This window comes from Absicoccus porci, assembly GCF_003725415.1.
Lineage (GTDB): Bacteria > Bacillota_I > Bacilli_A > Erysipelotrichales > Erysipelotrichaceae > Absicoccus > Absicoccus porci.
Map to the genome: position 1 here is coordinate 1 of NZ_RJQC01000001.1, position 115343 is coordinate 115343.

Sequence of the window (115343 nt, forward strand, 5' to 3'; positions counted from 1 at the left end):
ACAACAATATGTTATTTTCCACCCTAAATCTTAAATAGAAAAATGAGTATAAAAAAAGAGAGTGGAAAAAACCACCCTAAAAATTAAATACCCATTTTTTTTATTCATTTTAAGCAATTTATTTTCGATCATGTGTTCATTCTGTCCTGGATTGGACAGATTGACTGGAATGAAGGGTTTAGAAGCCTTCTTTTTTGTTGTATAATCAAAAATATTATAAAAAGGAGGGAAATATTGAAAGCAGAAAAACGAAACTTGGTTCTGTTTATCATCAGCTATGTGATCAATAATTTAGCCAGTGGCGTTTTATACGATACGTATGTCAATTATCTTCAAGATGTGCAACTTTCGATTGCGACTTCATTTTGGGCCTTTTATGGCTATGCAACCTTTGTTGCAGCCGGCTTGTTGTTGCTGGCACCGAAACTTGGATATAAGAAGTTATTATATTTTTGTTCGTTGGGTACCGCCTTTGCGTTCTTTGGCGTTGTCTATGTAGGCAATCCAGCCATATTGTATGTGGCCACGCTTTTGGCATTGACAGGTGTGCAACTGCACTTCATCATGTTGAGTCCATTTGTGGCAGCCAATACCGAAGATCTAAAAGACGATAGTATCCGGTGGTATACACGTACGTATTATATGGGCTATATAGGTTATTTGATTGCAACCTATGCTGGGGGTGCCTTGGTGGTGCAATTGTTTGCGATGTTGGAGCATATTTCATTTGGTGCTGCGCAAGAAGCAACACGCTATATCGTCCAAATGAGTCCATCGATGCATATGCTCTATCTACAAGCCAATCGTTTGGTATTGATCGTTGTCGGCATCATTGCCTTGGTGTCCGTTATTCCGGTAGCGATGATCAAAGAGACTAAGCCCGTTCTACCAAAGAAGAAAGTCATTTCGATAAAAGAAAGAATGTCGCAGGTACGAACGGTCTTTTTCAATCGATATGCACGAGCCTATTTGATCTATTGGGCATTGATTTCCTTTGCGATGGGATTGTTCACATCGTATTATACGGTTTATTTAAATCGAAATCTGCATATTGATAAAGCGACCAGTTCTTTGATGGTTTCCATCTCGTATGTGGCCATTGTCTTATTTATGTTCTTTACGCCAAAATGTGTAGAGAAATTTGGCAAAGTGGGTACCATCTTTTTCACCGTGGTCTTGTCGGTTCCATTTATGTTGATCATTGGTCATGGCAATCTGTTTGGAAGCTGGGTTGTTCCTGTAGTGGGAACGGCGCTATTCATTCGGGCGGGCCTTGCCAATTTGTCCAGTCCAGCCGATAGTGCCTTATCAATGGATGTGGTGCCAAAGACCATGCGGCCTGTCTTTACTTCATTGGTGAATTTTATTGCTGGTATTGTCAGCATATTATCCGGTCGATTTACGGGTAGTTATTTATTTTTGCATCAATCGGGCTATCAAAGAGCCTATGACATTGCGGCGGTCTTATATTTGATTGCTGGATTTGTCTTGTATTTGGGTATACGCAAGTATAACCATAAGGAAGAAGAAATTGTGAGGGAAAATCTATGAATACATTTTTAAAGAAATTAGGTATGGGGCAGAAATTAGCGAAGAACTTTTGGGCCATCCTTATTGTTGCGTTTAGTGGGGCCATCATTTATGGCTTGCCATATTTTCGTTTTGATTACTATGATGCTTATTTAAAGACATATCATTTGACCAATACCCAAATGGGTGTGTTTGGTAGTATTTTGGGTATCTTTGGGATGATCTCCTATTTGTTTGGTGGTGTAGTTGCAGACCGTTTTTCTACGCGGATGATCTTGACCGTATCCTTGATTGGTACGGGCTTGGGAGGTTTCGTACATCTATTGCCATTGAACTATTATCAGTTGGTTTGTCTCTATGCCTTTTGGGGTGTTTCGAGCTTATTTGCGTTCTGGCCCGCTTGTGTCAAAGCCGTTCGTATCTTATCCGGATCGGATGATCAAGGAAAAGCCTATGGCTTCTTTGAGGGAGGTCGTGGTGTCGGTGCGGCTTTGATGGCCATGGGAGCTGTTGCCGCTTTCCGTTATGGCATTGGTCGCATCAATAATGAAGTAGCTGGTATGAAAGCCGTGATCTTATATTATTCCATCTTGACCATTGCGATGGGAATCTTCTGTTTCTTTACGGTCAAAGATGAAAAAATGGACCCAAGCGATCGTATTTCTTTTAAAGGCATTGGCGAAGTCTTAAAGATGCCGGCAGTATGGATCATTGGATTTGTGACTTTCTGTAACTACGTATTTACGTTGTCTTTGTATTATTTTACGCCATATGCAACGAGTATTTTAGGCGCAACCGTTACGTTTGGTGCGATGTTAGCTGCCATGAAACGTTGGTTTAGTTTGTTTGGAAATATTGGTGGTGGTTATTTCTCCGATAAGTTTGGTACGAGCAAAGCTTTATTGATCAGTTTTATCGTTATGATCGTTGGTACAGCTGCCATTTTGATCTTGCCTTTGAACAAATCCAGCATTGTGCCATTTACCATTTTGTTTATCGTGATCTATGTTTTCTATAATGTCAATTATGCCCAAACATGGGCGATGATGGATGAAGGTGCCATTCCGGAAAAGTATTCTGGAACCGCAGCTGGTATCATTTCAACCATTGGTTATTTGCCTGAAATCTTTGTTTCTTTATTGGCCGGTATCATGATCGATCAACATCCAGGTGTTGCGGGTTATCGACAATTCTTTGGTTTCCTGATCGTTATGTTGATCCTTGGTGCGATCTTTGTCGTGATCTGGAAAGCTTATTTGAAAAAACATGTCACAGCCAAAGCCAACTAAATTTGAAAAAGTCTATGTGGAAACGCCTGTAGATACCGATGGGGATGGGAAGCGGGATTTGATTGCGGTCTATATCAAACGACCGCTTGTATCCCATCCTGTACCCGCTGTGTATGTGGCCAATCCCTATATGCTTCATTGTAACGAAGATTGGTATACGCTTTATGATGTCAACACCAATATCAAAGCCTATCCCACCCAGGATATCGATGAAAAGGATATTCAATATATCTATGTTCCGAAAACCTTGGAGCATCGTCCGATTCATGGTCAAGCGGATGAAAACACCATGCCGGAACCGTCACCGAATCAATACGAATGCATTTCCAATCTATATGATCATTTGATTGATCGAGGCTATGCTGCCATATTTTGTGGCGGATTGGGAACCAAAGGCAGTGATGGCATCACTCTGACAGGATCACACGAAGAAATTCTTGCTTTTAAATCGGTCATTGATTGGTTGAATGGAAATGCTCTTGCCTTTACCAATCGTGAAGATGGAATCCAGATCAAGGCACATTGGTGCAATGGAAATGTGGCTATGTCGGCGCGGTCGTATTTAGGGACCATGGCCATTGGGGTAGCCACAACGGGTGTACCTGGATTAAAGACCATCATTCCGGAAGCGGGTATTTCCAATTGGTATGAATATTATCGATACAATGGCCTGACCTTGCCAGCCATGGATTGGCAAGGCGATGATCTGGATATCTTAGCGCGCTATTGTTTTTCCCGGGCCTTGGATCCGCAAGATTATCCAACGATCCAGTCTCGTTTTGAAAAGAGTCAAAAACAATTGCAGGAACAAGAAGATCGTGAAAGTGCCAACTACAATCGATTCTGGGATGAGCGCAATTATTTAAAACACGTTGACAACATCCAGGCATCGATCTTTGTGATCCAGGGATTGAATGATTGGAATGTGAAACCCGATCAAGGCATTCGTTTGTTTGAAGCGATGCAAGCCCAAGGCAAAGAATGTATGATGCTTTTGCATCGTGGTCAACATATTTATACCTATCATTTAGAGGGTGCTCCCACTTTGCGTTTGATTGATGCTTGGTTGGATCATTATTTAAAAGGTATAGAGAATGGCATTGAAAAAGGTCCACGAATCTATGTGGAAAATAACTTGGATCAAAAACAATGGGATACCTATACGGTTTGGCCACCGGTCAAAGATCGATTCTTTGAATTCCATCATCCCGAAGCTACATTTATGGATGATCTCTCTTTAAGTGTATATGACCGGAAAGAAAAGAACACCAAAGCGTGGTTGGATCAATTGGTGACGGAAAAGAATGCCTTTTCCTATCGATTGCCGGTTCAATCCATCCAAACGACTTCGTTGTTTTCGGGCCGGGCTAAGATTCGCTTCCGTGCTAAGATCAATCAGCCAACGGCTATCTTGAGTGCGATGTTGGTGGATCATGGCAAACAATGTCGATTAACACCTGAATTGGATGGGGATGAAAATCAACATTTTATGTTCAAACAAGAAAAGAATCCATCCGATTATTTTGTGATCACAAGAGCTTGGATGAATGCCCAAAATCGAAGTTGTAATTACAAAAAGGAAGCCATTGATCCCGATACATTCTATACGTATGAGATGGAATTTGTTTCGAATGATTATCGAATCGAAGCCAATCATACATTGGAATTAATTTTATATGGTATGGACGTGGATCAAACCCAACTTCCATACACCAAAACACAGATCACGATTGAAAAGGATTCGATTCAATTGTGGTTGCCATTAAAGACTGCGGATTAGTTGTCCGCGGCCTTTTTTATGACAAGTTTGGAACGATATTCAGACATCATTAAATAATATGTAATCTTATGAATTCTAAGTTTTCATCAATGGAAATAAATGTGTCTTATATTGTTTTGATAATATTTTCGTATCGCCTGATTTAGTCAAATCTTTTCATTTGAATCAGAAATCTTGAGATAATCCTGGTCCTTTTGTTTTCAAGAATCCTATTGATGAATGCCTAAAAATGAATCATTTTATCTGCGATAGCTCTTGTAAGATATTGAATCTAAAAGATTTATTAGATGTTTACAAGTATGTTTCAATTAACAGCTGACGGATTCTTTTTGCATTAACACCATGAAGTTTTAGATTTTTAATTTCCTGATCTGTTATATTCATTTTTTCGATAAAAGTTGCCATATAGAATCAACATGTTTTCCATTTTGATTTCGTTTGTCCAAGTCTAGCCATGCTTTTGAAAGGAATAAGCTAGCTTGGTTTTAATATAGAAAGTCCGTCGATAATATCTCGTCCTTGTAGTAGTGCCTCATAATAAGAATTGTTTAGAAGGATGGCAGATAAACTTGAAACACTATCATCCAGGTGAATTGGTGTTAATGCATCGTCGTTTTTTAAGATATATTCGGTTCGAGCAAATAATTCAATCATTAAAGGAAAACCATCTTTTGAAGGTTTGTTAAAGCGGTAGAATTGTGGCTTTCCAGATGACTTTGCCCGATTTTGGTAGCCCCCATCTCGAATAAATTTCCAAAATCTTTGACCAATTCATAAGTTAAAGCCTCTACAATTAGAACGACATCTAAATCTCTTGTAGCTCTAAAATCTACATTTTGGGTTTCAAATGAAATATCACATGCAGCTCCGCCGATTAATACATACTGGTCAGTAAAATCACTAAAGTAATCTCGAAATTTTTCTATTCCTTTTACCATACATGCTCCTCTAACATTTCATCTATCGCCATACTGATTCTAGGATCTTTTTTTCATCTGCACGAATACTTAACGCGACTGTTAATGGATCAATCGCAAATTTGTTTTCGTAAGGAATACAATATCCCAATTCCTGAATGACACAGCCTGGAATATCACCTCCAAAAGACATCTTATTGGCAGATAGATCTATAATTTTTAGATTTTTTTGGTGATTGCCAAAATTGAATAAGAAACATCATCTACCATCGAATAATGTGCCAATGCTGATTGTCCGGATAGCGGCAGCTCTATTTCTGGTTTCGCTTTTAGAGCATAACTTTTCAGAACGGGATTTCGTAAAATGTCTTGTATACTTTCCCACATGGCTTTTTTATCTGTATCTGCAGTAAAATATCTCGATCGTTTTTGTATAGATAGATAAGGAATATTTAGTGCTTCTAGTTCATCAAAACAACGAGTAATTGACATCTTAGAGACATTTAGTAATTTTGCAGCTTGTGTCACTGTTACTTTTTGCCATCCTTGATATAGTGCACTCAATAGCAATTTTTGTGTCAAATACGAAATCTGTGTACAAGTTGGTAATGTTTTTCTTTGATGGGTATCTAGCAGTACGCCTAAAAAAGGAAGATATAGTTGATGTCCTTCCCATACAAAAGGAATCCCTTCATCCAACAAAGCATCTCGTGTGTAATAATTCATGTCTGTCATATATAGAACACAGGGAAGGCCTGTATACATCGCCATCGGATGCTGCTGTTTTCGTAATGTTACCAATGGTATTCTTTCTATTGGTGTTGCGATAAGCGCAATCTGTCCTTCAATATCAATCAAGTGTAGATCATAGCTTCCTTGAATGCTTAATGGTAGTTTTCTTTGATCCTTATAGGATACGATTTGCACGTTTCGATGGAGAATTTTTTCAATATATTCTTTCAACATATGCATAATTCTCTTTAAATAACTTTTTTGATTTGTAACCTATTTTAAGTTACAAATCAAAAAAGTAATTAAAGAAAACGTAAATTTAACCTGTAAGGAAACATGGATCCATATACTTTTTATACGGATGAAATGGAATTTGTTTCAAATCATTTATATCTGTCCTATCATACAAACAATTCATGAATACTTTACTTATCTGAAAAATTAACTATGTTCATCCATTAATCTAGCGAATTATATGCAAAAATATAAGTATTAAAAAATTCAATATGAGACTATTTTATTTATGAGAGGTGAGCATCTTATGAATAAAATAGCGAAGTATCTAGAAGTACCAATTGTAGATGGTGCTATGTTTACGTTGGGAGGTGTAGCTGTCAAAGCCGCGGAACCAACAACCCAGCCAGAAACAACGACTGAAACGAGCCAAACAACAGAAACAACCAATTCACAGGATAAGGAGATACAATCTGTAACTATAGATAATCGTCAGGAATTGGATGACAAAATTAAAGAAGCCCAGGATTGAGGTCTTGATGTGAATACAATCAATAATCAACAAACAGTGGATCAACAAGATCTGCATGATTATTATCAATCACAGATTGATGCATTGAATCAGACCATTGTGCAACAGAACCAATACAATGAAGAATACGCCAAGGAACAAGAAAAACAGTTTGCGACCGTCATTCAGAATCCAAGTGATAATTATAAAGATGAATGGTCGATGGATGAATTCAAAGATTTGATTGGTGGTGACTTTAATAAAGTGACAGTCATCTCGAAAAGTCCAGAGCAGACAATACAGCTATCGAAACATCTACAAGGTGGTTATAGCGGATATATCCAAAAAGGAGACTATTGGATCTATCAAAATGTATTCCTTGATAGTAAAGCGGGAAACCCAATTAGTTTGCGATTTGATGTTGTTAAAATCCAACAGAAAAGTACGGCAGGCGTGAAGGAAACGGGAGAGTATTTAGATGCGTTGCCTGAAATCGATAGAATAAAATATTCTACTATCTTTAATGAAGAGGTTGCTTTATTGTATCAAGATTGCCTATTAACCATGAAGGTAACTTTCTTAGATGCCAACAACAATCCGGTCGTGTTAGAGAAACCACTCGTCATTTTTACAGATGTGGACGATCATCAAGGTGTTAAGATATGGGATATGGATGTAAAGAATTTAAAGGGTAAAATGCTGGTTGAAAGGAATGGTATTATTGGTAACTTTGGAACGTACCACAATACAGTACCAGAAGATAGAGATTATTGGGCCAAGTATGCGTTGCCGACTACCGATCATTTTATTTATACATTCTATTCATTTGCCAGTATGACTACTGGAGTTTATCAAGGTGTTGGATCCGAAACCATTTCGTATAGAAGACCCGATAAACAATATGTCCATTGGAATGGTTCAACCATTCAATTAACAGATTTGTTTGTGCGTGTATCTAAGGAAGACAAACTAGAACCTGTAAAAGTAGAAACAACATTCAATCAACCAACCGCCATGGTTACGGATACGGATGTTGAAACACCACAGAAACAAACGACATCATCGAGTGTACAGACAGGTGTCAATGAAATATTGTTTGGTTCATGGAGTGCCATGATCTTATCTGGACTTGGATTCTTGAAATTAGAGAAAAGAATAAAAAGAAAGGGAGTTGTTACTGTTCGGAAACAACCCCTTTTTTACGTGGTGATATTTGGGAAAAGACAATCGCGAGGAACATCAATGCACAACCAGTGGCTTCTTGTGCACTGAGAGATTGTCCCAATATAAGCCATCCACCCAATGCCGAAAAGACACTTTCCAAGCACATGACCAAGGAAGAAACGGTAGGATTCAAACCTTTTTGACCAACCATCTGCAAGGTGTAGGCAATACCGGTTGAAAAAATACCGGTATACAACATTGGAATCATGGCTTGTTTTAAAGCGGGTAAGGTAACTGTTTCGGTTGTCATCAATATCGTAGAAACGATGGCACAAAATAAGAATTGGCCACCGGATAATAAAATAGGATGGCATTTGGCCACAAAGCGATTGACGGCTAGGATCTGAAAGGTAAAGCCCAAAGCGGCAAAGAGCATCAAGATATCGCCTTGATTGAACGAGCCAATGGAGCCATGGAAACAAAGAAGATATAAACCAACAACACTCATCAAAACCGAGATCCAGATTTGTCTATGGATGGGTTTGTGTAAAAACCAGGAACAAATAGGAACGAAGATCATATATAAAGCGGTAATAAAACCGGCTTTGGCCGTGGTTGTATAGGCAATGCCAAACTGTTGGAGAACAGAACCTAAGAAAAGGCCAATTCCACAAAAAATGGAACCCATGATCAAGTCTTTATGGATGCCAACTTTTCGTAGGGTATGAATCAATAAAGGGGATAAAGTCAAGACACCCAACCAACTGCGGATGGCCATAAAGGTAAAGGGGCCAACCAAATGGGAGCCAACGCTTTGAGCGACAAAGGCCATGCCCCAAATGATAGATGTTAATAATAAAATACCAATGTGTGTGATTTCTGTTTTATTCATGCTTGTAATTATATCATATCTTCTTACATATTTATTTGTTTCTTTACATTATAAGGTTATAACGATAGAATGAAGAAAAAAGGAGAAATGTATGTACGATTTACATCCAAGTAAACCATTAAATGGAAATGTCTATGATGGCTATCCAGCTATCATTGAAAAATTACAAGAAGCTTTAGCTGGTTATGATCATGCTGTATTGACACTTGATTTTTATCATGGGGTATCCAATGAAAATGTCTTGACCGAATTGATCGATGCATTAAGTCCCAATACGATTCTATTTGCGGATGCCGCTAAGAAAAGTGAAGAGGAGATCCAAGCTATCTTGGGCCGACAAATTACCGATGATCGTGTGTTTGGAATCTTGACCACAGAAGTCTTAGATTCTTTATTTGATCCAAGTAAAGTAGAGGAATTACGCTCTCATATTGGCGATGGCTTAACAATTATCTATGGTGTGGGTGCTTCTTTGATCCATCCAGGAGATGTTCATGTGTATTTTGATATCACGCGATGGGAGATTCAATTGCGTTATCGTGCTGGTATGGATAACTGGGGTGCACAGAATTATGATGACGATATTTTAAGAAAGTATAAGCGTGGGTATTTTGTGGAATGGCGTATCTTTGATCGGTATAAATTCAAAGTGTTACCAGATTGCGATTTTTATGTGGATGCCTCTACTTTGGGTCATCCAAAAATGATCGATATGGATACCTATAAAAAAGGTATGAATTTATTTTCAACATCTCCATTTCGATTGGTTCCTTATTTTGATGAAGGTGTCTGGGGAGGTACCTGGATGCAGGAACATTTTGGTTTAGAGCCAAAAGAACATAATTATGCCTGGTGTTTTGATGGCGTACCAGAAGAAAACAGCATATGTCTAAAAATCAAGGATACGTTGGTGGATATTCCCGCTATCAATTTGGTTCATGCCAAACCGAATCATTTGTTGGGAAGAAGAGTTCATGCTCGATTTGGGAAAGAATTTCCAATTCGATTTGATTTTTTGGATACCATCCATGGTGGGAACTTATCTTTACAAGTCCATCCATTGACCGAATATATCCAAGAGCATTTTGGCATGCATTATACCCAAGATGAAAGTTATTATATCTTGGATGCCCAACCCGATGCGCATGTCTATCTAGGCTTAAAGGAAGGCGTTGATTTTGATGCATTCATTGACGATTTACATACTTCCCAAGAAACAGGATGTCGGTTTCCAGATGAAAAATATATCAACAATATTCCTGTCAAAAAACATGATCATGTCTTGATTCCTGCTGGTACCATTCATTGTTCCGGAGCCGGAACGGTAGTGTTGGAAATTAGTGCCACGCCGTATATCTTTACGTTTAAATTGTATGATTGGGGTCGAGTCGGTTTGGATGGTAAGCCACGTCCTGTCAATATTGAGCGTGGAAAAGAAAACATCCAACAAGATCGAACGACATCTTGGATCATGCATAATTTGATTCATCGAGAAAAAGTGTTAGAAGAAAAAGACAACTATACCCTAGAACGTACGGGTTTGCACGAATTGGAATTTATCGATACTTTACGTTATTCATTTGATGAACGAGTAACGATCGAGATGGATGATAGTGTGAATATGTTGAATCTGGTAGAAGGAGAAGCCGTACAAGTGGTCTCACCAACCCAAGCGTTTGAACCGTATACCATTCATTATGCCGAGACTTTTATTGTACCGGCTAGTGTCCAAACGTATCAATTGGTAGCCATGAATGGACCGGTCAAAGTCATTCGTGCAAAGATTCGGAAATAAGAGGAGCAAGATGAAAACATATACGTTAGATCAACATGCGGGAGCAAAACCTTTATATGGGCAAGTAAGGGATATTTTGTATCAAAAAATTGTCGATAAAGAATATGCACCGGGAGATTTCATTCCTACCGAAAAAGAATTAGAGGAAATGTTTGGGGTCAGTCGAATGACGATTCGTTTGGCTGTGGATGCATTAGTACGAGATGGCTTGGTTGTGAAAGAACGGCCCAAAGGCACACGAGTCTTGGGACCTCGCATTGTCGAAAAACTGAATAAGGTCACCAGTTTTCATGAAGAAATGGAACGAAATAATGTGGATTATCGCGTACGAATCGCTCAAATGGATGTGATCCAAGCGGATGAAAGATTATCGAAGCATCTCCACATTTCATTAAATGAAACAATATATCGGTTACATCGTGTATGTGAAATTTCACGAACGCCCTTTCTTTCCATGACGAGTTATCTACCGCGTTCCATTGATCTTCCGCTAGAAAACGAAATCTACAAAGGATCGTTATATGCGATTTTGGAACAAAAAGGCATCCATATCCAAAAGGTAGATGAGCAGATTTCAATTGCGTATGCCGATGAGCGTTTGGCCAATGAATTAGGAATTGATCAAGAGGCTCCGGTATTGAAGCGTATTCGTCTATCCTATGATCAAAAAGGTGAAATCGTGGAATATGTCGTGGTGTATTATCGACCGGATAAGTATGTGTATTCGGTATCGTATGGAGAATAAAATATGGCAAATCAAAAAATAGATCCTGGATTTTCCATCCAAGCGGATCTTTCAAATTTGGAATTTCAATATGGAGATGGCACATTTGGACCACAAACGGAAAAAAGACGATTGGATGCGATTCGTCAAAGTTTAAGTGATCCTGATGTAGATGGTCCAGACATTGTCTATGCGGTAGAGATGTGGGCAAAGAAAAAGATCGAGAAGATCTAATAAAACGAAACTTATTGTATGGAGCCATGATTTTTGAAAAAGGAACGGTTGGCAAAGAACCCGTTCGTTCTCAAGGCCATGTGCATGCGAGTTCGCCTTCTTGTAACGATTCAACGTGTGAAGTGTATGAGATTTGGGCTGCTGCTTATATTTATATGCAACAAACAACCGCAGATGATCCCGGTAAGTGTATGGCCGTATATGGAGAACCAGGCGATATCATCATTGTACCGCCACATTGGGCTCATTGTACGATCAATGCCGATCCAAGCGAGCCCATGTTGTTTGGTGCTTGGTGTGTAAGAGACTATGGTTTTGATTATACTGGTGTGCGTGCTCATCATGGTGTGGCATATTATCCAACCATAAAACAAGATACGATTGAATTTGTAGCCAATCCGATGTATCATGCCCAACCCATTGAAATACAAAAGGCTAGAAACTATCCAGAATTTGGATTAGAAAAAGGTGTACCTATCTATACACAATATGAACAGGATCCGAATCGATTTGAATTTGTCACAAATCCAACGAAATATGAAAAACTATGGAAAGAGTATGAAAAATAAAATCATAGAACCAAGATTAACAGAAGCTTGGAAATCCATCCCCATGGGCGAAGACATCACTAAAGCACAAACACATTTTGCCAATATTCAATCGATTTATGCCAATCCCGAAGGGTTCGATTCCGATACGTTGATGTATACGGTCTATGCCACTAAAGATGGGACTTTACTTTGGGGACAAACCATTTTAGAACCTGTATTCGTCAATGGAGAATGCAACATGACACGTGGCCATTTCCATGTTCGAAAAGATCGGGATGAATATTATTGGTGCCAACAAGGTGAGGGTTTATTGGCATTGATGGATGAAAGTGGCACTTGTTGGTTGGAGAAGATGCGATCGGGATCGTTGCATCATATTTCTGGACAATGGGCACATCGTTGCATCAATACTGGGAATACGCCTTTATCAATCATTGCGTGTTGGCCAGCCGATGCTGGTCATGATTATGGACGTACCTTTCCTATTCGTGTTTACAAGGAAAATGGTCAAATCCTTCTAAAGGAGCACAAGATAATGGATGGAAGGATAGGAGATAAACATATATTATGAAAATTATTCCTATGGGTAATTTAAAAAACACCGTGCAAATTGAACGAATCTGTGCAGAAAAAAATGAATCTGTTTTTGTGACGAAAAATGGATATGGACGACTTGTAGTGATGGATATTGATTATTATGAGAAACCGATACAGAAAATGTGTGAGGTCGAAGCAATTTTAGATGGGGATACGGGAAACAAATATGGAATTTAAATGTTTTTGTATATCTTATGAAACTGCGTTTATTAGTGAGCGCAGTTTCATTCTTTTATATCTGAATAATGTTTTACAGATAGATCATGAACCAGACGTTCGGCGTCTAATATTGTCATGCTGGTTTCTTTGTTTGAAAAAAGTTTAATTCTTATAATAATTGAATGAACCTTTCCTATTTCATTCTAGAAATTTAAATTCGCTAACTGAACTAAAATGATTGTGTACGGTTTCATTTGGCGAAATTTAGGATATGATGTAGAATATATAATATACATAAAACGTGCTATAGAGATTTGGGGTGTTTAAGATGGCAGAAGAGTATAAGAATTATAATGAAGAAGTCGATGATATGGATGCCGACATCGAAGAAAAAGAGGCTTTGATTCAAGAAGCAAAAGAAGTAGAAGCCAATGAAGAATTGACCGAAAACGAAAAGATTGATCGTGCTGAAGATTTACGTCGTCGTTTCCGTCGTATTCATTTTTCACAATCCGTTTATGAAGAACAACTTCATGATCAATTTGAAACCGTTCTCGATAAAATTTATGCGAAACGAGATGAACAAATTCAGAAGAGTGTTGCTTTAAAAGAAGATTTGATTAAACGTGCCAAAGAATTGGCTGATTCCGATCAATGGAAACAAACAACGGAAAAAATGAAAACCTTGATGGATGAATGGAAAGCGGCTGGTAATGCGGGTCGTAAAGATGATGAATTGTGGGAGCAATTCCATGATGCACGTCAAAAATTCTATGATCGTAAACACGAACATTGGGAAGAAATGAATCAGTCTTTTGAACAGGTTCGTCAAGTAAAAGAGTCTTTGATTGAAAAAGCTAAAGCTTTACAGAATTCAGAAGAATGGAAGAAAACATCACATGCGTATCGTGATTTGATGGATGAATGGAAAGCCGCTGGTAGTGCCGGTCGTGAATACGAAGATGCATTATGGACTGCTTTCTGTGATGCACGACAAGTATTCTATGATCGTCGCAATGAATATTTTGATGCGTTGCATGAAAAACAAGATGAGAATTACGAAAAGAAGGAACAATTGGTTAAACAGGCACAGTTGATTGCGGAAACGGAATCGTATACGCGTGAGAATACGGAAACGATGAAGAATCTGAGTGTCGAATGGAAAGACATTGGTTCTTGTGGTCGTGAAAAGGAAAATAAGATTTGGTCGGAGTTCCGTAGTTTCATGGATAACTACTTTGAAGGTTTGCGTGCTTTCAATGAAAAGAAGCATCAAGACTGGGTAGAGCGTATGCATGATACGGTGGCGCATAAACAATCTTTGATTGATAATCAAAAGCGTCAGATCAAACAATTAAACGATGATATGAATGGTTTGTTGAGTGATAGTGAACGTGATCAAATTGAAGAAGATATCAAAGATAAAGAAAAATTCATTTCCGAATTGGAAGATGAAATTGCTGATATCGATGAAAAATTAAATGAAGAGAATTAGCAGATACCGTTGTATCTGCTTTTCTAAAGGAGACAAAAGATGATCAAAAAAACAGTGAATGTATCGGAATATGCACAAAATATTGTGGAAGCTTTACCAAAGGGTATTTTATTAACAACCAAAGATCAAAAAGTCAATACGATGGTTATTGGTTGGGGTCAATTGGGTGTGAATTGGGCATTGCCTATTTTTACTTGTTTCATTCGTGAACATCGTTTCACACGTGAACAATTGGATGCCACTGGTGAATTCACATTAAGTATTCCATTAAATGGTGCCAATCCAACCATTACGAAGATTTGTGGAGCACAGAGCGGGCGAGATATCGATAAGATTGAAGCTGCTCATCTTCATTTAGTGGATGGAGAAGAAGTGAATGTACCGGCCATAGTGGAATATCCATTGACATTGGAATGTAAAGTCGTACAGAAACAAGCCATTGATTTGGGTGCTTTGGATGAATCCCTACAAAAATGGTATCCACAAGATGTAGATAGTTATGCGACGGGTTCCAATAAAGATACGCATATTGCGTATAGTGCCGAAATTGTCCATGCATACATCATTGAATCGTAAAAGCTTTGTAAAGATTATGTAAAGTCCAAGTGATTGGACTTTTTTTATTGTAAAGTGAAGGTAAAGATGAGATAGAGGAGAAGCTCTTTATGGAAATTGTGATAAACCTTATGGGTGGATTGGCATTGTTTCTGTATGGTATGCAGATGATGTCTGGTGGTCTGGAAGCTGCGGCTGGAGACCGGATGAAATCTATTTTGGAGAAATTAACGACAAATCGTTTTGTAGGAATTTTATTGGGTTGTGTGGTCACTATGATCATTCAATCGTCATCAGCCACCACAGTCATGGTGGTTGGTTTTGTGAATGCGCAAATGATGGCGTTGCGACAAGCGGTTTGGGTCATCATGGGTGCCAATATTGGTACGACCATTACGGGTCAGTTGATTGCGTTGGATATTGGTGCCATCGCTCCATTGATTGCGTTTTTGGGTGTGGCCATGGTGCTTTTCTTAAAGGGAGAAACCAAACGTCAAATTGGTGAGATCATTGCCGGTTTAGGTATCCTATTCTTAGGAATGAATATGATGTCCAGTGCGATGGTGCCATTGCGTCATAGTGATGCGTTTATTAATATGGTTTCCAGTTTCTCCAATCCATTGATTGGTATCTTGGTTGGTGCGGGCTTTACCGCATTGATTCAATCGTCCTCGGCATCGGTTGGTGTCATGCAGGCCTTGGCTCTTTCGGGCATCGTCGATCTGCATACCGCCGTTTATGTCTTGTTTGGTCAAAACATTGGTACTTGTATTACCGCGGTCTTGGCTTCGATTGGGGCAAGCCGTGAAGCGAAACAAACAACGATCATTCATTTAAGCTTTAATATCATTGGTACGATCATCTTTACGCTCATTTGTATGAGCACGCCATTAACGGATTGGGTCATTTCTTGGACGCCAACCAATGCCCCAAAACAAATTGCGAACATGCATACGTTATTTAATGTTTGTACGACGATCATCTTGATTCCATTTGGTTATAAATTGGCGGATTTTGCCGAAAAGACCTTACCTAGTGAACCAGAAAAGAAAAAAGATGGTTTATTGTATTTACAACCATTACCAAAGTCGAATAAGTTGATTGGTGCCAATGCCATCAATGTGTATCAAGTCAGTGATGAGATCATCCATATGATGGATGTGGCGTATGAAAATGTGCAAGATGCATCCAAACAATTGATTTCTTATTCGAGTGATCGATGTGATGTGATATTGAATCGCGAAAAACAAGTCAACAAATTGAATGAATCCATTTCGGAATACATCACGACGGCTTTATCCACACCAAATATCAATGCGAATGTTTCCCAAGCATTAGGCGCTTTCTATTTGTCTTTGGTGCATTTGGAACGAATCAGTGATTATTCCGTGAATATTTCCAAACAGGCTCAGAAACAAGCCGAAAATAAATTATCAACCAAAGATTTGGATATGATCTTGCATATGTCAGAGATGACCATGCATTCCAAAGATTATATATATGATCTAGATGCCATCAAGCAAAATACGAAAAAGCTCCATTCTTTGATCCATACATGGCGAAAGGAACAAATTGAAGAGATCAAAGACAATGCGATGGATTCCGAAACAGGTATCATGATGTCGCGGGTCTTCAATGATTTTTTACGTATCAATGATCATGCCGAAGACATTGCCGAACAATTTGATTCCATTGAAGTCGATCTGCATGAAAATGAAATTGAACAAGAACCAGTACCAGCTCAATAAGTTGGTACTTTTTATGCTATAATGAATCGGTATGAGAGAAAATAAGTTAGGGACTTGGCCCATTCCCAAGTTATTAGTCAATATGTCGGTGCCAATGATGATTTCTTTTTTTATCCAGGCCCTCTACAACATTGTAGATTCAATGTTTGTAGCCCAAATTTCCGAGAATGCCTTGACGGCGGTTTCTTTAGCGTTTCCGATGCAACAAGTTGCCAATGCGATTGCGGTTGGCATTGGTGTAGGTATGAGTGCGCTGGTGCCCCATTATATTGGTCTAAAAAAAGAAAAGCGGGCCAATCAAGTGGCCCATACAGGAATTTTTTTGAACTTGTGTTTTGCGGGGTTGTTCATTGTTTTAGGCGCTTTATTTGCCCAAAAGATTTATTTGGTCCAAACCAATGTACCGGAAATCGTGCAGGGGGGCACCATTTATTTACGCATTGTCTGGTGTGTAGGAATTGGTGTTTTCTTTTGCCAATATTTTGAAAAGATGTTGGTATGTACGGGAAATCCTTTATTAGCAATGATTTCTCAAGCTTCGGGTGCCCTCTTTAATATTGTATTTGATCCCTTATTGATTTTTGGGATTGGTCCTTTTCCACAATGGGGGATTGCTGGAGCCGCTATAGCGACGGTTGGCGGCCAATTGTTTTCCACTTGTATTGGTTTTTTCATGAATCATCATAAGAATCATTGGATTCATTTTCAATGGTCTTTGATTCGATTTCAACCGGATGTTGCTAAGGAAATCTTTCGTGTAGGTATACCTAGTATGGTCACAATTGGCTTGAATTCCGCAACGTCCTTTTGTGTCAATATGATCATTTTAGGCTATAGCACCACAGCAACGGCTGTTTATGGCATTTGGTTAAAGCTACAGAATTTTTGTTGTATGCCTTTATTTGGCTTAAACAATGGAATGATCCCTATCTTATCGTATAACTTGGCCCAGGATAAAAAAGATCGGGTAAAACAAACGAGTCAATTGGCATTTCGTTTCGCGCTTGTCTTGATGGTATGTGTGATGATCATCTTGGAAGCTTTTCCACAACCATTCTTACAAATGTACAATGCTTCCGATCACATGTTAGATATTGGTATTGTTGCTTTGCGTATTTGTGTGGCTTCTTTACCCTTTGCTTCCATCAGCTTGATTCGTTCGACGGCTATGCAAGCTCTGGAACATGCTCGCTATACCTTGATCGTTAATATACTTCGTCAATTTTTGATCATTGTGCCGGCTTTTTATCTGTTGTCGACCTTGTTTCATCAATTGCAGTATATTTGGTGGGCTGTACCAATCACTGAAGTCATTTGTGCGTATATTTCCATTTATTATTATCGTAAAATGGAAAAGAATCTCCAGCTTTAGATCAAGAACCAGACTAAAAGACAACAAGCCAGGGCCACTTGAAATAAGGAAGCGCCCAGCCAGGATAAGACAATGCCAACGATCAAAGCTACACTTCCTGCCATAGGATTATTGGTGGCATGAAGGATCGTTGGAAAGGTCATGACACTTAAGGTTACATAGGGCACGTAATACAAAAACGATTGGATGAATGTATTTTGTATGGGTTTGCGAATCAGGGTCAATGGTAGGGCGCGAATGATAAAGCTTGTCAATGCGGCCAAGGCAATATAAATAGGAATGCTCATGAGGTCTCCTTTCGAGGAAATAAGCAAGCAGCCAACGTGGAAATCAATAGAGTCAAAATAATGGTTTTGGTGCTATCAGAAGGCAGGAATTGATCCCAAAGCCAACTAGCGATAAAGGAAACAATGACCACATATCTGACGATGTGGTCTTTTTTTGTGGCCGGAATGATCACGGCAAGAAACATGCCATAAAGAGCAACACCTAAAGCCGTTACGATATGGCTAGGTAGGATATTGCCGGCAATAACACCAAACATGGTACCAAAAGCCCAGCCAGGTAGGGCAACGCTATAGGCTCCATACATATAATAAGGTCCATAGGTATGGATCTTGGCAATGCCAATGCCAAAGAGTTCATCGGTAACGTCATACGCAATGAGCAAGCGATGGAATAAGGATGTATTGGCATCCAGTCGTTGGGCTAAAGAAGCACTCATTAAAAAATAACGGGCATTGGTGATCAAAGTGGCGATGACCATTTCCAAATAGGTGGCATGGGCAGCAATAACAGTAAAGGCTACGTATTCGCCGGCGGAGGCATTACAGAAAAAACTAATGAAAAAACCTTGTAGTGAGTTTAATCCTGCGTTCTTAGCAGCAATGCCCAAAGAGAAGCCCACGGCAAAATATCCCAACATGATGGGGATGGCATCAACCAGTCCGGTTTGAAAGGCAGTTCTTTTATTCATATCTTTAAGTATAGAACATAAACGGAAATCCGTAAAATGATAACGTTTTCTTAAGAATTTACATGGATTTATTTAAGTCACAGTTGAAAAATAATTAATAAAACTATAATATATAGAAGCATGCAATATCATGCAGAATTAAATGAATTGAGAGAGATAGAAAGATTGGATCATGGAAGAGAAGTCAAGAGGATATCGTTTTAAACATACAAGATGGATGTTAGTATTCTATGATTGTGTCGTATTAGCATTCGTTATTTTTATATTGTTGATTTTGTATCATGGCAACATGAAACTAGAGTTCAGTGATATACTTGCCCAAGTATGTCTTTTTGTTGTGTCGATTTTTCCCATTCGTTTAGTTGGTAAAGTCTATCGTCAAGTATGGCGTTTTGGTGGGATTGAAAGTTACATTCGTTTGTTGATCACGGATACATTGGCTTTTTTATTGTGCCTGTGTCTTGAATTTATCTTGCCAGTTCAACGGCTTGCCTTTGCACATTTATTATCGATTTTTAGTTGCAACCTATTGATTTGTATTGCGATGCGTATGATGTATCGATATTCCTATAAGTTTAGTAATCAGGATACCGCGTTGGGTAAATTTTTATCGTTGTTGCTGCATGTGTTTTCGAATATTGAAACCACGGATGAAAAAGAAAACAAGAAGATCAAGGTTGCCATCGTGGGTGCAGGCAATGCCGGTGTGAATTTAGCGAATGATTTAATGAATAATGAAGAATCTTCGTATGTGCCTCGTTGTTTTATTGATGTGAATCAAGATAAGGTGGGTCGTGAAATCAATGGTATTCCAGTGTGGAGCGAAGATGAAACGACTTTAAAACAATTGGATATCTATGAAGTGCAAGAAATCTTTTTTGCGATTCCTTCGATGCCACAAAAACGTAAAAAAGAATTGTATAACTATTATAAAAATGCGGGATATAAATTAAAGGTTTATGATTATCCTGTTGCGTATTCGCCTGGAAACAAACGGCAATTGCGTGAATTTGATATTGAAGAGTTGTTGTTTCGAAAACCCATCGTGGTCATGGATGAAAAAACCTATGTTTATTATAAAGATAAAGTCGTATTGATCACGGGTGGCGGTGGATCGATTGGTTCGGAATTGTGTCGTCAATTAGCGAAGATGGAACCAAAACAAATCATCATTTTCGATATCTATGAAAATGGAGCGTATGAGGTCCAACAGGAATTGAAGTTTGTGTATAAAAATCAATTGGATCTTCGTATCGAGATTGGTTCGATCACGCATAAAAAAACACTAAAAAAAGTGTTTGAAAAATATCATCCGCAAATTGTGATCAATGCAGCTGCTCATAAACATGTGCCATTGATGGAAAGCAATTGTGTGGAAGCTATTTATAATAATGTCTTTGGTACAAAGAACTTGATCGAAGTGTGTGAAGAATATCATGTTGAACGTTTCATGATGGTCTCTACCGATAAGGCAGTCAATCCAACCAATGTGATGGGTGCGACCAAACGTATGTGTGAAATGATGATACAAAGTGCGAGTACTTGGGGAACGGTCAAATACAGTGCTACCCGCTTTGGGAATGTACTTGGCAGTGCCGGTTCAGTCATTCCTTTGTTTAAACGACAAATTGCCAATGGTGGTCCGGTAACGGTCACCGATAAACGTATCATTCGTTATTTTATGACCATTCCTGAAGCGAGTCAGCTTGTCTTACAAAGTGGTGCCCTAGCCAAGAATGGGGAATTATTTGTATTGGATATGGGCAAACCGGTGAAGATCTGGGATCTAGCCGAAAGTATGATTCGCTTATCTGGTGTTCAAAATGTGCAAATCATTGAGACTGGATTGCGACCAGGGGAAAAATTGTATGAAGAACTTCTGGTAAAAACCGAAGAATTAGATCGAACAGAAAACAGTTTGATCTTTATCGAAAGGGATAAACCACTTTCAAAAGATCAAATCAATGACAAGTTAGAAATCCTACAACAAGCCATTGAAAATGAAGATGATGACAAGGCAAGAGAAGCACTCAGAAGTGTAGTACCTACCTTTAAAAGACCGGATGAAGTGAATATAGAGATGGCATAATTATCGTAAACAAAATAAAGGAGGAAGTAGCACATGGATAAAAGAAAGAAAAAAAAGATTATTGGTATTACAACAGTAGCTATGGGTGCTACTTTTGTTGGTCTGACGTATTTTGCGAAAAAGCAGAAACCAAACTCTATATTTGAAAATGATCCGAATCAAAAAAATCCTCTCGAAGGAAAACGAGTTATTTTTGTGGAAGATGAAAAGGATAAAGAAAATGCGGATGGAATAAAAGGTCACTTAGTTGAAATTGGTGATTCTTTATACCGCCCTTTTTTTATGAAAAATATATCAAACGTGGAATGGATGTCCTTCTTTCCTTTGGTGGTTTGGTTGTATTGAGCCCGATTATGGGAACGATTGCACTAGCTATCAAATTGGAAGATCCAGGTCCCGTATTATTTACCCAAAAACGATTGGGACAGAATAAGCAATATTTTAAGTTGCATAAATTCCGTTCCATGAAAATGTCTACACCACATGATGTACCAACCCATATGTTGGATAATCCAGATCAATATATCACAAAAATTAGAAAATTCATTCGTGCCCATTCCTTAGATGAATTACCACAAATCTGGGATATATTTATTGGAGATAGCGGTATAATAGGGACAACCAAGAAAAACCTTGATTTTACAAGGGTTTCGCTGGCTTAGTCGAATCTGGTTATGATGATTTTTCTGCATGGTTGTGTCGGGTGAGTAGCGGAAATATGAAAATTGAATGGTTTCTTGGATGCTTATTTTGACCCACACTATAAGCCGAAAAATTATGATAAGGAGGTTTGAACTAGCCTGCGAATGATCTTTAAATAGAACATTCACAGGCTAGTTGTCGTGTTAGAGAAACGTCCTATTTAAATAAGAAGAAAAATATTTTTAACTTATGAGGAGGGTGTTGAGAATGGGAAAGAAATTACTGATTGTTGCCTCTAAAAGATATGGAGATTATGTAAAGGAAATAGCAGAGTCAATGGGCTGCTTTGAGGCAATCTCCTTTGTAGATAACGACAGAGAAGGTGCTATTGGAAAACTGGAAGAAGTAGAAACTCTTTATCCAGAATATAGATATGCAATAGCAGCATGTGATGATGGAGCAGAAAGACTTGAATGGAACAAGAAATTAGAAGCACTTTATTTCCAGTTTTAGCCCATATGGATTCTACAATTTCTCCATCAGCTAACTTAATGCTTGGTTGCATTGTTGAGCCGAGAGTAGTTGTTGGTTGTGGAAGCACTATCGGTCAGGCAACGGTTGTAGGTGCCAATACAGTAGTGGAGTCATATAGCTTTATTGGAGATGGCTGACATTAAGATCTGGAACAATTGTGAAATCAACGAGCGCACTTGAAATTGGCACTGAAACAGAGCAGGGAATTGTTTTGTTTACACCACTTACAAGCAAACAGTGAAAAAATAAAAAGTGAAAGGAAGAAACCGTCCCGGTTTTTGTGGGGGAACACAATGAATAGTCAATGCTACACGATTTGGAAATGTATTGGGCAGTGCAGGATCAGTTATTCCGTTGTTTAAACGTCAGATTGCTAACGGTGGTCCTGTCACAGTTACCGACAAGAGAATCATCAGGTATTTCATGACAATTTCGGAAGCATCACAGCTTGTTCTTCAGAGTGGAGCGATTGCAAGCAACGGAGAATTATTTGTTCTAGATATGGGACCGCCAGTTAAGATTATGGATCTGGCGGAAAATATGATCCGTTTATCTGGTGTCCAGGGAATTGAAATTATTGAAACGGGATTAAGACCAGGAGAAAAACTGTATGAGGAGTTATTGGTTAAAACAGAGGAACTGGATAAAACCGATAATAGCATGATTTTTATTGAAAGAGATACAGCTTTAAATAAAGAAGAGATTTATAAAAAATCAAAGTTCTTAGAGATGCCTGTGATACAGGTGATGATTTGATTGCAAAAGAAGCTCTCCGAAGTGTTGTACCAACATTTAAGACACCAGAAGAGGTAAACAAAGAGATTGCATAAAGAATAACCACAACATGGAGCGATATAAAAGAGGTAATTACATATGTTTAAAGAGAACAATAATTTTGAAAAATTTGAATCAAAAGTTTGGTTGAGCAGTCCGACTATGCATGGTCCGGAAATTGAATATGTGAAAGAAGCGTATGAAACAAACTGGATGTCCACAGTTGGTAAGAATATCAATGAAGTAGAAAGAATGGCATGTGAATATATCGGTTGCAAATACGCAGTTGCATTATCAGCAGGAACAGCGTCCTTACATTTGGCAATGAAACTGGCAGGTATTGAAGCATATGGTATGCCAAAGGTTGGGCATGGTGCATTAGAGGGAAAGAAAGTATTTTGCTCTGATATGACATTTGATGCAACTGTAAATCCGGTAGTTTATGAAGGCGGAGAGCCGGTGTTTATTGATACAGAGTATGACACCTGGAATATGGACCCGGTTGCATTAGAAAAGGCATTTGAAATTTATCCGGATACAAAGGTTGTGGTTGTTGCACATCTTTATGGAACTCCGGGTAAAGTTGATGAGTTAAATACAATTATTAAAAAGCATGGTGCCATTTTAGTAGAAGATGCAGCAGAATCTATGGGAGCTACATATAAAGGCGTGCAGACTGGTACATTTGGAAAATATAACACAATTTCTTTTAATGGAAATAAGATTATTACTGGTAGTGCTGGTGGATGCTTCCTGACAGATGATGAAGAAGCTGCAAATAAGGTTCGTAAGTGGTCAACTCAGGCGAGAGAAAATGCTGCATGGTATCAGCATGAAGAACTGGGATACAACTATCGGATGAGTAATGTGGTTGCTGGTGTTGTTCGTGGACAGTTTCCTTATCTGAAAGAGCATATTGAGCAGAAGAAAGCAATTTATGAGAGATATAAAGAGGGCTTAAAAGGACTGCCAGTATCTATGAACCCAATGGATCTGGAAAATTCTGAACCAAATTACTGGTTGTCTTGTCTGATTATTGATAAGGAAGCAATGTGCAAACAGGTTCGTGGTGAGCAGGATGTGTGCTATGTAAAAGAAACAGGAAAGTCTTGTCCAACAGAAATTCTGGAAGCGATTGCATCTATTAATGCTGAGGGGCGTCCAATTTGGAAACCAATGCATATGCAGCCGATTTATCGTTTGAATCCATTTGTTGTCAGAGATGGAAACGGACGTGCCAGATCAAATGCGTATATTGCAGGCGGAGTAGCTGATGTAGGTATGGATATTTTTACAAGAGGATTATGTCTGCCAAGTGACAATAAAATGACCGTAGAGCAGCAGGAGAGAATAATAAAAGTGATAAGAGCTTGCTTTATGTAAAAAATGAGGGATGAAAACTATGGAAAAGAAACACCAACCATATGGAATATATGAAAAATATGTCAAAAGAATTTTAGATATTATATGTTCATTGATTGTAATTATTCTTTTTGGATGGCTATTTATTATAGTTGCATTTTTAGTGAGATTCAAATTGGGGAGTCCAATTATTTTTAAGCAACCTAGACCAGGAAAAAATGGTGAAATTTTTAATTTGTACAAATTCCGTACTATGACAGATGATAGAGATGAAAAAGGTGAATTGCTGCCGGATGCTCAACGTTTAACTTCCTTTGGAAGATGGCTAAGAAGTACGAGTTTAGATGAATTGCCAGAAGTTTTTTGTATACTGATTGGCACTATGAGCCTAATTGGACCAAGACCTTTGGCGGTAAAGTATCTACCTTATTACAATGAATATGAAATGCATCGTCATGATGTAAGACCGGGATTAACTGGATTGGCTCAAGTTAATGGAAGAAATTTCGTCAATTGGGATGAAAGATTTGCGTATGATGTTAAATATGTAAATAAAATAACCTTTTGGAATGATTTGAAAATTATATTTTTAACTATAAAAGCGGTCGTAAAAAGAACTGGAATTGAAGCCTGCGGTAGCTTTACATTACAGGATTTTGATGAATATAGACAGAATCAGATAAAGCATGGAGAACAATAGAATGGAAATATTATATAGAGAAATAAAAGAAGATGATATTTTAACTCAAAAAAAAGAAATACTTGAATTATTTAAGTTACTTTTTGACGAAGATAAAAAAAGAGAAAAAATATCTGAAATGTATTATGAAAATATGTCTAAATTTTGCAAAGATGGAAGTGCGATATTATTAGGTGCTTTTTGCAAAAATGTATTAGTGGGTTTTCATTGGGCTTATGAAATAAATTGGGGGGGGCAGAAACGTATACACAGTTATTTCATAGCTGTCAATGAATCTTATCAGAATATGTCTGTTGGAACTAAACTCCAAAAAATGCTGGAAAAAATTGCTATATCAAGAGAGATATATATTATAGATACCAATTGTGAAAAAGAAAATAAACAATCATATAGATACCACTTAAAACAAGGTTTTGAGGTGGAAAGTTATCGAATGATAAAGAAATTGGAAGATAGAGGTGCAGAAATGATAATACAGGGTGAAAAAGTAATTCTTAGGGCATTAGAAAAAAATGATGCAGATTTATTACTTGATATTATAAATGATCCCGATACTGAAAATATGTTGGGTGGCAGTTCTTATCCTGTTTCATATGATATGCAATGCGAATGGATAGAAAATCAAAAAAATGATGATACAGTGTTTAGAACAATTATTGCATTAAACGATGAAAAGAAAACAGGAATAGGAACAATAATATTAAGTAATATTGATATGAAAAATGGAACTGCTGAAGTTCATGTTAAATTAGCGGTAGCAAATAGCAGAGGCAAAGGATATGGTACTGATGCAGTGAATACTATTGTTAAGTATGCTTTTAATGAAATGCGCTTGAACTGTATATATGCAGAAATTTTAGAATATAATCAACCATCAATAAGATTGTTTGAAAAATGTGGATTTAAAAAAGAAGGAACATTATATTCGAGAATATATAAAGGGGGAAAGTATATCAATTTGATGTCTTTTTCTAAAGTAAAGGGGATTTGAAATAGTGTTAGAAATTGGTAGTGAATTTTGGGAAGTTGATAATTCGACTAAAAAAAATCACTTGTTTCCAAGTGATACAAAATGGTTCCTTTCGGGGCAAAATGCACTTAATTTTATTATTGATGATATTAAAAGTAAGCATGATGTATCTTCTGTTGCGTTACCATCGTGGTGTTGTGATAGCATGATTATCCCTTTCATTATAAATGATTTTGACATATCTTTTTATGACATAGAATTGAAAAATGGAAATTTGGTTCAAAAAATAGACAAAGAATGTGATGTTATTCTGGCTATGGATTATTTTGGCTATGAATCAAGTTATAATTTATCGAATTATAATGGCATTGTTATAAGAGATTTGACACATTCTATTTTTATAAAAGAATATAAAGATGCAACATATTATTTTGGAAGTCTAAGAAAATGGACGGGTGTATATACGGGTGGATATGCTTGGAGTAATGAAAAATGGACAGATGAAATACCTGTCAGAGATGTTGACCGGAAGTATGTAAGTTTGAGATGTCAAGCCATGAAGCAAAAGCATGATTATATTGAAGGACTGACAAAATCAAAAGGGTATTTAGAAATATATGAAGAAGCTGAAGATGTATTAGATGAATGCAATTTAAAAGGTGTATATAATGCGGAAAGGGCAGATATATTAGCAGCTCAAACATTAGATATTGATAAAATCAAAAAAAAGCGAAGGGAAAATGCGAAAGAACTATTGAAATCAATATCAGATATTGCGCTTTTTCCTGAAATTTCTGATAATGATTGTCCTTTGTTTGTTCCAATCATTATTGAATGTCGGGATGAACTGAAAAAAATGCTCATTGGTAAAGGAGTCTATTGTCCAGTGCATTGGCCAATATCAAAACATCATATATTGACGAATAGGACAAGAGAAATTTATGAAAAAGAATTAAGCATTGTGTGCGATCAGAGATATTCAACTGAAGATATGAAAAAAATAAGCTGTTTAATTAAAGAATATATGGAAAAGTAGTTGAGGTTAAAAATGAAGAAAGATATTTATTACAATGTATATTACGGAAAACTGTATGAAAATATTGAACATGGGAAACTTGAAACATTTGAAGTCAATTCTGAGTATGGAAAAATTGAACATATTTTTATTAAAAGAGAAATTGAAATGAATACTGAAGGAAAATATTATGATATTGTAACTCCATATGGATATGGCGGTCCTATTATCACAGAATGTAACGATAGAGAAAAATTATTGGCACAGTTTGAAAAGAACTTTACGGAATATTGTACTGAAAATAATATTGTGTCTGAATTTATTCGTTTTCATCCAATTTTTGAAAATGCGTTAGATTTTAAAGGAATCTATGATGTTGTATATTCAAGACATACTGTAGGTACTAATTTGAAGGATTATGATGATCCTGTTCAGGCTGAATTTTCAAAATCTTTAAGACGAGAGATTAGAAAAGCAGAAAAAAATGGTGTGACTGTAAGAACAATTTTAGAGCCAAAGGATTTGTCGGTCTTTAAAAAATTATATGAAGAAACGATGGATAGAAATGAAGCCGATGCATATTATTATTTCCCAGATAGTTATTACGAATATATAATTAAGTATTTAGGAAAATCAGTGCTTGAAATTCAATTGATTTATGAAAATGAAATTATTGCAAGTGAAATGTATTTTATAGAAGGTGATCTGATGCATGCACATTTACTGGGAAGCTCTCAGAAGATGTTAGATTTAGACGCAGGAGCCTTGCTTGAGGCAACAGCTGCACGCTGGGGACATGAGCATGGATACAGATACATACATCATGGTGGTGGAAGAACAAGTGCAGAAGATGATTCTTTATATACTTACAAAAAGAAATACGGGAAAAATACTGAATTTGATTTTTATGTTGGAAAGAAAATATGGGATAGAGAAAAGTACGATGAATTAGTTGCAAAGAGAGAAGGAGAGTTGAATCACAAAATAGATAGTGATTATTTTCCAAAATACAGAGCTTAAATAAAAATATCGGAGAAAAATTATGAATATTTTATTTATATCAATGTCCTTGGAATTAGGATGTAAAGATTTATATTGTGATTTAATAGATAGCCTTTTAAAAAGAAATCACAAAATAACGGTAGTACGAAGTTTACCCAATATTACAAATACAACTTTTCAACAACAAGAATCAGGACTTAGTGTATTAGATGTAAAAACAGGAGATCCGTTCAGTCAGAATTTATTTAAAAAAGGTTTAAATCAGATAATGATTGGAACTTATTTAAAGCGGGCGATAAAAGAATATTTATTAAAAGAAAATTTTGACTTAATATTGTATGCAACACCACCTGTTACCTTAGCAGGAGTAGTTAAATTTTGCAAAGAAAAATATCATGCAAAAACCTTTTTGATGTTAAAAGATATTTTCCCGCAAAATGCCGTAGATTTAGGAATGATGAGCAAAACCGGTATAATATATAAATATTTTAGAAATCAAGAAAAGAAATACTATAAATATTCTGATTATATTGGTTGTATGTCTCAGGCGAATTTGGAATATGTATTAAAGCATAATCCGGAGGTCAAAAAAGAAAAAATACATATTTTTCCGAACTCCATTGAAATTGATTTTACAGGGAAAACGATATTTAACGAAGATAAAACAGTTTTTATGTTTGGAGGTAATCTCGGAAAGCCACAAAATATCTCTTTTTTGATTGATCTTTCTCGCAGGTTGAAAGGTTACTCTAAGGCAGAATTTATCATAGTTGGTGGAGGAACAGAACAGGGAAAAATAATAGAATATGTAACAAATGAAAAACCTGCAAATTTAAAGTTTAATAGGCGTCTTCCACAGGAGGAATATGAAAAGTTATTACAGACAGCAGATGTTGGATTAATTAGCTTAGATCCACGATTTACCATTCCAAATGTTCCTTCAAGAATGCAGAGCTATATGAAATTGAAAAAGCCTATTTTGGCAATTACAGATATAGCAACAGATATTAAAGGTATGATACTTGATAATGATTGTGGTTGGTGGTGTGATGCAAGAAATTTGAGTGATGCAGAAAAAATCATAAAGACAATCTGTGAAAATAAAGAAAATCAGAAGAAAAAAGGTTTAAATGGATTTGAATTTTTAAAAAGAGAATTTGATGTGGAATTGAATGCTGATAAAATAGAAGATTTTTATTGTAATAGAAATGAGCGAAAAAACTAACAAGTAAACTAAGAAAAAATTACTAGCAGATGTTATATCTGTTATTGGTCTTTTGATTTTGATATAAGGATTATATGTTTATGGAGAACTTATGGTAGATTTAAAACGAATAATTGCTAAAGGAATTAGAATTATTTTTAATCCAGTAGCTTTAACAAATTGTCAAGTAGATAGCAAAGCAAAGATATGCTCAGGAACACAAATGAATAATTCTAGCATAAAGAAGTATTCCTATTGCGGACATAATTGTTTTATTTTAGATTGTGAAATTGATGCATTTGTTTCTATTGCGGATAATTGCAGATTGGGTGGGGCAACTCATCCAATTGAGAGAGTATCTTCTTCACCAGTATTCCATGAGGGAAAAAATATTTTAAAAAAGAATTTCACAAACTTTGATATGGTTGAGGGAAAAGAGATAAAAATTCATTCAGATGTATGGATTGGTGCAGGAGTAATAATTTTGTCAGGAGTTACAATTGGAGTTGGATCAGTAATTGGTGCAGGAAGTGTCGTGACACATGATGTTCCACCATATGAGATTTGGGCTGGAAATCCAGCAAAAAAAATAAGGGACAGATTCCAACAAAACATAAAGATTAAATTATTAGAGACAAAGTGGTGGGAGTGGGATGATGAGAAAATAACAAAATATTCATACTTGTTTGACAGGCCCTTAGATTTTGTGGAGATGGTTGAGGAGAATCGGAATGAAAATACTAATGATAACATCTGTTTATAAAGATAAATCACTTGGAAATATTGATACATCTACTAATATTGTAAATTCATTTGTGAAAGAATGGATTAAACAAGGACACGAGGTATTAGTTATACATAACTCGCATTGCTATCCCAAAATAATTCACAAAATTCCCCGTAAAATTAAAAAAATTCTGGCTGGAAAAATGGGATTTGAGATTGCTGATTATGTAGCAGTTCAAGAAAAAAAATATTTTGATAATGGGGCAAAGATTTATAGATTGCCAATAAAAAAATATATTCCACATACGCAACCGAGAGAAAGTGCAATAAAAAAACAAGTTAATAAGATTGTTTCTGTATTGAAAAAAGAAAAATTTGTGCCAGATGTGATAACGGGGCATTGGGCAAGTCCGCAGATGGAAATTATTTCAGAACTAAAATTAACATATCATTGTAGAACTGCAGTTGTTCTACATGGTACGGGATATGTTGAATCATCCAAGTTCGATTCAAAGAAGTATTTGGAAAATATTGATGTATTAGGAGCAAGATCGCTATCCCAAGCTAGGCAGATTAAAGAAATGCTCCAATTAGATAAACTGCCGTTTGTGTGTAACTCTGGTGTACCAGATGAGTATTTGAAAAATTATAGGCTCAATACAGAAAAATATAGAAATATTGAAACATGGAAAATTACTTATGCTGGAAGACTTGTATCTTATAAAAATGTTGATGCAACTATAAAAGCATTATCAGAAATTAAGAGTGTAAATTGGGAGTTTAACATTGTAGGAGAAGGTGCTTCTCGTGCAGAACTGGAAGAGTTAGCGCAACAACTTAATTGTACAGATAAAATTCATTTTTGGGGACGTGTTTCTAGAGAGAAAGTTATGCAAATACTTGAAGATACACATATTTTTGTGATGATTAGTACAAATGAAGTATTTGGTTTGGTATACTTGGAAGCTATGGCTGCTAGTTGTTTGACCATTGCATCTAAGGATGGTGGAGTAGATGGTATTATTATAAATAAAGATAACGGATTTCTTTGCCATGAGGCAGATAATAAGGAATTAAGACAAATTTTGGAAGATATTATAAAATATGATAATAATAAATTAACACAAATTGTGAAACAAGGATATAAAACTGTTGAAGAGTATTCTGATTACAAGGTTGCAGAAAAATACTTGAGGGAAATATTTGAAAATTGAACTGGAGGAAGTAAAGAAAATGACAATTGAACAATTTGAGATTGTGAATAAGAAAAAAAATAGAGGATTTATATTCTTAGTTGCACTTGCATGTTTTTTTTCAAATATTTCCCAGCTCCCTTTTTTTGTTTCAATAGGTATGACTCAAAAATTGAATATGCCAATGTGGATTATATTACTATTGTACATTTTTCTTAAAAAAAAGATTAGAGTGTTCTATAGTACATTTAAGATATTTTTTGCCATATGTAGTGTATTCGTATTAATATTATTGTCATCTATTGTGACGAATAATTCATATTTCAATTCATCGGTATTACAAAGCTTAATTTTGTCGTTTTTTATTTATTGCCTAGGAACTTTTGTAGGAGACCAGTTTTCAGATAAAGATCTAAAAATCGTTTCTATGTCATATGTAATATCGGCAGCAACGGTAGCACTTTCGATATATGTAGAATATTTTTCTGTTGGATTTGATATTACGTCACGTCAATATGCGTATGCATCAAAAAATTCAATATCGCAAATTATATTTACTGCTATTGTTATACTTATGTTTATCCATTTTGATAAATTTAGGATTTTCAATTTGCTAAAAATAGTAGTCATAATTTTTGAAGTAATTTTGCTGATGTTTTTAAAATCAAGAGCTACGATTGTTGGATTTACAATATGCTTGATTTACATTATTTTAGGAAAACAATTTAATCGTAAAATAAAATATTTATTAACGGTAGTGGTGCTAATTGGCACATTAGTTTTACTTATGAATGAAAATTTATTTGATATGTTTGTGGGGAATATAATGTTTGCAGGAAGAAACGCTTCAAGTTTGGATTCACTAACATCTGGAAGAGTTTCTATTGTATCAGAATTTCCAGCTTTAATAGAAGGACATTGGTTGACTGGAATAGGTTCCTTGTATTTTGAATGTTTCCCTTTATCATGTATATTACAATTTGGCATTATTACAGGAAGCATTATAATTGGAATAGCATATTTACCGATTATAAAAAGTTTAAAATTTGACAGAACAAACGTTTATTCTTCGATACTTGTCATTGTATGTATAGGTTATGGAATAAATAGCATATTTGAGGGATTAGCTCCTATAGGACCAGGTGTTAAATGCTATTATATGTGGTTAATGTATGGCATATTGTTTGCGCGTGGTATAGAAAAATATGTTTAATAAAAGGAAGCTCAAATGAGTAAACTTAAGAAAAATTTAGGATATCAGACAATATATCAAATATTAAATACATGTATTCCGCTAATTACATCACCGTATTTAGCGCGAGTATTAGGAGCTGAAAAACAAGGCGTTTTTTCGTATACACAATCCATTGTTAATTATTTTACATTGTTTGCAATGCTTGGCGTAGTTAATTATGGAACGAGAACCATTGCAGATTGTGGGAAAGATAGAGGAAAAAGAAGTAGGACGTTTTGGAATATTTATATACTTCAATTATGTTGTACAGTAATTTCAATAAGCGTGTATGCGTTTTATTTGACCCAGATATGTTCTCAAAATACATACATAGCTTTTTTACAAATTTTTTACTTATTAGGATCATTGGTCGATATTAACTGGCTATTTTTTGGAGTAGAGAAATTTAAGATAACTGTGTCAAGAAATATGGTTATTCGAATTTGCTCTGTAATATTAATTTTAATGTTGGTTAGAAAGCCGAGTGATCTTTGGATATACACAGTAATTATGTCTGGTAGTACGTTCCTTAGTAATGCAATACTTTGGTTTTTTGCATCAAAAGAGATAGACTTAAAAGCTATTAAAGAGATTTCATGGTTTGAAATTGTTAGCCACATAAAACCTAATTTAGTTTTGTTTGTTCCATTGATGGCAATGTCAGTTTATCACATTATGGATAAAACGATGTTGGGCTTATTAAGTACTTATAAACAAGTAGGTTATTACTATAACGCTGATAAAATTATTAACATTCCAATAGGCATATTAACGGGTGTTGGGACTGTTATGTTACCGAGGATGACTTCTTTAAATAAAGAAGGAAAATTAGAGGAAGCAAGAAAACTTTTTTTACTTTCTATTGAATTAATCATTGTAGTTGCTGTAGCAATGGCATGTGGAATTTCTGCAATTTCAAAAGAGTTTACACCGTTCTTTTTTGGGAAGGGTTATGATGAATGTATCAGATTAATTATTGATCTATCCCCGGTTCTTGTAATAAAAGGTCTTTCAGAAATTGCTCGAATGCAATATTTAATACCAAATCATAAAGAAAAAATATTTATAGAGTCTGTATTTTGCGGTGCAGGTGTTAATTTTGTGGTGAATTGGTTTTTAATATCAAGGTTAGGAGCATTAGGAGCAGTTATTGGTACATTAGTGGCAGAATTGGTGAGTTGTGTTTGGCAATATATAAAAATGAATAAATATATTTCATGTTTAACTACAATTTTTAAGTCCATGATATATGTGGTGTTCGGAGTTATTATGTTTACAATTGTAAGAGTAGTGGCTCTATGCTTTAATGGAGGAATTGTTGCTCTTTTCTTTGAAGTTTTGACAGGAATAATTACATATGCAGTAATTTGTTTAATTTATTGGAAAGTAACAAAAAATAAAATTGTGGGTTTGGTTATTAAGAAAAAATAAAATATAAAATAAAAGGAGAAAAAAATGAGTTTATTTAAAGGAAAAACATTAATGATAACTGGTGGAACTGGTTCATTTGGAAATGCAGTTTTAAATCGTTTCCTTAAAACAGATATTGGAGAAATCCGTATCTTTTCGCGAGATGAAAAGAAGCAGGATGATATGCGACATGATTTTCAAGCGAGAATGCCGGAAGTAGCCGATAAAATCAAATTTTATATTGGAGATGTCCGTGATTTACAGTCTGTAAGAGCTGCAATGCCAGGTGTAGATTATATCTTTCATGCAGCAGCTTTAAAGCAGGTGCCATCATGTGAGTTCTTCCCGATGGAAGCAGTCCGCACAAATGTAATTGGAACAGAGAATGTATTGACTGCAGCAATTGAAGCAGGGGTTGAATCTGTTATCTGTCTTTCAACAGATAAGGCAGCGTATCCGATTAATGCAATGGGAATTACAAAAGCAATCGAAGAAAAAGTTGCAGTTGCAAAATCCAGAATGTCTGGAAAAACAAAGATTTGTTGTACCCGTTATGGAAATGTTATGTGCAGTCGTGGATCAGTTATTCCACTTTGGATTGATCAGATTAAGCGGGGAAATCCAATTACTGTGACAGAGCCATCTATGACACGTTTTATTATGAGCCTGGAGGAAGCTGTTGACCTTGTATTATTTGCATTTGAGCATGGCGAGAATGGAGATCTTCTGATTCAGAAAGCTCCAGCTTGTACAATTCAGACACAGGCTGAAGCAGTGTGTGAGCTGTTTGGTGGCAAAAAAGAGGATATTAAGGTAATTGGTATTCGTCATGGAGAGAAGATGTATGAAACACTTCTTACAAATGAAGAATGTGCGAAAGCTGTTGACATGGGAAATTTCTATCGTGTTCCGGCCGACAATCGAGGTCTGAATTATGATAAATACTTCAAAGACGGCGATGAGAAGAGAAATACTCTGACAGAGTTTAATTCTAATAATACTAAGAGATTAAATTTGGAAGAAACAAAAGAAAAGATTGCTTCTTTGGCATATATTCAGGCTGAACTTGCAAAGATGGAATAGTAATAAATACATATAACGGAAGGGGGGGAGTGCATGATGAGCGAAAATTCAAATTTTGATGTTAATGTAGAACGCATATATGATAATCTGGAACTGTTGGAGAAGGGACATGTTTATGAACTGCAAAAAACTCCGGGAATACCGAAATGTGCAACATTAGCAAGTCGAATAAGAGATGATGTAGATGTGATTGTTAAAGCACTTGATGAAAAGGAAGATATGGAAGCTACAGACGAGGAACAGTTTAATTTACTTGCAAAATTATTGGGTGGTTTATATGCGGAATTTTCATTACTGGCAAAAAAACAACCAGATGCCTTAACGAATGCATTTAAGACGAGTCGAGTCAATCGTGTGCTTTCTCCTCTGAAACAGATAATGGCATCAGAAGATTCTACACAGTATTTGGATTTATTACAGGAAGCTGATGATGGACAGGCGAATGGAAAAGGAAGAAGCACATATAGTGATGCGGTAATTATAATGAGCCAGTACAAAACTGCCTGTGATGAGTTTAGATTAAAATACTTTAACAAAGGCTGGGACATGCTGTGGCAGAGATGAGGAGCTTTAAAAAATGCTGTTATCAGATTATTTGAAAATAGGAGAAGCATTGGAGAACATAGGTGTATTTGATCCTGTTCTGGATAAGGATAATGCTTTTTTTTAATATCCAGAGATTGAAAGAAACAACTACTCCAGAATTTGAAGGCTCTTATGATAGAATCAATGATTTTTTTCGGAAAATCATAAAATTGTTGGATCGTGCAGAACAGAAAAACGTAAAAGATACATATTTTCGGGCTGCACTTGACATATTCAAGTTCTCAGAAGTAAATGGCATTTGTCTGGGCTTTGGAGAGAAAGCACCCGGATCAGGATTTGGAGCTAAAATATCAAAAATGGTGCTAGAAACAGCATATGATATAGTTAAGGCAGGAATTGAAGATCCGGAGTTTTTTCAACTGTTACCATTGTTCCAGGATAATGTTGGTCCTGATCGTTTAAGCGATATGATTGCAACATTGATTTTACCAGACATACAGGCATATACGGAGAGAGTGAACCAACAACTTGGAATTACAATAAATAATTATCCAGATAAGCTGTTTAATAATGGTTTATTATGCAACCCGGAAAAAGGATATGAAAATACTTTTGCTTCCGACAGAAATATTGCATAAATTGCCGGTAGCAAAATCATGGAAAGAAATAGATTCAGTCATTGTAGAGAATAATACAATTCGTGCTATGGTGAATAATGAGGTGGCAGAACACTGGACACAATGGGCTGCTACTGATCGTAAATATTATTTACGAGAGAAGATATTTAAAGATTCGGAAAAGTGTAAGCAGGTTATCGAGGCGTACCGAGAAGAAAAATTGGACGCATACAATCCGGAAGAACAGATAGATTATTTTCTTGCTAAATTATGGCAGAGAATAGAGAAAAGTGGAATATCATGGTTGTCAAAACATAAAGACAGCGAAATTGATAGCAAAGCTGCTTCACTTGAGATTTTAAATCTTTTCAAAAATTGGGTAGAATATAATAGAGGCTGGGAAGTCATACTAAGTGCTGGAACTCAGAAGCGTGAAAAAATTGTGCAGCGAGTGATTCACTTATCTGGTATAGCCTATATTAAGGCAAATAATTTAAGCCTAAGTTGTGAAGCTGATGAGGGTAGAGGACCGGTGGACTTCAAAATTAGCCGAGGACAGGATATAACGGTTATAGAAGTAAAATTATCTTCTAATGGTCAGTATATGCATGGATATGACACGCAGGTGGAGGAATATGCAAAAGCTGAACAGACGGATAATATGGTTTATGTATTGGTTGACGTTGGAAATCCAGTAAAGGTAAAAAAACTTCTTGATCGTTATAATCGAGATATAGATGAAGGTAAAAAAGTTCCAGAAGTAATCATGATAGATTCGACAAGTAAGGAATCTGCAAGCATTACATAATAGGAATTAAGATATGTATGATAAATATTCAAAGAAAGAGATTGTGAATAATAATGGGAACATATGATACTGTAAAATGGAAAGAAAATGGAAAGTTAAAATTGTTAATTATTGTAGGAACCAGACCAGAAATTATCCGTTTGGCTGCTGTAATTAATAAAACTCGTAAATATTTCGATGTGATTCTTGCCCATACAGGACAGAATTATGATTATAACTTAAATGGTGTATTTTTTAAGGACTTAAAGCTGGAGAATCCGGAAGTATATTTGAACGCTGTTGGAGCAGATCTTGGAGAAACTTGTGGAAATATTATTGCACAGAGCTATAAGCTGATGGCAGAGATTAAACCAGATGCAGTGCTGGTTCTTGGAGATACTAATAGTTGTTTGTCAGTGATTGGTGCGAAGAGATTGCATATTCCGATTTTTCATATGGAGGCAGGTAATCGCTGCAAGGATGAGTGTCTTCCGGAAGAAACAAATAGACGTATTGTAGATATTATTTCTGATGTGAATATGGCATATTCTGAACATGCTCGTAGATATTTGGCAGATTGTGGTTTGCCAAAGGAGCGTACATATGTGACTGGATCACCTATGGCAGAGGTATTACATAACAATTTAGCAGAAATTGAAGCATCGGATATTCATAGTAAACTTGGTTTGGAAAAAGGAAAGTATATACTTCTTTCAGCGCATCGTGAAGAAAATATTGATACAGAAAAGAATTTCTTATCTTTGTTTAATGCAATAAATAAACTGGCTGAGAAGTATAATATGCCAATTTTATATTCATGCCATCCTAGAAGTAAAAAGAGAATTGAATCTACAGGATTTAAACTTGATCCGAGAGTGATTCAGCATGAGCCACTTGGATTCCATGATTATAATTGCCTGCAGATGAATGCATTTGCAGTAGTGTCAGATTCTGGAACATTACCGGAAGAAAGTAGCTTCTTTACATCGGTGGGACATCCTTTCCCTGCTGTATGTATCCGTACATCAACAGAACGTCCGGAAGCATTGGATAAAGCATGTTTTATTCTTTCAGGAATTGATGAAAAAGGATTGTTACAGTCTGTTGATATTGCAGTCGAAATGAACAGAGCAGGAGATTATGGTGTCCCAGTTCCAGATTATATTGAAGAAAATGTTAGTTCAAAAGTTGTAAAAATTATTCAGAGCTATACTGGTGTTGTTAATAAAATGGTTTGGAGAAAAGAAGTGTAAATGAAACGTTGCACTGGTTCTATAACAAATAAAACAAGGATGTGAGTTGTATGAATATTTTGGTAACAGGTGCAAAAGGCATGGTAGGCACAGCGCTAGTAAATAATTTAAAAAATATCCGGGATAACAAAAATAGGACAAGACCGAATATTTCAATAGAAGATATATATGAGTATGATCTTGATTCAACGCCAGAAGAATTAGATCAGTATTGTCAAAAAGCTGATTTTGTATTTAATCTGGCGGGAGTAAATCGTCCTGAAAATCCAGAAGATTTTATGAAAGGCAATTTTGGTTTTGCTTCTATTTTATTAGATACATTAAAAAAATATAATAATAAAGCTACGATTATGTTGTCTTCTTCTGTACAAGCTACATTGGCTGGTCGTTTTGGAAATAGCGAATATGGTCGTTCGAAAAAAGCAGGTGAAGAATTATTCTTTGAATATGGAAAAGAAACAGGTGCTAAAGTAGCTGTATATCGTTTTCCTAATCTAATGGGGCATTCTAGGCCTAAATATAACTCGGCAGTTTCAACTTTTTGTTGGGCTATTGCCAATGATAAACCTTTTACGGTTAATGATAGAAACACAGAATTAGAACTTCTTTATATTGATGATTTAATCGGAGGTATGTTTGACTTATTAGAGGGAAAAGAAACACATTGTGAATATGATGGTGTAGAAACAGTAGTCAAAGAGAATGGTAGATATTGTTGTGTTCCGGTAACGCATAAAGTTACATTGGGAGAAATTGTTGATTTATTACAACAATTTAAGAAACAACCAGCCAATTTAATGATGCCTAAAATGCCAAATGGTAGTTTTTCAAAGAAGTTATTTAGCTTATATCTTACATATTTACCAAAGGATAAATTCAAATATTCATTAAAAATGAACTGTGATGATCGAGGATCATTTACAGAACTTGTTCATACAGAAGATTGTGGTCAAGTAAGCATTAATATTAGTAAACCTGGTATTACTAAAGGCCAACATTGGCATAATAGTAAATGGGAACAATTTATAGTAGTGCATGGACATGGACTCATTCAAGAACGAAATATCAATACAGGTGAAATTATTGAATTTGAAGTGAGTGGAGATAATATCGAATCGGTTTATATGGTTCCAGGATGGACACATAACATTATTAATCTATCAAAAACAGAGGATCTAGTAACCGTTATGACATGTAATGAAATTTTTAATCCAGAGAAACCAGATACTTTTGGAGAAAATGTGTAAAGCGAATATTCCAAGGTGGCGGAGCCACTCAATCCACGAAAAATGAGCCACTTCAACGATGTCCTGAAGTGGCTTTGTGAACTCGCTCTTATTTTAATCCCTTTTAAAGATATCTCGTGTATAGACTTTGTCTTGTACATCATCCAAACATGTATCATATCTATTGGCGATAATGGCTTGGCTTTGCTTCTTGAATTTCTTTAGGTTATTCACAACTCTTGATCCAAAGAATGTTTCACCATTTTTCAAAGTCGGTTCATAAATGATGACTTTGGCACCTTTGGCTTTGATTCGTTTCATGACACCTTGGATAGAGGATTGTCTGAAATTATCAGAATTGGATTTCATTGTTAGTCGATATACACCAATGACACATTCTTTTTCTTGATTAGGCGAATAATCACCTTGAGAATAATAATCATAGTATCCGACCATATGTAATACTTGATCAGCAATAAAGTCTTTTCTGGTTCGATTACTTTCTACAATGGCAGAAATCATGTTTTGTGGGACATCATTGAAGTTAGCTAGTAGTTGTTTAGTGTCTTTGGGTAGGCAATAACCGCCATAGCCAAAACTAGGATTGTTGTAGTGATTTCCAATACGAGAATCTAGACATACACCATCAATGATTTCTTTGGTATTTAATCCTTTAGATTCTGCATAGGTATCCAATTCATTAAAATAGGAAACTCGAAGGGCTAAATAGGTATTCGCAAATAATTTAACAGCTTCGGCTTCGGTAAATCCCATAAATAAGGTATCAATATTTTCTTTGATGGCACCTTGTTGTAGAAGTTTCGCAAAGATATGTGCTTTTTCTTTGGAATCTTCATCACAAGATACAATGATGCGAGATGGATATAAATTATCATATAATGCTTTGGATTCTCTTAAAAATTCGGGACTAAAGATAATATTTTTTGTATTGTATTTTTTTCGAATTGACTTAGTATAGCCAACTGGAATGGTGGATTTAATGACCATCATAGCTTCTGGATTCACTTTTAAGACCAATTCAATGACAGATTCTACAGCTGAACAATCAAAGAAATTTTTTTTACTATCATAGTTGGTTGGTGCAGCAATTACGACAAAATCGGCATTTTTATAAGCTTTTTCACCATCTAATGTAGCCGTTAAATCTAAATCCTTTTCCGCTAAATATCTTTCAATATATTCATCTTGAATAGGCGATTTTCTTTGATTGATCATTTCTACTTTTTCTTCAATGATATCTACAGCCGTAACATGATTGTGTTGCGATAATAATGTTGCAATAGATAAACCAACATAACCTGTACCTGCAATCGCAATGTTGTATCGTTTATCAAGTGTTGGTTTCTTTATTGGTTCTTCTTCAAATAAATCAATCACTTCAAAATGTAAAGTTTGGGCAATATTCTCCAATTGATCAATCGAAGGAATATAATCTAAATTCTCAATTCGAGAAATCATTCCTCGATGAATCCCGGTTAATTGAGCTAATTGATTTTGTGTTAATTGTTGTTCTTTTCGTTTGGCAATAATGGTATCTGCCATTTTTTTATAAGAAATTTTTTTCATGTATTTTCTCCAAATCTATAAATAAACTTAAACAATTCTAAGTCATATGTCAATAATAATGTTTAAAATAATAAAACACAGTCACAATTTAATTATAAATGTCATTAATAATAGAATTATATGATGAATTATAAATCTGTCACACATCTTATTCCTATTAAAATAATATGATAAATATGATAAATTATATGCATAACTCTATGGTATCATATAGTTGTATAAGAAGAGGCTAACAAAAATTGTCTTCCTATATGTATGACTGGTCTCTTTTAATATTTATGTAAAGTCAGGTGACAATCAATGAATAAAAATGATTATGATCCATGGGGAATAAAAAATCTTGATCCACCAGAATATTTGTTCCATTATACAACTGTCGAATCTTTAGCATTGATATTAAAGAGTCACAGTATAAAATTCAGTCCGTTAACAAATTTGGATGATTTAGAAGAAGCAAAATTTAATGATTTGAAAAAAATTGGAAATTATTGTTTTGTGAGTTCCTGGACAAATGAAGAAAAAGAAAGTATACCTATGTGGAAAATGTATACGGGAAAAGATAATGGCGTAAGAATAAAAATGAAGAGCCGACCATTTAAACTATATGAGGACGAGTTAAATGATAATAGTTTTTTTAAAACATTAATACCTTTTCATTTATTGAAAGAACAAAATATTTTCTGCAAACAATATCAAGGTGGAGAAGGACCCTTTAAAGTTATATACACTGATGATGAAAACTGTCTTTATCCTAAGCTTATCGAACAAGGCAAAAACGAGTTATATTTTGGAATTGGTGAAATAGGAAAATATAAACGGACTGCTTGGAAATTTCAAAAAGAATATCGGTATATATTAAATATTTTTCCAATGAACATGAATGTATTCCCCGATGACAAAAATCAAATAAATCAATTTATGAAAAAAATAAATATAGAACTAAATCAAGCTATTAGGGGTGCTATGGAAGATTCTTTAGAAGAAAGCAACCAAAAATCCTTTTACTTAAAAATATCGGATGATGCATATGAGAATATTGAAATAACACTATCTCCTTTTATTAGTGATGGGAATAGAGCTATTGTAGATGTTTTAAAAGAAAAATATGCTCCAAATATGAAAATAAAAGAAAGTGATCTTTTCGAAAAAATACGTTAATATTTTTTGCCTTTACCAATAAGTATTGAATTCTAGGACGGTGCGGTGGAATCATAGATGTTATTTGCAGATGTCTTTATGTTGATTTTTTGAAAACTATGATCACTTCTTTTTTTAGAAGAGAGTGTAATCTAAACTGTGTAAGTTAGTTAGATGCGTACGGCTAACTAATGAACACAGTTTTTATTATGCCTATCTCATGATATGGTTGAAGGANGAAAGCGAGAGTGTAATCTAAACTGTGTAAGTTAGTTAGATGCGTACGGCTAACTAATGAACACAGTTTTTATTATGCCTATCTCATGATATGGTTGAAGGAGAAAAAGGAAAATGAATGAAATGAGTAAAATTAAAAGAAATCCCGCCGCTGTCAAGATTGCCAATGAAATCCTTAAAGAATATGACTGTGATTCATTAGCCGATATGCAGGATGCTCTCAAAGAAATCTTTGGTCCATTGTTTGAAGGCATGCTTCAGGGGGAAATGGACAATCATCTTGGTTATAAATCCAATTCAAAAGAGCCAAAATCTACAAAGAACAGAAGAAATGGTTCCAATCCCAAAACTTTAAAAACCACAATGGGAGAAGTAGAAATCAATGCGCCAAGAGACAGGAATGGATCCTTCGAACCAGTCATTGTTCCCAAACGATCAAAGGATGTTTCCGATATCGAAGGAAAGGTATTATCCATGTATGCACGTGGAATGTCACAACGGGATATCTCATCAACGATCGAGGATATTTATGGTTTTAAAGTATCCCATGATATGATCTCGGATATAACCAATGCTATCCTTCCGGAAGTGGAAGAATGGCAGAACAGACCGCTCAAAAAATGTTACCCATTTGTTTTTGTCGACTGTATGTATGTTTCTGTCAGAAACGATTATGAAGCCAAAGAAGAAGCCGTTTATGTGATTCTTGGGTATGACCTGCAGGGACAAAAGGAAATTCTTGGTTTGTGGATGGATTCCACGGAATCAAAGAACTACTGGATGCAGGTATTTGATGAGATCAAGGCACGAGGAGTCGAAGATATCTTTTTCATTTCTATGGATGGCGTATCCGGTCTTGAATCGGGTGCCAAAGCTATTTTCCCCGGAGTTGTCGTACAAAGATGTATCGTTCATCTGATTCGGAACTCCATCCGATATGTACCAACCAAGGACTACAAAAAATTCACTGCCGATCTTAAAAAAGTATATGGAGCCTCTTCACTAAAAGCAGCTAAGACTGCGTTCGACACATTCTGCGACAACTGGAAACAATATCCTGGAGCGATCGAAGTATGGAAAAGGAATTTCCTTCATGTAGAACAGCTGTTTGATTATGGATCTGCTGTTCGAAAAGTCATGTATACGACAAATGCGATCGAATCGGTAAATTCCTCCTTTCGAAAAGTGACGAAAAAAGGGTCATTTCCAAATCATGAAGCTGTATTCAAGCTGCTCTATTTACGGGTGAAGGAACTACAGAAAAAATGGGACAAAGGACATTTGAATAATTGGTCGATGGTATTGAATCAATTGTTGGTCAACGATCAGTTTAAGGATCGTATCGAAAAGTACATTCAATACTGAATCTTGAAATGATATATATTCCAATTTCCTTGTTTACAATGAGACTCCGCCCCTAAGAACCCGAAAAAACGGCCAGTCAAAAAAATCAATTTTCAGCTGGCCGTTTTAAGCATACCTTAGGGTCGATCATTATAAACAAGTTTTCTCGGCATAAAACATCATTTTAAAAACAAGATCGAGAACTTATCAAAATCGACTATAAAATATTAAATACACACTTTTCTTGACAAACCCTTTTAGAATAAGCATATGTTATGTGATGTGAAATTCCATTAATACTTTTATCCTAAGAATCAGATAATACAACTCTAACTCTTTAAGAATTTTAATATATCAAAACTTGGAGGTCACTGAGTGACCTCCATTCATGTTATTCTTGTACTATTAGGTGTTTGACAAAGTCATCGAAGGTATGGGAGTGAAGGAGTTGTTGGATCTTCTCGGGGGAATCTAAGGAATGTAAGATGGCTTCATATAATTCCATGAATTCGTTTCGATCTTTTTTGTACGGCAATCATTAATACGATATATACTTTTTCGTCATCCCATAGGATTCCTTTTGGGCTTAATAGGACAGAGCACATGGTTCTTTTGACGTTGAGTTCCATGGCGTGGGGAATCGTAAAGGTGCCAAAGAAACCGGCGGAGGATAGTTTTTCTCTTTGGAGCACAGATTCAATAAAGCCATCGGAAGTGTTTCTTGATCAATGAATTGTTAGCCCATAAAGCGAATGACTTCTTCTTTATTGGTTAAGTCATTGCGAATAAAGAAGAGGTTTTTATGAAAATAGGTATGGAACAAATCATTAAAGTGATCGGTCTTTTTTTGGTCAATGCATTCTTGTGTGGCGGTCATGATCTTCATTTGGTCTTGTAGATTATAAAAAGGGGAAATACAAACGACTTTTTTACCAAATATCTGCGTTTGTTTCGTGGTGATGATGTCTGCATTTTGAATATGTATATCGTGAATATTCAATTGATGAACTTGATACAATTGAATGAATTCCGATAAATTGGCCAGCAATGCTTTTTGGATCTTATCGGCAATATGATGGTATTGATCACAAAATAAGATGACATTGACTTTTTGATTGTTTTGCAGACAATTCTTTATCAAATAGCCAATGTGCACACTGATAAAGCCAATTTCGCTTTCGTCAATTTCAATTTGAAATTGTTCCGATATGCGTTGAGTCAGATAAACGGAGACATCATGAATAAAGGGGCTATTGTTCTTTAATTGATTCAACGATATATTTTCTGCAGGCCGATGTATTTTTGCGCGTTTGATCATGGCATCTATGTGCAATGAAAAATTATACAATTGTTCCGAATAATCAATGTCCAACATATATTTTTGAAACGTATCGATCAAAATATCATTGATGGTATCAATGAAAGATTGAGAAATAACTTCTTTTTTATTGTCGTCATCAATCAAATTGGAAGATTTAATTTGACCGGTCAATAACGAAGCCATATAGGCAATATCGTTTTTTGTTGGATGAATATGCCAGTGATTGGAATATTGCCTACAAATTTCATTGGCGATCGTATATTCAATCGAATGGGTCAAATCATTTTTTTGTTTGGATACAATATAGTGATTGTCACGTATTCGATATAAAGCAATGATTATACTAACAATTACATTTTCTTCATAGACCGAATCGACAAAGTAGCCTTGGTGGTCAATGGCATTCAATATGATGTGCTTGATGCGATCGGTACCGGTATCATTGAAATAGGCATGAATATCCGACATAGGATCGAAGGAGGCATTTAATTCCTTAGAAATCAAGGCTTGAATGAAAGAGCGTTTATTCTTTTCTTCACCAAGAATGGAAATATAGCCTTTTTCTCTTTGAATCTTTAAATCAAAGGGTGCTAATTCTTTATTGTATTCGCTATGCTAAAAAGAACTCAAAGAAAAATATCCAAATGTACCAATGATGGTCATGGATATGTGGGATTATGGTTCAATGAATGCGAAAGTCGTATTGGATAAGGCTTTGCAATTTTTAAAATAATATGCAAATTCAAACGGTCATTGACGCCATAAAAAAACAATATCGTGGATGTTATTATGATACGGATACACCCATTGATCCACAAACAACCAGAAATCAAATTTTTTTTGGAGATCTGAATCAAGAATGTATCGGTATTGTTGGGCAAATGTACATGTCATTCAAGCAGCAATTGACCAACAAGCCAACTTGATCATTTGCCATGAATCCCTATTTTGGAATCATGGCGATCATACGACATGGTTAGAAGATGCCAACAATGATGTCTACTTGCAGAAAGTCGAACTGCTCAGAAAACACGACATGGTCGTATGGCGCAATCATGACTATATTCATTCGGGGATCCAGACCAAAACGGGATATACAGATGGAATCTTTATGGCTTAGCCAATCAAATGGGATGGGGCATAGAAAATCAACTCAGCTTTCCAATGGCCTTTTCCATTCCCGAGATCCCATTGACCGATTTGGTGGATTGCTTCTTAACGAAACTACCCATTTATGGAGCCCGTGTTGTTGGCAATATCCATACACAAGTAAAAAAGATCTGTATTGGGTTCCATATTTTTGGCATCCCCCAAGACAACCAGTTGATTGAATACATAGAGGAAGAAGACATCGATCTTGTTCTTGCCGGAGAAACCGTAGACTATACCGTAAATGAATATATCTATGAAGCTGGTCTACTGCATAAAAATATGGCTTTATTAACGGTCGTACACTTCAATATGGAAGAACCTGGCATGAAATATATGGCCGAACATATGCCAGATACATTACAAGCTATTCCCTGTCATTTTGTGAGTTCTAAAGATATGTATCAATATACGATATAAAAAGGAAGGAACGATTGATCTCAAGATTGGAGACATTTCATCATGTGTATATGATGAAATGCCTTCGATTTTTTACTTGCATAGTTATATTGTTTCTATTAAAAATAAGAAGATGAAAAAAGGTCTATGGGGTAAGGATGATAAAAAGAAATCCACGGGTGTAGATAACTTTCTTAGGATAAAAATAGATTTCAATACATTGATGATGTTAAAAAATTAAACGTTAAAATGGCAAATATTCATAATAATCTCAGATTTCATTGATAAACGTATAAGGAAAATGTATAATTAATGAACTATATAAAGGAAGGAGTACAAAAATGTTATTGGAATTTTCTTGTTCAAATCATAAATCTATACGTAAAGATGTACTTTTTTCTGCATTGGCGGGAACCGATACCACCAAAATTGAAGACACAAAAGAATTTGGAAAATATCGCGTGCTGAAATCTGCGGTTATTTATGGGGCTAATGGTTCTGGAAAGAGTAACTTTTTGGATGCAATATCTTTTGTGAAAAACTTAGTATTAAACAGCATTCATCATCAACCGGGGCAAGGAATTCGCCAAGTTCCTTTTAAAACGGAAGGGTATGAAGTACCTAGTGTTTATAAAATTCAGTTTGTCATCGATAATATAAGATATGTCTATCAATTCAGTTTAAAGCAGATGCTTGTAGAAGATGAGTATTTTTATTTCTTTCCTAATGGGAAACAAAAGAAAGTGTTTGAAAGGCATGGAGATACATTCACTGCGGGAAGAAGCTATAGAGGAAAATTTGATAGTTGCAAAGATGTATTGAAACCCAATCGATTGATGCTTTCATGTGCAGCAAATTTCAGTACTGTGCATGAAGTTGAAGAAGCATATCAATTTTTCAGAGATGATATTGTAATTTATGGAGATAATCTTCAAGATAATTGGATGAACTATTCATTGCATGCCATTGATTCAAATGCAGCTTTAAAGAACGCAGTGATAACATTTATGCAGGAATTGGGAATGGGAGTCAAGGATATTGCTATTAAAATTGACCAATCGACACCTGAACCAAATGATATTCCACCTTTTTTAGCTCCAGAATTCAGAGAAAAGTTATTGAATGCGCCAATGGATAGGATTGATGCTAAAGTTGTGTATGATAACTTTGATACAAATCTGATCGGGGAAGAATCTAGTGGAGTAAAAAAACTTTTTGCATTGTTATGTCCGTTGATTGACATTATTGTAAATGGAAAAGTTTTAATTTGTGATGAATTGGAATCAGGACTTCATGAAGCATTGGTATATGGGCTTCTAAAAATGTTTATGACAACAGATTCAGGAAATAAATTTCCACAACTGTTTTTTACTACACATGATACCGGATTGTTGAATTTAGATATGTTTCGTCGTGATCAAATATGGTTTACAGAATTAAAAGAGGATCGGTCAACAGATCTATATTCGCTTTCCGAAATTCAAAATGTGCGGAAAGATGAAAATATTGGAAAAGGGTATATTAATGGGAAATATGGAGCAATTCCAATGTTGAATTTAAATTTTGCGAATATAATGTCAAATATGTGAGGTGAAGAAGATGGCAAAAATCGACTTCAATCTTGCAGATAGAGCTGAAAATATACGACAACCAAAAAAACAGATACCTGTAGTTCATTTTGAACTACAAGATATTTTTAACCATTTCAATGAAAGTTTAAAGGATATAGATAATCAAAGTGAAACAGCGGATATTCTTTTACAAGAAGGTAAAGACGAAGAATGTCAGGATATTTGGCGATCTCAAATTGTTTTTTTAGAAGGTATCCTTGATTTTTATCTTCATGAAATGAGTAAGTATGCTTTATATCAGATGTTTAGCGGGCAATGGAATAAAAGTAAAAAATATTTTGGGATAAAGGTACCAATGGAGTGGGTAGAAAACGCATATGAAGATTTATCTACAAAAGAATGGTTCTTTTCATTCCTTAATCAGGAGATGAGTAAACAGGTTTATCTTTCTGCAGAAAGCATGAAAGATCAGTTAAATTTAATTGGGATTCCTTTTAATGATGTGATGTCCAAGGCATTTCCAAAGTCAAATGGTAATGATTCGCTTAAATATGGAAAAACAATAGTAAGAGAAATGTTTGATCGAAGAAACAAAATCGTGCATCAAAATGACAGGGAACATACTTCTGCGAATCGAACTTCAATTTCAAAAGATTTGGTTACACTGTATCGACAACAGATTGCTACTATTGTAAACGCCATTCAAGAAATAGCCATTGATAAATAATCAGGTAATATTGGGATTGGCGATTATTTATATGCATTACTGAAAAAGTAGTACATCATCGAATCCTAAAAACAATAGAAATTTATGCCACCTTAATTTATCGATAAAATGTTTGTGCGGACATGTGCAAACGCCTATCGATAAGTAGGTGGTTTTAATATGCCACAATATTTTGCAAGAATTGCACAATTTCAGTTGAATAGAGCAATTTCAAATCGTAAGATCGCAGACATATTAGGTATTTGACGTAATATTGTCCATAGCACGATCTATAAAATAGAAGAAAGTGGATTCCGTTTTAAAGAAATAGTCCATATGTCTGATAAAGAGATTGAAGCCAATTTCAAAAGAGCAACGAATCATACGGAACCAAATCCAGGTTATGAGATACCAGATTTTAAGATACCGACAAAACCCAATGTAACAAAAACGATCCTCTGGGAAATATTGTGATGGTTGTCTGCTAAATTCAAAGAGACCATACACCGTTTATCAGTAATCTTCAGAAGGACTTCTATCTGACAATGCTTACGGAACGAAAGGCTCACATTTTAGATTTCTCACTGAGAAAACTTAATATTTAGCCGGTGTTAATGCCAATACTAAATTTACCAATGTCTACACACTATCTTTAGACGAATCATTGCGTTCTTTGGTAAGATTTACCATTGATCTTGACGAAATGACAGGGATGCAGCTAGTGTTTGCCAATACGGAATCACCAAAGTTCCCATAGTGATTCTCATATCGACGTGAGATCGGTTGGATGCTTCATCATCCAGAGGCAGAAAGTCCACTTCGTCTATGATCATACGTTTATATTTCGCAAAGAATTTTAATTGCTGTTCCAGTCTAATCCTACCCGTTTCAACGGCAGTATCATGTCCCGGTTTAGTATAGGCTAGAAACTGATCAGTGAGAGTGTAATCGAATTGATCTTGCTTGGTCGTTATTTTGGATATTTTCACTGTCTACTTGATAGGGGCGTATCAAACTTTCTAATTCCGTTCAGCAAGATTCTACAAGGTTTATTTTCTTTTTCTATGCAAACGGATCTATGACGTTTATATAAAATATTTTATGTTATCAATATATTGCTTTACCCAAACAAAAAGCCCCTCAATGAGGAGCTTTTTTACGCAGATAGGTTCACTTAGAATTCTCTACCGCTATTCTTACGCGTATTGTACTCATTGATTTGTGATTTGTCAATTATCAATCCTTATTTTTAAAACCTAAATTGCATTTTTAACATACTCATAAAATATTTAAAAAGAAGTTGCTAATGGTTTAAGGAAGTGGGTTCGTGCTTGTTTTGATTGCGTCTGAATACAAGCTGCAAGTCCTATTCTAAGGTATTTGTAGATTTTGTGATAAAATCAAATGGAATGCAGTCTTATTTACTGTTTTCATGGACTTGTTATGGTGAAAGTGGTAAGTTGATACTGCCTGCTTCTTAATATTTAAGCAAATGTAATAAAGGGTGAGTTTATGGAACAAAAGCGAATGATTCGAAATCAGTACAATGATTATACAGATGAAGTGGATACGATTGATTTGTTAGAAGTAGCTCGTGCCATTGTCAAGCATCTTCGATTGATCATTGTATTAACAATTGTATGTGGGACTCTGGCATTTGGAATTACATCTTTTCTCATTCCGAAAGAATATACCAGTTCAACGACGATTTTCTTGACACCGATGGTGGACCAAACGACGGGGAGTGCCGACTATAATTCACAAATGGCCAATTCAAAATTGGTGACCAACGTTGTGGAATTGTTGACCCAAAATAACATCATGTCGGAAGTAGCTAAGGATACTGGTTTGGAAAGTGGCCAAGCCGCACGGAATTATCTAACGGTTACGAATCAACAAGATACCGAATTGATCACGGTTTCGGCAACAACAAGTAATCCAAAATTATCTAAAAAGTTAGCTGAAGATACTGTCGATGTATTTATTGAAGAAATGCAAGATAAGATCAATGTAAAAAACATTGAAGTGGTCGATAAAGCACGTTTGTCGTATGAACCAAGCGGTCCAAATGTGAAAAAGAATACCATGGTTGGTGCTTTATTAGGTTTCTTGTTGGGTGTTGCCTATGCGGTGATTCGCATGTTGATGGATACGCGATTGAAAAACAAAGCAGAAGCAGAAAAATATCTGGGTATTCCTGTGTACTGTGAATTGCCGGATCTGGAAAAGTATTATGATTGATTTGCATTCACATATAGCATGGGGCATCGATGATGGCATGCCCAATCAAACCGATGCACGGGAAGCTTTACACATGGCCAAGGTCGATGGCATCGAAGCTATTTGTAGTACGCCACATGTTGTACCCGGACAATTGGATGCACAATGGCTTCATGCGATACGAACTCGTCAAGAAGAATTACGAGCCATCAGTGATATTCATATTTATTTCGGCGCCGAAGTCATGATGAATTCATCGTTCATTGAAGAATTGGATCAGAAATGGTATCCCACCATAAATGGTACATCGTATATGTTGGTGGAATATGATGTGCGTAAAGATATTCATCGTATACCGGATTTTATGGATCCTTTATATGAATTGGATATTCGAGGATACAAACCCGTTATAGCCCATATTGAAAGGTATTTTCATCATGGCTTGGATTGGAATATCATTCATACCTGGCAACAAGCAGGCTATGTGTTACAAATCAACCGTACGAGCATCATGGGTATCCATGGCAAACAAATGGAAAAGAATGCCAAAGAATTGTTGACACAAGGTGTCGGCCATGTCGTTGCGACGGATACGCATCGAGCTAGTGGGCATCGTATTGCATATTTAAGTGATGCTTTTGGTCGGGTGTCCAAATGGATTGGTTCAGAAAATGCTGCCTTATTGTTTGAACAAAATCCTTTGGCCATCCTTCAAGGAAAACCAGTAACCAATTTAACCATACAGAAAAGAAGATTTCGCTTCTTTGGGAGATAAGCATGGCAAGAAAAAAAGCAAATCAATTTGATATAGATGAAATCTACCGAAATTTACGAGCAAATATTGAATTTGCCCAATTGGACGAACATATGCAAGTCATCAATATTGTGAGTACTTTTTCAAATGAAGGAAAAACAACGGTTGCTCTTAACTTAGCTCGAATTATGGCAGCCAAATATCAGAATGTTTTGTTGATGGATTGTGACTTACGAAATCCATCGATTCATAAGCAACTGCATATCAGTAATGCCAAAGGATTAGCCAATATCATCAGTGAGTTTGAACCCAATAAACCCATTCGTTCGTATGATGCGATACGTGCTGTAAAATTTGAAACGGGCGAACGATTATCTGTTTTGACAACGGGACATCGCGTTCCAAATCCGAGTGAAATTCTGGATTCACGGCGATTTGGTGAAATTTTAAATCAAGCTCGTAAAGAATATGGCTACATCATCATTGACTGTCCGCCAATGACGGTAACTAGTGATGCGGTTCCCATCTCCAATGTGGCGGATGGTACCTTATTTGTGATTTCTTCCAAAGATACGGATAAAAGAAAAGCCCGAGCTGCCATCCATGACTTACAACGTGTGGGTGGAAATGTATTTGGAACCATCTTGACCAAGGTACAAGATCTTGGCTCCAAACGATATGGTTATGGATATGGTTATGGATATGGCTATGGCGAAAATAATAGGGAGAAATAACATGAAAGGAAAAGTGTTGTTTTCTTTAGGAATGGCTGCAGCATTATTGGTAGGTTGTGGCAATCAAAGCATCACCGTTTCCAAAAACGATGTCTTGGAAGTCGCCCAAGACGATGCCAATGTAGAGAGTAAAGATTGTTCGGATGTGTCCGTAAAAAAAGGTGTTGATTATTATACCGTGAAATTCACGACCGATAAGGGAAGCTATTCGTATAAAATTGGTCTTAATGGACATATTCAATCGCGTTCATATAATAAAAGTGTTTCGGGAAAGACTTCGAAGAATGAAACGAAAACAACTGAACAAAAAACAACGAATACAAGTTTTGATGAGAAACAACAAGCAGCCATTGATGCGGTTTTAAGCAATATGGACCTATCTCAATCCGATGTAACGGATATTCAATGTACGCTGAGTGAAGATGGCAGTCAATATACGGTGACTATGATAAACAATGGCACATCAATCCAAGCCATCGTTGATGCGAATACGAATGCGGTCACATCAACGATCGTCGGTCAATAAGGAGATGAATGCATTGAAAAAGAAAAAAACACCCATTTGGAAAAATCCCGTCTTCTACCTTTCCATCTTGATGGTTGTAGTGGTCGCTTTCTTATTTTTTCAAATTGTAAAATTAAACCTATTACCAAATACGCTGGTCGGTATCATTGGTGTCGTTTTATTGATTTTCATTGTGTTAACGATTCTATTTGGCTTGGTTCTAGGACGTAGTCGCAAAGGTTTTCGTATTTTTGGCATTATTTTAAGTATTGTCCTCATCGGAACCAGTTGTTTTGGATCGTATTATTTGATGAATGCCAATGGCGCTCTAGACCGCATTGCTTCCGATAGTAACTATGATCGTCATACCATTCAATTGTATGCCGTTAAGCATTCGAGTCTAAATAGTGAAAAAGACTTAAATGGACAAACCATTGGTATCTTAAAAAACAGCCAACGTACATATGTGAATAAAGTCATCAAACAACTCAAAGCAGACAAAGATATCAAATTTACTACCAAGACCTATGATTCCAGTGTCGAATTAGTCAATGACTTTTTAGGTCAAAAAATCGATTGTATGATGATCGATGCCTCCAATCTTTCGGTCATGGAAGAAATGGATGGCCGCCAAGACATTCGTAGTGAAATCAAATCCATTTATAAATATACCTACTATGTTAAAAAAGCGGATACCTCATCGACTGCGGATGTGACCAGTGATGCCTTTACGGTATTGATCAGTGGATCCGATTCTCGTGGTTCCATCAATGAAACATCGCGAAGTGATGTCGACATGTTGGTAACGGTCAATCCGAAAACACATGTTGTCTTGATGACAAGTATTCCTCGTGATTATTATGTCGAAACTACGTGTGAAGCCAGCATGGGTTGTGGCAATGGTGAAAAAGATAAGTTGACGCATACCGGTTTGCATGGCATTGACACCACCGAAATGACGATTGAAAAATTCATGGATATGGATATCAACTACCACGTCAAAGTTGGTTTTTCCACGCTCAGTAATTTAGTCGATGAATTGGGTGGCATTACCGTCAATAACCCACAAAGCTTTTCGACCGGCAATTATTCTTTCCAACAAGGAACAATTGAATTGAATGGTGAACAAGCCTTGGCCTTTGCGCGGGAACGCTATAGCTTTACCGAAGGTGATAAAGAGCGCGGTCGCAATCAAATGCGCGTACTGACCGGCATCTTAAATAAAGTTATGAGCCCATCCATTTTAAAGAACTATCAAGGTATCATGAACACATTAGCCGATAGTTTCCAAACCAATATGGATACGGATGATATCAGTGCCCTTGTCAAAGAACAACTTTCTTCTCAAGCTTCATGGAAGATCTATACGACCAGTCTAGATGGAACAACTGGAACAGCTTATTGTTACGAATTGGGCGATAATGCATCCGTTGTCTTCCCCGATGACAATAGTATTTCGGAAGCCAAAACAAATATTCAAGCGGTTGAGCATGGAGAAGACCCTCCATACGCCAGTCAATCCTAATGAAACGCTCTGTGGTAATGCCATAGAGCGTTTTTAATACAAATGATTATTGCATAAAATATATACTTTAATGAGAAAAGTTCACATATAAGTATGAGGTTCTACCCAAAAGTTGGACATTTTTTACGCAGAGAAATCTGCGCTTTTTCTTTGTTTTCTCATTTTGAGACCCCCGTTCATCTTCCAAGCTTTTTAAATTTGTAATCTTTCCATACGCAAACGCAAAAAAATACATTTGCTTTATATTCTTATCACAAAATTATCCCTTGTTGAAAAAAAGGAGTCCATATCTCAATGTCATTAAGTTAAGAAATGACGGCTTTGAGGGGAACACAAAAAATGTGCTCCTCTTTTTTTATGGAAAATTTGAATTTTTTGTTGACATACAGGTTGAAATGTGTGGCCTATTATCATTTCTGATAATAGGCCAATTGTTTATAGGTATATGTTTTTGGAGGTACTTATGAACAATTATAAATCGTTAAAAAAGCAATTAAAATTTTGCATCAAAACCATGAATGATTCTCCTTCACTATTTGTTGTTGATTCAAATAAGGATTTTACACGGAAAAGAAAACATCTTTTTGGAAGTACTCTTTTCAATGTGCTTTTATTAGAGTCTGGATCTTTAAAAGATGAAATGTTCAAATTGTTTGGATATAAGCTTGATACGCCCACAGCTTCTTCATTTGTACAGGCACGTAGTAAGATTCGTCCAGATGCATTCCGTACATTATTCAATATGTTCAATGAACGAACACAGAAAATCAAGCTTCACAAAGGCTATCGCCTTCTCGCTGTTGATGGTTCTGTTCTGCCTATCAGCAGTGCTATCAAAGATACTAAAACCACTTTTTATAAGGCTAATAATTCGAATAAACCTTTCTCCGCCTATCATCTGAATACAAGCTATGATCTATTGGAATGTACTTATGATGATATTGTTCTTCAAGGAAATGCCGTAATGAATGAAAATGGTGCATTCAATGAAATAGTGGATAGATACGATGGTCCTAAAGCTATTTTCATCGCGGACAGAGGCTATGAATCTATCAATTCTTTTGTGAAAGTAGGTATGAAGAACCATAAGTATTTGATCAGGGTAAAGGATATTCATTCTAGAACAAGCGTACTGCGTAGTTTTGGTCCTTTTCCAGATGCAGAATTTGATATGCATGTTCGCCGTACCCTAACTATTAAACAAACGAATGAAATTAAAGCTCATCCTGAAATATATAAGTTTGTCCCTAAGAATCAGAGATTTGATTTTTTTGACGGAAGCCCTTATTTTGATTTTGAATGTCGTGTTGTACGTTTCAAAATTAGTGATGATACCTACGAAAGTATTATTACAAATTTAGATGAATCCGAATTCAATATACAAGATATTAAAGAACTGTACCACCTTCGTTGGGAGATTGAAACAAGTTATCGTGAATTGAAATATCATCTAGATTTAAATACATTGCATTCAAAGAAAAGAATGTTTATAGAGCAGGAAATCTATGCAAAGCTGGTTCTATATAATTTCTGCAGCAGAGTAAGTAATAATATAAAAATCAAAGAAAAAGACAGAAAATACGAGTATCAATTAAATTATGTACGTGCTTTTCATATAATACGTAACTACCTAAAAGAAAAAGGTGGAAAGAATCCACCTGATATTGAATCACTGATAGCTAAAGAAATACTGCCAATCCGTCCTAATCGCCAGAATGAACGGAAAGTGAAAGCCAAATCACCGGTATCTTTTAACTATCGATATGATTAACAATTAATATTATATAATTTTTAAAATGTAGTAGCAATACTACAATTTTCGTCGTGCCTTCAAATAAAAATACCATCCAGACAATAGTATCTGGATGGTTCGTCATCTCTTAACTTAATGGCATTGGTCCATATCTCCTTTATATTGTGTACGCTTACACCATGGAATTATTGGCAAAGCTTGCGAATCTGGTCTATAATCGAAACATAGAAAGAGGAATCTATATGAGTTTCACATTTGTTAAGCATTTACCAATCCCAAAAGAAATAAAAGAGGCCTATCCTTTATCCGAAAAGGCGAGGGTTATCAAAGAAGAAAAAGATAAAGAATTAGCGAATATCTTTCGTGGTAAAGATGATCGTTTTGTATTGATCATTGGTCCTTGTTCTGCTGATAATGAGGCAGCTTTGTTGGATTATGTATCCCGATTAAAAGATGTTCAAGCCAAAGTCAAAGACAAGATTTTTATCGTCCCTCGTGTGTATACGAATAAACCACGTACGACAGGTAAAGGATATAAGGGCATGTTGCATCAACCGGATCCAGAAAAAGGACCAGATTTGATGGCTGGTTTGATTGCCATTCGTAAGATGCATATGCACGTTATTGAACAGACTGGATTTATCACGGCAGATGAAATGTTGTATCCATCCAATCATTGGTATATGAGTGATATCGTATCGTACAATGCCGTAGGTGCTCGTAGTGTGGAAAACCAAGAACACCGCTTGGTAGCTTCGGGCGTTGAAGGGCCTTGTGGCATGAAAAATCCAACCAGTGGCGATTTTAATGTCATGTTGAATTCCATTGAAGCAGCTCAAGCCGAACAAGAATTTATCTACCGTGGCTGGGAAGTCAAGACCAAAGGAAATCCATTGACCCATGCCATTTTGCGTGGTGGCAACAATAAACATGGTAACAATATTCCTAACTATCACTATGAAGATTTAATGCGTTTATGTGATATGTATGCCAAACGAGATTTAGAAAATCCCGCTTGTATCGTGGATTGTAACCATTCCAATTCCGGTAAACAATATCGTCAACAAGTTCGAATTGCGCGTGAAATCTTAAATAGTCGTAAATATTCAACGGATATTCATAAAATAGTCAAAGGTTTGATGATCGAATCGTATTTGGTTCCTGGCAATCAACATATTGGCGATGGTATTTATGGCAAATCCATCACGGATGCTTGTCTTGGCTGGGATGAAAGTGAACAATTGATCTACGAAATTGCGGAGGCCTTATAATGCAAGTGGGCATTTGTGGAGCAGGTACCATGGGCCATTCCATGGCTGAGATCTTTGCGAAAAGTGGGTATACGGTTACTTTATACAATCATCGTCTGCCAACTTTAGAAAAAGCGAAGACACAAATCGATCCCTCGGTACGCGATGCCATCGTGTATACAACTTCATGGGATGATCTCTATGCCATGGATCTGATCGTTGAAAATGTCAAAGAAGACATGGATGTCAAATTGGCATTCTATCAAGAACTATCCAAACATATCCAGGATACGACCATTGTAGCCACCAATACGTCAGGACTATCCATCAATACTTTAAGTAAAGGTATTAGCCATCCGGAACGTTTTATTGGTTTTCATTGGTTCAATCCGCCTACCATCATTCCTTTGATTGAAATCATCAAAGGAGATCAGACAACAGATACGATTGCGCAAACCATCTATGATGTAGCGTTATCGTTGGATAAAAAACCGGTCATGGTCAATAAAGATGTGTTAGGCTTTGCTGCCAATCGGGTACAATTGGCCGTGGTCCGCGAAGTCTTAGATCTTGTTGATCGTGGTATCGTATCCAAAGAAGGTGCCGACGATTTGATGAAATATGGCCTTGGCTTTCGCTGGGCTTGTCTTGGACCCTTGGAAACGTTGGATTTTGGTGGGCTAGACACCTTTTATCACATCAGTGAATACTTGATCCCGGATCTTTGTGATTCGCATGATGTACCAAAGATCTTAGCGGAAAATTATGAAAAAGGTCGCTATGGTATCAAAACCAAAGCGGGTTTCTATGATTATCCCGATGATTTGGACCAAAAGAAGACACAAGAACGAGACCAAAAATTAGCCGCATTATACAATGCCTTATATAAGAAATAAATCGTATATGGCTCCTTTCCAAGATGGAAAGGAGTTTTTCATTGTCTTTCGAAATATACGTAAATTGATGGTCTTTTGCCAATTTACAAAAACAAAATGAACGATTTTGCGGAAAATAGCCAAAATAAAATGAACGATTTTGTGGATTTAAAAAAAGAGACAGACCAAAACGGTCCATCTCTCTATTCCCATTTATAAGACAATTCTTCAAACAAAGCCTTCTATCCATGGCCAATAAATCCAAACCATACGTAAGGACCTCGTTTTGTTTCGAGGCATGGGCCAATGTACCCACGACCAGGAAGAACATTTGCAAGGCATGTAAAATCACAATCCGTAAGATTATTTATAAGCTGCTTAAGTAAGCTTTGGTATAAAACAGTTTGTCGGATAAATCCATAATCTTTTAAAAAGAGGAGGGTCTTTGCATATCTTAAAACACATGGATTCGTATGAAAACGCCCATGCAAATGGAAAGGATCCATTCGTATGGGCATTCATTATTTGTCATCTACTCGCTATTTGATGAATCAATATGCTTAAATACATGACATTGTTCACATTTGTAACTTCCTTATTTTTGTTTGGGAACCTCATGAATTTCATAGACTTCCGGTTCATCTTCTTTTTGTTGTTTGAATTGTGCAATCAATAAAGCCGTGATACCCGCAATGATCACGATGACTTTCGTAACCGTACTGGTGGACATTTCAAATGCTGTGGATACCGCTTGATTACTCGATGGAATGACATACCAACTAATCAACAGGATACAGGCCGACATCAATAAGTTTCGTACGATATTGCCCGCAATATTTCCTGGACTTAACGCCGATACCCCAACGGCACTGGCCACCATAAATGGCAAATGGAAATAGGTCATCAAGATCTGAATCAAAAATGGCAACGCAATCAATTGGACGATCATCCAAACCAAGGCTTTATGCGGTTGTTGGAAGACTGCACAATAATCCGCAATCTTCATACATAAGATCATCGCCAATAAGGCCAAACCAAACCAATGCACCAACGTCCACGTTTGGGTGACATAAATCGTTGGGTTGGTCGCTAATAAATAAATGGCAGCCACCAACATACCAATCGCAATAAACTGAGAAAGACGGCGACAAACCAATTTTGTTGTTTCCATATAAAATAGACCCCCTTAGATAGGCATAATAGGCGAATTATTATTTTTGTCAATAGTTTAGTTTGATTTAAAGTAACTCCTCTATGATGAAACCATCACCCAAGGAGGTTTCGATTATGACACACAATGAAGCCGGTCGTGCCATGTTAGCCATTGCTTTAAGTTTGACCCTAAGCGTGGCATCTATGCCCGTTTATGCACAAGAAAGCGAACCACAAGTGTCCGACACCCAAGATTATGATTATACGGGTACTGAAAATGCGCAAGTGACCAATAAAAATGTCAAAAATAAAACAGTTTCGAGTGAAAATGCGGATGAAAACGTTGTTTTAGCCAATGATGGTACAGCTACGATCAATAAAGCCACGCTAAAGAAAGCCGGTGATGGCAGCGATGATGATAGTAGTAATTTCTATGGCATCAATGCCATCGTTCTAAGTGTAGGCTCCAATGCCCAAGCCAATGTATGGAACAGTTTATTATCCAGTACAAGTACAGGCTCCAATGCCTTGTTTGCGACCAATGAAGGTACGATCTATGCCTATAACGATACGATTCAGACAACGGCTGACAATGCCCGTGGCCTAGATGCTACTTATGATGGAACGATCATTGCCAAAAAAGTCAAAGTGACGACCCAAGGCGATCATAGTGCCAGTTTGGCAACGGATCGCGGTGGTGGTAACGTCTCCGTTTCCAACAGTACCTTATCCACGACAGGATCGGGTAGTCCCTTGATTTATTCTACGGGATATATTGTCGTAGATGATGTAACCGGTACATCCACCAACAGTCAAATTGCCAGTTTGGAAGGGGACAATACGATCTTGATCCAAGATTCGGAATTGAACTCGACCATGACCGATAAAACGGCCAGTGACCCTGTCGCCAACGGTATTATCTTGTATCAATCTGCCGATGCTTCCACATCTCAAACGGCGCACTTCCAAGCCAAGGATTCAACGTTGACATCCAATATCCAATCTGGTGCCATGTTTTATGTGACCAATACGAAAGCTAATATTTATTTAAATAACACCAAATTGGACTTTGATACATCCAAAGCCAATCTATTGACCGTTGCTGGCAATGATTCGAACAATTGGGGTCAATCCGGATCCAATGGCGGTACCGTTACCTTCACAGCGAAGAAACAAACGCTCAAAGGCAATATCTCGGTCGATGATATGAGTAGCTTAGATTTGTATTTATTAAAGAATACCAGCTATACCGGTTCCATCTCTGGTAGTGCCGATGTATCCGTGGATAAAACATCCAAATGGGTCGTAACGGATGATACCACTGTCAACAATTTAGCGGTTGCCAAAGGGACAAAGATCATCGATAGTAAGGGGAAAACAGTATCGATCGTTGCCAATAGTAAAACCGTTGTTAAAGGGGATAGTTCATTGACACTGACTGTGACAGGCAATTATTCTACAACCGTTACGACAACATCAATCAACAATGCGATCACCAGTACCATCGATACAACCAGCTTTGAAGCCTATTATAAAAATCATAAATCATGAAAATTTTTCATGAATGAAAAAATAATTGAAAAAAATATTGACAAGAATGAAAATTAGGATTATTTTATGACCATAAAAACAAATCGCTGACTAGGAGAGTAAGCTTGACAGTAATTTCTAGCGAGATGGCACAGAGTGGAAGGCCATTAAATGAAGGCAAGCCCAAACGCACCTATGAGAGTCCAAGTGAATGGAGTAGCTTGGAACGTTTCACCCACGTTACGGAGAAGAGGCCTTGTTTGAGGCAACTAAAGTGGTACCGCGTTGATAGCGTCTTTGGATCTTTGGATTCGAAGGCGCTTTTTTTCTTAGCGTAAGCGTAGAAAGAAAGAGGACAAAAACATGAAAAAATTTAACAAGATCGTATTAGCGTATTCTGGAGGATTGGATACATCCATCATGATCCAATGGTTGAAAGAGAATTATGATGATCCCGAAATAATCGCGGTATCTGGTGATGTTGGACAAAAAGATGAATTGGAAGGCTTGGAAGAAAAAGCCCTCGCAACTGGCGCATCGAAATTCTATGCCCTAGATTTAAAAGATGCCTTTGTGGAAGATTATATCTATCCTTGCTTAAAAGCCGATGCTGTTTATGAAGGTGTGTATTTATTAGGAACCTCTATGGCTAGACCTTTAATTGCGAAAGGTTTGGTCGATATTGCGCATAAAGAAGGTGCCGATGCTATCTGTCATGGTTGTACCGGAAAAGGAAATGACCAAGTTCGTTTTGAATTAAGCATCAAAGCCTTTGCACCCGATATGCCAATCATTGCCCCTTGGCGGGAATGGGAATTGAAATCCAGAGATGAAGAAATCGACTATGCCGAAAGTCATCACATCCCTCTAAAGATCAACAGAGAAACCAACTACTCCAAAGATAAAAACATCTGGCACTTAAGCCATGAAGGTTTAGACCTGGAAGATCCAGCCAATGAGCCCCAATACGATAAGATCCTAGAATTAGGTGTTACCCCCGAAAAAGCACCTGACGAACCTACCTATATTACCTTACATTTTGAAAAAGGTATCCCAACCCAATTAAATGGTGAATCCATGAGTGCCCAACAATTATTATTGAAATTGAATCAATTGGGTGGAGCCAACGGTATTGGCATCATCGACATGGTTGAAAACCGGTTAGTCGGTATGAAGAGTCGTGGCGTTTATGAAACACCAGGTGGAACCATTATGTATAAAGCCCATGCTTTATTGGAAACCATCACAATGGATAAAGAAACGCAACACTTCATGCAACATGTATCCGTTAAATATGGTGAATTGGTTTACAACGGACAATGGTTTACTCCATTAAGAGAAGCTTTGGATGCCTTTGTCGATAAAGCCAATGAATATGTCAATGGCGATGTCAAATTAAAATTGTATAAAGGCAACATCATTCCAGCTGGTATGACTTCACCAACCAGTCTGTATTCGGAACAAATCGCAAGTTTCGGTGAAGATGACAGCTACGATCAATCCGATTCCAAAGGATTCATCAATTTGTTTGGTTTACCAATCAAAGTAAGAGCTCAACAAGAAAAGAAATGGAATAAGTAATTTATAGGAGGGATTCATTATGGCACTATGGGGCGCACGTTTTTCTGAACAAGCCGACAAGCGGCTACAAGCATTTAATGCATCGATTTCGATCGATCAAAAAATGGTCAATCAAGACATCAAAGGATCCATTGCTCATGTCACGATGTTAGCCGATCAAGGCATCATCGAAACGAGTGATAAAGAAGCCATCATTTCCAATTTAAAAGACATTCAAAAGGAAATTGCCGATGGTTCCTTACCCATCGATCCTGATGCGGAAGATATTCATATGTTTATCGAAGCAGAATTGACCAAACGAACACCGTCCGGAAAAAAAGTGCACACTGCCCGTAGTCGAAACGATCAAGTCGCCACGGATTTCAAACTCTACAGTTTGGATACTTGTGCCGAAATCAAAAAATATATCGTTGCCATGATCCAGACCCTTTTGCATCAAGCCAAAGCCAATACCCATACGATCATGCCAGGCTATACGCACCTGCAAAGAGCCCAACCCATTACCTTTGCCCATCATTTGATGGCCTATGTGGAAATGTTAAAACGCGATCTTTCCCGGTTGGATGATGCGATGCAACGAGCCAACACCTGTCCATTAGGCGCTGGGGCTTTGGCTACCACGACCTATCCCATCGATCGGTATGAAACCGCTGAACTATTAGGCTTTAGTGGCCCCACCTTAAATAGTATCGATAGTGTGAGTGATCGTGACTTTGCGATTGAAATGACCAATACCTTTGCGATGATCATGATGCATCTTTCTCGATTCTGTGAAGAAATCATTCTGTGGTGCAGCTGGGAATTCCAGTTTATCGAATTATCCGATGCCTTTGCGACAGGATCTTCCATCATGCCACAAAAGAAAAATCCCGATGTGGCTGAATTGGTACGTGGCAAGACCGGTCGGGTCTATGGTGATTTGAATACCTTATTGGCCATGATGAAAAACTTACCATTGGCGTATAATAAAGATCTGCAAGAAGATAAGGAAGCGTTCATGGATGCAGCCCAAACCGTAGAAGACTGTCTGGTAACGATGATCCCGATGGTCGATACATGGACGGTTCATCCACAGAAGATGAAAGAAGCTGCCCAAAAAGGCTTTATCAATGCGACCGATTGTGCTGACTACCTGACAAAGAAAGGCATGGCTTTCCGAGATGCTTATGGATGCATTGGCCAACTTGTTAAGTATTGTATTTCCACTCATCAAGACTTAGAATCATTATCAATGGATGAATACCATAAGATTTCACCATTGTTTGATGACGATGTCTATGAAGCGGTAGCCTTAAAGACTTGCGTAAAAAATCGAAACGTGGTTGGCGGCCCAAGCCCAGAAATGGTTGAGAAACATATTTCTTTGGTAGAAAAGGAGTTGGAAGCATATGAGTAAGTTACAAGTAGGTGTCATTGGTGCTAGTGGATATGGGGGAGCTGAACTGGTTCGATTATTATTGAACCATCCCGATGTCGAAGTTTGTGCCATTAGTTCCCATCAATATACGGGACAGCCTATCAGTGATCTCTATCCCGGATTTCAAAATTGTACGGATTTAGTTTTTATCGAACAAGATCAAGTGATTGAAAAAAGTGATTTGATCTTTGTGGCCTTACCATCCGGATTGAGCGAACCCATCGCGAAAGCTTGTATTGAACAAGGCAAAAAGATCATTGATCTCGGTGCCGATTTCCGATTGGATTCCAGTGAAGAATATGAAAAATGGTACGGTAAACCATTTGGCGATATAGAACTTCATAAAATGAGTGTCTATGGCCAATGTGAATTACATCATGACCAAATCAAAGATGCCCAGATCATTGGCAATCCAGGTTGTTATCCAACTTCGATCGAATTGGGTTGTTATCCAGCCATTCATTCTGGTTGGGTCGATACCGATCATATTATCTTAGATTCCAAATCGGGTACGACAGGTTCGGGTAAGAAATTAACGGAAAATACCCATTTTCCACGAACCAATGAAGCTTTTGCTCCATATAAAGTCGGTTGTCATCGCCATACCCCTGAAATTGAAATGATGCTTTCGGAAATGGCAGGACAACCGGTCAAAGTGACATTTGTACCACATTTGTTGCCAATCAATCGAGGAATTGTTTCTACGATTTATTTGCCATTGAAAGCCGATGTAGATCTGGAAACGATCCATCAAACATACAAAAAAACCTATCAGAACGATCCCTTTGTTCGTGTTTTGGACCTAGGGAAGGTTGCCGATTTGAAATTTGTGACGTATTCTAATTATTGTGATATTTCCTTGCATATGGATACGCATACCCATACGTTGATCGTGGTCTCTTGCATTGACAACATGATCAAAGGAGCCGCGGGCCAAGCGATCCAAAACATGAATATCATGTATGATTTTGAGCTAATGAGCGGTTTAAAAACTGTAGCTCCTTCATTTTAGGGAGGGATGGAAATGAAGAAACAAGGCGTATGTGCAGCCCAAGGATTTGTAGCCAACGGTTTACATTGTGGGATTCGTCCCAATCAAACGAAAAACGATCTAGCCATCGTCTACTCGAAAGTACCAGCCAGTGCTGCTGCCATCTATACGACCAATGCCGTAAAGGGTGCACCTATTTATGTAACCAAAGAACATATTGCCGATGGCAAAGCGCAAGCTATCTTAGTCAATAGTGGCAATGCCAATACGTGCAATGCCGATGGCATCGAAGTAGCGGAAAAAATGTCAGCGGCAGTAGCCAAAGAATTGGGTCTACAACCTGCGGATATCATGATCGCATCAACCGGTGTGATTGGTCAGCCCATGCCATTGGATAATATCTTAGAAGCCATGCCGGCTTTATGTTCCGATTTGAGTGATGAAAAAGAGAATGAAGCGGCCAAAGCCATTCTAACGACCGATACCATCACCAAAGAATATGCCACAACGTTTGAAATCGATGGCGTGACATGTACCTTAGGGGGTATGGCTAAAGGATCGGGTATGATTGCACCCAATATGGCCACGATGTTAAGTTTTGTGACCAGCGATGTAGCCATTTCTTCGGAATGTCTACAAAGTGCCTTAAAAGAAGTGGCCGATGATACCTATAATATGATCAGTATCGATGGCGATACATCGACCAATGATACCTTCGGTATTTTATGTAATGGTTTGGCTGGTAATGTGGAAATTACCCAAAAAGATAAGAATTATGAAACATTCAAAGCCGCCTTATATACCGTATGCGAACATATTTCGAAGATGTTAGCGAAAGATGGCGAAGGCGCATCAAAATTATTGACGGCCAAAGTCAGTCATGCCCAAACCAAAAAGGATGCCAAGATCGTCGCAAAATCCATCGTAGAATCCACCTTATTAAAATGTGCGATGTTTGGCAACGATGCCAACTGGGGTCGTATCTTATGTGCTATTGGGTATGCCGATGCCAATTATGATATCCATAAAGTCGAAGTGGATCTTGCATCCAAGGCAGGTTCCATCAAAGTATGTGTCGATGGCCATGGCATTGCCTTTGATGAAGATAAAGCACTCCAAATCTTAAAAGAAGATGAAATTGAGATTCTTGTGAATCTACATGATGGAGATTATGAGGCAACGGCTTGGGGTTGTGATATGACCTATGAATATGTGAAGATCAATGGAGAATACCGTTCATGAGTAGTGCCATTGAAAAAGCGACCATTCTATCGCAGGCCTTACCTTATATTCAAAAATACGATAATAAGATCGTTGTCATCAAATATGGTGGCAATGCGATGGAAAATGAACAATTGAAACAAAACGTCATGCAAGATGTAGTCTTGTTGACGCAAGTGGGTGTCAAGTTGGTATTGGTTCATGGTGGTGGACCCGATATCAATGCGACCCTGAAACAAATGCATATTGAATCGCATTTTGTGAATGGTTTACGTGTGACAGATCAAGAAACGATGAATGTCGTACAAATGGTCTTAGCGGGTAAAACCAATAAAAATTTAGTGAATATGATTTCCATGTTGCATGCCAAAGCCGTGGGCATCACCGGTATGGATGGTCATATCATCCAAGCCAGTCAAAAAGATCCGGAACTCGGATGTGTAGGTCAAATTGATGAAATTGATCCGGAATTGATCTTTAAATTGATTGATGATGGCTATATCCCTGTGATTGCTTCGGTGGGCTGTGATGCACATGGCAATGTTTATAATGTGAATGCGGACATGGCGGCCAGTGCCATTGCCGGTGCCTTGGGAGCTGAAAATATGATCTTTGTTTCCAATGTACCCGGCGTGTTAAAAGATCAAAACGATCCGCATTCTCTGATTCGTAAAATCCCTGTGAGTGAAATTAGTGAATTGGAAAAAGCAGGAATTATTTCTGGAGGTATGATTCCGAAAGTAAATTGTTGTGCAGACTGTGTTCGACAAGGTGTGAATAAGACCGTGATCATTGATGGTCGTGTACCGCATGCTTGTTTGATTGAAATGCTGAGTGACGAAGGAATTGGTACCATGATAGTAGGTGAAGGTTATGAATTTTAAAGAAATTGATGATACATATGTAGCACATACATACAAAAGATTCCCCTTATTAATCACATCGGGAAAAGGAAGTTATGTGTTTGATGATACGGGAAAAGCCTATTTGGATCTGACAGCCGGTATTGGTGTCAATTCATTGGGATATGGGTATGAGCCATTGATCCATGGCATTGAAAAACAAGCCGAGAAATTGATCCATATTTCTAACTTGTTCTATAATGAACCCTTATTGGAATTAGCACCAAAATTAGTAAAACGAACTCATATGAAGAAGGTCTTCTTCCAAAACTCTGGTGCGGAAGCCAATGAAGGAGCCATTAAAGTGGCTCATAAATATGCCAATGATCACTATCATGGCCAACGGGATACCATCTTGACATTGGTCAATTCTTTCCATGGTCGAACCATGGAAACCTTGATGGCGACTGGACAAGATGTGTTCCATCACCATTTTGATCCATTCCCATTGGGATTTGATTATATCGTTGCCAATTCCATTGATTCCTTACATGAAAAGGTCAATGATCATACGGCAGCCATCATGATGGAAATGATCCAAGGTGAAGGCGGTGTCAATGATTTGGATAAAGCCTTCGTAACGGAAGTACAAAAGGTTTGCGATGAAAAGGATATCTTATTGATCATCGATGAAGTCCAGACTGGTATTGGTCGTACAGGTACCTTCTTTGCCTATGAACAATTTGGTATTCATCCAGACATTGTTTCGTTTGCGAAAGGTATTGCCGGTGGTATTCCAATGGGTGGTGTCTTATTGTCTGATAAGGTTGAAAATACCTTGAATTACGGTGAACATGGATCGACTTTTGCGGGCAACCCATTAGCGTGTGCCGCTGCAAATGTCGTCTTAGATACGATCACGCCAACTTTCCTACAAAATGTCAAATGCAAGGGAAAACACTTAAAAGCACGTTTGGAAGCCATCGATAAAGTGAAGTCGGTTACGGGTCTTGGCTTAATGGTTGGTGTAGAATTGGCCGATGGCATTCAAGTCCAAGACGTAATCAGTAAAGCTAGAGAAAATGGTGTATTGTTCTTGACGGCAAAAAATAAGATTCGTTTATTACCACCACTAACGATTTCTAGAAGTGAAATTGATATTGCGATGGATGTATTAGAGAAGATTTTGGAGGACATGTAGATGAAGCATTTACTATCGTTGTTGGAAACATCGGAACAAGATATTCAAGATATCTTGAATTTGGCCGATATCGTAAAGGCCGAAGTCAAACAAGGTATTTATAAACCGTATTTAAAAAATAAAACGATTGGTTTGATTTTTGAAAAGAATTCTACGCGTACTCGTGTGTCCTTTGAAGTCGGTGCGGTCCAATTGGGCGCGTATCCGTTGTTCTTGGATGCTTCGACCATGCAGATTGGTCGTGGTGAACCCATCCAGGATACGGCTCGTGTCTTATCCCGTTATTTGGATGGCATCATGATCCGTACCTTTGAGCAAGCCGAAGTCGAAGCCTTAGCTGAATATGGTGATATTCCTATCATCAATGGATTGACGGATTTTGCCCATCCATGCCAAGTATTGGCTGATCTGCAAACCATTCGTGAATACAAAGGTAAACTAGAAGGCTTGAAGATGACCTTTATTGGTGATGGTAACAATATGTGCAACTCGTTGATGGTTGGTGCCTTAAAGACGGGTATGTCCTTTGCGTGTGCATGTCCAGAAGGCTATTTACCAGATCCAAAGTGTTTGGATTTTGCGAAAGCCTATGGCGACAAGTTCCAATTGACCAATGATCCAATGGAAGCAGCCAAAGATGCCGATGTCATCTTAACCGATGTTTGGGCATCGATGGGTGAAGAAGGCGAAGCGGCTCAACGAAAAGCAGTCTTTGAAGGGGTTTATCAAGTCAATGCGAAATTGATGGAACAAGCCAAGAGTGATTGCATGGTACTGCATTGTCTACCAGCCCATCGTGGGGAAGAAATCACGGAAGATGTATTTGAAGCCCATGCCAATGAGATCTTTGATGAGGCGGAAAATCGTCTCCATGCCCAAAAAGCGGTCATGGTTTTATTGATGCAAGATTAGGAGTGTGAACCGCACTCCTTTTTTTGTGTAAATGATCTGATTTGAAACAAATGTTTAAATACGCAAAATAATGAAAATTTATCTCGGAATTATTTACGATTTTTTATTATTATTTATTATAAAGTTATTTGATTTAATGAATAGTTAAGTTTTCTTTGAGTCCATAGGGAAAATTGATATAATGTGCATATAAGTTTAAAGGGAGCATATGTATGGAGGAATTTGAAACATTCGTATTCATAATTAGTAAAATTCATTTTTTGATTCAAAAAATAAAGAACGATGAAATGAAAAAATATGGTCTACACGGTTCGGATGCGGTTTTTTTATTTGCATTGTACCATCATCACCCGGATGGCTTAACATCTAAAGAATTAACTCAAATTTGTAACGTCGATAAAGCTGCCGTATCTCGAGGATTGAAAGAATTGTCAAATAAGGGTATGATTATTCGTGAAAAGAATGATCAAAAAGTATATCGTCTGAAATATACCTTAACGGAGGATGGTATGCAAATTGCAAAACGAGTTTATGAAAAAATTCAATCGGCAATGGATCTAGCGGGAGAAAACATGGATAATCCAGATGCATTCAATGCCTATCTTCAAATCATGTATGAGAATCTAGTCGCTTTTATCGGAGATACGAAAAATGAAATGGGCTAGACGATGGATATGCCGCATGTTCCAAACGAGCATGCGGCTTCTTTTCCCTTTTTTGCCATATCGCAATCCCCAAATCTTACATGCAATCAATCAAATCGATACCGTAAAGAAACAACATCCTTTGATCGTGACAGGTTCCCATACATCCAAAAGTGAAGGCATGAAAGAACTCATACATCATTATGACAACGTAACCATCTTTGACGGCGTCAAGGCCAATCCGACAACCGAAATGATCGATACGGCTTTTCAATTGTATGAAAAGGAACATTGTGATCATATCATTGGTTTTGGAGGGGGTTCATCTTTGGATTGCGCCAAAGCTGTGGCCGCTCAAGTGGCTCAACCACGCAAATCAATTGCCCAAATGGCAGGGGTCTTAAAAGTTTGCAAACAAACACCGTTTATGATCCTGATTCCAACAACGGCTGGTACCGGTAGTGAAACGACGATTGCGGCAGTGGTAACGGATAGTCAGACCCATCACAAATATGCGATCAATGATTTTTCTTTGATCCCGGATGTGGCCATATTGGAGCCGGCATTAACCGTATCCTTACCACCCCATTTAACAGCCTCGACCGGTATGGATGCGTTGACACATGCCATGGAAGCCTACATTGGTCGATCAACGACGAAACAAACACGGCAAGAAGCGTTAGAAGCCATTCGTTTGATTTATGAAAATATCTTGGTAGCTTATCAAGAGGGAACCAATATCGAAGCACGAAAAAACATGCTTCATGCATCCTATCTAGCGGGTGATGCGTTTTCTAAATCGTATGTGGGCTATGTACATGCGATTGCGCATTCATTGGGCGGTCAATACAATTTGCCTCATGGGCAAACCAATGCGACCTTATTGCCCATCGTATTGAAAGCATATGGACATCCCATTGATAAAAAGTTACATGATATGGCTTGTGTGGTTGGTTTAGCGGATGAAAGTACATCAGATGCACAAGCGGCACAAAGGATGATCCAATCGATTCAAAAGTTAAATCGTGCTATGGATATTCCATCCACGATACCACAAATTCGAAAAGAAGATATTGCTTTGATGGCTCGCTATGCCGATCAAGAAGCCAATCCTTTATATCCTGTTCCGGTCTTATGGGACCAAAAGGAATTGGGCATTCTTTATGAACAGGCTATGGACAAACCCAAAAATTTAGCTACTATAAAATAGAAAAAGAGTAGAAAGTGAGCAGTATATGGAAATAAAAGATATGTATGATTTGGATCATACGTTAGCGAAATCGTATTTATCCCAATTTACTTATCCTTGGGAAGCCTTGAAAGGAATCAAGGATTTTATCTTAGAATTAGGACCCACCTTATCCAGTGAATATAAAGAAGTGAGTGAACATGTTTGGGTACATGAAAGTGCTACGGTAGCACCAACGGCTTATTTGGGTGCTCCTTGTATCATTGGTCCACGAACGGAAGTGCGTCATTGTGCATTCATTCGTTCCAGTGCTTTAGTGGGAGCTGACTGTGTAGTTGGTAATAGTGTGGAATTAAAAAATGTGATCTTGTTTGATCATGTACAGACACCGCATTATAACTATGTGGGCGATAGTATTTTAGGCTATTATTCGCATATGGGAGCTGGCTCGATCACTTCCAATGTGAAAAGTGATAAGACTTTAGTTGTTGTCCATGGTCCAAAAAATATCGAAACGGGCTTAAAGAAATTTGGAGCCATGTTGGGAGACCATGTTGAAGTGGGCTGCAACAGCGTCTTGAATCCGGGTACGGTCATTGGTCCCGATTCGAATATTTATCCGGTATCTTGTGTACGAGGTGTCATTCCTAGCCATAGTATTGTGAAGACCGGTGGCGTGATCGTCGCGAAACGATAGAAAGAGGGTAGTATGCATACATCATTAGTTATCATGGCTGCTGGATTGGGAAGCCGGTTTGGTACGGGAATCAAACAATTGGAACCCGTTGGTTTGCACGATGAAATCATCATGGATTATTCCATTCATGATGCGATCCAAGCAGGATTTGATCAAATTATCTTCATCATTCGAAAAGACATTGAAGAAGATTTCAAAGAACGGATTGGTAACCGCATTGAAGAGGTTGTCAAAGACAAAGAGATTGCGATCCATTACTGTTTCCAGGCTTTGGAAGATTTGCCCGCTGGCTTTACTTGTCCATCCACACGGACCAAACCATGGGGAACGGGACAAGCCGTATTAGCGGCAAAAGACTTTATCGATGGACCATTCTGTGTCATCAATGCCGATGATTATTATGGAAAAAAAGCGTTTTCCATGATTTATGATTTTCTCCAAACCAATACCGATCCCGATGCGTATTGTATGGCCGGCTTTATTCTCAAGAACACGTTGAGCGATAATGGTACCGTCACACGAGGTCTATGTCAGACCAAGGGTGATGATTTGATTTCCATCGTGGAGACCCATGACATTGAAAAAACCAAAGAAGGCGCACAAAGTCATGGTCAAAGTATTGATGTTAACAGTCATGTTTCCATGAATATGTGGGGCTTTACCCCAGCGTTCTTACCCATCTTAGAAGCGGGATTCAAAACGTTTTTAGCCGATCCAAAAAATCATGAAAAGGGGGAGTATTTATTGCCGATTCTGATTGGAGATCTATTAAAAGAAAAACGAGTACGTGTCAAAGTATTGGAAACACCAGACACTTGGTTTGGGGTCACGTATCAAGAAGATAAACCCGTTGTTGAGAAGAGCTTTCGCGCTTTGATTGAACAAGGAGTCTATCCGGAAAATTTATATTCTGATATCTAGAATTTGTTTTGTTTATGGTATAGTAATAATACGGAGTTAAAGTATTATGTCATTAGAAGTTCGAAAAGCCAATGTGGACGATTTTCCACGCGTACGTTATTTCTATCAGTATTGTGAGAAACACGGTGATCAGGTACATACATTGGAAAAAATCAACGATGATATGTTACGAGAAGCCGTCGAGAATGAAAAGGTGTATTTGTGTTTTCAAGAAGATAACTTGATTGGGGCTATGATTCTTAAAGTTGAGGAACGAAAAGCTTGGATCACGCACATCGCAATTCATCCTGCTTTTTTTGGAAGAGGCATATTGAATATGATGGTGCAATATGCGTTAGATCATCTACAAGCCAATAACATCACAAATGTGCAGCTTTTTATTCCTGAAGATAATATCCAACAAGCCAACATGTTTAAAAATTTGGGTTTCAAACCTGGTACGGGCAGTTGGCTAGAGTACTTATTTGAGGAATAGCTATGTCACAAACGGAAAGATCAGTCTTAAATTACATTCGTCATGCTTTGGGGAATCATTTGTCGATTCCAATCCTATGGTATATTTCACATCATGACAAGGCGACCTATGAACAAATTCGAGGGTATATTATTTATGTAACCAATACAGATTTGAAACAAGCTTTGTCCGAATTGGTAACTTACCATGTTTTGAACGATAAACAAGGTGTGTATACATTCACCAAAGATGGGCAAGCCTTAGTACCTATTATAGATGAAATCTTTCAATGGGCACAAACAACAGCAAAGAAATCCTGAAGAGGATTTCTTTTTAGATGGAGGAATCAATATGAAAAAATTTTTTGGGATTGATGATTTACCCACCGGTCATGCATCCGATGCATTGACCCATGGCTGTATCGTCTTAGAAGGCGGTGCCTTTCGGGTATTGTATTCGGAAGGGGTCTTGGATGCTTTGATGCAGGCGGATATCAACATGGATTGTACCATTGGTGTCAGTAGTGGGGCCATGAATGGCGTCAGCTATACGATGGGACAAATTGGTCGCAGTGCCTTATTGAATCTAAAATATCGTCATGATCCGGAATATGTAGGATTCCATACGCAAAATACCGGAATCATTGGGTTTGATTTTGTGTTTAAAGGACGTTTTGCCCAAGAATATCCATGGGATTATGATACCTTTTATAAAAAAGAACGACGTTTTGTCGTTGTTTGTACCGATGTGGAAACCGGGCAAGCCACCTATTTTGAGAAGAGTCGTTGTGATGATATTTTAAAAGCGGTAGAAGCATCGGCTTCGATGCCCTATGTTTCCAAACCAGTGGAAGTCCAAGGTGGTTTATATTTGGATGGTGGCTGTTCGGTGAAGATTCCAGTCCAATGGGCCATTGATCAAGGCTATGAAAAAATCATCGTGGTGCGTACCCGTCCTCGTTCGTATCGCAAGAATTCGCGTTCAATGGCTTTGGTCAATCGTTTATTTTATAAAGACTATCCACTCTTTCAAAAACAACTGGATACCAGCAATCGTCGATATAATGAAGAATGTGATCGTATCGATCAATTGACCGATCGTGGTCGTATCTTTACGATCTATCCGAGTGAGCCCATTACGATTTCGCGATTGGAAACGGACATGGATAAATTAGGGCAATTGTATTATCTAGGCTATGAAGATGCCAAAGGACAATTGGCAAAATTAAAAACATATTTGGAGGCGACAAAATGAAAGGATTGGTTTTATTATTTCCAGGTATTCGTTATACCGTCGATATGCCTTTGTTGTATTATTCCGGTTTGTATTATCGTCAACAAGGATATAAAGTGGTTCCCGTATCGTATGGTGCCCAATTTGATCAAGTTGAATTTCATAATCAAGATATCACGCAGGAAATTGAGGATGCGAAAACGTATTGTTTGCCACAACTGCAAGCCATCGATTATTCGAAGTATGATTCTGTTATCTTTGTGTCCAAAAGTTTAGGTACGGTGATAGCTGGATGGGCCCAACAAACGTTACAGATTTCATGTAAACAAATCTATTTGACCCCCATTAAACAAACCCTTCCTTATATGGATTCGTCTTGTATGGCCATTGCCGGCGATGCCGATCAAGTATTGGATCCCGCGGTATTGAAAGCCTATTGTAAGAAGCATGACATCGAATATCATGTATTTCCTGGTGGACATCGAATTGAAGTGAAAAAGGATATTTCCCGAAACTTGAAAACCATTGATGCGATTGTAGCGTTACTGTAAAGTAGCGCTTTTTAAATGTTATGAGAAATATAAGTCAAAAAAGTCAAAAGTTATATTGTATTTAATACAAACTCATCGTATAATGAGGCCAGAGATATTTTTTAAGGAGAGTATAAAAACATGTTAGTTACATCAAAAGCTATGTTTGAAGCAGCCCAAGCGGGACATTTTGCAATCCCATCGGCCAACTTTGTCGATGAAGATTCTTTAAAATGGCATTTGGAAGTTGCTGAACAAGAAAATTTACCAATTATCATTGCGTTGGCAGAAAGCCATTTAAATCGTTTGATTGATTTAGAAACAGCTGCATATATTGCTGAATATCGTGCAAAAAAAGCCAGTGTTCCAGTTGTTTTACATTTGGATCATGGCGAAAGTTTTGAAACTTGTAAGAAAGCCATCGATTTAGGATTTACGTCTGTCATGATCGATGGATCCAAGTTGCCAATGGCTGAAAATATTGCCTTGACCAAGAAAGTCGTTGATTATGCCCATGCGCATGGCGTTGTCGTAGAAGGTGAAATTGGTCATGTTGGATCGAATGAAAATGCCGATGACAACGATATCTATACAACCGTGGAAGAAGCAACAACATTTGCGAAAGAAAGCCAAGTGGATTCCTTAGCTGTTTCCATTGGTACCGCACATGGTTTGTATAAAGGAACGCCAAAATTGAATTTTGATCGTTTGCATGAATTAGCCGCTGCCGTTTCTTGTCCATTGGTTTTACATGGTGGATCCAATAGTGGTGATGATAACTTGCATCGTTGTGCTACCGAAGGTATTGCGAAAGTCAATGTCTATTCTGATTTCATGGTCAGTGCAGCTAAACCTGTATTCGCTTTGGAACAAAAAGAACCAGAAGTCGAAGATTACTACACGATGAAAGCAGCCGCTAAAAAAGGTATGCAAGATATGTTGCGTCATGTGTATAAATTATTCGCAACTCAACCCGTAGAAAAGTAGAGGAGAAAAAATGACAGTATATCGTAAAGTGATTCATGTACAATCTCATGGAAAAACCACATCTTATATCAATATTACCGATGAAGTTCGCCAAGCCATCGAAGAAAGTGGTGTAAAGACCGGCATTTGTGCCGTTATTTCACCACATACGACATGTTCAGTATTCTTTGAAGAATATGCCCATGACCGTGATGAAAATGGCGATGAATCTTTGCAACATGATTTAAACATCGGTTTAGCCAAGATCTTCCCTGATCATGTGGATGCCAATACATACACGTACCCTGGTGAAGAACACTACAAATCCGTTGAATCTTGGCCAAATGCCAAAGATTACTTGCCAAACGGACGCCAAGACCTTTGGAACGGAGATGCGCACTTGCGTTCTACGTTGTTAGGTTCAAGTGAAGTCTTTGATGTCACTGAAGGAAAATTAGGTGTTGGATCAACGGGTTATGTTTATTTTGCCGATTTTGATCGTACACGTGGTCGTCAACGTCGTTGTGTTATTACTGTGTTAGGAGAATAAGAGTATGGAAAGAAAACCATTTTTAGTTGTAAATCCCAAATCCTATTTATATGGAAAAGAAAGCTTAGATCTTGCGATTGCTTCAGATAAAGTCGCTGCAGATACTGGCTTGACCATTTTCTTTACTTGTCCGTATGCGGATATTCGTTTGATCAAAGAAAATACGAAACATGTGATCGTTACCGCACAATCCATGGATCCATTGACACCGGGACGTGGTATGGGCCATGTCTTAGGTGAATCGTTAAAAGAAGCCGGTGCCGGTGCTTTATTCTTGAATCATGCCGAAAATCCAAAAACCGTCAGTGATTTATATAAGACTATCAATCGTGCAAAAGAATTAGGCTTGATCACGATCGTATGTGCCGATTCCGTAACCGAAGCCAAAGCCGTTTCTTGCATGAAACCCGATATCGTCTTAGCCGAACCAACCGATTTAATTGGTACCGGACAAGTAGCCGATGATTCATATACAACGGATACATGTAAAGCCATTGCGGAAATTGATCCCGATGTTTTGGTCATGATTGCTTCGGGTGTATCAACGGCTGATGACTGCTACAATGTCGTAAAATTAGGTGCTGATGGTACGGGTGCTACTTCTGGTATCTTAAAAGCACCCGATCCAAAAGTACGTGTGCGTGAAATGGCGGAAGCCATTGTCAAAGCTTGGAATGAAAGATAATTCGATTTCTTTTCGTTGGTGGGGCCATAGTTGTTTTCAAGTGACCTATCAAGATTACTCCATTGTATTTGATCCCTATCAGATGGGCAGCGTACCGGGCTATCCTCCTTTACATCTTATAGCCAATGAAGTGCATTGCTCCCATGATCATGCCGATCATAATGGAGTTTCTCAAGTGCAGATACAACCAGGAACCAATCCTTGGCAGATGCAATATATAGATACCTTTCATGACCATCATCAAGGTGCCCATCGCGGTAAAAATATTGTAACGGTCTTATCGGCCGATGGCTATCGCATTGCACATTTGGGTGATTTGGGCTGTATCAGTACGATCAATGCTTTAAATGATTGTGATGTATGGATGATTCCAGTGGGTGGCTATTATACCATTTCTGCCTTGGAAGCCAAGGCCATGATCGATATGTATCAACCCAAAGTTGTCTTACCGATGCATGCACGATTTGGTCAAAAAGGCTATGCAGAAATAGCACCTATCAACGATTTTTTAACGGAATGCTCCCATGTAAAAGTCGTTGATTCGGTGTATACCTACACCAAAGATTCCCCATCGGAAACCATTCTTTTTGATAAGAGTGTCTAATGTTTAGGCACTCTTTTTATGTTACTATAAGCGTATGAATAAATTTGATCCAATCGATGATATTAAAGTAAAAACCAAACAAGTTGTTAAAAAAGTGCAATATGATCGTCAAGTACGTACGTATACGAACTTGGATGATTTGCCTCGTGGCATTGCTTCCAACCAAATCACCGAAGGATGTATGGTCTTAGAAGGTGGTGCTTTTCGTGGGTGTTATACATCCGGTGTTTTAGATGCGTTGATGGAAGCCGATATCAATTTACGCACGACCATTGGCGTTTCGGCGGGAGCCATGAATGGAGTGGGCTATGTTTGTGGCCAAATTGGTCGGAGTGCGTATATCAATCTGAAATATCGAAATGATGATCGCTATGTCGGTCTGCAAGCGATGCGTACCAATCATGGCATCATTGGGTTTGATTTTGCAATGTTGGAATTAAATAAAGAATATCCGGTCGATATGACGCGGTTCAATGCACCCAATCGAGATTTTATCGCGGTAGTGACCAATTGTAAGACTGGTAAACCGGAATATATGAAAAAAGGGGTATGCAAAGATATTATTGGGGCCGTAGCGGCTTCGGCTTCGATGCCATATGTGTCGCAAATGGTGGAGATTGAAGGACAACCGTATTTGGATGGTGGCTGTTCCTGTGCGATTCCGTATCAATGGGCATTGGATCATCATTTTGAGAATATTGTGGTGGTCCGCACCCGTGACATTGAATTCCGCTATCCAGAAGAACCTAATCACAATGCGATGATTTGTGCCCGATATTTGAACTATCCCAATCTAGTTAAGGTGTTAGAAGAAGGGGATATGCGGTATAATAAACAGTGTAATGAGTTGGAACAATTACGCAATGAGGGACGTATCTTCATGATTAGTCCATCACAGCCCATCGATATTGGTCGCTTAGAAAAAGACACCTCGCGATTGGCCGAAATCTATTATTTAGGCTATGCGGATGGGAAACGATGTGTCCCATCTTTAAAAGCATACTTACATAGGGGGGATCGAAATGATTTGTAAGAATTGCGGTCATGAAAACGATGATCGTCGTCGATATTGTGAAAAATGTGGTGAATATTTATATCCAGAAGAAGACTTTACTGAAACGACCAAGGTGCATAAGGTGCAAACCGTGGTGAAGACCGATAAGAAAAAGGTCTTTCATTATGTTTTGATTGGTATGATCGTCACGTTGTTGGTAGTCGGTGGTTCGAGCATTTATTTTATGAATCAATTGCGGGTGTCCAAAAATGCCGAAATTGCTTCGTTAGAAAAAAAGAATCAAAAGTTGACCAAACAGGTCAAGAAATTGAAGCAGCAACAATCCAAATCGGATACTTCGTATGATAAAGAAATTGCGAAATTGAATAAAGAAAATAAAGAACAGGCTCAAAAAATCGTTGAGCTACAAGAACAATTGAGTGGTCAGGATACAAGTTCATCCTCATCCTCTTCAACGAAGAAGAGTTCTTCATCGGATTAAAAAAATAGATGCATCTTTGATGCATCTATTCTTGTAGTTCGAAAATAGCTTCAATTTCAACGGGTGCATCCATCGGCAATTGATTGATACCCACAGCTGTACGAGCATGGGTGCCATTTTGACCAAATATATCAAACAACAATTCACTAGCACCATTGGTGACAAGGTGTTGTTGATCAAAGCCGGTCTTGCTGGCAACAAAGGCTTGGACTTTGACAACCGATTTCACATTGTCTAGATCACCGACTTGATATTTAACGGCCGACAACATATTGATGATGCATAAACGCGCACATTCTTGACCTTGTTCTAGAGTGAGGGATTCACCAAGTTTACCGGTATAGGCAAGGGAACCATCCAACTTACAAGGTAGTTGTCCAGATACAAACAACAGGTTGCCTGCTTGTTTACATGGAATATACATGGCTTTGGGTTCGCTGCTTTCTGGTAACTCAATGCCCAGTTCTTCCAAACGTTTTTCAATATACATACAAAATACCTTCTTTCTTATGTAATCATAGGATAGAAATTTCATTTTTGTCAATGTAAGAGAAGGAGTTATCATGCGAGATTTTTCTCATATTAAACATTTGATCGTTAAAGTTGGATCGTCTTCCTTATGTGATGAAAAAGGAAACATCGATTCGCAACGCATTCTTGGTTTGGTTCAACAGATTGCGCACATCCGACAACGTGGCATTCAAGTCACTTTGGTTTCGAGTGGTGCCATTTCGGCGGGCATGAAAGCCATGAATTTACGTAAAAAACCGGAAACCATTCCTGAAAAACAGGCATTGGCAGCCATTGGCCAAGCCTCTTTGATGAAAATCTATGAAGATATGTTTCATATTTTTCATATGAAGAGTGCCCAGATCTTAATGAATCATGATGATTTTGATGATCGCAAACGTCTATTGAATTTCTATCATGCGATGCAAAGCTTGATCAAATACAAGGTCGTACCCATCATCAATGAAAATGATACCTTAGCTGTCGATGAGATCAAGGTAGGCGATAACGATACAATGGCCGCTTTGGTTGTTCCCATTGTCAATGCCGATCTTGTGGTTTTGATCAGTGATATCGATGGACTCTATGATAAAAATCCCCATATCTATAAGGATGCCCAATTGATTGAAGAGGTCGATGAAGTCAATCATGAAATTGAAAGTATGGCGAGTGATACCGATACTCAAATGGGTACGGGAGGCATGGTCACAAAACTACGGGCGGCCAAGATTTGTACGGAATATGGTTGTGATATGGCCATCGTCAATGGACAAAGCCCACATGTGTTATTGGATCTATTGGATGGCAAACCCGTTGGTACCTTATTTCATGGGGATGTGGGTCGTAACTTAAATGCACGCCAACTTTGGATCATGTATCAAACTTGGTCAAAAGGCTGCATCATTGTCGATGCCGGTTGTGCCAAAGCCTTGCGTCATCATAAGAGTTTATTGCCATCAGGCATTACGGGCGTATCGGGTGATTTTTCGATGTCAAGCATTGTGGATATCATCGATGAAAAGGGTGTGAAACTTGCGAAAGGTATTTCCAATTATTCCAGTAAAGAAATTGATAAAATCAAAGGCAAGAAGACCAGTGCCATCGAATCGATATTAGGTGAGCATGATTACGATGAAGTGGTCCATGCCAATAATATGGTATTAGTGAAACGGAGTGAAAAACATGATTGAACAATTATTAACCGATGCCAAAAAGGCATGTCGTACGTTCCAAATGGTCGATAGTGATACAAAGATCCAAGCATTAGAATCCATTGCGAAATATTTGATCCAGAAACAAGACGTGATTCTTCAAGCCAATGAAAAAGATATTGCCCAAGCCAAAGAAAATGGGATTTCATCGGCAATGATCGATCGTCTATTATTGACTAGTGATCGTATCCAGGAAATCAGTGATGGCGTTTTGAAGGTTGCCCATTTGGAAGATCCAGTCGGCCAAGTGATTCGTGAAATGCATCGTCCCAATGGATTGCTCATCAAACAAATTCGCATTCCGATTGGTACGGTTGGAGTTGTTTATGAAGCTAGACCTAATGTGACCGTTGATATTGCGGCTATTTGTATCAAGACCAATAATGTTTGTATCTTAAAAGGTGGAAAAGAAGCGTTTTATTCCAATATGGCATTGGCACAAGTCATGCAAGAAGCCATTCAAGATATCTTGCCGGTATCACCTATCTATATGATCGATGAAATGGATCATGCCGTTGTGAGTGAATTGATCAGTGATCGTGCCCATGTGGATGTCGTCATTCCTCGTGGTGGAAAGGGATTGATCCAATATGTGGTTCAAAACGCAAAAGTACCCGTCATTGAAACGGGTGCGGGTTTGTGTCATTTGTATGTGGATAAAGAAGCCGATATCGATATGGCCTTACAGATTGCGCAAAATGCTAAGCTCCAACGGCCAAGTGTATGTAATGCGATTGAAACCATCTTGGTGCATACTGATGTTGCCAAAGAATTTTTAATTCGACTTGCACCTATGTTTGCGAAAGTTCAAGTCTTTGGTGATGCGAGAAGTCTACAATATATCCCGGGTGAAATGGCCACAAAAGAAAACTATGCGACGGAATACGATGATTATAAGATCAATATCAAAGTCGTGGATTCCATGCAGGAAGCCATTGAACATATTTATACCTATTCTACGAAACATTCGGAATGCATTGTAACTAAGAATGACAAACGGGCCCAATATTTTATGGATGCCTTAGATTCAGCTTGTGTGTATCAGAATGCTTCAACGCGCTTTACGGATGGTGGACAATTTGGTTTTGGTGCCGAAGTCGGTATCAGTACCCAAAAGCTACATGCACGTGGTCCGTTGGGCTTACCGGAAATGTGTTCAACTAAATATGAAATCTATGGCCATGGCCAGATTCGTGAGTAAGAGTGATTCGTCACTCTTTTTTTTGGAAAACAAAGTATCGTTGACCAAGATAGTTGAGGCCAACAAATAGGCACATACCCACCAACATGGTCCCATTGTCTTTCATTGATACGCTAAGGGAGCTGAATAGGTTGGCCACCAATGGTTTGGCCAGTCCATACGCAATGTAATAATAGATGGTAATGTTGAGGGCAAAGGGAAGGATATCACCAATGCTTTTATCTTTTTTCTGAAAAGTAAAATACTTATTGAGAAAGTAGCTGAGGATACTGCCAAAAAAGTAATTGGAAGCACTCGATAGCCAATACGATAAGCCCAATACGTTATACGCAAGAAACATGATGGATGTGCCAAATAGGGTATTGATACAACCTACCAAAAGAAACCGCCATGTAGTTTGATCGATCCATTTAGTCATTTTGGATACCTCTGCGACTCTGTTTTTTGATGATATAAATCGGACGATGTTTACTTTCCATATAACACTTCGATGCGTATTCACCAATCATGGAAAGACAAAGAATTTGTACGCCCGCAAAGAACATCATCATAAAGATCATGAAATAGTGCGGAATAAACACCAAGGAAACAAGCATACAGAGAATACCAATGATTACACATAACTGAATGGTGCATCTGAAACGGAATAGATGGCTTGTAAGGCATAGGTGAACAAGCTTACAAAATTCCATTTGGATTGACCACCAGCACGTTTTTCATCATGAAAGCCGATCCATTTGGTGTCAAAACCAACATAGGAGAAAATACCTTTCATATAGCGATTGTTTTCTTTGATTTCCAAGATGGCATCGACCATAGGACGAGACATCATTCGACCAAGTCGTATACGTTTCAAGATGCGGATGGAAAATCCATCTATTTGGCGATATCAGTAGCACCCTATTCGGCAGCTCATCTATGGAGCCTAATCGTTGCTGGACTATCGATTCTAGTCGGATGGATTGCTTTTCGTTGGATGGGGAAGGTTCATTCCTTCCATCCATCAGTTTTTTATGAGCGATATGGCTTAGCGAAAATGTAGTATTTGTGCAGCAGGGTTTTGTTTGTGTGTCTATGGAAGTACGATTGTTTTAAATCCTATCTGGATGCAGTGGTATCACGAAAATATCAACAACACGACCTATCCGACTCAGCTAGAGACTTCTTTGTATTCCTATGCGAAAACGACGACTTTGTCCAACAAGAATAAAAAAGCGATTTCGAAAGCCATCCGTAAACACATGGATTTCTATGAAAGTGTCAGTATTCTCTATGATCAAAAGTTTATCAATGTGGATCATTCATCGAAACAAAGGAACTATCTACAATATATGAATGAGGATACGTTTGGCACGGTGCATACCTTTCAGGTACAATGGAAAAATCGCAAAACGTGGGTCTATGTCAATATGTATCCGGAATTGTATGACATGCAGGCAATAGAATACATAGAAATTGGCATTATTTTTTCTTTTTATGTTTTGATTCTGTATGGTTTTATGAAAAAGCGTGTACAAATCATTGAAAAGTTGACGCAGGATATTTCTTATTTGGAAAATGGCGATTGGACGCATGCGATTGGTGTGGAAGGCCAAGATGAATTGGGGCGCTTGGCCCAACAAATTGATGAAATGCGATTGTATGCGTATGAGAATCAACAAGCCGAACGACGAGCTAGCCAGGCCAATCATGATTTAATTACATCGATGTCTCATGATATTCGAACACCATTAGCGACATTAAAGGGGTATTTAGAAATATTGTCGCTAAAAAAAGGGGAAGAAGAAAGGTAAGCGTTTTATATACAACGGTGTTTGAAGAAAACGGATGAGTTGATTGATTTATCCGAGGCGTTATTTAAACAAAGTCTGCATGTATCCGATTCAAAAGAACTGCACATGGGCAAGATGGCCATTCAGGAAATCATTGCCTTATTGAATCAGATTGATGATCTCAAAAAACGAGGCTATGATATACAATTTGTGGATCAGACCATGCATGGCTGCATTGAAGGCAACTTGCCTTTGGTTCATCGTATTTTTAATAATTTATCCTCGAATATCATTAAATATGCGGATAAACAAAAACCGATCCATATATTGACCAAAGTTGAAAAGGGTGAATTTTATATCCGATTTGAAAACTATATTGCGTCTACAAAAGATGTAGAAAGCAATCATATTGGTTTACAAAGTGTGCAGATGAGCATGAAACAACTACAGGGTTCTTGTTTATGAGCAGACCCATGATCTCTTTTTGATCGTATTGACACTTCCTTTATGTAAATAGTTTTTTTATGTTACAATACCGATACCTATAAAGAACGTGTTAGAGATTGGCTCGTAGCACGTACCAACCTACAGAAATGCAAGGTGGTAAAGCCAAGATGATAGGTCCGTTTTCATATAGGGTCCTATCATCATCGATAGGGCTTTTCTTTTTTTAAAAGGAGGAACAACATGAAAACAAGAAGTTTAGAATCATTATTATCAAAGTATCCAGAAAAACGAATTTGGCTTTATTTAGGCGACCAAAAAACCAAAGATGAATTGATTCGTCAATTTTGTTTATTGAATGGCTTTGTTTCGTATGATGGAGAAGTTTTTGAAAATATCGACCTCAGAGAAGAAGAGCATGATCAAATTCATATGGTTGATGGCAGAACGTTATATATCTATAGTCGTCAAAAGAATACAGGCCTTTTACACAATGTAGTTTATATCGATTTTAAAAAGTATGTAGAAAATCGTATTTTTTATATCGTAAGTGAGGAAGAAACGAATCAACGATTGTGCGAGTTTCCCAATGGAATCAAATACATTTAACGTGTCCAGACCGGATGCGTCAATTCTTGATACAAGGTCTGGATACTTTTTAAGGTTGCATGACTAGCTCTGGCATAGAGTTTTGGATCGTTTAATCGCACCATCAAGGTTCTCGATTTACGAGGTTGATGCAAGGTATAATATTTTTCTAAATGCTCATTGGCACTGGTATGGATCCGCAGATGCGGATCTTTTAAATAGGTTAAAAAATCATCGATGGCAGAACTATCGATATACCAGATTGTATCCATTGAATGATCCGATACGATCGCAACGCCTTTTTTGGTAGTCAATATTTTTTTCTTTCGGGCTAACTGATAACGCAAATAAGCTAGATATTGTTCGTGATTCAGGATGGGCGTGCCTTCAAAATGCTGCATAAATTGGGTATAGATGGCATAGGAATCCACAAACTTTGTCGATACGTTGGTGGGATGACCTTTCTTTTTGGGTTCGATCCATGCCACTTTCCCATAGGCAATCGACTGAAAGCGATGGTTTTCTAATAATTGGGGAAAATCGGTTTCACAATAGGTCAAGACATGATTGTAGTGGCTTTGTTCCAAAACCACTTTGAGCAAGGATTTGAAATGGCCATGTTGCCGATGATTCGGATGGGTACAGGCCCATTGGATGCCAAGGGCAGAAACCATATGATCTTGTATTTGAATCTTGGTGGGTATGGTTTGAATCAAACTGATCAAATGCTCATTTTGCCAGAATCCATAGAGATGATGCGAATCGTATTGATGCATCATCCAAGCTTGCACTTGAAAAGGTTCCCATTGGATCATGGAGACTTCTAAAAGTTGTTGGACCGCTTCGGCTTGCGGAGTACAGGTGGTGATCATTGCGGATCCTCTTCATCGTGTTCGGTATATTCGGCATCGATCGCATCGGGATTGCGTTTTTCTGCTTTGATCTTTTTATCTCTTTGTTTCCAGGCTCCATAGCCTAAAGATACAAGGTAGATGATCACAAGAGCTGGCAATAAGACGGGTAAAAATTGAATCAGAAGGATCATTAACCCAAATAATAGAATATATGTATAAAAAAATCGCATAGTGTCTCCTTTTTAGATGGGGGTTTCCCATTCTATTTGCCCAATTGAGATGGGTTGGATCGATCCGTTGGATAGTTCTTTTAGATCGGATGTGATATCGTGATCGGTCAAATATTGATAGGTCACTTGTTCATTATAGTCTTTCAGGGTAATTTCGATTTGATGGGTACGAAAATAGGCATCCAATTTACCAATCAGATCATAGCCAAACGTAATGGTGTATTCTTCCAATAGTTTGGTTTCGGATTTGGTGGCTTTATCCAAGGCTTCTTTGACACTGGAACTATAGGCGCGAACCAAGCCGCCTGTTCCTAATTTGATGCCACCAAAATATCGAACCACGACCACAAAGATGTCTTCCATATGGTTGTGTAATAAGACATCCAACATCGGATGGCCAGCGGTTTGGCTGGGTTCACCATCATCATTGGATCGTACGATGTTGCCAATAATCATAGCCGTACAATAATGACGGGCTTGGGGATGGCTTTTTTTGATTTGTTTCAAGAATTCTTTGGCTTCTTGTTCATCGTTGGTTCGATGCAGATAGGTAATAAATTTGCTTTTTTTGATTTCGATGGTGTTGGTTACATCTTCCATAATTCTCATAGACTGATTCTACCATGCCAAGGACCGTTTTGTCCTTTTTTTTAGGAAACATAGAAAAATATGATTATATGGATATTGAAAGTTTAGACCATAAGAGGTGGAAAAAATGGAATCCTATGTGCAGACAACGAAGGTGTTAAAATCTTTATCCGACCCAAAACGGTTGGAAATTGTTGATCGATTGATGGAAAAAGAATATTGTGCATATGAATTATTGCCTTTGTTTCATGTGACACAACCTACGTTATCACACGACATGAAGGTATTGAGTGAAGCGGGTGTGATCAAACAACAGAGAAAAGGAAAAAATGTGGTTTATTCAGTGGATCGAAAAGTATTGGAGGATGTGGTGAATCATCTGAATGCGATCATTTCGAAGTGAATGATTTACAATTGTTAATGAAAGTGATACACTGGGTTCAAATGATAGAGGCGCAAAAAAGACACCGTAGAAAGGGAGTCGGCAGATGTTGATTTTCTATGGTAGCGATTTTGCCGAACTGCTTATTCAGGCATGGATAGGTGGTGGGCTTGCAGAGAAGATCTGTAAGACTGTCTACCTTTGGTAGGAGAGCTATCTGATTGCCTTTCACGTAACCAGTAAGATAGCTCTTACTGGTTTTTTTTATATAAAGGAGGAAAGTGATGTTAGAAATTGGTGGCGTACGAGTCGATACGCTTGCACAAACATACAAGACACCGTTGTTTGTGTATGATGAAGATCAATTACGATCCCGTTTACAGGAATATGCAACCTTTTTTCAATCCGATACGATGGAAACAGGTGTCCTATATGCTTCCAAAGCATTTAGCTGTAAGGCGATGTTGCGATTGGTCAAAGAATATGGTTTAAGTCTGGATGTGGTGTCCGGTGGTGAACTTTATACCGCAAAAGCCGTAGATTTTGATATGTCCAAGGTTTATTTTCATGGAAACAATAAATCCAAGGAAGAATTAGAAATGGCCATTAATTATGGTGTGGGAACGATTATTGTGGATAACTTGATGGAAGCGCAAATGCTTCATGAAATGAGTCAAAGCATCGATCATACGATCCACGTCTTGCTTCGAGTCAATCCAGGAATTGATGCCCATACACATAAATATATCGTAACGGGACATGTCGATAGTAAATTCGGTATTTCCTTGCTCCAAGAAAAAGAGTTGGTGGATGTGATTCGCACATTTGATCAAGATGAGCATCTATCTTTTGATGGGTTACATGCCCATATTGGATCGCAGATTTTTGATAAGAATGCATTTATTGCCGAGATTGAAAAGATGTTTGGTTTCATCAAACATTTAGAAGATACCTATGATATTCATTTGAATACGTTGGATTTGGGTGGTGGATTTGCCGCTACCTATACTTCGGAAGATCATCCTATTCCTTTGCAGGAAGTTTGTTCAACCATTGTTTCTCATTGTGAGAAACAAAACCAAGAATTGGGATTATCCATTCAAAAGATCTTGATTGAACCGGGACGGAGCGTGGTTGCGGAAGCGGGTTCCACCATCTATACGGTGGGATTCATGAAACAAACACCGAATAAAAAGTATGTATTTGTCGATGGGGGCATGGCCGATAATATTCGGCCGGCATTGTATCAAGCCAAATACAATGCAGATATTGCCAATAAAATGGATGCACCGAAAGATACGGTTTACACCGTGGCTGGAAAAGCTTGTGAATCCGGCGATATCTTGATTGAAGGCATTGCCTTACCAAAGTGTGAACCGGGAGATTTATTGGTTACGTATACAACGGGTGCCTATGGCTATGCGATGGCCTCGCACTACAATAAAAATCCTTTGCCCGGTGTTGTCTTCTGTCGACAAGGAAAAGCACGTGAAGTGATTCGAAGGGAATCGTACGAACATTTGATTGATTTAGAAACGGATGAATAAGAAAGGATGTGTTTTCAATGATCAAGGGTTCTATTGTTGCATTAATTACACCATTTCATGAAGATGGCAGTGTTGATTTTGATAAGTTAGGTGAATTGTTGGAGTATCATGTAGCCAATCATACCGATGGTATCTTGGTTTTAGGAACAACGGGTGAATCGAGTACCATGACCCATGAAGAAGATGATGCGGTCGTTCGTTATACGATTGATAAGATCGATCATCGGATTCCCGTTGTGGTTGGAGCTGGTTCTAACGATACGAAAACAGCAGTCGATAAGAGTATCAAATATGAAAATATGGGTGCCGATTATTTGTTGATCATCACGCCGTACTACAACAAGGCCAATGAAGGTGGTATGATTGCCCACTTTACAACCGTAGCCAATGCGGTTCATACCCCTATTATCTTATATAACGTACCAGGACGTACGGGATGTAAATTAAGTGAACATGCCGTATCCGTATTATCAAAACATCCAAATATTTGTGGTATCAAAGAGGCTAGTGGGGATATTAGTTATGCTACCCGTATTTCTCGTTATTTGAGTGATGATTTTGTGATGTATTCTGGTAATGATGATATGGTCGTTCCCATTCTTTCCTTAGGTGGTTCCGGTGTCATTTCTGTCTTTGCCAATACCAATCCACAAGAAGCCCATGATATGGTGCAAGCTTGGTTTGATGGGGATTTGAAGAAATCTTTATCCATCCAACAAAAATATCTTGATTATATTCATGCCTTATTCTGTGAGGTCAATCCAATTCCAGTCAAGGCTGCTTTGAATTTGATGGGTAAGAACGTGGGTGGTTATCGTTTGCCATTGTATCCAATGGATCCTAAGAACCACGATCATTTGGAAGAAGAAATGAAGAAAGTAGGGATCATTGAATGAAATTAATCATTGGTGGACAAGGTAAGATGGGCTCACTTTTAAAAGAAACGGCCCAGAACTTAGGTCATACAGTTTTAGCCAATGTCGATACATCCAATTTGGATGTCTTAGATACACTGGAAAGTGCGGATATGATCGTTGATTTTTCCCATCGCGATAATTTAAATTGGATCATTGACTATGTCAACGCCCATGATTGTGCTTTGGTTTATGGGACTACGGGGTTGGATGCGGATCAAAAAGCGCAATTGGTGACTTTATCCAAAACGCATCCTGTCTTCTTTTCCGCAAATTATTCCTATGGTGTGGCGGTCTTTACCGAGATCATGAAAGTAGCCGTACCAATGTTGAAAGATAGTTTTGATATGGAGTTGGTGGAAACCCATCACAACCAAAAGGCCGATGCGCCAAGTGGTACGGCCAAAGCCATCTTGGAAATCATGAATCCCAATGGCGAATTCAAAGAAGTCTATGGTCGTCATGGCTTGATTGGTCCACGTCAAAAAGAAATTGGTGTCCATGCTTTACGTGGTGGTACCGAAGCTGGTGAACATACGGTTCATTTCTTTGGTGATAATGAATCGATTACGATCACGCATCATGCAACCAATCGTCAGATTTTTGTCAATGGGGCTCTAAAAGCCGCAGCTTGGTTGGAAGGTAAACCGGCTGGATTGTATGGCATGCCAGATCTTTTAGGAGTGAATCAGGCATGAAGATTGCGATCATAGGTCGTGGTGCTATTGGAACGTTGTATGGTCAGTTGTTTGAAAAGGGTCATCAAGATGTGGTCTTCTTAGTAGATGCGGATCGTAAGAAACGTTATGAAGCCAATCCTTTGATTTGTAACGGAAAACCAGTGGATTTTCAATATGAAACCCAAACCGATCCGGTGGATCTCTTATTTATTTCCACAAAATATAGTGGTCTGCCAAGTGCCATCGAACAAGCAAAAGATTCAATCGATGCACATACGATCATTGTATCAGCTTTAAATGGAATTGTATCTGAGGAGGAATTGCGTAAAGCCTTTCCAAAGAACAAGGTAATTCGAACCATTGTTCAAGGTATGGATTCGACCTATTTACATAATCAATGTACATATAAAGTGGTTGGTGAACTTTTGTTTGGAGCGGATGAAAAAGATCAAATGGAAGCGTGTCAATGTTTGGAACAATTGTATACGTCTTGTCAAATTCCTCATCGTTGGGTCGAAGATATTGTTAAGGAACAATGGAATAAATTGATGTTGAATTGCGGTATTAACCAAACGTGTGCAGCGTATTATACAACGTATGGTGGTATCAAGGTCGATGGTCCGCTACAAGATATTTATATGAAAGCGATGTTGGAAGTGAAGGCCGTGGCCAATGCCCAAAATATTCCAATTACGGATGCGGATGTGCAACATTGGTTTGATGTGATGGAACCGTTATCCAATGAGGGTATGCCCAGCATGCGTCAAGATATCATTGCGCATCGAAAAACGGAATTGGCCTTGTTTTCGGGTACGGTCGTTCCTATCGCAAAAAAATTAGGTATTCAAACACCGGTATTGGAAGATCTGGCCCGACGTATTCGTGCGATTGAAGCTGCGTTCTAAATAATATTTAGAAGTGTTAGAAAAATAAACAATGCATGGAACTTTCACAAAACATAGTTTTTTCGATATAATGAAACCGGAAAGGGTGAAGGAACATGTGTGAATTGTTTGGCTTTTCAGGAAATACCTATAAAGAGATGAATGACTATTTGGACGTGTTCTATTCCCATAGTGTACGACATCCGCATGGATGGGGCTTGGCTATCTTGGATGGTAAAGTTTCACGGGTTGAAAAAGAGTCCAAACAAGCGATTCGATCCCTTTATTTAGCGGAGCGTTTATCCGAACCGATTTATGCACGGACGTGTTTAGCCCATATTCGTTATGCGACCGTAGGCGAAATGAAATACAACAATTGTAATCCCTATCGGTGGGTAGATCGATATGGTCGCACGTGGACCATGGTCCATAATGGTACCATCTTTAATTATGATGCATTGAATAAATATAAGAAAGTCCAAGATGGCGAAACCGATAGTGAACGTGTGTTGTTATTTATTGTGGATGCAATCAATCGTAAAGAAATTGAATTGGGTAAAGAGTTGAATCAACAAGAACGTTTTGAACTCTTGGATACATTGGTTTGTGACTTATCCCAAGGTAATAAATTGAATTTGATGATTTATGATGGCGACAATTTCTATGTTCACACCAATGAGGCACATACCCTGAATCAATTGGAAACACCGGATGGTCGTTACTTTTCGACCAAACCTTTATCAGAGGAAGATTGGTATCCGGTTCCGTTGACGCAATTGTTGGCGTATCAAGATGGTGAATTGATTTATCAAGGAACCAATCATCATCATGAATATGTATATAATGCGGATCAATTTAAGTCCATTGGTGGTGACTTTATTGACTTTGCGAATCTCTAAGAAATGGATGGGTGTCCATTTCTTTTTTTTCGGAAATGATTTAGAATATATATCACATAGTAAAGGATGATCATATGACAAGAATTGGTTTAGTATGTGAAGGCGGTGGCATGAAATGTGCCTATGGGGCCGCTATATTAGATAAATTTTTAGATGATAAGATTACGTTTGATTATTGTATTGGTGCTTCAGCAGGTAGTGCGAATCTAGCAAGCTACTTGGCGGGACAACGCGGTCGCAATATACGTTTTTATACAAAGTGGATCAAGAATCCGGAATTTTTTGGCAAAAAGAGTTTTTTGAAGACCGGTGATTTATTTGGTCTCCATTATATTTATGGTACCCTTACCAATTCGACGGGCAAGGATCCAATCAATTATCAAGCCATCATGGATAATCCATCCGAGTTTGAATTGGTCGCAACCGATGCCAAAACCGGAAAACCGGTGTATTTTGATAAGTCGGTCATGAAACAAGATGATTATCGTGCCATCATGGCTTCCAGTGCCATTCCAGCGGCTTGTCATCCCATCCAAATTGGCAAGGACCGTTATTATGATGGTGGGGTATCGGATGCGATTCCTTGTCAAAGAGCTTTGGATAAAGGATGTGACAAATTGGTCGTAATCACGTCCAAACCACGGGATTATGTCAAAGAACCAGAAGCGCATAAGAAGTTGTATCATGCGTTATGTGCCAAATATCCAGCAACGATCAAGGATTTGGATAGACGACATATCATGTATAAACAAGAACAAGATTTGATGTTTGATTTGGAAAAAAAGCACAAGGCGTTTATCTTTGCGCCCAGTGAGCATCTACCCATGAGTACGACATCCATGGATCCCAAAGAAAATGAACAATTGTATTCGTTGGGTATGTATGATTATGTGAAGTTGAACAAGGCATTTCAAGCCTTTATTGAGGATGCACGATGAAAAAAAAGGTAAAGACGATCATTTGTATCGCATATCTTGTGGTGATGTTTTCTTTGATCGTTCATCTATTGGAACAGCCATTTGATATTTTTCATCGCTTTGCGTGGGTATTGATTGGTTTTTATGTATGTGATCTGATCGATGTGACATATAAAGAAAATCGTTTGATCCAAGCCTTAGCTATCACGTTTGGTTTTTATTCCCTATACCAAGCCTGGTTAAATTTATATACAATGTTGACGATTCCGTCCTTTCTTTCCATGATTTTTACCATTTGTCTTTTGGCTCGACTCCTCTTGTGTTTTGTGCCATGGAAACAATGGAAGAAGACCAAATATCGGGGGTATACCTTATTACGAAACTTACCTCTTTTCGGAATGGGTGTGGTATTAGAGCTCTTATTTATCGAATCGGGAAATATGAATAGTTATGGATTATGGTTGATGGAGATATTCATCCCTTTACTCTTTGTGTTCTTTGAACTCGAAGATCTTCAACTCAAAAGACCAACCATTTGGATGGTAGGTAGTTGGATCAGCCATTTGGGATTGGCCTTGATGTTTTTACAGATGATTGGACAGATATAATGAATATGTTAATTTTTGCATATTATGATTTTATTAGCTAGTTTCCATTGAAGCTAGCTTTTTTGTATGGTCACTTTATGAACGAAAGAAGGATGAAAAATTCAAATTTTAAGAAAGTTTTAAGGTTCTATTTCATTGAACAGTGTTTAAAAAATCTGTAATAACTGGAATTAGTTCCCACTGGGAAGAACATTCGTCCATATGGAATAACTGTTCGATTATGTATTAATTGTTAGAAGCATAATGTATATAACAAATGTCAATTCATTATTTGGAAAAATCATGAAAAAAAGCTTGAAACTGTTGTTCTGTATTTGATGGGACGACACTAACGAAATCGGCAATAAAAAACTAATCAGAAAACGAATATTTCAATTAGCCTTTTTAAGCATATATTTCATATAAACCAGATTGTTTAAATATTGATGTCCTTTAAAATGAACTTAAATAACAGAGAGAATAAATTTTAATTACTCACCCTTTTTGTCAAAACATGAAGATTTAGTAGATCCAAACCACATTTTTAATGATTCAATAGCGGAATCAAGTTTTTTTAATTCAGCTTCGATTTTTTCCATATCGGAAGTTTCATCTGCAAATATCTCTATCAAACGATCTTTTTATTTTCTAGATTATTTAATGATGAAAATATTTCAACTGCTGTTTTTGTTACTGATTGATGGCAATTGGTTTAAATCACTGACGAATGGCACAATCGGTCTTACAATATTTATTGCATAAATAAACATCATCATATATTTCAGACATATTTAATACAGTCTTTGGATCCGGTATTCTTGAATTTTCATAATCAAATAAAGTATGTTCGCTAATATGGAGCCCTTCTGATGCAGTAGATCGTGAATTCAGAACAAAATTTTATTGGAGGGGATGCCTATCTGGCAGATTAAGATATACATTCTAAAAGAAAAGTAAGTTATGTAAAATCTGAATAAACAAATAGAGAATAAAACCAATTGTGGGCAACATTGAATCATCAAATTTTAGATACTATCGTATCAATTTTTTTTAGTCATTCCATTAGCTATATCTTTACTGTTGTGTTAGGATAATATCGTGAAATTATTCACATAATGCGTATGAATACAAAATTGAATGAATATATTGAAAAATTGGCATCTACCCATCAGTTATCTTTGGATGCCTATGAATATGTAATTACCCATCGAGATGAAGAGGCGGCCGAATGGCTGGCACGCAAAGCACGAGATATATCGCAATCGATTTATGGAAAATCCATTTATGTGCGAGGTCTGATTGAATTTACGAATATCTGTAAGAATGATTGTTTCTACTGTGGGATTCGTAAAGATGCTTCTTGCAGTCGTTATCGTTTGGATCAAGAGGATATTCTGGAATGTTGTGCCGAAGGTTATGATTTAGGCTTTCGAACCTTCGTGCTCCAAGGTGGCGAAGATGCGTATTTCAATGATGCACGCTTATGCGACATTGTTTCTAAAATCCATACCTTGTATCCCGATTGTGCCATTACCTTATCCGTTGGGGAACGAAATAAAGAAAGTTATCAACGCTTATTTGATGCTGGAGCCAGTCGTTATTTATTACGACATGAAACGGCTGATCGTAATCATTATCATAAGCTGCATCCATCTTCGATGTCATTTAGTCATCGGATGCGATGCATCCAAGATTTACGGGATATTGGTTATGATGTGGGTATTGGTATGATGGTGCAATCCCCGTATCAAACAGCCCATCATTTAGCTGAAGACCTAAAATTTGTGGAAACCTTTCATCCCGAAATGTGTGGTATTGGTCCGTATATCACCGCCAAAGATACACCGTTTCATGATCAGCCATCGGGAAGTGTGGAATTGACCTTGTATTTGATCAGTATTCTACGTCTGATTTATCCACCCATGTTGATTCCAGCTACTACAGCTTTAGGTACACTCGATCCCGTTGGTCGCGAAAAAGGGGTATTGGCTGGAGCGAATGTAGTCATGCCCAATTTAAGTCCAGTGGGTGTTCGACGCAAATATCAGTTGTACGACAATAAGATTTGTGTGGGAGATGAAAGCGCCCAATGTCGTCACTGTTTAGAAAATCGGATGGATCGTATTGGATATACGGTCGTCACCGATAGAGGAGATATAAAATTATGGGATTAAATGGAAGTTTATCTGCCCATCGTGTACATATCGCATTTTTTGGAATGCGCAATGCCGGAAAGAGTTCCTTGGTCAATGCGATCACAAATCAGCCCATGTCGGTGGTTTCTGACGTGGAAGGAACGACGACCGATCCGGTTCGTAAAGCCATGGAAATTTTACCTTTGGGTCCCGTGGAAATCATCGATACGCCAGGTTTTGATGATGTGGGTAGTTTAGGTGAAAAACGAAAAGCACGAACTAAAGATATCCTAAAAGAAGCCGATGTAGCGGTATTGGTCGTGGATGGTCAAAAAGGCTTACAAGCCTTGGATGCGGAATTGATCGATATTTTTAAAAGTATGGCCATTCCGTATTTGGTGGTCTACAATAAAAGTGATGTGGATACATATCCCGTCGATGGGATCTGGGTCAGTGCCAAAGAAAAAGACGGCATTGAACAACTCAAAGAAACGATTGGGCATTTGGCCAAAGATGTGGAATCGCATAAAGCGATCATTGGGGATTTGATTGATCCAGGTGATAGTGTGATCTTGGTGATTCCTATCGATAGTTCGGCTCCCAAAGGCCGTTTGATCCTGCCCCAACAATTGGTCATTCGTGATATCTTAGATCATCATGGTTTAGCCTATGTTTGTCAGGATGATGAATTGGAAATTGCACTGACACATCTTCATCCAAAAATGGTGGTCACCGATTCCCAACGATTTGGACGCGTATCCAAAGTGGTTCCTGAATCGATCCCGCTGACTTCCTTTTCCATCTTGATGGCTCGTTATAAAGGTATCTTGAAACAAGTGGTCGAAGGGGCCCAACACATCAAAAACTTGACGGATTCATCAAGAATATTGATTAGTGAAGGATGTACCCATCATCGTCAATGTGGTGACATTGGCAATGTGAAATTACCGCATTGGATCCGTGAATATACCGGTTATACGGTTCCTTATGATCTTTCTTCGGGAAAAGACTTTCCCGAGGATGTGTCCGATTATGATCTGATCATTCATTGTGGCGGTTGCATGTTGAATGAAAAGACCATGCAGAATCGGTTGAAACAAGCGAAAGCACAACATACGTATATGACAAATTATGGAACGGCCATTGCGCAAATGCATGGTATCTTAGATCGTTCCATTGCACTATTTGACATCTAACTGTAAGGATTTCCAAGCAGAAAGCTGTTTTATCACAGACTCTTGGAAGGAGTCTGTTTTTTTTGGAGGAAAATATGGAAAATAAACGATTAGGCGTCATTGCGATCGTGATCGAAGATCTCGAACAAGCCGAACAAGTCAATGCTTTGATCCACGAATACAATGATTTGATGGTAGGGCGTATGGGCATTCCCTATAAAGAAAGAAATATATCGGTGATTTCTTTGATGGTCGATGGAACCACCGATCGCATCAATGCTTTAACTGGCAAATTAGGTCGTATCGAAAAGGTACAAGTGAAGTCTATGTTGACGAAGGTGTAACTATGAAAAAAATCGCAATTTATGGAAAAGGTGGGATTGGTAAATCGACCATGACCAGTCATTTGGCGGCTGCCTTAGCAAGCCTGGGTTATAAAGTTATTCAAATTGGTTGTGATCCCAAAGCGGATTCCACCATTAATTTATTAGGGGGTCATCCCTTAGAACCAGTCATGAACTATTTACGAGAACACGATGAAGATCCTACCTTGGATGAAATCATGAAAGTAGGATTTGGTGGCATCCACTGCATTGAAACGGGTGGACCCACACCAGGAATTGGTTGTGCGGGACGAGGCATCATTGCCACCTTTAATTTATTAGAAGATTTAGACCTCATTGAACAAGTCCAACCCGATGTCATCTTATTTGATGTCTTAGGAGATGTTGTATGTGGTGGGTTTGCCGCACCGATTCGGGAAGGCTATGCCGATGAAATTTTGATCGTAACCAGTGGGGAGAAAATGGCTTTATATGCGGCCAATAATATCAATACGGCTGTCAATAATTTTAAAGATCGTTCCTATGCCCAAGTGCGAGGTTTGATCCTCAATCGCCGCAATGTGCCTTCCGAAGAAGAAAAGGTCAAAGCCTTTGCGAATGAAAATCATTTATCGATTGTTTGTGATGTACCACGCAGTGATGAAATCAATGAATGGGAAGACCAAGGCAAGACAGTCATTGAAGGAAATCCAAATTCACCGATTTCGAAGATTTTCTTTGATTTGGCCAAAGACTTGATGGAGGATGCCTCATGATCACGCAACCCTATTTTCAAACGATCGAACAATTATCCTATGCCAAGAAAATTCCGAGTGAATATATTCCAGCTTGTCATTTGATTTATTCCTCACCGGCAACGCTATCGTATAATTCACCAGGTGCTTTGGGCTTTGGCGTCAAACGTGCCGGTTTAGTGATTCCGGAAAGTGTGATGTTGCTGATCAGTCCAGCCAGTTGTGGACGCAATTCAACCATTCTTTCGGCTCAAGAAGGCTATGCCAAACGCATGTTCTATTTATTGATGAGCGAAACCGATTTAGTAACGGGACGCCATCTAAAGAAGATTCCTCAAGCCATTGAAGAAATCTTGGAAGTGTGTGACCCCAAAGTGGTTGTTTTGTGTATCACTTGTGTCGATGCCTTATTAGCTACGGATCTGGAACACATTGCCAAACAATGCCAAGAAAAGACTGGGGTGATCGTGGTACCGAGTTATATGTATGCCTTGGAACGAGAAGGGCGAAAGCCACCGATGATGGCCATTCGCCAGACGATCTATTCCTTATTGAAACGTGATCGCATCGACCCTCGCATGGTCAATTTGATGGGTTTCTTTTCTCCCATTGATAGTGAATTGATTGATCTACTTCAAGCGGCTGGACTGCATACCATCAATCAAGTCAGTACAATGAAAACTTTGGAAGCCTATTACACGATGGGACAGGCCAATTTTAATTTGGTTTTAGATCCCGAATCCATTTATGCTGCGGAAGATTTAAAGAAACGCTTGGGCATGCCATATATTGAATTACCACGATTGTACGATGTGGAACGCGTCCATCGCCTGTATCATTTGTTCGGACAAGCGATTGGCGTATCACTTCCAGATGAATCGTATTATGTAGAAACAAAAGAAATGATCCATCGGATTGATCTGACGAATAAAAAGATCTGTATTGGGGAAATGTGCAATGCGAATCCATTTGAATTGGCTTGTGCCCTATCGCAACAAGGGGCCATCATTTGTGAAATCTTTGCGAATGTGACCGATTATGATAAACCATGGATCCAACGTTTAGAAAAAACATCATCCGATACGAAAGTCTATACCGGAATTTCACCAACCATGATTCATTACGAACCACGAGAAGATATCGATTTTGTGATTGGGAAAGATGCTTCCGACTATTATCCTGAAGTGCCTGCGATATTGTGGAATGCCGAAAACCAACCCTATGGCTATAAAGGCATTCAAGGCTTATATGTGGAAATGGAGGCGATACTATGAAAGGTTTATTTCGTTATTTATCGCCGTTTGCCCCGGATATTTCTGGGGCCGTCAGTGTACTGTATGAACTTGGTGGAATCATTGTGATCTTAGATGCAGGTGGATGTGCCGGTAATACCTGTGGGTTTGATGAACCGCGCTGGTTCACTAAAAAGAGTGCGATATACTCCGCTGGATTACGTGATTTGGATGCCATCTTAGGACGAGATGATGAATTAATGGATAAAATAGCCGGTGCCATTGAAACCACTTCGGCCAATTTTATTGCCTTAGTTGGAACACCTGTCCCATCGGTCATTGCGACCGATTATCATGCCATCAGCAAGCTATGTGAAAAACGCTTTGGCTTGCCTTGTCTCTATATTGAAACTACAGGTATGAAATATTATGATGTCGGTCAACAAATGGCGTATGCTGCCATTGATCATATGGTTGAAAAGAAGGGCAGTCTAGATACCGTGTATGTGGGGGCAACGCCTTTGGATGTACCGTTTATAGACGGTGATTGTTTGACATCGTTATCTTCATATGCGGCTTTACCACAAGCGAAACAAGCCATCGTGATGTCGGTATCGGGTTTACCCTTGGTACGTAAATACAAGATTCCCTATACCTTTGGTTTGAATCTAGGACACATTGATGTTCAACCAAAGAAAACTTTAATCATTTCCCAGCAAGTCTGGGCACATATGATCCGACAATGGATGGGCCAAGGCGATGTCGCTTCCTTCTTTATGATGGATAAGGAATATATGCAGCCAAATGATGTGCATTTGGATGGAGAACTGGATTTAGTGAAATTGGTTAAAACTAGAAAGTATGAAAGAATCTTATGTGATCCTTTATTGATGCGAGCTTTACCGGATTATACCGGTGAATTTATATCATTACCACATTTTGCGGTATCGGGTCAGTTGTACCAAAAAGCCAATATAGAGGCGTATCTATCCGATTTGGAGAAAGCCCTATGATTCGTAAACGAATTCGTGTCTATGGCATCGTACAAGGTGTTGGGTTCCGTCCCTTTATATATCGGATTGCCCAAGAAGCCAAGATCACAGGTTCGGTCTGCAACAAAGGACCGTATGTAGAAATCTATGCTCAAGGAACCAATGATCAGGTTTCCACCTTTATGTCTTGGATCCAGACCAAAGCACCCGAACGATCCGCTATCTTAAAGATGGATAGTCAGATCATTCCCGTAGAATCGGAGAATGATTTTACCATCATTCATTCTGAAAAAGTAAAAGGGGACATCTTTGTTTCCCCGGATATTGCGATTTGTGATCAATGTGCCAAAGAACTCTTTGATCCGACGAATCGTCGATATCATCATCCGTTTATCAACTGTACGGCTTGTGGACCGCGATTGACCATTTTGGATTCGATGCCTTATGATCGGGTGCGCACCAGCATGAAAAAGTTTCCGATGTGTCCCGACTGTGAACGGGAATATACCCATCCTGATAATCGTCGGTATCATGCCCAGCCGGTATGCTGCAACAAGTGTGGGCCGGAATTGTACATTGTTGGGAAAGATATCCATGGCGAAGAGGCCTTACACTACACCAAATCCATGATTCGTAAGGGTGGTATTGTGGCCATCAAAGGCATTGGTGGTTTTCATTTGTGTTGTGATGCGACCAATGAAAAAACTATCGCCTATTTACGAAAGTGGAAGCATCGACCATTTAAGCCCTTTGCAATCATGGCCAAAAATATGGATGTAGTAAAACGAGAATGTAAGGTCAATGAAGCCCAACAAAAATATATGACCGGTCCCCAACGACCTATTTTATTGTTGGAAAAACAAAAGAATGGTTTGGTCTCGGATTTGGTCGCACCAGATAATCCGATGTTGGGAGTGATGTTGCCGTATGCCCCGGTACAATTGTTGTTGTTTGAAGGGGATATGCCCGATTGTTTGATCATGACCAGTGCCAATCCCAAGGGGGCACCGATTTGTAGGGAAGATGCCGATGTGATCGAAAATCTTGGTGATCTTTGTGAGGCCGTCTTATCCAATGATCGCGATATCCGTTTACGTGCGGATGATAGTGTCATGGCTTGGATTCATGGCAAACCATCCATGATTCGACGTAGTCGTGGGTATGCCCCTTTGCCAATGATGATTTCGCAAAGCAAGGATTATAAAGTATTGGGTATTGGTGGTGAATTAAAGAATACCTTTTGTTTGGCTACCAAAGATTTGTATTATTGTTCCCCCTATGTGGGCGATTTAAGTGATATTCGTAGTGTCGATGCTTTGAAACAAGCCATCACGCGAATGGAAGATTTATTAGAAATCCAACCCGAAAGGATCGTGTGTGATTTACATCCTCGTTATAATTCGGTCCAAGTGGCCAAGGAATATGGTTTGCCTATCATGCAGATCCAACATCATTATGCCCATATTCTTTCTTGTATGGCGGAAAATGATTATTTAGATCCAGTCATTGGTGTATCTATGGATGGAACGGGCTATGGTTTGGATGGTACGATCTGGGGTGGTGAGATCCTGGTTTGTGATGTGCATCATTTTGAGCGAAAAGCCCATATCACGCCGTTTATGCAGGCGGGTGGGGATCTATCTTCCAAAGAAGGATGGCGCATTGCCGTATCCCTTCTGCAAGATAAAGATCTGTGTGTACAATTGGGAGTATGCAGTGCCTTTGAATATGATCTCGTTTTTCAAATGATCCAAAAGCAGATCAATAGTGTTGTATCAACCAGTGCGGGACGATTGTTTGATGCAGTGAGTGCCATTTTGGGATTGTGTCGGATCAATACGACCGAAGCGCAGGCATCGATGTTGTTGGAATTTGAAGCACGTAAGTGGCAAGGGGAAGGTATGAACTTTCATGGTGATACGACGGCTTTGGTGCAAGCTATTGCCCAACGAATGTTTTATAAGGATGATCGATCCTATTTGGCCTACAGTTTTCATGAAGGACTGGCCAATTATATTGTCGATCGTGTCGTAGAAGTAAGAAAAGAAACCGGTCTATCTACCGTGGCTTGTAGTGGCGGTGTCATGCAGAATCAATTGTTGATGGATCTGGTTCGAAATAAATGTGAAGAAAATGGCTTTCAAGTATTGTCGCATTCGATGATTCCTTGTAACGATGGAGGCATCGGTTTGGGACAAGCCTTGTATGGCATGATGAATGGAGAGGAATAAATTATGTGTGTAGGATTACCTGCTAAAGTAAAAAAAGTAAAAGATGGACAAGCCATCGTGGATGCGATGGGTGCCACTCGTGTGGTATCGAGTGAATTGGTGGACGGTTTAGAACCGGGGGATTTTGTGATGGTGCATGCGGGAGCTGCCATTGCCAAGATCACCGAAGATGATGAAACCGAAGCCAGTGCCATCATGGAGGCTTTAGAGTGAACGAACAAGTCTTAAAAGCCAAACAAATCGTGGAAAACTATGACGGCCGACCGCTACGAATCATGGAAGTTTGTGGCACGCATACCCATGAAATCTTTCGTTTAGGGATTCGGCAAATGTTGCCCGAAAACATTCATTTGATCAGTGGACCAGGCTGTCCGGTTTGTGTAACGCCGGTTGGTTATATTGATCAAGCTATTGATCTAGCTTTAAATCATCATTGTACGATTTGTACCTTTGGTGATCTAATTCGGGTACCTGGATCGGACATGTCCCTCCAACAAGCCCGGGCCAAAGGGGCGAAGATCGTCATGATCTATTCACCAACCGATGCCTTTACTTATGCTCAAAGTCATTTGGATGAAGACGTTGTCTTATTAGCGGTTGGTTTTGAAACCACGACACCAGCGAGTTGTATGGCCATTCGCGATGCCAAGAAAAATAATTTAACGAATTTTTCGGCATTGGTAGCCAATAAAACGATGGATAACGCTTATTTGGCTTTAAAAGATAGTGCCGATGCCTTCTTATATCCAGGGCATGTATCGACGATCACAGGTTGTCAGATTTATCGTGATCTTTGTGAAGAGGGAATTTCCGGAGTCGTGACGGGTTTTACGGGACCCGAGATCCTAACGGCTTTGGCTGTGATCATCAAAAAGTTAGAAAAAGGGCAACCCTTTTTCATGAATTGTTACCCACGGGTGGTACGCGATGAAGGTTCGCCATCGGCTCGAAAGATCATCGCATCGGTCATGGAACCGTGTGATTCCATTTGGCGTGGTATTGGCAATATTCCCGGTTCGGGACTACAAATCAAAGCGGCTTATCAAGACTTTGATGCCCGTAAGAAATATGGTTTAGAAAATACCCAAGGACATCCGAATCCAGCGTGTCGTTGTGGGGATATTTTACGTGGGGATTGTATGCCGAATGAATGTCCATTGTTTGGCAAAGTGTGTACACCAGAACATCCAGTGGGTGCTTGTATGGTTTCCAATGAAGGATCGTGTTCGGCTTTTTATAAATATATGGAGTAGTAGAGTATGGAAAAATATGTAACGTTAGCGCATGGAGCCGGTGGTCAACAAACCTCGGCCTTGATCCATGATATCTTTCAAAAATATTTAGGCAATCCGGATTTTACGGCCGATGATGCCGCGGTTTTGACCAGTCCTTCGGGACAATTGGCCATGTCAACCGATGGCTTTATCGTTTCACCAAGTTTCTTTCCGGGTGGCAATATTGGCAAATTGAGTGTTTGTGGAACCGTCAATGATTTGGCTTGTATGGGGGCCAAACCGTTATACATGACTTGTGCCTTTCAGATTGAAGAGGGCTATCCCTTAAAAAAATTAGATGAAGTGGTTCAATCGATGGCGAAGACAGCCAAAGAAGTCGGTGTACATTTTGTAGCAGGTGATACCAAAGTGGCTGGTAAAGGTCAAGTGGATGGCATTTTTATCACGACAACGGGAGTAGGTCAGATCCAACCGGATTTTCATCCCCAAGGCAATCAAGCCAAACCGGGGGATAAGATTTTGGTGACCGGTGATGTCGGTCGTCATGGTTGTACGATCTTATTGGAGCGCAATGATTTTCAAATTCAAACCGATGTGACCAGTGATTGTGCCCCTTTATGGCATACGGTCGAAGCAATGTCCCAGGTAACCAAGGATATTCATGTGATCCGAGATGCAACGCGTGGTGGTGTTGGTACGGTCTTGTATGAAATTGCCGATGAATCGCAAGTCGGCGTGAAAATCGATCAAGAAGCGGTTCCTGTTCAGAATCATGTGAAAGGCGTTTGTGGTATGTTGGGATTGGAACCTTTGTATCTAGCTTGTGAAGGACGTATGGTCGTGATCGTACCGGCTGAACAGGCCCAAGCCATCTTGGATACGTTGCATACCTTACCGTATTCGCAAAATGCGGCCATTATTGGTGAAGTGACGCAAGATCATGTAGGCAAAGTAGTCATGAAAACTTCGATTGGTTCGGAAACGTTGTTGCCAAGTCCATCGGGCGAGTTATTGCCACGTATCTGTTAGGAGGCTCTAATGATAAAATTAGCGTTTTACGGAAAAGGTGGAATTGGAAAGTCAACGACGGTTTCCAATATGGCGGTTGCGTTTGCCCAAATGGGATATAAAGTGATGCAGATTGGTTGTGATCCGAAGGCGGATTCCACGATGAATTTACGTGAAGGCAAAGAGAAACAAGCCGTCTTAGATATCCTGCGGGAAAAAAATAAAGAAGCCACGCTGGACGATGTGATTACCCAAGGTTATGCGGGGGTGTATTTGGTTGAAGCGGGTGGTCCCATTCCAGGGCTTGGTTGTGCCGGTCGTGGCATCATTGCGGCCATGGAATTTTTGGATGAAAAGAAAGCCTATGACATCTATCAACCCGATATTGTGTTGTTTGATGTCTTGGGGGATGTTGTGTGTGGTGGTTTTTCGATGCCGATTCGGGAAGGCTATGCCGATCAAGTCTATATCTTAACATCCGGTGAAGCCATGTCCATTCATGCGGCGATGAATATTGCCCTAGCGGTCGAAACCTTTCAAAAACGAGGCTATGCCACGTTGGGCGGGGTCATCGTGAATAAACGGAATGTGAAAAAAGAAGAAGAGCGAATCGAACAATTGTGCGAAGATATCCATTCCCAAGTGATTTCCACTTTGGAATATGATCCATTGATCCAAGAAGCCGATGAGATGCATAAGACCGTCTTAGAAGCTTTTCCACAAAGTGATGCGGCAGACCGCTATCGCCATTTGGCCCAGGTCTTATTAGAAAGCAATCAAAATGAATGAGCATGTAGCGAAGATCCAAGTAAAAGACATTCAATCCTCGACACCGTTTCATGCGGGATTGGAGTTTACGCCCCAAACACGAGGAACATGGACGATTGCGCATACCCCGCTTTTGATTCCCGAAAGTCATGAGATCTTTGTGTGTCCGCAAGGTTGTTTGCGTGGGGTTGTCTTGAGTGCCGCTGAAGCCCATGGGATGGATCGATTTTCCATGGTCACTGTAACGGAAGACGATTTATACAATGGTAAGATCGAAGAATTGTTCATCGACGGAGTCAGTGATATTGTGGAACATTTGGATCCCCAACCCCCTTTGGTGATGACGTTTACGAGTTGTGTGCATCATTTTGTGGCCATTGATTTGGATTTGGTCTTCAAAGAATTAAATCAACGGTTCCCAGATATCTGTTTTGTAGAAAATTATATGAACTGTACGATGCGCCATTCCAAGGTGCATTATGAATCGATGACGACCAAACAATTGTATGCGGGCTTACAGCCCACCAAACAGGATGGTTCCATCAATATCATTGGCAATTATTTTACCCTAGATCGAGATAGTGAGATCTTTCAAATCATCGGAGATGCGAAAGATTTGTGTCAGATGCGAACCTTTGATGAATATTTAGAAATGGCTGCTTCTTCATATAATATCTATAATGCACCTGTAGCGATTGAATGTGTGCAAGATTTAGAGAAACGATTGAACCAAAAACCCATCTATATGCCCTATTCATGGGATATCGAAGAAATCAAACAGGATGAAGCCAAGTTGATGGAGATCTTAGGCATTTATCCGGATCTTTCTCGCTATGAAAAAGATGCGCTTCGTGCTTTAGAAAAACTGCACGATGCGATCAAGGATATCGAAATTCAAATCGATATGAGTGCCACGCCGCGTCCTTTGAGTTTAGCCAAATTACTTTTAGAGCATGGATTCCATGTGACAACGGTCTATACCGATACCATTTTACCAGGAGAAGAAAAGGCTTTGGCTTGGCTTCAGGAACATCATCCCGATCTTATGGTTTGTGCTTGTGTCGATTTTCGTTGTCGAACATGGCAGAAGAGTACTACACCAGTTTTAGCCATTGGTCAAAAGGCAGCCTACTATAGTGGTACAGACCATTTTGTGAATATGATCGTCAATGATGGGATGTATGGATTTGTAGCTATTCGCAAGCTATGTGAAAAAATGTTGGATGCCTATATTTATCCAAAAGAAACCCAACGAATCTTGGATGTGAAAGCTAGAGGGTGTGTACTATGAGACAGGTATTTCGTGATGTGTGCAATTATGCAGCCGATCTAGCCGGAATCAATTCGGCTTTGTATGAATTGGGTGGATTGATCATCATGCATGATGCTTCGGGATGTAACTCTACGTATGCGACCCATGATGAACCACGATGGACCCAAATGCCTAGTTTGATTTATATCAGTGCTTTGGAAGAGTATGATGCGATTCTTGGTAATGATGATAAGTTGATTGAAAATGTTGTAGAAGCCGCTAAGGAAACCCAGCCAAACTTTATTTGTTTATTTGGTTCGCCCATCGCGTTGGTAATGGGAACCGATTTCAAGGGCATTGCCCATGTGGTTGAACAAGAAACAGGGATTCCGACTTTTGGTTTTAAGACTTCGGGGATGTATTCGTATATTCAAGGCGCTCGACAAGCGTATCAGATGTTGGCGGAAAACTTTGTCAAAGACACAAAGAAGGAGAAGAGTTCTTCGATTCGAATCAATCTGATGGGTATGACACCACTGGATTTTGGATATTCCGGCAATAAAGAAGCCATCGATGCGTGGGCACAAGAAAATAATTTTTCAATCGTGGCCAATTGGTCGATGGGAACAAGTTTGGAACAGATTGAAAAGAGTTCTATGTCCGATGTGAATGTAGTCGTTTCTTCTTGTGGATTGGATGCAGCCAAAGTACTAGAGGAAAAATTTCATATCCCCTATGTCGTTGGTGTACCCGTTGGTTCATGTGCAAAGACATTGGCAGAAAATGTTCGCTTATCGGCACACGATCATCAAAATCGAGAAATGTATCAATCTGGTTCTCATGATTCCCATATCGTTTTGATTGGGGAACCCGTCATGGCTCAAAGTATGCGTTTGGCCCTAGACGATGAGGTGCAGATCATTTGTCCAACCGAGATTGATTGGCATCTACAAGAAGGAGATCTTTATTCGCATGAAGAGGAAGATATGCGTAAGAAACTGAATGAAGCAGATATCGTCATTGCCGATCCCATCTATCGACGTTTGGTTTCTAAGGATATTCATTTTATTGATTGTCCGCATTGGGCTTGTTCCGGACGTTTGTTTAAAGATCAGATGCCAGTCATTATTGGCGATGGATTTCAAATCATAAAAAATCAAGTGTAAATGCATAGGCATTTACACTCTTTTTGTTTAGTGTTTAGCTTTTTCGGCATCACGCCAATTGTCTTGGTAGCCACTCAATAGATCCACAAATCGTTTGGCCGTTAGATGCGGACGGGTGATAGCGGAACCAACGACAACACTATGCGCACCTAAGAAGATACATTTCATCGCATCTTCTGGGGTATAGATATGACCTTCCATCATGACATAGGCTTCGTCTTTGAAATCACGGCACATGCGAGCAAATTCACGCATATTGGGTTCTTCGATACTGGCTGTTTCTTTGGTGTAGCCATATAAAGTCGGTGCAACAATGTCGGCCCCATGTTCGATCGCATGCAAGGCTTCTTCATAATTGGATACATCCGCAAAGAAGATCGCTTCGGGAATTTCTTTTTTGGCTTGGTCTAATAGATTCCAGGCAATGGTGCCTTCATGGGTTCTTTGTTTGGTGCAATCCAAAGCGATGATTTCAGCTCCGGCTTCCCAAATGGCTTTAACTTCTTTCATCGTTGGCGTAATAAAGACATCGGTGTCATCATGCCAGACTTTCCATAAACCAATCACTGGTAAATCGACATGTTCTTTGATGTCTTTGATCTGGTCTGGGGAATTGGCACGAATGCCGACAGCACCAGCCCAGGCAGCGGCTTGCGCCATTTTGATGTGCATGGTATCCGTATAAATAGGATCATCTTTTTGGGTTTGACACGATACGATCAAACCGCCTTTCATACTTTCGAGAATTGCTTTTTTTCTTGGATCATTTGTTTTCATAGTTGTTTCCTTTTTGACAAATTGTAAATGGTTTATATTTCGGACCATTATCCACAAAGATGGTGTCGAAATCATCAATATAGGCCCAGGTGCAATGGGTCTTGACTTCAAATTTGGAGGCATCCGCCAATAAGTCACATTGGGTACTTTGTTTCAAGATGGCTTTTTTAAAAGTCGCTAATTCGGTATTGGCCGTATAAATTTCTTGGGTTTTTAGATCAATGCCATTGGCACTTAAGAAGGCATGGTCAAAATGGAAGTGGGAGACCATTTCTAAAGTGGTCGATCCTAAGGCGGTATCTAAGCGACGATCGTATTGACCACCAAGTAGAAAGACTTGGCCTTGAAAAGTCAATGGCAATTGATGAATCAAATAGGTCGATGATGTCACCAATAAGATATCTTTATCGGCGATGTGTTCGACCATATAGGAAGTGGTTGTACCACTATCGATATAGATACATTGATTTTCTTTGATGGTTTTAGCGGCTTGGGCGCAGATGCACTGTTTTTCTTTAACATGAATATGTGCTTTCTTTTCCGTGGCAATTTCTTGATAGACTCGATTGGCACTGGCACCGCCACGTTCGCGAACCAAAAGGCCTTGTTGCTCCAATTCAATCAGATCACGGACGATGGATGAGCGGGAAGCATGAAGCTGATCCATCAATTCTTTGACAGATACAAAAGATTGATTACGGACCATTTCTAAGATCCGGGTTTGTCGTTCTTTGGTGATCATATTAGCCTCCAATCTGGACAAAATCCGATGCATAGATGGATAAAGTTGCTTCATCCATCATGTCAAGATTTTCATATTTATAAGGTTTGTTTAATTGATGCCATTTTTTCTTTCCCATCGAATGATAGGGAAGCAAATGAACAGCTTGCACCTGATGGGCTTTCGCATAGGTAATAATGTCCTGTAATATATCATCATTAAAACCAGGAATGACAGGCACACGCACGATGATATCTTTGGCACGGGTTTGAGCCAATCGTTCAAAATTAGAGAGAATGCGATCTAGATTGGCACCGGTATAAGCTTTCATCTTATTCTTATCGAGATGTTTGATGTCAAATAAAAATAAATCAACATAGGAAGAAGCTTTTTCAAGCTGATCCCATGAATAGTGACCCGTAGTTTCCATCGCAATGTGCAATTGTTCCCCTTTGGCTTGTTTCAATAATTCATAGACTTCTTCCCATTGATACAAGGGTTCTCCACCCGAAAGAGTCATGCCACCATGGGATTCTTCATAATAGTCTTGATCTTTTAAGACTTCCTCTAAAATTTCATCAATAGTCATGTCTTTGCCATTCATGGATAACGCTTGGGGAATACATGTATCAATACAGGTTTGACAATAGGTACATTTCTCTTTATCCCATGTCCATTGGTCTTGAATCGAAATGGCCTGTTGTGAACAATGTTTCTCGCATTGATGGCACAATACACATTTGGTTTCATCATGCATTAGAACCGGTTGTACCGTCCAAGTTTCTGGATTGGCACACCAAGGACAATGGAGACTGCAACCTTTTAAGAAGACGGTGGTGCGGATGCCCGGTCCATCATGGGTCGCAAAGCGTTCAATATTAGAAACTTTCATATAAGGTCCTCGATAATAATTCGTCTTGTACGTCTTTGCCTAAGTTCACAAAGATGGCACTATAACCAGCAACCCGAACAATTAGATCGGGATACTTTTCAGGATGTGTTTGCGCATCTTCCAAGGTACCATGATCGACCACGGTCACCATCAATTGGCATCCCCCTTTTTTAAAGTACGTATGCCATAACGCTTTGATCTTGTCAGCATCTTTATGCATCATCTTTGGGGTGAATTTGATGTTTTGAACACTGCCACCATGATATTTGGCATCAAACAAAGACAACGAATTCAATACGGCTGTAGGTCCGGATTTGGCGGCGCCACCTTGCGGATTATTGGCTGGATTCATATAGACACCAGCTTTTCGACCATCCAGGCTAGCGGCGGTTTGATGACCCCAATCGGTGTTCGTCTGATTATTGGAAATAACAATCAAATAATAACCCAGTCCGGCTTGGATTCCACGATTACGAATGCCTTTGGCGACGTATTCATAGAGATCATTGGCCATTTCATCCACATCTTTTATATCGTTACCATATTTTGGCAAGTTGACCAACTCTTTACGAAGAGATTCTTTACCTTCAAAATTATGTAAAGCTGCTTCATTCAATTGATCAATCGTATATTTCTTTTGATCATAGACCAAAGTTTTAATGGCATAGAGAGCATCACTGGTATTGATGTTACCGTAGGTTTCGTTGGTGCCACCTAAGATTTCCACTCCACCATCTAAGAGGGCTTTACGTCGCTGGATACAGTCATCCATCAAAATCGAAGGAAATAAGAATGAAACTTCTTGATTCATGATGGTGTAACTGTGGACTTGGGCTTCGATGCTTAGATCAAAATAATAGTCTAAGAGTTTTTTGTATTGATCATAAAAGGCATCAAAGGTTTTCAGTTCATGAATGGGTTTTAATTGCACCGGTCCGGCTTTGTATGTGTGGTCCATCGGATCGATACCTTGATTCATACTGATTTGAAGGATCTTCAATAAATTCAATAAAGTATTGGGTGTGCCTACACTTTTGCCTTGAATCACATATTCGCCACAACCAAATGGAACATATTGTTCGGCAATGGTTTCATCTAAACGCATCGCATAGGCAACGGCAGGCACATTGATTTCATCATTGTATAAAGTGGGATAGGTAGCACCATCGGCAATGCAGTCATAGGCCATATCCAAGATGTCTTGTGGGGTATTCTTATCAAAACGCAAAGTAAATTGTGGTTCCACATAGCGCGTGTTTCTACAAACTTCCAAACAAAGACGAGTAAAGGTATCACAAGCTTTTACATTTTTGCGACCCTTACCACCGACAATGATGCGGCCATTGACCGTAGTTCGCCGATTTTCAATCAATGTCCATAACGAATGCATGTCTTCATAGGCTTCTTGCCAAGTGATGGTGCCATTATCTAGATCTTGTTGTAGGAAAGGACCTAAGACAATGTCTAAGCGACCGTAGTTGATACAACCAGCACAGAGGGCATACAACCAGAAAAGCTGTAAGGCTTGATGGAAGGTCTTTGGTTTATGATCTTTGATGTAGATCAAATCGTTGATCATACGCTTTTGATCTTTGACTTTGGATTGTTTCACTTTTTCGATTTGATCATCGATCACATCTTCCAATAGATGTAGGGCACCTATCGATGCATCAATAAAATCATTGGCTTCTTGTTTCTGTATTTCGGCAAATAGACCAGGTAGACCTAGGTTGACTAGTTTTTCATAATTCAACATCATCCCGGATAAACGAGCCGTAGCCATGAATGGATAGGTACAATCAATAAACCGGCCGGTCGTAGTGTCATTTAAGATGTCTTGGCAATAGATGGTTTTGACATCGTGGTCTTGCCAGAAATCATAGAGTTGATCGACGATAGCTTTATCTTGTTCAGTTTGTAGTTGGGCTTTGAATGCTCTCAGTTTATGGAAGACACAATAATGACCAACACCACCTAAACTGGTGACCGAACCAAAGCCAATCGGTAAAAAATCCAACCGACCGGCAATGCGATCATCGGGTTCGATTGAACGGAATAAGCGCGGATAGATGACTTTTAAACAAGCCAATTCACGATGGGCTTTGTCATTATGTAGATGGGTTTTGTATGCGTTGGTATAGGCAATCATGATGTTGAGTTGTTCTTCGATGGATTTTTCACAAGGGATCTTACGAGAAACTTCGACATTTTGTTCGCCATCAATATTGACATGGGACATAGGGTTACCTCCTTGCACGTTCATTATAAGCCAAAATCGTTCAAAAACAACCACAAATATATAAAGTGTTTGTGATACAATACAACTATGGAAAAAGTAAAAAAAGTCTTATTAAGTCGAATGATGGTCATGTTGTATGTGATCGTTTTTGAAATTTTGATTCTAGTTTGGTTGTGTAGTTTGTTCCCAGCGGTTACTGGCTATATCTCGATTGGTTTGCGAGTATTATCCGTTTTGGTTGTTTTGGCAATCATCCGCAATAGTCGTCATTTATCGAGTGATTTGATGTGGATCATCTTGATCCTGTTATTTCCAGTGGGTGGTACAGCACTCTATTTATTTTTGATCTTGAATTTAGTTTCTTCACGTACGTTTAAAAGTATTCGCAAAGAAGAAAAGAAGACAGAGCGTTATGCCTACCAAGATCCCCATGTCTTTCAAGAATTGGTGGCGAGTGAACCATCTTTAGCGAGTTTGTTTCGATTTATTCCCAATGAAGGATTTAGTTTTTATAAAAACACGCAAACCAATTATTATCCTTTAGGCGAATTGGGCTTTCCGCATATGTTGGCCGATATGAAACAAGCCAAAAAGTATATCTTTATGGAATATTTCATCATAGAGCCAGGTCGTATGTGGAATCAGATGTTGGAAATATTGGAAGAAAAGGTCAAAGAAGGTGTGGAAGTCCGGGTCATGTATGATGATATGGGTTCCATGAATACCTTACCGTTTGATTATGTGAAGGAATTGGAAGCTAAGGGTATCAAGGCGACTTCTTTCAATCGCATCAATCCGGCTTTGAATATTGTCATGAATCATCGAGATCATCGGAAGATCATGGTCATCGATGGAGTGATTGGTTATTCGGGTGGTATCAATTTAGCGGATGAGTACATCAATAAAAAGGAACGTTTTGGTCATTGGAAAGACAATGTGATTCGGTTGGAAGGACCTGCCGTATGGGGGTATCTCAAGATCTTCTTGACCAATTGGAATGCCTTGCGCCATGAAGATAATGACTATACGATCTTTCAAGTGGAAGGACATGAGATGCCATCTTCTGGATTTGTTGCGCCTTATGCGGAAACGCCTTTGGATGATGAATTGACTTCACAATGTATTTATGAAGATATCTTAAATTCAGCAACCCGGTATGTTTATATCATGACTCCGTATTTAATCATTGATTCAAGCATGGTCAATACGTTGATCCATACAGCGAAAAAAGGGGTCGATGTACGTTTGATCTTACCGGGTGTACCCGATAAAAAAGTAATTTGGGACATTGGACGAAGTTTTTATAAACAATTGATGGATGGTGGCGTTAAGATCTATCAGTATCGTCCAGGCTTTGTTCATTCGAAAGTGTTTGTATCGGATGATCGCATTGCCACGGTTGGTACGATCAATTTGGATTATCGGAGTTTATATCTGCATTTTGAAAATGGGACCTTATTATTTAAGAATGAAGCGGTCCAAGAAGTTGTACAAGATATGCAGATGACCTTGAAAGCTTGTGATCAAATGCATAAAGAAAATATTAAATTGGGGGTCTTCCGTAATTTCATTTTATCAATCTTGCGGATTTTTGCCCCGATGTTGTAAGGAGATGTATGAAAACACAACGATTTATTCATCAATCGACACACAGTCCCTTGGTGGTCTTACCTACTTTTGAACAAGAAGGGAAAAAAGTATTTGAACATGTTCAAGCACAAACGGATCATCCATTTCAGATATTAGAAATTACGGATCTGGATTGGGACAACGATTGTAGTCCTTGGCCGGCCAAGGGGTTTGATGGCAAGGCAAAGGATCGAATCCAGGAAATTGATCAGATCTTACCAGGTTATGATCGAACCGAAACCTATTTGGCAGGATATTCCTTAGCTGGTCTGATGGCTTTGTATGCGACGTATCAAACGGATACCTATCGTAAGATCATGAGTGCTTCGGGATCGTTTTGGTTTGAAGGATGGCTGGACTTTGTACAAGAGGCAACCATGAAACGAATACCAGATGCGATCTATTTTTCGTTGGGGGATCGGGAAGCAAAGACGCGTCATCCTTTGATGAAACAAGTCCAAGTGAATACGGAAGCGACGTATGAAAAGATGAAAGAACAAGGCATTCGAACCATCTTGGAATGGAATCCCGGCAATCATTTCAAGGATACGGATCAAAGAACGGCGAAGGGCATTTTATGGTTGTTGGAGGGATGAAAAAACTCTATTTATTGACGGGTGCCAATGGGCATTTGGGACATACGATCCGCAACTATTTATCGGGTGATGTGCGCGAATGGATCCATCATAAAGATGATCGATGGCCAAATGCCTATGTGGGGGATGTATGTGATAAAAAAGCCTTAGAGCCTTTCTTTGATCGGGAAGGCTATGATGAAGTGGTCTTGATTCATTGTGCCGCGAAGATATCCATTGCCACCAAACCCGATCCCAGTGTGTGGGAAACCAATGTATGGGGTACCCAAAATGTATTGGAGCTTGCCAAAAAGCATCACATCACCAAGATGATTTATATTGGTTCGGTCCATGCCATGCAAGAAAAAGCAGGCATCATGACAGAACCTTTGATTTTTGATCCCCATCTTGTGGTAGGACAATATGCGAAATCCAAGGCCGAAGCGATTCGGCATGTATTGGCAAGTGATCTTCGCGTCGTCGTGTTATTGCCTTCGGGCATCATCGGTCCGGGGGATGTATTGG

Annotated in this window: 125 protein-coding genes, 1 riboswitch and 1 other annotated feature (1 of these 127 running past the window's edge); of the genes, 103 read left to right on the plus strand and 22 right to left on the minus strand. The window is 38.4% G+C overall.

The genetic code is table 11. The features are described 5' to 3' along the window. Positions 1–234 precede the first annotated feature (234 nt). Genes EDX97_RS00005 through EDX97_RS00015 form a run of 3 tightly spaced genes read left to right on the plus strand, consistent with a single transcriptional unit; the run spans position 235 to position 4599 of the window. On the plus strand, positions 235–1551 hold the full coding sequence (locus tag EDX97_RS00005; protein ID WP_183164201.1) for an MFS transporter: 1317 nt from the start codon (positions 235–237) through the stop codon (positions 1549–1551). Beyond that, complete coding sequence (locus EDX97_RS00010; protein WP_128519179.1) at positions 1548–2819, plus strand: MFS transporter; 1272 nt, start codon at positions 1548–1550, stop codon at positions 2817–2819. The genes EDX97_RS00005 and EDX97_RS00010 overlap by 4 nt, the downstream gene beginning before the upstream one ends. Continuing rightward, the gene (locus EDX97_RS00015) at positions 2797–4599 is read left to right on the plus strand and encodes a CocE/NonD family hydrolase (RefSeq protein WP_128519180.1); all 1803 of its coding nucleotides are present in this window, start codon (positions 2797–2799) and stop codon (positions 4597–4599) included. Before EDX97_RS00010 ends, EDX97_RS00015 begins: the two co-directional genes overlap by 23 nt. Positions 4600–5073: 474 nt before the next feature. Here EDX97_RS00015 and EDX97_RS00020 read toward each other — a convergent pair whose 3' ends face one another. The 4 genes from EDX97_RS00020 to EDX97_RS00030 are packed head-to-tail and all read right to left on the minus strand — an operon-like array spanning position 5074 to position 6482. Continuing rightward, on the minus strand, positions 5074–5253 hold the full coding sequence (locus EDX97_RS00020) for a hypothetical protein (protein WP_128519181.1): 180 nt from the start codon (positions 5251–5253) through the stop codon (positions 5074–5076). Next, complete coding sequence (locus EDX97_RS00025; protein WP_128519182.1) at positions 5253–5537, minus strand: hypothetical protein; 285 nt, start codon at positions 5535–5537, stop codon at positions 5253–5255. Before EDX97_RS00025 ends, EDX97_RS00020 begins: the two co-directional genes overlap by 1 nt. Positions 5538–5559: 22 nt before the next feature. Continuing rightward, positions 5560–5709 carry a hypothetical protein gene (locus EDX97_RS11585; protein WP_183164202.1) on the minus strand — a complete coding sequence of 50 codons (150 nt, stop codon included), beginning with the start codon at positions 5707–5709 and terminating at the stop codon, positions 5560–5562. A 26-nt stretch (positions 5710–5735) separates the two neighbouring features. Continuing rightward, a complete protein-coding gene (locus EDX97_RS00030) occupies positions 5736–6482 on the minus strand; it encodes a hypothetical protein (protein ID WP_128519183.1) in 747 nt (248 codons plus the stop codon). Positions 6483–6789: 307 nt separating this feature from the next. Between EDX97_RS00030 and EDX97_RS00035 the strand changes: the two genes are divergently transcribed. Together EDX97_RS00035 and EDX97_RS00040 are read left to right on the plus strand one after the other, a co-directional pair. Next, the gene (locus tag EDX97_RS00035) at positions 6790–7014 is read left to right on the plus strand and encodes a hypothetical protein (protein ID WP_128519184.1); all 225 of its coding nucleotides are present in this window, start codon (positions 6790–6792) and stop codon (positions 7012–7014) included. Between the two features lie 9 nt (positions 7015–7023). Further along, on the plus strand, positions 7024–8265 hold the full coding sequence (locus EDX97_RS00040; RefSeq protein ID WP_128519185.1) for a hypothetical protein: 1242 nt from the start codon (positions 7024–7026) through the stop codon (positions 8263–8265). Here EDX97_RS00040 and EDX97_RS00045 read toward each other — a convergent pair. After that, positions 8168–9049 carry a DMT family transporter gene (locus tag EDX97_RS00045; RefSeq protein WP_128519186.1) on the minus strand — a complete coding sequence of 294 codons (882 nt, stop codon included), beginning with the start codon at positions 9047–9049 and terminating at the stop codon, positions 8168–8170. The two genes, EDX97_RS00040 and EDX97_RS00045, sit on opposite strands and share 98 nt — an antisense overlap. A gap of 91 nt (positions 9050–9140) precedes the next feature. Between EDX97_RS00045 and EDX97_RS00050 the strand changes: the two genes are divergently transcribed. From EDX97_RS00050 to EDX97_RS00090, 10 genes are all read left to right on the plus strand, one after another. After that, positions 9141–10844 carry a class I mannose-6-phosphate isomerase gene (locus tag EDX97_RS00050; RefSeq protein ID WP_128519187.1) on the plus strand — a complete coding sequence of 568 codons (1704 nt, stop codon included), beginning with the start codon at positions 9141–9143 and terminating at the stop codon, positions 10842–10844. Positions 10845–10854: 10 nt separating this feature from the next. Beyond that, on the plus strand, positions 10855–11589 hold the full coding sequence (locus tag EDX97_RS12080) for a GntR family transcriptional regulator (RefSeq protein WP_183164203.1): 735 nt from the start codon (positions 10855–10857) through the stop codon (positions 11587–11589). Positions 11590–11592: 3 nt separating this feature from the next. Next, positions 11593–11802 (plus strand): hypothetical protein, encoded by a 210-nt coding sequence (locus tag EDX97_RS11950; RefSeq protein WP_245977963.1) that lies wholly within the window; start codon positions 11593–11595, stop codon positions 11800–11802. Beyond that, on the plus strand, positions 11772–12371 hold the full coding sequence (locus EDX97_RS00060; RefSeq protein ID WP_245977964.1) for a glucose-6-phosphate isomerase family protein: 600 nt from the start codon (positions 11772–11774) through the stop codon (positions 12369–12371). Before EDX97_RS11950 ends, EDX97_RS00060 begins: the two co-directional genes overlap by 31 nt. Further along, entirely contained in the window at positions 12361–12924 is a 564-nt protein-coding gene (locus EDX97_RS00065; protein WP_128519189.1) for a glucose-6-phosphate isomerase family protein, read from the plus strand. Before EDX97_RS00060 ends, EDX97_RS00065 begins: the two co-directional genes overlap by 11 nt. After that, on the plus strand, positions 12921–13127 hold the full coding sequence (locus tag EDX97_RS00070) for a type II toxin-antitoxin system Phd/YefM family antitoxin (protein WP_128519190.1): 207 nt from the start codon (positions 12921–12923) through the stop codon (positions 13125–13127). Before EDX97_RS00065 ends, EDX97_RS00070 begins: the two co-directional genes overlap by 4 nt. Positions 13128–13437: 310 nt before the next feature. Beyond that, positions 13438–14604 carry a DUF349 domain-containing protein gene (locus tag EDX97_RS00075; protein WP_128519191.1) on the plus strand — a complete coding sequence of 389 codons (1167 nt, stop codon included), beginning with the start codon at positions 13438–13440 and terminating at the stop codon, positions 14602–14604. 39 nt (positions 14605–14643) lie between these two features. After that, positions 14644–15180, plus strand: coding sequence for a flavin reductase family protein (locus EDX97_RS00080; protein WP_128519192.1), 537 nt, complete (start codon positions 14644–14646; stop codon positions 15178–15180). An 89-nt stretch (positions 15181–15269) separates the two neighbouring features. Then, the gene (locus EDX97_RS00085; RefSeq protein ID WP_128519193.1) at positions 15270–16907 is read left to right on the plus strand and encodes a Na/Pi cotransporter family protein; all 1638 of its coding nucleotides are present in this window, start codon (positions 15270–15272) and stop codon (positions 16905–16907) included. A gap of 31 nt (positions 16908–16938) precedes the next feature. After that, the gene (locus tag EDX97_RS00090; protein ID WP_128519194.1) at positions 16939–18279 is read left to right on the plus strand and encodes an MATE family efflux transporter; all 1341 of its coding nucleotides are present in this window, start codon (positions 16939–16941) and stop codon (positions 18277–18279) included. Here EDX97_RS00090 and EDX97_RS00095 read toward each other — a convergent pair. Next, positions 18276–18566, minus strand: coding sequence for an AzlD domain-containing protein (locus EDX97_RS00095; protein ID WP_128519195.1), 291 nt, complete (start codon positions 18564–18566; stop codon positions 18276–18278). The two genes, EDX97_RS00090 and EDX97_RS00095, sit on opposite strands and share 4 nt — an antisense overlap. Next, positions 18563–19255 (minus strand): AzlC family ABC transporter permease, encoded by a 693-nt coding sequence (locus EDX97_RS00100; protein WP_128519196.1) that lies wholly within the window; start codon positions 19253–19255, stop codon positions 18563–18565. Before EDX97_RS00100 ends, EDX97_RS00095 begins: the two co-directional genes overlap by 4 nt. Positions 19256–19472: 217 nt before the next feature. On the opposite strand from EDX97_RS00100, the gene EDX97_RS00105 reads away from it, so the two are divergent. The 21 genes from EDX97_RS00105 (at position 19473) to EDX97_RS00205 (ending at position 39643) form a co-directional block, all read left to right on the plus strand. Next, positions 19473–21344: a polysaccharide biosynthesis protein gene (locus EDX97_RS00105; RefSeq protein WP_221175857.1), complete on the plus strand. Its 1872-nt coding sequence runs from the start codon at positions 19473–19475 to the stop codon at positions 21342–21344. 33 nt (positions 21345–21377) lie between these two features. Then, positions 21378–21689 (plus strand): hypothetical protein, encoded by a 312-nt coding sequence (locus EDX97_RS11790; RefSeq protein WP_221175858.1) that lies wholly within the window; start codon positions 21378–21380, stop codon positions 21687–21689. 8 nt (positions 21690–21697) lie between these two features. Continuing rightward, on the plus strand, positions 21698–22006 hold the full coding sequence (locus EDX97_RS11795) for a sugar transferase (protein ID WP_245977965.1): 309 nt from the start codon (positions 21698–21700) through the stop codon (positions 22004–22006). A 247-nt stretch (positions 22007–22253) separates the two neighbouring features. Further along, the gene (locus EDX97_RS00115) at positions 22254–22499 is read left to right on the plus strand and encodes a hypothetical protein (RefSeq protein ID WP_128519198.1); all 246 of its coding nucleotides are present in this window, start codon (positions 22254–22256) and stop codon (positions 22497–22499) included. A 348-nt stretch (positions 22500–22847) separates the two neighbouring features. Continuing rightward, a complete protein-coding gene (locus EDX97_RS00125; protein WP_276330003.1) occupies positions 22848–23276 on the plus strand; it encodes a polysaccharide biosynthesis protein in 429 nt (142 codons plus the stop codon). A 117-nt stretch (positions 23277–23393) separates the two neighbouring features. Beyond that, entirely contained in the window at positions 23394–24677 is a 1284-nt protein-coding gene (locus EDX97_RS00130; RefSeq protein ID WP_128519200.1) for a DegT/DnrJ/EryC1/StrS family aminotransferase, read from the plus strand. Positions 24678–24696: 19 nt separating this feature from the next. Beyond that, complete coding sequence (locus EDX97_RS00135) at positions 24697–25356, plus strand: sugar transferase (protein WP_276330004.1); 660 nt, start codon at positions 24697–24699, stop codon at positions 25354–25356. Between the two features lies 1 nt (position 25357). Then, the gene (locus EDX97_RS00140; protein ID WP_183164204.1) at positions 25358–26347 is read left to right on the plus strand and encodes a GNAT family N-acetyltransferase; all 990 of its coding nucleotides are present in this window, start codon (positions 25358–25360) and stop codon (positions 26345–26347) included. A gap of 4 nt (positions 26348–26351) precedes the next feature. Then, positions 26352–27362 carry an aspartate aminotransferase family protein gene (locus EDX97_RS00145; protein ID WP_128519202.1) on the plus strand — a complete coding sequence of 337 codons (1011 nt, stop codon included), beginning with the start codon at positions 26352–26354 and terminating at the stop codon, positions 27360–27362. A gap of 12 nt (positions 27363–27374) precedes the next feature. Beyond that, a complete protein-coding gene (locus EDX97_RS00150) occupies positions 27375–28361 on the plus strand; it encodes a peptidoglycan bridge formation glycyltransferase FemA/FemB family protein (protein ID WP_128519203.1) in 987 nt (328 codons plus the stop codon). A 22-nt stretch (positions 28362–28383) separates the two neighbouring features. Then, entirely contained in the window at positions 28384–29568 is a 1185-nt protein-coding gene (locus EDX97_RS00155; RefSeq protein WP_128519204.1) for a glycosyltransferase family 4 protein, read from the plus strand. Between the two features lie 91 nt (positions 29569–29659). Then, entirely contained in the window at positions 29660–30310 is a 651-nt protein-coding gene (locus EDX97_RS00160) for a CatB-related O-acetyltransferase (protein WP_128519205.1), read from the plus strand. Next, positions 30279–31487 carry a glycosyltransferase family 4 protein gene (locus tag EDX97_RS00165; protein WP_128519206.1) on the plus strand — a complete coding sequence of 403 codons (1209 nt, stop codon included), beginning with the start codon at positions 30279–30281 and terminating at the stop codon, positions 31485–31487. The genes EDX97_RS00160 and EDX97_RS00165 overlap by 32 nt, the downstream gene beginning before the upstream one ends. Before the next feature lie 19 nt (positions 31488–31506). Next, positions 31507–32679 (plus strand): O-antigen ligase family protein, encoded by a 1173-nt coding sequence (locus tag EDX97_RS00170; RefSeq protein WP_128519207.1) that lies wholly within the window; start codon positions 31507–31509, stop codon positions 32677–32679. Between the two features lie 15 nt (positions 32680–32694). Then, entirely contained in the window at positions 32695–34131 is a 1437-nt protein-coding gene (locus EDX97_RS00175) for a flippase (protein WP_128519208.1), read from the plus strand. Positions 34132–34155: 24 nt separating this feature from the next. After that, the gene (locus tag EDX97_RS00180) at positions 34156–35193 is read left to right on the plus strand and encodes a polysaccharide biosynthesis protein (RefSeq protein WP_128519209.1); all 1038 of its coding nucleotides are present in this window, start codon (positions 34156–34158) and stop codon (positions 35191–35193) included. Positions 35194–35226: 33 nt separating this feature from the next. After that, complete coding sequence (locus tag EDX97_RS00185; RefSeq protein ID WP_128519210.1) at positions 35227–35757, plus strand: hypothetical protein; 531 nt, start codon at positions 35227–35229, stop codon at positions 35755–35757. A gap of 116 nt (positions 35758–35873) precedes the next feature. Further along, positions 35874–36377 carry a hypothetical protein gene (locus tag EDX97_RS00190; protein ID WP_128519211.1) on the plus strand — a complete coding sequence of 168 codons (504 nt, stop codon included), beginning with the start codon at positions 35874–35876 and terminating at the stop codon, positions 36375–36377. Continuing rightward, positions 36340–37164, plus strand: coding sequence for a hypothetical protein (locus EDX97_RS11800; RefSeq protein WP_221175860.1), 825 nt, complete (start codon positions 36340–36342; stop codon positions 37162–37164). The genes EDX97_RS00190 and EDX97_RS11800 overlap by 38 nt, the downstream gene beginning before the upstream one ends. 53 nt (positions 37165–37217) lie before the next feature. Next, positions 37218–38396, plus strand: a complete 1179-nt coding sequence (gene wecB / locus EDX97_RS00200) for a non-hydrolyzing UDP-N-acetylglucosamine 2-epimerase (RefSeq protein ID WP_128519212.1) — start codon at positions 37218–37220, stop codon at positions 38394–38396. A gap of 50 nt (positions 38397–38446) precedes the next feature. Then, complete coding sequence (locus EDX97_RS00205) at positions 38447–39643, plus strand: polysaccharide biosynthesis C-terminal domain-containing protein (RefSeq protein WP_128519213.1); 1197 nt, start codon at positions 38447–38449, stop codon at positions 39641–39643. Between the two features lie 93 nt (positions 39644–39736). On the opposite strand, the gene EDX97_RS00210 is transcribed toward EDX97_RS00205, so the two are convergent. Beyond that, positions 39737–41209, minus strand: a complete 1473-nt coding sequence (locus EDX97_RS00210) for a nucleotide sugar dehydrogenase (RefSeq protein ID WP_128519214.1) — start codon at positions 41207–41209, stop codon at positions 39737–39739. 300 nt (positions 41210–41509) lie between these two features. Between EDX97_RS00210 and EDX97_RS00215 the strand changes: the two genes are divergently transcribed. Together EDX97_RS00215 and EDX97_RS00220 are read left to right on the plus strand one after the other, a co-directional pair. After that, positions 41510–42367 (plus strand): DUF2971 domain-containing protein, encoded by an 858-nt coding sequence (locus tag EDX97_RS00215; protein ID WP_128519215.1) that lies wholly within the window; start codon positions 41510–41512, stop codon positions 42365–42367. 339 nt (positions 42368–42706) lie between these two features. Beyond that, positions 42707–43948, plus strand: a complete 1242-nt coding sequence (locus tag EDX97_RS00220) for an IS256 family transposase (RefSeq protein ID WP_420884680.1) — start codon at positions 42707–42709, stop codon at positions 43946–43948. A gap of 470 nt (positions 43949–44418) precedes the next feature. On the opposite strand, the gene EDX97_RS12165 is transcribed toward EDX97_RS00220, so the two are convergent. Beyond that, positions 44419–44628, minus strand: a complete 210-nt coding sequence (locus EDX97_RS12165) for a PTS sugar transporter subunit IIA (protein WP_128520000.1) — start codon at positions 44626–44628, stop codon at positions 44419–44421. Between the two features lie 35 nt (positions 44629–44663). Further along, on the minus strand, positions 44664–45716 hold the full coding sequence (locus EDX97_RS00230) for a BglG family transcription antiterminator (protein WP_128519217.1): 1053 nt from the start codon (positions 45714–45716) through the stop codon (positions 44664–44666). Positions 45717–45982: 266 nt separating this feature from the next. On the opposite strand from EDX97_RS00230, the gene EDX97_RS11590 reads away from it, so the two are divergent. The 14 genes from EDX97_RS11590 (at position 45983) to EDX97_RS00300 (ending at position 58710) form a co-directional block, all read left to right on the plus strand. Continuing rightward, positions 45983–46174: a hypothetical protein gene (locus EDX97_RS11590; RefSeq protein ID WP_128519218.1), complete on the plus strand. Its 192-nt coding sequence runs from the start codon at positions 45983–45985 to the stop codon at positions 46172–46174. Next, positions 46108–46368 carry a Nif3-like dinuclear metal center hexameric protein gene (locus EDX97_RS00240; RefSeq protein ID WP_128519219.1) on the plus strand — a complete coding sequence of 87 codons (261 nt, stop codon included), beginning with the start codon at positions 46108–46110 and terminating at the stop codon, positions 46366–46368. The genes EDX97_RS11590 and EDX97_RS00240 overlap by 67 nt, the downstream gene beginning before the upstream one ends. 8 nt (positions 46369–46376) lie before the next feature. Continuing rightward, a complete protein-coding gene (locus EDX97_RS00245) occupies positions 46377–46817 on the plus strand; it encodes a Nif3-like dinuclear metal center hexameric protein (protein WP_128519220.1) in 441 nt (146 codons plus the stop codon). Between the two features lie 320 nt (positions 46818–47137). Further along, complete coding sequence (locus EDX97_RS00250; protein WP_128519221.1) at positions 47138–48385, plus strand: AAA family ATPase; 1248 nt, start codon at positions 47138–47140, stop codon at positions 48383–48385. 10 nt (positions 48386–48395) lie between these two features. After that, complete coding sequence (locus tag EDX97_RS00255) at positions 48396–49094, plus strand: HEPN domain-containing protein (RefSeq protein ID WP_128519222.1); 699 nt, start codon at positions 48396–48398, stop codon at positions 49092–49094. A gap of 315 nt (positions 49095–49409) precedes the next feature. Further along, on the plus strand, positions 49410–49547 hold the full coding sequence (locus tag EDX97_RS11595; RefSeq protein WP_183164206.1) for a hypothetical protein: 138 nt from the start codon (positions 49410–49412) through the stop codon (positions 49545–49547). A 1038-nt stretch (positions 49548–50585) separates the two neighbouring features. Continuing rightward, the gene (locus tag EDX97_RS00265; RefSeq protein WP_128519223.1) at positions 50586–51314 is read left to right on the plus strand and encodes a YveK family protein; all 729 of its coding nucleotides are present in this window, start codon (positions 50586–50588) and stop codon (positions 51312–51314) included. Then, the gene (locus EDX97_RS00270; protein ID WP_128519224.1) at positions 51307–52068 is read left to right on the plus strand and encodes a tyrosine-protein phosphatase; all 762 of its coding nucleotides are present in this window, start codon (positions 51307–51309) and stop codon (positions 52066–52068) included. The genes EDX97_RS00265 and EDX97_RS00270 overlap by 8 nt, the downstream gene beginning before the upstream one ends. A gap of 2 nt (positions 52069–52070) precedes the next feature. Continuing rightward, on the plus strand, positions 52071–52781 hold the full coding sequence (locus EDX97_RS00275; protein WP_128519225.1) for a CpsD/CapB family tyrosine-protein kinase: 711 nt from the start codon (positions 52071–52073) through the stop codon (positions 52779–52781). Between the two features lies 1 nt (position 52782). Continuing rightward, on the plus strand, positions 52783–53307 hold the full coding sequence (locus EDX97_RS00280) for a hypothetical protein (protein ID WP_128519226.1): 525 nt from the start codon (positions 52783–52785) through the stop codon (positions 53305–53307). Next, positions 53237–54811 carry an LCP family glycopolymer transferase gene (locus tag EDX97_RS00285; protein ID WP_128519227.1) on the plus strand — a complete coding sequence of 525 codons (1575 nt, stop codon included), beginning with the start codon at positions 53237–53239 and terminating at the stop codon, positions 54809–54811. Before EDX97_RS00280 ends, EDX97_RS00285 begins: the two co-directional genes overlap by 71 nt. 463 nt (positions 54812–55274) lie before the next feature. Beyond that, a complete protein-coding gene (locus EDX97_RS00290; protein WP_245977966.1) occupies positions 55275–56582 on the plus strand; it encodes an IS4 family transposase in 1308 nt (435 codons plus the stop codon). Positions 56583–56806: 224 nt separating this feature from the next. Continuing rightward, a complete protein-coding gene (locus EDX97_RS00295; protein WP_128519229.1) occupies positions 56807–57835 on the plus strand; it encodes a 3-deoxy-7-phosphoheptulonate synthase in 1029 nt (342 codons plus the stop codon). Continuing rightward, on the plus strand, positions 57835–58710 hold the full coding sequence (locus EDX97_RS00300) for a 3-hydroxyacyl-CoA dehydrogenase family protein (RefSeq protein ID WP_128519230.1): 876 nt from the start codon (positions 57835–57837) through the stop codon (positions 58708–58710). The genes EDX97_RS00295 and EDX97_RS00300 overlap by 1 nt, the downstream gene beginning before the upstream one ends. 574 nt (positions 58711–59284) lie before the next feature. On the opposite strand, the gene EDX97_RS00305 is transcribed toward EDX97_RS00300, so the two are convergent. Beyond that, a complete protein-coding gene (locus EDX97_RS00305) occupies positions 59285–59860 on the minus strand; it encodes a hypothetical protein (RefSeq protein ID WP_128519231.1) in 576 nt (191 codons plus the stop codon). Positions 59861–59976: 116 nt separating this feature from the next. Here EDX97_RS00305 and EDX97_RS00310 point away from each other — a divergent pair, with 116 nt between their 5' ends. From EDX97_RS00310 to EDX97_RS00415, 22 genes are all read left to right on the plus strand, one after another. Next, a complete protein-coding gene (locus tag EDX97_RS00310; RefSeq protein WP_128519232.1) occupies positions 59977–61392 on the plus strand; it encodes an adhesin in 1416 nt (471 codons plus the stop codon). A 77-nt stretch (positions 61393–61469) separates the two neighbouring features. Then, positions 61470–61673, plus strand: a binding site (T-box leader). A 61-nt stretch (positions 61674–61734) separates the two neighbouring features. After that, positions 61735–62952, plus strand: a complete 1218-nt coding sequence (locus EDX97_RS00315) for an argininosuccinate synthase (protein ID WP_128519233.1) — start codon at positions 61735–61737, stop codon at positions 62950–62952. Positions 62953–62971: 19 nt separating this feature from the next. Continuing rightward, a complete protein-coding gene (gene argH, locus EDX97_RS00320) occupies positions 62972–64348 on the plus strand; it encodes an argininosuccinate lyase (protein ID WP_128519234.1) in 1377 nt (458 codons plus the stop codon). Further along, on the plus strand, positions 64341–65381 hold the full coding sequence (argC, locus tag EDX97_RS00325) for an N-acetyl-gamma-glutamyl-phosphate reductase (RefSeq protein ID WP_128519235.1): 1041 nt from the start codon (positions 64341–64343) through the stop codon (positions 65379–65381). The genes argH and argC overlap by 8 nt, the downstream gene beginning before the upstream one ends. 12 nt (positions 65382–65393) lie before the next feature. After that, entirely contained in the window at positions 65394–66602 is a 1209-nt protein-coding gene (gene argJ / locus EDX97_RS00330) for a bifunctional glutamate N-acetyltransferase/amino-acid acetyltransferase ArgJ (RefSeq protein ID WP_245977967.1), read from the plus strand. Then, the gene (gene argB / locus EDX97_RS00335; protein WP_128519237.1) at positions 66599–67465 is read left to right on the plus strand and encodes an acetylglutamate kinase; all 867 of its coding nucleotides are present in this window, start codon (positions 66599–66601) and stop codon (positions 67463–67465) included. The genes argJ and argB overlap by 4 nt, the downstream gene beginning before the upstream one ends. Beyond that, a complete protein-coding gene (locus tag EDX97_RS00340) occupies positions 67455–68624 on the plus strand; it encodes an aspartate aminotransferase family protein (protein WP_128519238.1) in 1170 nt (389 codons plus the stop codon). Before argB ends, EDX97_RS00340 begins: the two co-directional genes overlap by 11 nt. Next, positions 68625–69536, plus strand: a complete 912-nt coding sequence (argF, locus tag EDX97_RS00345; RefSeq protein WP_128519239.1) for an ornithine carbamoyltransferase — start codon at positions 68625–68627, stop codon at positions 69534–69536. Between the two features lie 212 nt (positions 69537–69748). After that, positions 69749–70201, plus strand: a complete 453-nt coding sequence (locus tag EDX97_RS00350; RefSeq protein WP_128519240.1) for a MarR family winged helix-turn-helix transcriptional regulator — start codon at positions 69749–69751, stop codon at positions 70199–70201. Next, positions 70188–71390 (plus strand): iron-containing alcohol dehydrogenase, encoded by a 1203-nt coding sequence (locus tag EDX97_RS00355; protein ID WP_128519241.1) that lies wholly within the window; start codon positions 70188–70190, stop codon positions 71388–71390. Before EDX97_RS00350 ends, EDX97_RS00355 begins: the two co-directional genes overlap by 14 nt. Before the next feature lie 25 nt (positions 71391–71415). Then, positions 71416–72066 carry an acyltransferase gene (locus tag EDX97_RS00360; RefSeq protein WP_128519242.1) on the plus strand — a complete coding sequence of 217 codons (651 nt, stop codon included), beginning with the start codon at positions 71416–71418 and terminating at the stop codon, positions 72064–72066. A gap of 12 nt (positions 72067–72078) precedes the next feature. Then, complete coding sequence (locus EDX97_RS00365; protein WP_128519243.1) at positions 72079–72987, plus strand: nucleotidyltransferase family protein; 909 nt, start codon at positions 72079–72081, stop codon at positions 72985–72987. 46 nt (positions 72988–73033) lie between these two features. Then, on the plus strand, positions 73034–73462 hold the full coding sequence (locus EDX97_RS00370; protein WP_128519244.1) for a GNAT family N-acetyltransferase: 429 nt from the start codon (positions 73034–73036) through the stop codon (positions 73460–73462). 2 nt (positions 73463–73464) lie between these two features. Further along, on the plus strand, positions 73465–73761 hold the full coding sequence (locus EDX97_RS00375; protein WP_128519245.1) for a winged helix-turn-helix transcriptional regulator: 297 nt from the start codon (positions 73465–73467) through the stop codon (positions 73759–73761). 31 nt (positions 73762–73792) lie between these two features. Further along, complete coding sequence (locus EDX97_RS00380) at positions 73793–74695, plus strand: patatin-like phospholipase family protein (RefSeq protein ID WP_128519246.1); 903 nt, start codon at positions 73793–73795, stop codon at positions 74693–74695. After that, positions 74692–75225: a hypothetical protein gene (locus tag EDX97_RS00385; protein WP_128519247.1), complete on the plus strand. Its 534-nt coding sequence runs from the start codon at positions 74692–74694 to the stop codon at positions 75223–75225. Before EDX97_RS00380 ends, EDX97_RS00385 begins: the two co-directional genes overlap by 4 nt. Positions 75226–75345: 120 nt before the next feature. Then, the gene (locus tag EDX97_RS00390; protein WP_128519248.1) at positions 75346–76191 is read left to right on the plus strand and encodes a class II fructose-bisphosphate aldolase; all 846 of its coding nucleotides are present in this window, start codon (positions 75346–75348) and stop codon (positions 76189–76191) included. 10 nt (positions 76192–76201) lie between these two features. Next, positions 76202–76720 (plus strand): YjbQ family protein, encoded by a 519-nt coding sequence (locus EDX97_RS00395; protein ID WP_128519249.1) that lies wholly within the window; start codon positions 76202–76204, stop codon positions 76718–76720. 4 nt (positions 76721–76724) lie between these two features. Further along, entirely contained in the window at positions 76725–77405 is a 681-nt protein-coding gene (locus EDX97_RS00400) for a triose-phosphate isomerase (protein ID WP_128519250.1), read from the plus strand. Further along, a complete protein-coding gene (locus EDX97_RS00405) occupies positions 77395–78009 on the plus strand; it encodes an MBL fold metallo-hydrolase (protein WP_128519251.1) in 615 nt (204 codons plus the stop codon). The genes EDX97_RS00400 and EDX97_RS00405 overlap by 11 nt, the downstream gene beginning before the upstream one ends. A gap of 34 nt (positions 78010–78043) precedes the next feature. Beyond that, positions 78044–79042 (plus strand): patatin-like phospholipase family protein, encoded by a 999-nt coding sequence (locus EDX97_RS00410; RefSeq protein WP_128519252.1) that lies wholly within the window; start codon positions 78044–78046, stop codon positions 79040–79042. Continuing rightward, complete coding sequence (locus EDX97_RS00415) at positions 79032–79505, plus strand: zinc ribbon domain-containing protein (RefSeq protein ID WP_128519253.1); 474 nt, start codon at positions 79032–79034, stop codon at positions 79503–79505. The genes EDX97_RS00410 and EDX97_RS00415 overlap by 11 nt, the downstream gene beginning before the upstream one ends. A 25-nt stretch (positions 79506–79530) precedes the next feature. On the opposite strand, the gene EDX97_RS00420 is transcribed toward EDX97_RS00415, so the two are convergent. After that, on the minus strand, positions 79531–79995 hold the full coding sequence (locus EDX97_RS00420; protein WP_128519254.1) for a RidA family protein: 465 nt from the start codon (positions 79993–79995) through the stop codon (positions 79531–79533). A gap of 73 nt (positions 79996–80068) precedes the next feature. Here EDX97_RS00420 and proB point away from each other — a divergent pair, with 73 nt between their 5' ends. Together proB and EDX97_RS00430 are read left to right on the plus strand one after the other, a co-directional pair. Next, positions 80069–81205, plus strand: a complete 1137-nt coding sequence (gene proB / locus EDX97_RS00425) for a glutamate 5-kinase (RefSeq protein WP_128519255.1) — start codon at positions 80069–80071, stop codon at positions 81203–81205. Then, positions 81198–82427, plus strand: coding sequence for a glutamate-5-semialdehyde dehydrogenase (locus EDX97_RS00430; protein ID WP_128519256.1), 1230 nt, complete (start codon positions 81198–81200; stop codon positions 82425–82427). The genes proB and EDX97_RS00430 overlap by 8 nt, the downstream gene beginning before the upstream one ends. 10 nt (positions 82428–82437) lie before the next feature. Here EDX97_RS00430 and EDX97_RS00435 read toward each other — a convergent pair whose 3' ends face one another. Genes EDX97_RS00435 through EDX97_RS00440 form a run of 3 tightly spaced genes read right to left on the minus strand, consistent with a single transcriptional unit; the run spans position 82438 to position 83283 of the window. Continuing rightward, a complete protein-coding gene (locus tag EDX97_RS00435; protein WP_128519257.1) occupies positions 82438–82845 on the minus strand; it encodes a GtrA family protein in 408 nt (135 codons plus the stop codon). After that, complete coding sequence (locus EDX97_RS11600) at positions 82838–82987, minus strand: hypothetical protein (protein WP_183164207.1); 150 nt, start codon at positions 82985–82987, stop codon at positions 82838–82840. Before EDX97_RS11600 ends, EDX97_RS00435 begins: the two co-directional genes overlap by 8 nt. 53 nt (positions 82988–83040) lie before the next feature. Further along, positions 83041–83283, minus strand: a complete 243-nt coding sequence (locus tag EDX97_RS00440; RefSeq protein ID WP_128519258.1) for a hypothetical protein — start codon at positions 83281–83283, stop codon at positions 83041–83043. A 208-nt stretch (positions 83284–83491) separates the two neighbouring features. On the opposite strand from EDX97_RS00440, the gene EDX97_RS00445 reads away from it, so the two are divergent. The 3 genes from EDX97_RS00445 (at position 83492) to EDX97_RS00455 (ending at position 85252) form a co-directional block, all read left to right on the plus strand. Beyond that, the gene (locus EDX97_RS00445) at positions 83492–84220 is read left to right on the plus strand and encodes a HAMP domain-containing protein (RefSeq protein WP_148039790.1); all 729 of its coding nucleotides are present in this window, start codon (positions 83492–83494) and stop codon (positions 84218–84220) included. Positions 84221–84241: 21 nt separating this feature from the next. Beyond that, entirely contained in the window at positions 84242–84664 is a 423-nt protein-coding gene (locus EDX97_RS00450) for a histidine kinase (protein ID WP_128519260.1), read from the plus strand. Between the two features lie 222 nt (positions 84665–84886). Then, a complete protein-coding gene (locus tag EDX97_RS00455; RefSeq protein ID WP_128519261.1) occupies positions 84887–85252 on the plus strand; it encodes a hypothetical protein in 366 nt (121 codons plus the stop codon). Here the strand turns inward: EDX97_RS00455 and EDX97_RS00460 are convergent. Genes EDX97_RS00460 through EDX97_RS00470 form a run of 3 tightly spaced genes read right to left on the minus strand, consistent with a single transcriptional unit; the run spans position 85249 to position 86924 of the window. Continuing rightward, the gene (locus tag EDX97_RS00460; protein ID WP_128519262.1) at positions 85249–86103 is read right to left on the minus strand and encodes a GNAT family N-acetyltransferase; all 855 of its coding nucleotides are present in this window, start codon (positions 86101–86103) and stop codon (positions 85249–85251) included. The two genes, EDX97_RS00455 and EDX97_RS00460, sit on opposite strands and share 4 nt — an antisense overlap. Then, positions 86100–86315, minus strand: a complete 216-nt coding sequence (locus EDX97_RS00465; RefSeq protein WP_128519263.1) for a hypothetical protein — start codon at positions 86313–86315, stop codon at positions 86100–86102. Before EDX97_RS00465 ends, EDX97_RS00460 begins: the two co-directional genes overlap by 4 nt. 12 nt (positions 86316–86327) lie before the next feature. Next, entirely contained in the window at positions 86328–86924 is a 597-nt protein-coding gene (locus tag EDX97_RS00470) for a YigZ family protein (protein ID WP_128519264.1), read from the minus strand. Positions 86925–87030: 106 nt separating this feature from the next. On the opposite strand from EDX97_RS00470, the gene EDX97_RS00475 reads away from it, so the two are divergent. The 21 genes from EDX97_RS00475 (at position 87031) to EDX97_RS00575 (ending at position 107985) form a co-directional block, all read left to right on the plus strand. Continuing rightward, complete coding sequence (locus tag EDX97_RS00475) at positions 87031–87306, plus strand: ArsR/SmtB family transcription factor (RefSeq protein ID WP_148039791.1); 276 nt, start codon at positions 87031–87033, stop codon at positions 87304–87306. A 37-nt stretch (positions 87307–87343) separates the two neighbouring features. Beyond that, positions 87344–87509, plus strand: a riboswitch (Lysine riboswitch). Between the two features lie 60 nt (positions 87510–87569). Beyond that, positions 87570–88832 carry a diaminopimelate decarboxylase gene (lysA, locus tag EDX97_RS00480; protein WP_128519265.1) on the plus strand — a complete coding sequence of 421 codons (1263 nt, stop codon included), beginning with the start codon at positions 87570–87572 and terminating at the stop codon, positions 88830–88832. Positions 88833–88849: 17 nt separating this feature from the next. Next, positions 88850–89728 carry a 4-hydroxy-tetrahydrodipicolinate synthase gene (gene dapA / locus EDX97_RS00485; RefSeq protein ID WP_394806121.1) on the plus strand — a complete coding sequence of 293 codons (879 nt, stop codon included), beginning with the start codon at positions 88850–88852 and terminating at the stop codon, positions 89726–89728. Next, entirely contained in the window at positions 89725–90444 is a 720-nt protein-coding gene (gene dapB / locus EDX97_RS00490) for a 4-hydroxy-tetrahydrodipicolinate reductase (protein ID WP_128519267.1), read from the plus strand. The genes dapA and dapB overlap by 4 nt, the downstream gene beginning before the upstream one ends. Continuing rightward, positions 90441–91331, plus strand: coding sequence for a ketopantoate reductase family protein (locus EDX97_RS00495; protein ID WP_128519268.1), 891 nt, complete (start codon positions 90441–90443; stop codon positions 91329–91331). Before dapB ends, EDX97_RS00495 begins: the two co-directional genes overlap by 4 nt. Positions 91332–91426: 95 nt before the next feature. After that, the gene (locus EDX97_RS00500; protein ID WP_128519269.1) at positions 91427–92209 is read left to right on the plus strand and encodes a class II glutamine amidotransferase; all 783 of its coding nucleotides are present in this window, start codon (positions 91427–91429) and stop codon (positions 92207–92209) included. Positions 92210–92283: 74 nt separating this feature from the next. Further along, entirely contained in the window at positions 92284–93147 is an 864-nt protein-coding gene (locus tag EDX97_RS00505; protein WP_128519270.1) for a patatin-like phospholipase family protein, read from the plus strand. Continuing rightward, complete coding sequence (locus tag EDX97_RS00510) at positions 93144–93734, plus strand: hypothetical protein (protein ID WP_128519271.1); 591 nt, start codon at positions 93144–93146, stop codon at positions 93732–93734. The genes EDX97_RS00505 and EDX97_RS00510 overlap by 4 nt, the downstream gene beginning before the upstream one ends. A gap of 1100 nt (positions 93735–94834) precedes the next feature. Continuing rightward, positions 94835–95887, plus strand: a complete 1053-nt coding sequence (hydE, locus tag EDX97_RS00515; protein WP_221175861.1) for a [FeFe] hydrogenase H-cluster radical SAM maturase HydE — start codon at positions 94835–94837, stop codon at positions 95885–95887. Further along, a complete protein-coding gene (hydF, locus tag EDX97_RS00520; RefSeq protein WP_128519273.1) occupies positions 95878–97044 on the plus strand; it encodes a [FeFe] hydrogenase H-cluster maturation GTPase HydF in 1167 nt (388 codons plus the stop codon). The genes hydE and hydF overlap by 10 nt, the downstream gene beginning before the upstream one ends. A gap of 74 nt (positions 97045–97118) precedes the next feature. After that, positions 97119–97367: a TM1266 family iron-only hydrogenase system putative regulator gene (locus EDX97_RS00525; RefSeq protein WP_128519274.1), complete on the plus strand. Its 249-nt coding sequence runs from the start codon at positions 97119–97121 to the stop codon at positions 97365–97367. 2 nt (positions 97368–97369) lie between these two features. Beyond that, positions 97370–98122, plus strand: coding sequence for a nucleotide-binding protein (locus EDX97_RS00530; protein WP_128519275.1), 753 nt, complete (start codon positions 97370–97372; stop codon positions 98120–98122). Continuing rightward, the gene (locus EDX97_RS00535) at positions 98119–99375 is read left to right on the plus strand and encodes a nitrogenase component 1 (protein ID WP_128519276.1); all 1257 of its coding nucleotides are present in this window, start codon (positions 98119–98121) and stop codon (positions 99373–99375) included. Before EDX97_RS00530 ends, EDX97_RS00535 begins: the two co-directional genes overlap by 4 nt. Continuing rightward, complete coding sequence (locus EDX97_RS00540) at positions 99372–100346, plus strand: nitrogenase component 1 family protein (protein WP_128519277.1); 975 nt, start codon at positions 99372–99374, stop codon at positions 100344–100346. The genes EDX97_RS00535 and EDX97_RS00540 overlap by 4 nt, the downstream gene beginning before the upstream one ends. Continuing rightward, positions 100343–102556 (plus strand): carbamoyltransferase HypF, encoded by a 2214-nt coding sequence (gene hypF, locus EDX97_RS00545; protein WP_128519278.1) that lies wholly within the window; start codon positions 100343–100345, stop codon positions 102554–102556. Before EDX97_RS00540 ends, hypF begins: the two co-directional genes overlap by 4 nt. A gap of 3 nt (positions 102557–102559) precedes the next feature. Then, the gene (locus EDX97_RS00550; RefSeq protein ID WP_128519279.1) at positions 102560–102769 is read left to right on the plus strand and encodes a HypC/HybG/HupF family hydrogenase formation chaperone; all 210 of its coding nucleotides are present in this window, start codon (positions 102560–102562) and stop codon (positions 102767–102769) included. Next, positions 102766–103809 carry a hydrogenase formation protein HypD gene (gene hypD / locus EDX97_RS00555; RefSeq protein WP_128519280.1) on the plus strand — a complete coding sequence of 348 codons (1044 nt, stop codon included), beginning with the start codon at positions 102766–102768 and terminating at the stop codon, positions 103807–103809. The genes EDX97_RS00550 and hypD overlap by 4 nt, the downstream gene beginning before the upstream one ends. A 6-nt stretch (positions 103810–103815) precedes the next feature. Then, a complete protein-coding gene (gene hypE, locus EDX97_RS00560) occupies positions 103816–104820 on the plus strand; it encodes a hydrogenase expression/formation protein HypE (protein WP_128519281.1) in 1005 nt (334 codons plus the stop codon). Between the two features lie 9 nt (positions 104821–104829). Continuing rightward, complete coding sequence (locus EDX97_RS00565) at positions 104830–105588, plus strand: nitrogenase iron protein NifH (protein WP_128519282.1); 759 nt, start codon at positions 104830–104832, stop codon at positions 105586–105588. Then, on the plus strand, positions 105581–106858 hold the full coding sequence (locus EDX97_RS00570) for a nitrogenase component 1 (RefSeq protein ID WP_128519283.1): 1278 nt from the start codon (positions 105581–105583) through the stop codon (positions 106856–106858). Before EDX97_RS00565 ends, EDX97_RS00570 begins: the two co-directional genes overlap by 8 nt. Continuing rightward, on the plus strand, positions 106855–107985 hold the full coding sequence (locus tag EDX97_RS00575; RefSeq protein WP_128519284.1) for a nitrogenase component 1: 1131 nt from the start codon (positions 106855–106857) through the stop codon (positions 107983–107985). Before EDX97_RS00570 ends, EDX97_RS00575 begins: the two co-directional genes overlap by 4 nt. Before the next feature lie 27 nt (positions 107986–108012). Here EDX97_RS00575 and EDX97_RS00580 read toward each other — a convergent pair whose 3' ends face one another. From EDX97_RS00580 to EDX97_RS00595, 4 genes are read right to left on the minus strand one after another with little or no spacing between them, the layout of a single operon-like run. After that, entirely contained in the window at positions 108013–108762 is a 750-nt protein-coding gene (locus EDX97_RS00580; RefSeq protein ID WP_128519285.1) for an N-acetylmannosamine-6-phosphate 2-epimerase, read from the minus strand. After that, complete coding sequence (locus tag EDX97_RS00585) at positions 108749–109504, minus strand: DeoR/GlpR family DNA-binding transcription regulator (protein ID WP_128519286.1); 756 nt, start codon at positions 109502–109504, stop codon at positions 108749–108751. Before EDX97_RS00585 ends, EDX97_RS00580 begins: the two co-directional genes overlap by 14 nt. A 1-nt stretch (position 109505) precedes the next feature. Next, the gene (locus EDX97_RS00590; protein WP_128519287.1) at positions 109506–110375 is read right to left on the minus strand and encodes a glycyl-radical enzyme activating protein; all 870 of its coding nucleotides are present in this window, start codon (positions 110373–110375) and stop codon (positions 109506–109508) included. Beyond that, positions 110362–112614, minus strand: a complete 2253-nt coding sequence (locus EDX97_RS00595; RefSeq protein WP_128519288.1) for a pyruvate formate lyase family protein — start codon at positions 112612–112614, stop codon at positions 110362–110364. Before EDX97_RS00595 ends, EDX97_RS00590 begins: the two co-directional genes overlap by 14 nt. 87 nt (positions 112615–112701) lie before the next feature. On the opposite strand from EDX97_RS00595, the gene cls reads away from it, so the two are divergent. The 3 genes in view from cls to EDX97_RS00610 are tightly spaced (at most 8 nt apart) and all read left to right on the plus strand, a layout consistent with a single transcriptional unit that may run on beyond the window. Next, a complete protein-coding gene (cls, locus tag EDX97_RS00600) occupies positions 112702–114222 on the plus strand; it encodes a cardiolipin synthase (protein ID WP_245977968.1) in 1521 nt (506 codons plus the stop codon). Between the two features lie 8 nt (positions 114223–114230). Continuing rightward, positions 114231–114839, plus strand: a complete 609-nt coding sequence (locus EDX97_RS00605; protein WP_128519289.1) for an alpha/beta hydrolase — start codon at positions 114231–114233, stop codon at positions 114837–114839. Beyond that, positions 114836–115343: the 5' portion of an NAD-dependent epimerase/dehydratase family protein gene (locus tag EDX97_RS00610; RefSeq protein ID WP_183164208.1), read on the plus strand. 419 nt of this gene lie beyond the right edge of the window; 508 of the gene's 927 nt are visible here — the first part of the coding sequence; the start codon lies at positions 114836–114838; its stop codon lies beyond the right edge, outside the window. Before EDX97_RS00605 ends, EDX97_RS00610 begins: the two co-directional genes overlap by 4 nt.

Coding starts and splice junctions, on each gene's coding strand:
- EDX97_RS00010 (WP_128519179.1), top strand. CDS start 1,548: ATGAATACATTTTTAAAGAAATTAGGTATGGGGCAGAAATTAGCGAAG.
- EDX97_RS00015 (WP_128519180.1), top strand. CDS start 2,797: ATGTCACAGCCAAAGCCAACTAAATTTGAAAAAGTCTATGTGGAAACG.
- EDX97_RS00020 (WP_128519181.1), bottom strand. CDS start 5,253: ATGATTGAATTATTTGCTCGAACCGAATATATCTTAAAAAACGACGAT.
- EDX97_RS00025 (WP_128519182.1), bottom strand. CDS start 5,537: ATGGTAAAAGGAATAGAAAAATTTCGAGATTACTTTAGTGATTTTACT.
- EDX97_RS11585 (WP_183164202.1), bottom strand. CDS start 5,709: ATGTCTTTTGGAGGTGATATTCCAGGCTGTGTCATTCAGGAATTGGGA.
- EDX97_RS00030 (WP_128519183.1), bottom strand. CDS start 6,482: ATGTTGAAAGAATATATTGAAAAAATTCTCCATCGAAACGTGCAAATC.
- EDX97_RS00035 (WP_128519184.1), top strand. CDS start 6,790: ATGAATAAAATAGCGAAGTATCTAGAAGTACCAATTGTAGATGGTGCT.
- EDX97_RS00045 (WP_128519186.1), bottom strand. CDS start 9,049: ATGAATAAAACAGAAATCACACACATTGGTATTTTATTATTAACATCT.
- EDX97_RS00050 (WP_128519187.1), top strand. CDS start 9,141: ATGTACGATTTACATCCAAGTAAACCATTAAATGGAAATGTCTATGAT.
- EDX97_RS12080 (WP_183164203.1), top strand. CDS start 10,855: ATGAAAACATATACGTTAGATCAACATGCGGGAGCAAAACCTTTATAT.
- EDX97_RS11950 (WP_245977963.1), top strand. CDS start 11,593: ATGGCAAATCAAAAAATAGATCCTGGATTTTCCATCCAAGCGGATCTT.
- EDX97_RS00065 (WP_128519189.1), top strand. CDS start 12,361: ATGAAAAATAAAATCATAGAACCAAGATTAACAGAAGCTTGGAAATCC.
- EDX97_RS00070 (WP_128519190.1), top strand. CDS start 12,921: ATGAAAATTATTCCTATGGGTAATTTAAAAAACACCGTGCAAATTGAA.
- EDX97_RS00075 (WP_128519191.1), top strand. CDS start 13,438: ATGGCAGAAGAGTATAAGAATTATAATGAAGAAGTCGATGATATGGAT.
- EDX97_RS00080 (WP_128519192.1), top strand. CDS start 14,644: ATGATCAAAAAAACAGTGAATGTATCGGAATATGCACAAAATATTGTG.
- EDX97_RS00085 (WP_128519193.1), top strand. CDS start 15,270: ATGGAAATTGTGATAAACCTTATGGGTGGATTGGCATTGTTTCTGTAT.
- EDX97_RS00090 (WP_128519194.1), top strand. CDS start 16,939: ATGAGAGAAAATAAGTTAGGGACTTGGCCCATTCCCAAGTTATTAGTC.
- EDX97_RS00095 (WP_128519195.1), bottom strand. CDS start 18,566: ATGAGCATTCCTATTTATATTGCCTTGGCCGCATTGACAAGCTTTATC.
- EDX97_RS00100 (WP_128519196.1), bottom strand. CDS start 19,255: ATGAATAAAAGAACTGCCTTTCAAACCGGACTGGTTGATGCCATCCCC.
- EDX97_RS00105 (WP_221175857.1), top strand. CDS start 19,473: ATGTTAGTATTCTATGATTGTGTCGTATTAGCATTCGTTATTTTTATA.
- EDX97_RS11790 (WP_221175858.1), top strand. CDS start 21,378: ATGGATAAAAGAAAGAAAAAAAAGATTATTGGTATTACAACAGTAGCT.
- EDX97_RS11795 (WP_245977965.1), top strand. CDS start 21,698: ATGGGAACGATTGCACTAGCTATCAAATTGGAAGATCCAGGTCCCGTA.
- EDX97_RS00115 (WP_128519198.1), top strand. CDS start 22,254: ATGGGAAAGAAATTACTGATTGTTGCCTCTAAAAGATATGGAGATTAT.
- EDX97_RS00130 (WP_128519200.1), top strand. CDS start 23,394: ATGTTTAAAGAGAACAATAATTTTGAAAAATTTGAATCAAAAGTTTGG.
- EDX97_RS00135 (WP_276330004.1), top strand. CDS start 24,697: ATGGAAAAGAAACACCAACCATATGGAATATATGAAAAATATGTCAAA.
- EDX97_RS00140 (WP_183164204.1), top strand. CDS start 25,358: ATGGAAATATTATATAGAGAAATAAAAGAAGATGATATTTTAACTCAA.
- EDX97_RS00150 (WP_128519203.1), top strand. CDS start 27,375: ATGAAGAAAGATATTTATTACAATGTATATTACGGAAAACTGTATGAA.
- EDX97_RS00155 (WP_128519204.1), top strand. CDS start 28,384: ATGAATATTTTATTTATATCAATGTCCTTGGAATTAGGATGTAAAGAT.
- EDX97_RS00160 (WP_128519205.1), top strand. CDS start 29,660: ATGGTAGATTTAAAACGAATAATTGCTAAAGGAATTAGAATTATTTTT.
- EDX97_RS00165 (WP_128519206.1), top strand. CDS start 30,279: ATGAAAATACTAATGATAACATCTGTTTATAAAGATAAATCACTTGGA.
- EDX97_RS00170 (WP_128519207.1), top strand. CDS start 31,507: ATGACAATTGAACAATTTGAGATTGTGAATAAGAAAAAAAATAGAGGA.
- EDX97_RS00175 (WP_128519208.1), top strand. CDS start 32,695: ATGAGTAAACTTAAGAAAAATTTAGGATATCAGACAATATATCAAATA.
- EDX97_RS00180 (WP_128519209.1), top strand. CDS start 34,156: ATGAGTTTATTTAAAGGAAAAACATTAATGATAACTGGTGGAACTGGT.
- EDX97_RS00185 (WP_128519210.1), top strand. CDS start 35,227: ATGATGAGCGAAAATTCAAATTTTGATGTTAATGTAGAACGCATATAT.
- EDX97_RS11800 (WP_221175860.1), top strand. CDS start 36,340: ATGAAAATACTTTTGCTTCCGACAGAAATATTGCATAAATTGCCGGTA.
- wecB (WP_128519212.1), top strand. CDS start 37,218: ATGGGAACATATGATACTGTAAAATGGAAAGAAAATGGAAAGTTAAAA.
- EDX97_RS00205 (WP_128519213.1), top strand. CDS start 38,447: ATGAATATTTTGGTAACAGGTGCAAAAGGCATGGTAGGCACAGCGCTA.
- EDX97_RS00210 (WP_128519214.1), bottom strand. CDS start 41,209: ATGAAAAAAATTTCTTATAAAAAAATGGCAGATACCATTATTGCCAAA.
- EDX97_RS00215 (WP_128519215.1), top strand. CDS start 41,510: ATGAATAAAAATGATTATGATCCATGGGGAATAAAAAATCTTGATCCA.
- EDX97_RS00220 (WP_420884680.1), top strand. CDS start 42,707: ATGAGTAAAATTAAAAGAAATCCCGCCGCTGTCAAGATTGCCAATGAA.
- EDX97_RS00230 (WP_128519217.1), bottom strand. CDS start 45,716: ATGTCGGATATTCATGCCTATTTCAATGATACCGGTACCGATCGCATC.
- EDX97_RS11590 (WP_128519218.1), top strand. CDS start 45,983: ATGCAAATTCAAACGGTCATTGACGCCATAAAAAAACAATATCGTGGA.
- EDX97_RS00240 (WP_128519219.1), top strand. CDS start 46,108: ATGTATCGGTATTGTTGGGCAAATGTACATGTCATTCAAGCAGCAATT.
- EDX97_RS00245 (WP_128519220.1), top strand. CDS start 46,377: ATGGGATGGGGCATAGAAAATCAACTCAGCTTTCCAATGGCCTTTTCC.
- EDX97_RS00250 (WP_128519221.1), top strand. CDS start 47,138: ATGTTATTGGAATTTTCTTGTTCAAATCATAAATCTATACGTAAAGAT.
- EDX97_RS00255 (WP_128519222.1), top strand. CDS start 48,396: ATGGCAAAAATCGACTTCAATCTTGCAGATAGAGCTGAAAATATACGA.
- EDX97_RS11595 (WP_183164206.1), top strand. CDS start 49,410: ATGTCTGATAAAGAGATTGAAGCCAATTTCAAAAGAGCAACGAATCAT.
- EDX97_RS00265 (WP_128519223.1), top strand. CDS start 50,586: ATGGAACAAAAGCGAATGATTCGAAATCAGTACAATGATTATACAGAT.
- EDX97_RS00270 (WP_128519224.1), top strand. CDS start 51,307: ATGATTGATTTGCATTCACATATAGCATGGGGCATCGATGATGGCATG.
- EDX97_RS00275 (WP_128519225.1), top strand. CDS start 52,071: ATGGCAAGAAAAAAAGCAAATCAATTTGATATAGATGAAATCTACCGA.
- EDX97_RS00280 (WP_128519226.1), top strand. CDS start 52,783: ATGAAAGGAAAAGTGTTGTTTTCTTTAGGAATGGCTGCAGCATTATTG.
- EDX97_RS00285 (WP_128519227.1), top strand. CDS start 53,237: ATGGCACATCAATCCAAGCCATCGTTGATGCGAATACGAATGCGGTCA.
- EDX97_RS00290 (WP_245977966.1), top strand. CDS start 55,275: ATGAACAATTATAAATCGTTAAAAAAGCAATTAAAATTTTGCATCAAA.
- EDX97_RS00295 (WP_128519229.1), top strand. CDS start 56,807: ATGAGTTTCACATTTGTTAAGCATTTACCAATCCCAAAAGAAATAAAA.
- EDX97_RS00300 (WP_128519230.1), top strand. CDS start 57,835: ATGCAAGTGGGCATTTGTGGAGCAGGTACCATGGGCCATTCCATGGCT.
- EDX97_RS00305 (WP_128519231.1), bottom strand. CDS start 59,860: ATGGAAACAACAAAATTGGTTTGTCGCCGTCTTTCTCAGTTTATTGCG.
- EDX97_RS00310 (WP_128519232.1), top strand. CDS start 59,977: ATGACACACAATGAAGCCGGTCGTGCCATGTTAGCCATTGCTTTAAGT.
- EDX97_RS00315 (WP_128519233.1), top strand. CDS start 61,735: ATGAAAAAATTTAACAAGATCGTATTAGCGTATTCTGGAGGATTGGAT.
- argH (WP_128519234.1), top strand. CDS start 62,972: ATGGCACTATGGGGCGCACGTTTTTCTGAACAAGCCGACAAGCGGCTA.
- argC (WP_128519235.1), top strand. CDS start 64,341: ATGAGTAAGTTACAAGTAGGTGTCATTGGTGCTAGTGGATATGGGGGA.
- argJ (WP_245977967.1), top strand. CDS start 65,394: ATGAAGAAACAAGGCGTATGTGCAGCCCAAGGATTTGTAGCCAACGGT.
- argB (WP_128519237.1), top strand. CDS start 66,599: ATGAGTAGTGCCATTGAAAAAGCGACCATTCTATCGCAGGCCTTACCT.
- EDX97_RS00340 (WP_128519238.1), top strand. CDS start 67,455: ATGAATTTTAAAGAAATTGATGATACATATGTAGCACATACATACAAA.
- argF (WP_128519239.1), top strand. CDS start 68,625: ATGAAGCATTTACTATCGTTGTTGGAAACATCGGAACAAGATATTCAA.
- EDX97_RS00350 (WP_128519240.1), top strand. CDS start 69,749: ATGGAGGAATTTGAAACATTCGTATTCATAATTAGTAAAATTCATTTT.
- EDX97_RS00355 (WP_128519241.1), top strand. CDS start 70,188: ATGAAATGGGCTAGACGATGGATATGCCGCATGTTCCAAACGAGCATG.
- EDX97_RS00360 (WP_128519242.1), top strand. CDS start 71,416: ATGGAAATAAAAGATATGTATGATTTGGATCATACGTTAGCGAAATCG.
- EDX97_RS00365 (WP_128519243.1), top strand. CDS start 72,079: ATGCATACATCATTAGTTATCATGGCTGCTGGATTGGGAAGCCGGTTT.
- EDX97_RS00370 (WP_128519244.1), top strand. CDS start 73,034: ATGTCATTAGAAGTTCGAAAAGCCAATGTGGACGATTTTCCACGCGTA.
- EDX97_RS00375 (WP_128519245.1), top strand. CDS start 73,465: ATGTCACAAACGGAAAGATCAGTCTTAAATTACATTCGTCATGCTTTG.
- EDX97_RS00380 (WP_128519246.1), top strand. CDS start 73,793: ATGAAAAAATTTTTTGGGATTGATGATTTACCCACCGGTCATGCATCC.
- EDX97_RS00385 (WP_128519247.1), top strand. CDS start 74,692: ATGAAAGGATTGGTTTTATTATTTCCAGGTATTCGTTATACCGTCGAT.
- EDX97_RS00390 (WP_128519248.1), top strand. CDS start 75,346: ATGTTAGTTACATCAAAAGCTATGTTTGAAGCAGCCCAAGCGGGACAT.
- EDX97_RS00395 (WP_128519249.1), top strand. CDS start 76,202: ATGACAGTATATCGTAAAGTGATTCATGTACAATCTCATGGAAAAACC.
- EDX97_RS00400 (WP_128519250.1), top strand. CDS start 76,725: ATGGAAAGAAAACCATTTTTAGTTGTAAATCCCAAATCCTATTTATAT.
- EDX97_RS00405 (WP_128519251.1), top strand. CDS start 77,395: ATGAAAGATAATTCGATTTCTTTTCGTTGGTGGGGCCATAGTTGTTTT.
- EDX97_RS00410 (WP_128519252.1), top strand. CDS start 78,044: ATGAATAAATTTGATCCAATCGATGATATTAAAGTAAAAACCAAACAA.
- EDX97_RS00415 (WP_128519253.1), top strand. CDS start 79,032: ATGATTTGTAAGAATTGCGGTCATGAAAACGATGATCGTCGTCGATAT.
- EDX97_RS00420 (WP_128519254.1), bottom strand. CDS start 79,995: ATGTATATTGAAAAACGTTTGGAAGAACTGGGCATTGAGTTACCAGAA.
- proB (WP_128519255.1), top strand. CDS start 80,069: ATGCGAGATTTTTCTCATATTAAACATTTGATCGTTAAAGTTGGATCG.
- EDX97_RS00430 (WP_128519256.1), top strand. CDS start 81,198: ATGATTGAACAATTATTAACCGATGCCAAAAAGGCATGTCGTACGTTC.
- EDX97_RS00435 (WP_128519257.1), bottom strand. CDS start 82,845: ATGACTAAATGGATCGATCAAACTACATGGCGGTTTCTTTTGGTAGGT.
- EDX97_RS11600 (WP_183164207.1), bottom strand. CDS start 82,987: ATGATCTTTATGATGATGTTCTTTGCGGGCGTACAAATTCTTTGTCTT.
- EDX97_RS00455 (WP_128519261.1), top strand. CDS start 84,887: ATGAAAACAAGAAGTTTAGAATCATTATTATCAAAGTATCCAGAAAAA.
- EDX97_RS00460 (WP_128519262.1), bottom strand. CDS start 86,103: ATGATCACCACCTGTACTCCGCAAGCCGAAGCGGTCCAACAACTTTTA.
- EDX97_RS00465 (WP_128519263.1), bottom strand. CDS start 86,315: ATGCGATTTTTTTATACATATATTCTATTATTTGGGTTAATGATCCTT.
- EDX97_RS00470 (WP_128519264.1), bottom strand. CDS start 86,924: ATGAGAATTATGGAAGATGTAACCAACACCATCGAAATCAAAAAAAGC.
- EDX97_RS00475 (WP_148039791.1), top strand. CDS start 87,031: ATGGAATCCTATGTGCAGACAACGAAGGTGTTAAAATCTTTATCCGAC.
- lysA (WP_128519265.1), top strand. CDS start 87,570: ATGTTAGAAATTGGTGGCGTACGAGTCGATACGCTTGCACAAACATAC.
- dapA (WP_394806121.1), top strand. CDS start 88,850: ATGATCAAGGGTTCTATTGTTGCATTAATTACACCATTTCATGAAGAT.
- dapB (WP_128519267.1), top strand. CDS start 89,725: ATGAAATTAATCATTGGTGGACAAGGTAAGATGGGCTCACTTTTAAAA.
- EDX97_RS00495 (WP_128519268.1), top strand. CDS start 90,441: ATGAAGATTGCGATCATAGGTCGTGGTGCTATTGGAACGTTGTATGGT.
- EDX97_RS00500 (WP_128519269.1), top strand. CDS start 91,427: ATGTGTGAATTGTTTGGCTTTTCAGGAAATACCTATAAAGAGATGAAT.
- EDX97_RS00505 (WP_128519270.1), top strand. CDS start 92,284: ATGACAAGAATTGGTTTAGTATGTGAAGGCGGTGGCATGAAATGTGCC.
- EDX97_RS00510 (WP_128519271.1), top strand. CDS start 93,144: ATGAAAAAAAAGGTAAAGACGATCATTTGTATCGCATATCTTGTGGTG.
- hydE (WP_221175861.1), top strand. CDS start 94,835: ATGAATACAAAATTGAATGAATATATTGAAAAATTGGCATCTACCCAT.
- hydF (WP_128519273.1), top strand. CDS start 95,878: ATGGGATTAAATGGAAGTTTATCTGCCCATCGTGTACATATCGCATTT.
- EDX97_RS00525 (WP_128519274.1), top strand. CDS start 97,119: ATGGAAAATAAACGATTAGGCGTCATTGCGATCGTGATCGAAGATCTC.
- EDX97_RS00530 (WP_128519275.1), top strand. CDS start 97,370: ATGAAAAAAATCGCAATTTATGGAAAAGGTGGGATTGGTAAATCGACC.
- EDX97_RS00535 (WP_128519276.1), top strand. CDS start 98,119: ATGATCACGCAACCCTATTTTCAAACGATCGAACAATTATCCTATGCC.
- EDX97_RS00540 (WP_128519277.1), top strand. CDS start 99,372: ATGAAAGGTTTATTTCGTTATTTATCGCCGTTTGCCCCGGATATTTCT.
- hypF (WP_128519278.1), top strand. CDS start 100,343: ATGATTCGTAAACGAATTCGTGTCTATGGCATCGTACAAGGTGTTGGG.
- EDX97_RS00550 (WP_128519279.1), top strand. CDS start 102,560: ATGTGTGTAGGATTACCTGCTAAAGTAAAAAAAGTAAAAGATGGACAA.
- hypE (WP_128519281.1), top strand. CDS start 103,816: ATGGAAAAATATGTAACGTTAGCGCATGGAGCCGGTGGTCAACAAACC.
- EDX97_RS00565 (WP_128519282.1), top strand. CDS start 104,830: ATGATAAAATTAGCGTTTTACGGAAAAGGTGGAATTGGAAAGTCAACG.
- EDX97_RS00570 (WP_128519283.1), top strand. CDS start 105,581: ATGAATGAGCATGTAGCGAAGATCCAAGTAAAAGACATTCAATCCTCG.
- EDX97_RS00575 (WP_128519284.1), top strand. CDS start 106,855: ATGAGACAGGTATTTCGTGATGTGTGCAATTATGCAGCCGATCTAGCC.
- EDX97_RS00580 (WP_128519285.1), bottom strand. CDS start 108,762: ATGAAAACAAATGATCCAAGAAAAAAAGCAATTCTCGAAAGTATGAAA.
- EDX97_RS00585 (WP_128519286.1), bottom strand. CDS start 109,504: ATGATCACCAAAGAACGACAAACCCGGATCTTAGAAATGGTCCGTAAT.
- EDX97_RS00590 (WP_128519287.1), bottom strand. CDS start 110,375: ATGAAAGTTTCTAATATTGAACGCTTTGCGACCCATGATGGACCGGGC.
- EDX97_RS00595 (WP_128519288.1), bottom strand. CDS start 112,614: ATGTCCCATGTCAATATTGATGGCGAACAAAATGTCGAAGTTTCTCGT.
- cls (WP_245977968.1), top strand. CDS start 112,702: ATGGAAAAAGTAAAAAAAGTCTTATTAAGTCGAATGATGGTCATGTTG.
- EDX97_RS00605 (WP_128519289.1), top strand. CDS start 114,231: ATGAAAACACAACGATTTATTCATCAATCGACACACAGTCCCTTGGTG.